The organism is Neobacillus vireti (assembly GCF_001026695.1).
In the GTDB taxonomy this organism is placed as follows: domain Bacteria; phylum Bacillota; class Bacilli; order Bacillales; family Cytobacillaceae; genus Neobacillus; species Neobacillus vireti.
The window spans coordinates 403,701-519,043 of sequence record NZ_LDNB01000017.1 but is presented as its reverse complement, the minus strand read 5'-3'; the positions used below and the strand labels follow the sequence as shown (position 1 = coordinate 519,043).

The 115,343-nt window shown below is 37.4% G+C and carries 124 protein-coding genes, 4 pseudogenes, 1 riboswitch and 1 other annotated feature (2 of these 130 cut by a window edge); of the genes and pseudogenes, 97 read left to right on the top strand and 31 right to left on the bottom strand.

Annotation, left to right across the window (positions count from 1 at the left end; genetic code table 11):
• Nucleotides 1–1,136 carry the 5' portion of an alginate O-acetyltransferase AlgX-related protein gene (locus AA980_RS22680; RefSeq protein ID WP_024030845.1) on the bottom strand. 70 nt of this gene lie to the left of the window's left edge, so 1,136 of the gene's 1,206 nt are visible here — the first part of the coding sequence; the start codon lies at nucleotides 1,134–1,136; the stop codon falls past the left edge of the window.
• A gap of 15 nt (nucleotides 1,137–1,151) precedes the next feature.
• Nucleotides 1,152–2,573, bottom strand: coding sequence for an MBOAT family O-acyltransferase (locus AA980_RS22675; protein WP_024030844.1), 1,422 nt, complete (start codon nucleotides 2,571–2,573; stop codon nucleotides 1,152–1,154).
• A gap of 84 nt (nucleotides 2,574–2,657) precedes the next feature.
• On the opposite strand from AA980_RS22675, the gene AA980_RS22670 reads away from it, so the two are divergent.
• Nucleotides 2,658–2,906, top strand: coding sequence for a hypothetical protein (locus AA980_RS22670; protein ID WP_024030843.1), 249 nt, complete (start codon nucleotides 2,658–2,660; stop codon nucleotides 2,904–2,906).
• Between the two features lie 256 nt (nucleotides 2,907–3,162).
• The gene (locus AA980_RS22665) at nucleotides 3,163–3,429 is read left to right on the top strand and encodes a hypothetical protein (protein WP_024030842.1); all 267 of its coding nucleotides are present in this window, start codon (nucleotides 3,163–3,165) and stop codon (nucleotides 3,427–3,429) included.
• A 221-nt stretch (nucleotides 3,430–3,650) separates the two neighbouring features.
• On the opposite strand, the gene AA980_RS22660 is transcribed toward AA980_RS22665, so the two are convergent.
• Together AA980_RS22660 and AA980_RS22655 are read right to left on the bottom strand one after the other, a co-directional pair.
• Nucleotides 3,651–4,043, bottom strand: a complete 393-nt coding sequence (locus AA980_RS22660) for a hypothetical protein (RefSeq protein ID WP_024030841.1) — start codon at nucleotides 4,041–4,043, stop codon at nucleotides 3,651–3,653.
• Nucleotides 4,044–4,301: 258 nt separating this feature from the next.
• Nucleotides 4,302–4,877, bottom strand: a complete 576-nt coding sequence (locus AA980_RS22655; protein WP_034725124.1) for a dihydrofolate reductase family protein — start codon at nucleotides 4,875–4,877, stop codon at nucleotides 4,302–4,304.
• Between the two features lie 1,184 nt (nucleotides 4,878–6,061).
• Between AA980_RS22655 and AA980_RS27375 the strand changes: the two genes are divergently transcribed.
• Together AA980_RS27375 and csaA are read left to right on the top strand one after the other, a co-directional pair.
• Nucleotides 6,062–6,217: a hypothetical protein gene (locus tag AA980_RS27375; RefSeq protein ID WP_156351214.1), complete on the top strand. Its 156-nt coding sequence runs from the start codon at nucleotides 6,062–6,064 to the stop codon at nucleotides 6,215–6,217.
• A gap of 267 nt (nucleotides 6,218–6,484) precedes the next feature.
• The gene (gene csaA, locus AA980_RS22650) at nucleotides 6,485–6,814 is read left to right on the top strand and encodes a chaperone CsaA (protein WP_024030839.1); all 330 of its coding nucleotides are present in this window, start codon (nucleotides 6,485–6,487) and stop codon (nucleotides 6,812–6,814) included.
• A gap of 695 nt (nucleotides 6,815–7,509) precedes the next feature.
• Here csaA and AA980_RS22645 read toward each other — a convergent pair.
• Both AA980_RS22645 and AA980_RS22640 read right to left on the bottom strand, forming a co-directional pair.
• Nucleotides 7,510–8,736, bottom strand: a complete 1,227-nt coding sequence (locus AA980_RS22645) for an MFS transporter (protein ID WP_082195802.1) — start codon at nucleotides 8,734–8,736, stop codon at nucleotides 7,510–7,512.
• Nucleotides 8,733–9,308 carry an ArsR/SmtB family transcription factor gene (locus AA980_RS22640; RefSeq protein ID WP_024030837.1) on the bottom strand — a complete coding sequence of 192 codons (576 nt, stop codon included), beginning with the start codon at nucleotides 9,306–9,308 and terminating at the stop codon, nucleotides 8,733–8,735. Before AA980_RS22640 ends, AA980_RS22645 begins: the two co-directional genes overlap by 4 nt.
• Nucleotides 9,309–10,064: 756 nt before the next feature.
• On the opposite strand from AA980_RS22640, the gene AA980_RS28105 reads away from it, so the two are divergent.
• The 13 genes and pseudogenes from AA980_RS28105 to AA980_RS22580 all read left to right on the top strand — a co-directional run bounded on the left by AA980_RS28105 (nucleotide 10,065) and on the right by AA980_RS22580 (nucleotide 22,550).
• Nucleotides 10,065–10,313: an IS110 family transposase gene (locus AA980_RS28105; RefSeq protein WP_268926680.1), complete on the top strand. Its 249-nt coding sequence runs from the start codon at nucleotides 10,065–10,067 to the stop codon at nucleotides 10,311–10,313.
• A 555-nt stretch (nucleotides 10,314–10,868) separates the two neighbouring features.
• On the top strand, nucleotides 10,869–12,407 hold the full coding sequence (locus AA980_RS22625) for an NADH dehydrogenase subunit 5 (RefSeq protein WP_407937479.1): 1,539 nt from the start codon (nucleotides 10,869–10,871) through the stop codon (nucleotides 12,405–12,407).
• Entirely contained in the window at nucleotides 12,404–15,010 is a 2,607-nt protein-coding gene (locus tag AA980_RS22620; RefSeq protein WP_024027517.1) for a DUF2309 domain-containing protein, read from the top strand. Before AA980_RS22625 ends, AA980_RS22620 begins: the two co-directional genes overlap by 4 nt.
• 189 nt (nucleotides 15,011–15,199) lie before the next feature.
• Nucleotides 15,200–15,565, top strand: coding sequence for a DUF2294 domain-containing protein (locus tag AA980_RS22615; protein ID WP_024027518.1), 366 nt, complete (start codon nucleotides 15,200–15,202; stop codon nucleotides 15,563–15,565).
• A 100-nt stretch (nucleotides 15,566–15,665) separates the two neighbouring features.
• On the top strand, nucleotides 15,666–16,160 hold the full coding sequence (locus AA980_RS22610) for a carbonic anhydrase (RefSeq protein WP_024027519.1): 495 nt from the start codon (nucleotides 15,666–15,668) through the stop codon (nucleotides 16,158–16,160).
• 229 nt (nucleotides 16,161–16,389) lie between these two features.
• Complete coding sequence (locus AA980_RS27965) at nucleotides 16,390–16,500, top strand: hypothetical protein (RefSeq protein ID WP_235815124.1); 111 nt, start codon at nucleotides 16,390–16,392, stop codon at nucleotides 16,498–16,500.
• Entirely contained in the window at nucleotides 16,497–16,667 is a 171-nt protein-coding gene (locus AA980_RS27635; protein ID WP_193392241.1) for a hypothetical protein, read from the top strand. The genes AA980_RS27965 and AA980_RS27635 overlap by 4 nt, the downstream gene beginning before the upstream one ends.
• A gap of 119 nt (nucleotides 16,668–16,786) precedes the next feature.
• On the top strand, nucleotides 16,787–17,176 hold the full coding sequence (locus tag AA980_RS22605; RefSeq protein ID WP_024027521.1) for a BlaI/MecI/CopY family transcriptional regulator: 390 nt from the start codon (nucleotides 16,787–16,789) through the stop codon (nucleotides 17,174–17,176).
• A complete protein-coding gene (locus AA980_RS22600) occupies nucleotides 17,176–18,972 on the top strand; it encodes a BlaR1 family beta-lactam sensor/signal transducer (RefSeq protein ID WP_024027522.1) in 1,797 nt (598 codons plus the stop codon). Before AA980_RS22605 ends, AA980_RS22600 begins: the two co-directional genes overlap by 1 nt.
• A 118-nt stretch (nucleotides 18,973–19,090) precedes the next feature.
• Complete coding sequence (locus tag AA980_RS22595) at nucleotides 19,091–20,971, top strand: peptidoglycan D,D-transpeptidase FtsI family protein (protein ID WP_024027523.1); 1,881 nt, start codon at nucleotides 19,091–19,093, stop codon at nucleotides 20,969–20,971.
• A pseudogene (locus AA980_RS27960) lies at nucleotides 20,925–21,023 on the top strand (class A beta-lactamase); the annotation flags it as partial. The gene AA980_RS22595 and the pseudogene AA980_RS27960, both read left to right, overlap by 47 nt.
• A 115-nt stretch (nucleotides 21,024–21,138) precedes the next feature.
• The gene (locus tag AA980_RS22590) at nucleotides 21,139–21,456 is read left to right on the top strand and encodes a hypothetical protein (RefSeq protein ID WP_024027525.1); all 318 of its coding nucleotides are present in this window, start codon (nucleotides 21,139–21,141) and stop codon (nucleotides 21,454–21,456) included.
• A gap of 347 nt (nucleotides 21,457–21,803) precedes the next feature.
• Nucleotides 21,804–21,888: riboswitch (cyclic di-GMP riboswitch) on the top strand.
• Nucleotides 21,889–22,322: 434 nt separating this feature from the next.
• Entirely contained in the window at nucleotides 22,323–22,550 is a 228-nt protein-coding gene (locus AA980_RS22580; protein WP_024027527.1) for a hypothetical protein, read from the top strand.
• A 91-nt stretch (nucleotides 22,551–22,641) separates the two neighbouring features.
• On the opposite strand, the gene AA980_RS22575 is transcribed toward AA980_RS22580, so the two are convergent.
• Nucleotides 22,642–22,950 carry a hypothetical protein gene (locus AA980_RS22575; RefSeq protein WP_024027528.1) on the bottom strand — a complete coding sequence of 103 codons (309 nt, stop codon included), beginning with the start codon at nucleotides 22,948–22,950 and terminating at the stop codon, nucleotides 22,642–22,644.
• Between the two features lie 184 nt (nucleotides 22,951–23,134).
• Here AA980_RS22575 and AA980_RS26635 point away from each other — a divergent pair.
• From AA980_RS26635 to AA980_RS22565, 3 genes and pseudogenes are all read left to right on the top strand, one after another.
• A pseudogene (locus tag AA980_RS26635) lies at nucleotides 23,135–23,293 on the top strand (DinB family protein); the annotation flags it as partial.
• Nucleotides 23,292–23,503, top strand: a pseudogene (locus AA980_RS26630) (DNA alkylation repair protein); the annotation flags it as partial. The pseudogenes AA980_RS26635 and AA980_RS26630, both read left to right, overlap by 2 nt.
• Nucleotides 23,504–23,859: 356 nt before the next feature.
• The gene (locus tag AA980_RS22565) at nucleotides 23,860–24,180 is read left to right on the top strand and encodes a hypothetical protein (RefSeq protein ID WP_024027531.1); all 321 of its coding nucleotides are present in this window, start codon (nucleotides 23,860–23,862) and stop codon (nucleotides 24,178–24,180) included.
• A 105-nt stretch (nucleotides 24,181–24,285) separates the two neighbouring features.
• Here the strand turns inward: AA980_RS22565 and AA980_RS25955 are convergent, their stop codons facing one another.
• Nucleotides 24,286–24,693, bottom strand: coding sequence for a hypothetical protein (locus tag AA980_RS25955; RefSeq protein WP_024027532.1), 408 nt, complete (start codon nucleotides 24,691–24,693; stop codon nucleotides 24,286–24,288).
• Nucleotides 24,694–25,084: 391 nt separating this feature from the next.
• Between AA980_RS25955 and AA980_RS22555 the strand changes: the two genes are divergently transcribed.
• The 3 genes and pseudogenes from AA980_RS22555 (at nucleotide 25,085) to AA980_RS22550 (ending at nucleotide 26,210) form a co-directional block, all read left to right on the top strand.
• Nucleotides 25,085–25,333, top strand: a complete 249-nt coding sequence (locus tag AA980_RS22555) for a hypothetical protein (protein ID WP_024027533.1) — start codon at nucleotides 25,085–25,087, stop codon at nucleotides 25,331–25,333.
• A gap of 229 nt (nucleotides 25,334–25,562) precedes the next feature.
• Nucleotides 25,563–25,685, top strand: a pseudogene (locus AA980_RS26625) (DNA alkylation repair protein); the annotation flags it as partial.
• A gap of 78 nt (nucleotides 25,686–25,763) precedes the next feature.
• Complete coding sequence (locus tag AA980_RS22550) at nucleotides 25,764–26,210, top strand: GNAT family N-acetyltransferase (RefSeq protein WP_024027534.1); 447 nt, start codon at nucleotides 25,764–25,766, stop codon at nucleotides 26,208–26,210.
• Between the two features lie 126 nt (nucleotides 26,211–26,336).
• Here AA980_RS22550 and AA980_RS22545 read toward each other — a convergent pair whose 3' ends face one another.
• On the bottom strand, nucleotides 26,337–27,086 hold the full coding sequence (locus tag AA980_RS22545; RefSeq protein WP_024027535.1) for a cell wall hydrolase: 750 nt from the start codon (nucleotides 27,084–27,086) through the stop codon (nucleotides 26,337–26,339).
• 270 nt (nucleotides 27,087–27,356) lie between these two features.
• A complete protein-coding gene (locus tag AA980_RS22540) occupies nucleotides 27,357–27,686 on the bottom strand; it encodes a hypothetical protein (RefSeq protein WP_156351170.1) in 330 nt (109 codons plus the stop codon).
• A gap of 230 nt (nucleotides 27,687–27,916) precedes the next feature.
• Between AA980_RS22540 and AA980_RS22535 the strand changes: the two genes are divergently transcribed.
• Nucleotides 27,917–28,165: a hypothetical protein gene (locus AA980_RS22535; protein WP_024027537.1), complete on the top strand. Its 249-nt coding sequence runs from the start codon at nucleotides 27,917–27,919 to the stop codon at nucleotides 28,163–28,165.
• Between the two features lie 58 nt (nucleotides 28,166–28,223).
• On the opposite strand, the gene nfsA is transcribed toward AA980_RS22535, so the two are convergent.
• Entirely contained in the window at nucleotides 28,224–28,973 is a 750-nt protein-coding gene (gene nfsA, locus AA980_RS22530; protein WP_024027538.1) for an oxygen-insensitive NADPH nitroreductase, read from the bottom strand.
• A gap of 179 nt (nucleotides 28,974–29,152) precedes the next feature.
• On the opposite strand from nfsA, the gene AA980_RS22525 reads away from it, so the two are divergent.
• Both AA980_RS22525 and AA980_RS22520 read left to right on the top strand, forming a co-directional pair.
• The gene (locus AA980_RS22525; RefSeq protein WP_024027539.1) at nucleotides 29,153–29,929 is read left to right on the top strand and encodes a DeoR/GlpR family DNA-binding transcription regulator; all 777 of its coding nucleotides are present in this window, start codon (nucleotides 29,153–29,155) and stop codon (nucleotides 29,927–29,929) included.
• A 1-nt stretch (nucleotide 29,930) separates the two neighbouring features.
• A complete protein-coding gene (locus tag AA980_RS22520) occupies nucleotides 29,931–30,797 on the top strand; it encodes a Cof-type HAD-IIB family hydrolase (protein WP_024027540.1) in 867 nt (288 codons plus the stop codon).
• Nucleotides 30,798–30,970: 173 nt separating this feature from the next.
• Here AA980_RS22520 and AA980_RS22515 read toward each other — a convergent pair whose 3' ends face one another.
• Nucleotides 30,971–34,003, bottom strand: a complete 3,033-nt coding sequence (locus AA980_RS22515; RefSeq protein ID WP_024027541.1) for an efflux RND transporter permease subunit — start codon at nucleotides 34,001–34,003, stop codon at nucleotides 30,971–30,973.
• Nucleotides 34,004–34,262: 259 nt separating this feature from the next.
• Between AA980_RS22515 and AA980_RS22510 the strand changes: the two genes are divergently transcribed.
• The 3 genes from AA980_RS22510 to AA980_RS22500 are packed head-to-tail and all read left to right on the top strand — an operon-like array spanning nucleotide 34,263 to nucleotide 36,210.
• Nucleotides 34,263–34,634 (top strand): GntR family transcriptional regulator, encoded by a 372-nt coding sequence (locus tag AA980_RS22510; RefSeq protein WP_024027542.1) that lies wholly within the window; start codon nucleotides 34,263–34,265, stop codon nucleotides 34,632–34,634.
• Nucleotides 34,631–35,527: an ABC transporter ATP-binding protein gene (locus tag AA980_RS22505; protein WP_024027543.1), complete on the top strand. Its 897-nt coding sequence runs from the start codon at nucleotides 34,631–34,633 to the stop codon at nucleotides 35,525–35,527. The genes AA980_RS22510 and AA980_RS22505 overlap by 4 nt, the downstream gene beginning before the upstream one ends.
• Entirely contained in the window at nucleotides 35,524–36,210 is a 687-nt protein-coding gene (locus AA980_RS22500; protein WP_024027544.1) for a hypothetical protein, read from the top strand. The genes AA980_RS22505 and AA980_RS22500 overlap by 4 nt, the downstream gene beginning before the upstream one ends.
• A gap of 352 nt (nucleotides 36,211–36,562) precedes the next feature.
• On the opposite strand, the gene AA980_RS26620 is transcribed toward AA980_RS22500, so the two are convergent.
• Both AA980_RS26620 and AA980_RS22495 read right to left on the bottom strand, forming a co-directional pair.
• Nucleotides 36,563–36,664, bottom strand: coding sequence for a YjcZ family sporulation protein (locus tag AA980_RS26620; protein WP_082195798.1), 102 nt, complete (start codon nucleotides 36,662–36,664; stop codon nucleotides 36,563–36,565).
• Between the two features lie 490 nt (nucleotides 36,665–37,154).
• The gene (locus AA980_RS22495) at nucleotides 37,155–38,120 is read right to left on the bottom strand and encodes an LCP family protein (RefSeq protein WP_024027545.1); all 966 of its coding nucleotides are present in this window, start codon (nucleotides 38,118–38,120) and stop codon (nucleotides 37,155–37,157) included.
• 358 nt (nucleotides 38,121–38,478) lie between these two features.
• Here AA980_RS22495 and AA980_RS22490 point away from each other — a divergent pair, with 358 nt between their 5' ends.
• The gene (locus AA980_RS22490) at nucleotides 38,479–39,027 is read left to right on the top strand and encodes a GNAT family N-acetyltransferase (RefSeq protein WP_024027546.1); all 549 of its coding nucleotides are present in this window, start codon (nucleotides 38,479–38,481) and stop codon (nucleotides 39,025–39,027) included.
• Between the two features lie 84 nt (nucleotides 39,028–39,111).
• Here the strand turns inward: AA980_RS22490 and AA980_RS22485 are convergent, their stop codons facing one another.
• The gene (locus AA980_RS22485) at nucleotides 39,112–40,368 is read right to left on the bottom strand and encodes an MDR family MFS transporter (protein ID WP_024027547.1); all 1,257 of its coding nucleotides are present in this window, start codon (nucleotides 40,366–40,368) and stop codon (nucleotides 39,112–39,114) included.
• A gap of 99 nt (nucleotides 40,369–40,467) precedes the next feature.
• Between AA980_RS22485 and AA980_RS22480 the strand changes: the two genes are divergently transcribed.
• Nucleotides 40,468–42,114 (top strand): ABC transporter substrate-binding protein, encoded by a 1,647-nt coding sequence (locus tag AA980_RS22480; RefSeq protein ID WP_024027548.1) that lies wholly within the window; start codon nucleotides 40,468–40,470, stop codon nucleotides 42,112–42,114.
• Between the two features lie 38 nt (nucleotides 42,115–42,152).
• Here AA980_RS22480 and AA980_RS22475 read toward each other — a convergent pair whose 3' ends face one another.
• Nucleotides 42,153–43,343 carry an MFS transporter gene (locus AA980_RS22475; protein ID WP_024027549.1) on the bottom strand — a complete coding sequence of 397 codons (1,191 nt, stop codon included), beginning with the start codon at nucleotides 43,341–43,343 and terminating at the stop codon, nucleotides 42,153–42,155.
• A gap of 80 nt (nucleotides 43,344–43,423) precedes the next feature.
• Between AA980_RS22475 and yeiL the strand changes: the two genes are divergently transcribed.
• The gene (gene yeiL, locus AA980_RS22470; RefSeq protein WP_024027550.1) at nucleotides 43,424–44,095 is read left to right on the top strand and encodes a transcriptional regulator YeiL; all 672 of its coding nucleotides are present in this window, start codon (nucleotides 43,424–43,426) and stop codon (nucleotides 44,093–44,095) included.
• 76 nt (nucleotides 44,096–44,171) lie between these two features.
• On the opposite strand, the gene AA980_RS22465 is transcribed toward yeiL, so the two are convergent.
• The gene (locus AA980_RS22465) at nucleotides 44,172–44,738 is read right to left on the bottom strand and encodes an undecaprenyl-diphosphatase (RefSeq protein WP_024027551.1); all 567 of its coding nucleotides are present in this window, start codon (nucleotides 44,736–44,738) and stop codon (nucleotides 44,172–44,174) included.
• 225 nt (nucleotides 44,739–44,963) lie between these two features.
• Between AA980_RS22465 and AA980_RS22460 the strand changes: the two genes are divergently transcribed.
• The 6 genes from AA980_RS22460 to AA980_RS22435 all read left to right on the top strand — a co-directional run bounded on the left by AA980_RS22460 (nucleotide 44,964) and on the right by AA980_RS22435 (nucleotide 50,419).
• Complete coding sequence (locus AA980_RS22460; RefSeq protein WP_024027552.1) at nucleotides 44,964–45,281, top strand: PadR family transcriptional regulator; 318 nt, start codon at nucleotides 44,964–44,966, stop codon at nucleotides 45,279–45,281.
• Nucleotides 45,281–45,835: an HAAS signaling domain-containing protein gene (locus AA980_RS25950; protein ID WP_024027553.1), complete on the top strand. Its 555-nt coding sequence runs from the start codon at nucleotides 45,281–45,283 to the stop codon at nucleotides 45,833–45,835. Before AA980_RS22460 ends, AA980_RS25950 begins: the two co-directional genes overlap by 1 nt.
• Before the next feature lies 1 nt (nucleotide 45,836).
• A complete protein-coding gene (locus tag AA980_RS22450) occupies nucleotides 45,837–46,673 on the top strand; it encodes a DUF4097 family beta strand repeat-containing protein (protein ID WP_024027554.1) in 837 nt (278 codons plus the stop codon).
• A 311-nt stretch (nucleotides 46,674–46,984) separates the two neighbouring features.
• A complete protein-coding gene (locus tag AA980_RS22445; RefSeq protein WP_034723602.1) occupies nucleotides 46,985–47,851 on the top strand; it encodes a mechanosensitive ion channel family protein in 867 nt (288 codons plus the stop codon).
• Between the two features lie 153 nt (nucleotides 47,852–48,004).
• Nucleotides 48,005–48,580 (top strand): MOSC domain-containing protein, encoded by a 576-nt coding sequence (locus AA980_RS22440; protein WP_407937477.1) that lies wholly within the window; start codon nucleotides 48,005–48,007, stop codon nucleotides 48,578–48,580.
• 336 nt (nucleotides 48,581–48,916) lie between these two features.
• The gene (locus tag AA980_RS22435; protein WP_024027557.1) at nucleotides 48,917–50,419 is read left to right on the top strand and encodes a malate:quinone oxidoreductase; all 1,503 of its coding nucleotides are present in this window, start codon (nucleotides 48,917–48,919) and stop codon (nucleotides 50,417–50,419) included.
• 94 nt (nucleotides 50,420–50,513) lie between these two features.
• Here the strand turns inward: AA980_RS22435 and AA980_RS22430 are convergent, their stop codons facing one another.
• Complete coding sequence (locus AA980_RS22430) at nucleotides 50,514–51,992, bottom strand: SulP family inorganic anion transporter (RefSeq protein WP_024027558.1); 1,479 nt, start codon at nucleotides 51,990–51,992, stop codon at nucleotides 50,514–50,516.
• Between the two features lie 339 nt (nucleotides 51,993–52,331).
• Here AA980_RS22430 and AA980_RS26615 point away from each other — a divergent pair, with 339 nt between their 5' ends.
• The 4 genes from AA980_RS26615 to AA980_RS28100 all read left to right on the top strand — a co-directional run bounded on the left by AA980_RS26615 (nucleotide 52,332) and on the right by AA980_RS28100 (nucleotide 54,630).
• Nucleotides 52,332–52,430 (top strand): YjcZ family sporulation protein, encoded by a 99-nt coding sequence (locus AA980_RS26615; protein ID WP_082195796.1) that lies wholly within the window; start codon nucleotides 52,332–52,334, stop codon nucleotides 52,428–52,430.
• Between the two features lie 33 nt (nucleotides 52,431–52,463).
• The gene (locus AA980_RS22425) at nucleotides 52,464–52,610 is read left to right on the top strand and encodes a YjcZ family sporulation protein (protein ID WP_024027559.1); all 147 of its coding nucleotides are present in this window, start codon (nucleotides 52,464–52,466) and stop codon (nucleotides 52,608–52,610) included.
• A gap of 382 nt (nucleotides 52,611–52,992) precedes the next feature.
• Complete coding sequence (gene sstT, locus AA980_RS22420; RefSeq protein ID WP_024027560.1) at nucleotides 52,993–54,231, top strand: serine/threonine transporter SstT; 1,239 nt, start codon at nucleotides 52,993–52,995, stop codon at nucleotides 54,229–54,231.
• 267 nt (nucleotides 54,232–54,498) lie between these two features.
• Nucleotides 54,499–54,630, top strand: a complete 132-nt coding sequence (locus AA980_RS28100; RefSeq protein WP_268926627.1) for a hypothetical protein — start codon at nucleotides 54,499–54,501, stop codon at nucleotides 54,628–54,630.
• 93 nt (nucleotides 54,631–54,723) lie between these two features.
• Here AA980_RS28100 and AA980_RS22415 read toward each other — a convergent pair whose 3' ends face one another.
• Together AA980_RS22415 and AA980_RS22410 are read right to left on the bottom strand one after the other, a co-directional pair.
• Nucleotides 54,724–55,191 (bottom strand): low molecular weight protein-tyrosine-phosphatase, encoded by a 468-nt coding sequence (locus tag AA980_RS22415; protein WP_024027561.1) that lies wholly within the window; start codon nucleotides 55,189–55,191, stop codon nucleotides 54,724–54,726.
• Nucleotides 55,192–55,319: 128 nt separating this feature from the next.
• Nucleotides 55,320–57,272 carry a GTP-binding protein gene (locus AA980_RS22410; protein WP_024027562.1) on the bottom strand — a complete coding sequence of 651 codons (1,953 nt, stop codon included), beginning with the start codon at nucleotides 57,270–57,272 and terminating at the stop codon, nucleotides 55,320–55,322.
• 214 nt (nucleotides 57,273–57,486) lie between these two features.
• On the opposite strand from AA980_RS22410, the gene AA980_RS22405 reads away from it, so the two are divergent.
• On the top strand, nucleotides 57,487–58,809 hold the full coding sequence (locus AA980_RS22405; protein WP_034723606.1) for a glycosyltransferase family 2 protein: 1,323 nt from the start codon (nucleotides 57,487–57,489) through the stop codon (nucleotides 58,807–58,809).
• Nucleotides 58,810–58,928: 119 nt separating this feature from the next.
• Here the strand turns inward: AA980_RS22405 and AA980_RS22400 are convergent, their stop codons facing one another.
• The 4 genes from AA980_RS22400 to AA980_RS22385 form a co-directional block, all read right to left on the bottom strand.
• Entirely contained in the window at nucleotides 58,929–59,156 is a 228-nt protein-coding gene (locus tag AA980_RS22400; protein ID WP_024027564.1) for a hypothetical protein, read from the bottom strand.
• A complete protein-coding gene (locus AA980_RS22395) occupies nucleotides 59,156–59,476 on the bottom strand; it encodes a heavy metal-binding domain-containing protein (protein WP_024027565.1) in 321 nt (106 codons plus the stop codon). The genes AA980_RS22400 and AA980_RS22395 overlap by 1 nt, the downstream gene beginning before the upstream one ends.
• Before the next feature lie 386 nt (nucleotides 59,477–59,862).
• A complete protein-coding gene (locus AA980_RS22390; protein ID WP_024027566.1) occupies nucleotides 59,863–60,855 on the bottom strand; it encodes a LysM peptidoglycan-binding domain-containing protein in 993 nt (330 codons plus the stop codon).
• A 255-nt stretch (nucleotides 60,856–61,110) separates the two neighbouring features.
• A complete protein-coding gene (locus AA980_RS22385; protein WP_024027567.1) occupies nucleotides 61,111–61,554 on the bottom strand; it encodes a GNAT family N-acetyltransferase in 444 nt (147 codons plus the stop codon).
• Nucleotides 61,555–61,721: 167 nt separating this feature from the next.
• On the opposite strand from AA980_RS22385, the gene AA980_RS22380 reads away from it, so the two are divergent.
• The 3 genes from AA980_RS22380 (at nucleotide 61,722) to AA980_RS22370 (ending at nucleotide 65,326) form a co-directional block, all read left to right on the top strand.
• The gene (locus AA980_RS22380; protein WP_024027568.1) at nucleotides 61,722–62,261 is read left to right on the top strand and encodes a histidine phosphatase family protein; all 540 of its coding nucleotides are present in this window, start codon (nucleotides 61,722–61,724) and stop codon (nucleotides 62,259–62,261) included.
• 121 nt (nucleotides 62,262–62,382) lie between these two features.
• A complete protein-coding gene (locus tag AA980_RS22375) occupies nucleotides 62,383–63,015 on the top strand; it encodes a TetR/AcrR family transcriptional regulator (protein ID WP_024027569.1) in 633 nt (210 codons plus the stop codon).
• Between the two features lie 70 nt (nucleotides 63,016–63,085).
• Nucleotides 63,086–65,326, top strand: a complete 2,241-nt coding sequence (locus tag AA980_RS22370; RefSeq protein ID WP_024027570.1) for an MMPL family transporter — start codon at nucleotides 63,086–63,088, stop codon at nucleotides 65,324–65,326.
• 54 nt (nucleotides 65,327–65,380) lie between these two features.
• Here the strand turns inward: AA980_RS22370 and AA980_RS22365 are convergent, their stop codons facing one another.
• Complete coding sequence (locus AA980_RS22365) at nucleotides 65,381–65,746, bottom strand: carboxymuconolactone decarboxylase family protein (protein WP_024027571.1); 366 nt, start codon at nucleotides 65,744–65,746, stop codon at nucleotides 65,381–65,383.
• 162 nt (nucleotides 65,747–65,908) lie between these two features.
• Here AA980_RS22365 and AA980_RS22360 point away from each other — a divergent pair, with 162 nt between their 5' ends.
• From AA980_RS22360 to uvsE (AA980_RS22340), 5 genes are all read left to right on the top strand, one after another.
• Nucleotides 65,909–66,202, top strand: coding sequence for a DUF378 domain-containing protein (locus AA980_RS22360; protein ID WP_024027572.1), 294 nt, complete (start codon nucleotides 65,909–65,911; stop codon nucleotides 66,200–66,202).
• Nucleotides 66,203–66,413: 211 nt separating this feature from the next.
• The gene (locus tag AA980_RS22355; RefSeq protein WP_024027573.1) at nucleotides 66,414–66,926 is read left to right on the top strand and encodes a DUF3231 family protein; all 513 of its coding nucleotides are present in this window, start codon (nucleotides 66,414–66,416) and stop codon (nucleotides 66,924–66,926) included.
• A 189-nt stretch (nucleotides 66,927–67,115) separates the two neighbouring features.
• A complete protein-coding gene (locus tag AA980_RS22350) occupies nucleotides 67,116–68,156 on the top strand; it encodes a DUF3231 family protein (RefSeq protein WP_024027574.1) in 1,041 nt (346 codons plus the stop codon).
• Nucleotides 68,157–68,240: 84 nt separating this feature from the next.
• Nucleotides 68,241–69,185, top strand: coding sequence for a UV DNA damage repair endonuclease UvsE (uvsE, locus tag AA980_RS22345; RefSeq protein WP_024027575.1), 945 nt, complete (start codon nucleotides 68,241–68,243; stop codon nucleotides 69,183–69,185).
• Nucleotides 69,186–69,214: 29 nt separating this feature from the next.
• On the top strand, nucleotides 69,215–70,180 hold the full coding sequence (gene uvsE, locus AA980_RS22340; RefSeq protein ID WP_024027576.1) for a UV DNA damage repair endonuclease UvsE: 966 nt from the start codon (nucleotides 69,215–69,217) through the stop codon (nucleotides 70,178–70,180).
• A 55-nt stretch (nucleotides 70,181–70,235) separates the two neighbouring features.
• On the opposite strand, the gene AA980_RS22335 is transcribed toward uvsE (AA980_RS22340), so the two are convergent.
• The gene (locus tag AA980_RS22335) at nucleotides 70,236–70,664 is read right to left on the bottom strand and encodes a YugN family protein (protein ID WP_024027577.1); all 429 of its coding nucleotides are present in this window, start codon (nucleotides 70,662–70,664) and stop codon (nucleotides 70,236–70,238) included.
• Nucleotides 70,665–70,832: 168 nt separating this feature from the next.
• On the opposite strand from AA980_RS22335, the gene AA980_RS27365 reads away from it, so the two are divergent.
• The 15 genes from AA980_RS27365 (at nucleotide 70,833) to ilvA (ending at nucleotide 86,850) form a co-directional block, all read left to right on the top strand.
• Nucleotides 70,833–71,003, top strand: coding sequence for a hypothetical protein (locus tag AA980_RS27365; RefSeq protein ID WP_156351171.1), 171 nt, complete (start codon nucleotides 70,833–70,835; stop codon nucleotides 71,001–71,003).
• A 57-nt stretch (nucleotides 71,004–71,060) separates the two neighbouring features.
• The gene (locus AA980_RS22330) at nucleotides 71,061–71,306 is read left to right on the top strand and encodes a transcriptional regulator SplA domain-containing protein (RefSeq protein ID WP_024027578.1); all 246 of its coding nucleotides are present in this window, start codon (nucleotides 71,061–71,063) and stop codon (nucleotides 71,304–71,306) included.
• Between the two features lie 15 nt (nucleotides 71,307–71,321).
• Nucleotides 71,322–72,350, top strand: a complete 1,029-nt coding sequence (gene splB / locus AA980_RS22325) for a spore photoproduct lyase (RefSeq protein WP_024027579.1) — start codon at nucleotides 71,322–71,324, stop codon at nucleotides 72,348–72,350.
• 298 nt (nucleotides 72,351–72,648) lie between these two features.
• Nucleotides 72,649–73,380 carry a TerC family protein gene (locus AA980_RS22320; protein WP_024027580.1) on the top strand — a complete coding sequence of 244 codons (732 nt, stop codon included), beginning with the start codon at nucleotides 72,649–72,651 and terminating at the stop codon, nucleotides 73,378–73,380.
• 119 nt (nucleotides 73,381–73,499) lie between these two features.
• The gene (locus tag AA980_RS22315; protein ID WP_024027581.1) at nucleotides 73,500–74,369 is read left to right on the top strand and encodes a proline iminopeptidase-family hydrolase; all 870 of its coding nucleotides are present in this window, start codon (nucleotides 73,500–73,502) and stop codon (nucleotides 74,367–74,369) included.
• An 88-nt stretch (nucleotides 74,370–74,457) separates the two neighbouring features.
• Nucleotides 74,458–74,667: a hypothetical protein gene (locus AA980_RS25945; RefSeq protein ID WP_024027582.1), complete on the top strand. Its 210-nt coding sequence runs from the start codon at nucleotides 74,458–74,460 to the stop codon at nucleotides 74,665–74,667.
• A gap of 320 nt (nucleotides 74,668–74,987) precedes the next feature.
• Nucleotides 74,988–76,232 carry an ATP-binding protein gene (locus AA980_RS22305; RefSeq protein ID WP_024027583.1) on the top strand — a complete coding sequence of 415 codons (1,245 nt, stop codon included), beginning with the start codon at nucleotides 74,988–74,990 and terminating at the stop codon, nucleotides 76,230–76,232.
• 207 nt (nucleotides 76,233–76,439) lie between these two features.
• The gene (locus tag AA980_RS22300) at nucleotides 76,440–77,771 is read left to right on the top strand and encodes an MDR family MFS transporter (protein WP_024027584.1); all 1,332 of its coding nucleotides are present in this window, start codon (nucleotides 76,440–76,442) and stop codon (nucleotides 77,769–77,771) included.
• Between the two features lie 86 nt (nucleotides 77,772–77,857).
• Nucleotides 77,858–78,076 carry a hypothetical protein gene (locus AA980_RS22295; RefSeq protein WP_024027585.1) on the top strand — a complete coding sequence of 73 codons (219 nt, stop codon included), beginning with the start codon at nucleotides 77,858–77,860 and terminating at the stop codon, nucleotides 78,074–78,076.
• A gap of 46 nt (nucleotides 78,077–78,122) precedes the next feature.
• Nucleotides 78,123–80,486, top strand: a complete 2,364-nt coding sequence (locus AA980_RS22290) for a helix-turn-helix domain-containing protein (protein WP_024027586.1) — start codon at nucleotides 78,123–78,125, stop codon at nucleotides 80,484–80,486.
• 328 nt (nucleotides 80,487–80,814) lie between these two features.
• Nucleotides 80,815–82,245 (top strand): MFS transporter, encoded by a 1,431-nt coding sequence (locus tag AA980_RS22285; protein ID WP_328586683.1) that lies wholly within the window; start codon nucleotides 80,815–80,817, stop codon nucleotides 82,243–82,245.
• Between the two features lie 249 nt (nucleotides 82,246–82,494).
• The gene (locus AA980_RS22280) at nucleotides 82,495–83,682 is read left to right on the top strand and encodes an amidohydrolase (protein WP_024028978.1); all 1,188 of its coding nucleotides are present in this window, start codon (nucleotides 82,495–82,497) and stop codon (nucleotides 83,680–83,682) included.
• Nucleotides 83,683–83,818: 136 nt separating this feature from the next.
• Entirely contained in the window at nucleotides 83,819–84,283 is a 465-nt protein-coding gene (locus AA980_RS22275) for a GNAT family N-acetyltransferase (protein WP_024028979.1), read from the top strand.
• Nucleotides 84,284–84,371: 88 nt separating this feature from the next.
• Nucleotides 84,372–85,112, top strand: coding sequence for a type I methionyl aminopeptidase (gene map / locus AA980_RS22270; protein WP_024028980.1), 741 nt, complete (start codon nucleotides 84,372–84,374; stop codon nucleotides 85,110–85,112).
• Nucleotides 85,113–85,277: 165 nt separating this feature from the next.
• Nucleotides 85,278–85,526 (top strand) — a binding site (T-box leader).
• A gap of 58 nt (nucleotides 85,527–85,584) precedes the next feature.
• Nucleotides 85,585–86,850 (top strand): threonine ammonia-lyase IlvA, encoded by a 1,266-nt coding sequence (ilvA, locus tag AA980_RS22265; RefSeq protein WP_024028981.1) that lies wholly within the window; start codon nucleotides 85,585–85,587, stop codon nucleotides 86,848–86,850.
• Nucleotides 86,851–87,095: 245 nt separating this feature from the next.
• On the opposite strand, the gene AA980_RS22260 is transcribed toward ilvA, so the two are convergent.
• Complete coding sequence (locus tag AA980_RS22260) at nucleotides 87,096–87,773, bottom strand: hypothetical protein (RefSeq protein WP_024028982.1); 678 nt, start codon at nucleotides 87,771–87,773, stop codon at nucleotides 87,096–87,098.
• A gap of 30 nt (nucleotides 87,774–87,803) precedes the next feature.
• Nucleotides 87,804–89,165 carry an arsenic transporter gene (locus AA980_RS22255; RefSeq protein WP_024028983.1) on the bottom strand — a complete coding sequence of 454 codons (1,362 nt, stop codon included), beginning with the start codon at nucleotides 89,163–89,165 and terminating at the stop codon, nucleotides 87,804–87,806.
• Between the two features lie 494 nt (nucleotides 89,166–89,659).
• Between AA980_RS22255 and AA980_RS22250 the strand changes: the two genes are divergently transcribed.
• From AA980_RS22250 to AA980_RS22145, 24 genes are all read left to right on the top strand, one after another.
• A complete protein-coding gene (locus AA980_RS22250) occupies nucleotides 89,660–90,379 on the top strand; it encodes a YebC/PmpR family DNA-binding transcriptional regulator (protein WP_024028984.1) in 720 nt (239 codons plus the stop codon).
• 169 nt (nucleotides 90,380–90,548) lie between these two features.
• Nucleotides 90,549–91,460: a tyrosine-type recombinase/integrase gene (locus tag AA980_RS22245; protein WP_024028985.1), complete on the top strand. Its 912-nt coding sequence runs from the start codon at nucleotides 90,549–90,551 to the stop codon at nucleotides 91,458–91,460.
• Between the two features lie 24 nt (nucleotides 91,461–91,484).
• Complete coding sequence (locus AA980_RS27360) at nucleotides 91,485–91,658, top strand: hypothetical protein (protein WP_024028986.1); 174 nt, start codon at nucleotides 91,485–91,487, stop codon at nucleotides 91,656–91,658.
• A 225-nt stretch (nucleotides 91,659–91,883) separates the two neighbouring features.
• Nucleotides 91,884–93,026, top strand: coding sequence for a hypothetical protein (locus AA980_RS22240; RefSeq protein WP_024028987.1), 1,143 nt, complete (start codon nucleotides 91,884–91,886; stop codon nucleotides 93,024–93,026).
• Nucleotides 93,027–93,208: 182 nt separating this feature from the next.
• A complete protein-coding gene (locus AA980_RS22235; protein ID WP_024028988.1) occupies nucleotides 93,209–93,421 on the top strand; it encodes a BhlA/UviB family holin-like peptide in 213 nt (70 codons plus the stop codon).
• Between the two features lie 39 nt (nucleotides 93,422–93,460).
• Nucleotides 93,461–93,811: a hypothetical protein gene (locus AA980_RS22230; protein WP_024028989.1), complete on the top strand. Its 351-nt coding sequence runs from the start codon at nucleotides 93,461–93,463 to the stop codon at nucleotides 93,809–93,811.
• Nucleotides 93,812–93,822: 11 nt separating this feature from the next.
• Nucleotides 93,823–95,070 carry a GLUG motif-containing protein gene (locus AA980_RS22225; RefSeq protein ID WP_024028990.1) on the top strand — a complete coding sequence of 416 codons (1,248 nt, stop codon included), beginning with the start codon at nucleotides 93,823–93,825 and terminating at the stop codon, nucleotides 95,068–95,070.
• Nucleotides 95,071–95,093: 23 nt separating this feature from the next.
• Nucleotides 95,094–95,345 (top strand): hypothetical protein, encoded by a 252-nt coding sequence (locus AA980_RS22220; protein WP_235815159.1) that lies wholly within the window; start codon nucleotides 95,094–95,096, stop codon nucleotides 95,343–95,345.
• 17 nt (nucleotides 95,346–95,362) lie between these two features.
• Entirely contained in the window at nucleotides 95,363–95,788 is a 426-nt protein-coding gene (locus AA980_RS22215) for a hypothetical protein (protein WP_024028992.1), read from the top strand.
• 80 nt (nucleotides 95,789–95,868) lie between these two features.
• Entirely contained in the window at nucleotides 95,869–96,738 is an 870-nt protein-coding gene (locus AA980_RS22210; RefSeq protein WP_024028993.1) for an SU10 major capsid protein, read from the top strand.
• Between the two features lie 437 nt (nucleotides 96,739–97,175).
• A complete protein-coding gene (locus AA980_RS22205) occupies nucleotides 97,176–98,024 on the top strand; it encodes a hypothetical protein (protein ID WP_024028994.1) in 849 nt (282 codons plus the stop codon).
• Between the two features lie 128 nt (nucleotides 98,025–98,152).
• Complete coding sequence (locus AA980_RS27545) at nucleotides 98,153–98,323, top strand: hypothetical protein (RefSeq protein ID WP_162837351.1); 171 nt, start codon at nucleotides 98,153–98,155, stop codon at nucleotides 98,321–98,323.
• A gap of 45 nt (nucleotides 98,324–98,368) precedes the next feature.
• Nucleotides 98,369–99,043, top strand: coding sequence for a hypothetical protein (locus AA980_RS22200; RefSeq protein ID WP_024028995.1), 675 nt, complete (start codon nucleotides 98,369–98,371; stop codon nucleotides 99,041–99,043).
• Nucleotides 99,044–99,360: 317 nt separating this feature from the next.
• On the top strand, nucleotides 99,361–99,735 hold the full coding sequence (locus AA980_RS22195; RefSeq protein ID WP_024028996.1) for a hypothetical protein: 375 nt from the start codon (nucleotides 99,361–99,363) through the stop codon (nucleotides 99,733–99,735).
• On the top strand, nucleotides 99,732–100,127 hold the full coding sequence (locus tag AA980_RS22190; protein WP_024028997.1) for a hypothetical protein: 396 nt from the start codon (nucleotides 99,732–99,734) through the stop codon (nucleotides 100,125–100,127). The genes AA980_RS22195 and AA980_RS22190 overlap by 4 nt, the downstream gene beginning before the upstream one ends.
• A gap of 42 nt (nucleotides 100,128–100,169) precedes the next feature.
• Complete coding sequence (locus AA980_RS22185) at nucleotides 100,170–101,774, top strand: terminase large subunit domain-containing protein (protein ID WP_034724268.1); 1,605 nt, start codon at nucleotides 100,170–100,172, stop codon at nucleotides 101,772–101,774.
• Nucleotides 101,775–101,823: 49 nt separating this feature from the next.
• Nucleotides 101,824–103,128: a phage portal protein gene (locus AA980_RS22180; protein ID WP_235815160.1), complete on the top strand. Its 1,305-nt coding sequence runs from the start codon at nucleotides 101,824–101,826 to the stop codon at nucleotides 103,126–103,128.
• 575 nt (nucleotides 103,129–103,703) lie between these two features.
• Nucleotides 103,704–104,543 (top strand): SHOCT domain-containing protein, encoded by an 840-nt coding sequence (locus tag AA980_RS27955; RefSeq protein ID WP_024029000.1) that lies wholly within the window; start codon nucleotides 103,704–103,706, stop codon nucleotides 104,541–104,543.
• Between the two features lie 10 nt (nucleotides 104,544–104,553).
• A complete protein-coding gene (locus tag AA980_RS22170; protein ID WP_152681194.1) occupies nucleotides 104,554–105,000 on the top strand; it encodes a hypothetical protein in 447 nt (148 codons plus the stop codon).
• 51 nt (nucleotides 105,001–105,051) lie between these two features.
• The gene (locus tag AA980_RS22165) at nucleotides 105,052–105,408 is read left to right on the top strand and encodes a hypothetical protein (RefSeq protein ID WP_024029002.1); all 357 of its coding nucleotides are present in this window, start codon (nucleotides 105,052–105,054) and stop codon (nucleotides 105,406–105,408) included.
• Nucleotides 105,409–105,477: 69 nt separating this feature from the next.
• Nucleotides 105,478–105,822, top strand: a complete 345-nt coding sequence (locus AA980_RS22160) for a hypothetical protein (RefSeq protein WP_034724265.1) — start codon at nucleotides 105,478–105,480, stop codon at nucleotides 105,820–105,822.
• A 5-nt stretch (nucleotides 105,823–105,827) separates the two neighbouring features.
• Nucleotides 105,828–106,172: a hypothetical protein gene (locus AA980_RS22155; RefSeq protein WP_024029004.1), complete on the top strand. Its 345-nt coding sequence runs from the start codon at nucleotides 105,828–105,830 to the stop codon at nucleotides 106,170–106,172.
• A 17-nt stretch (nucleotides 106,173–106,189) separates the two neighbouring features.
• Complete coding sequence (locus AA980_RS22150) at nucleotides 106,190–106,795, top strand: hypothetical protein (protein WP_024029005.1); 606 nt, start codon at nucleotides 106,190–106,192, stop codon at nucleotides 106,793–106,795.
• A gap of 302 nt (nucleotides 106,796–107,097) precedes the next feature.
• Nucleotides 107,098–107,487, top strand: a complete 390-nt coding sequence (locus AA980_RS22145) for a DnaJ family domain-containing protein (protein ID WP_024029006.1) — start codon at nucleotides 107,098–107,100, stop codon at nucleotides 107,485–107,487.
• Nucleotides 107,488–107,653: 166 nt separating this feature from the next.
• Here AA980_RS22145 and AA980_RS22140 read toward each other — a convergent pair whose 3' ends face one another.
• Nucleotides 107,654–108,055, bottom strand: coding sequence for a hypothetical protein (locus tag AA980_RS22140; protein WP_024029007.1), 402 nt, complete (start codon nucleotides 108,053–108,055; stop codon nucleotides 107,654–107,656).
• Nucleotides 108,056–108,225: 170 nt separating this feature from the next.
• Between AA980_RS22140 and AA980_RS22135 the strand changes: the two genes are divergently transcribed.
• The 6 genes from AA980_RS22135 (at nucleotide 108,226) to AA980_RS22115 (ending at nucleotide 112,939) form a co-directional block, all read left to right on the top strand.
• Nucleotides 108,226–108,627, top strand: coding sequence for an SET domain-containing protein (locus AA980_RS22135; protein ID WP_024029008.1), 402 nt, complete (start codon nucleotides 108,226–108,228; stop codon nucleotides 108,625–108,627).
• Between the two features lie 281 nt (nucleotides 108,628–108,908).
• Nucleotides 108,909–110,105, top strand: coding sequence for a GTP-binding protein (locus AA980_RS22130; protein WP_024029009.1), 1,197 nt, complete (start codon nucleotides 108,909–108,911; stop codon nucleotides 110,103–110,105).
• A gap of 19 nt (nucleotides 110,106–110,124) precedes the next feature.
• Nucleotides 110,125–110,274: a 50S ribosomal protein L33 gene (rpmG, locus tag AA980_RS26610; RefSeq protein ID WP_066087106.1), complete on the top strand. Its 150-nt coding sequence runs from the start codon at nucleotides 110,125–110,127 to the stop codon at nucleotides 110,272–110,274.
• 95 nt (nucleotides 110,275–110,369) lie between these two features.
• Entirely contained in the window at nucleotides 110,370–111,329 is a 960-nt protein-coding gene (locus AA980_RS22125; RefSeq protein ID WP_034724269.1) for a metal ABC transporter substrate-binding protein, read from the top strand.
• A gap of 81 nt (nucleotides 111,330–111,410) precedes the next feature.
• Nucleotides 111,411–112,118 carry a metal ABC transporter ATP-binding protein gene (locus AA980_RS22120; protein ID WP_024029012.1) on the top strand — a complete coding sequence of 236 codons (708 nt, stop codon included), beginning with the start codon at nucleotides 111,411–111,413 and terminating at the stop codon, nucleotides 112,116–112,118.
• Nucleotides 112,064–112,939, top strand: coding sequence for a metal ABC transporter permease (locus AA980_RS22115; protein ID WP_024029013.1), 876 nt, complete (start codon nucleotides 112,064–112,066; stop codon nucleotides 112,937–112,939). The genes AA980_RS22120 and AA980_RS22115 overlap by 55 nt, the downstream gene beginning before the upstream one ends.
• 102 nt (nucleotides 112,940–113,041) lie before the next feature.
• On the opposite strand, the gene AA980_RS22110 is transcribed toward AA980_RS22115, so the two are convergent.
• Together AA980_RS22110 and AA980_RS22105 are read right to left on the bottom strand one after the other, a co-directional pair.
• Nucleotides 113,042–113,953: a TIGR03943 family putative permease subunit gene (locus AA980_RS22110; RefSeq protein ID WP_024029014.1), complete on the bottom strand. Its 912-nt coding sequence runs from the start codon at nucleotides 113,951–113,953 to the stop codon at nucleotides 113,042–113,044.
• 12 nt (nucleotides 113,954–113,965) lie between these two features.
• On the bottom strand, nucleotides 113,966–114,967 hold the full coding sequence (locus tag AA980_RS22105; RefSeq protein WP_024029015.1) for a permease: 1,002 nt from the start codon (nucleotides 114,965–114,967) through the stop codon (nucleotides 113,966–113,968).
• 298 nt (nucleotides 114,968–115,265) lie between these two features.
• Here AA980_RS22105 and AA980_RS22100 point away from each other — a divergent pair, with 298 nt between their 5' ends.
• Nucleotides 115,266–115,343: the start of a hypothetical protein gene (locus AA980_RS22100; protein WP_047771938.1), read on the top strand. 297 nt of this gene lie beyond the right edge of the window; 78 of the gene's 375 nt are visible here — the first part of the coding sequence; it begins with the start codon at nucleotides 115,266–115,268; the stop codon falls past the right edge of the window.

Sequence of the window (115,343 nt, the reverse complement as noted above, 5' to 3'; positions counted from 1 at the left end):
ATATCGAACTTGTTATTTTTGATGTAATCACTCGCCGTGATTTCCCTGTTGAACCTCATATCAAATACTGAAGTTTTATAAAAATGGTGAGCAAGAGGGAATACCGCTGCATTCGAATAGGAATCTTTTAAGATTAAAACATTTAACTTGTTTTGGCTTTTCTTATTAATGATATTGAATTCTCCTAAATCCCATGTAAATGCACTTCCATATTTGAAAGTTCCTGTTTTATTCACCAATTCTTCTGCGTAAATGTTTGAATATGGCACTTTGTTCTCAGCAGAAACCGCACCTCTGTATACATCATAGTCTTTAAATGAATAGGTCTTTGGAATATACTGACAAACTGTATCCGCATATAAACTGACTTGATTAAATACCATTCTGTTAAAACTACCTGAGAATGGATAACCATTGTAACATTTGTGTTCATAGTCAGACTTCTTAACATCACTTGATACTGCTTCATAATCTTTGTGTATTCTTTTGGTTATGAGCTTATATGCTAAAAAGCCGCCTTTTTCATTCCAGTGGTGATCCGTTTTGTAATAATAACTTTTGACCGTTTCGTAACCATCTTTCTCGTATTCAGGTCTAAAGTCTTCGTAATTGACTACCGTTCGGTCCAAATGTGAAAGCAAGTATTGTTTATTCTTTTCCCCTACACCTTCAGGTAAATATTTTGGTAAATCTCTTTGAGTCATATTAGTCTTCGATGGTACAGGGAAGTAATATAGCTTTGTTCCTGATTCACTTAGTGTTTTACCTAGTTCATTTAATGCTTCGGCTGATTTTTTCAAATCATCTTCCGGCGTATAAATGGCAGGTTGATTGTATATCCATCCGTTTTTCCCAATGTAATAACCGTTTACAAATGTTTTCGGTGATAAAATTTGTAATTTTGTGTACAATCCGACCCACTTGTCTCGTAATAAAAATTGGTCTGAAAAATATGTTTCGTATTGTTTGAAAAATTCTCCGGAACGAATGAGGCTTAAATCCTTCACAGGTTCTTGAGACAACGTGCGATTTTCGAAAACAGATGATGGACGGTCTGTTTGAAGTTTTGAAACGATTCCAAACCCAAAGATGACAACTAAAAAACTAATAACTAGAGCATAATGACTAATTTTCATATGTTCAAACCCCTTTTAAAAACGGAAATATATAAATGGATTGTATGTTGAATTCACTAAATACATTGTAACTACCAACAGCAATCCAATATAAGTTATATTTCCGATAACTTCTTTACTAATTAACACCATTGGTTTTGTTTGGAAAGACTTTTCTAGTTTTTCTTTGAGATATGGGTAAATAGGAAAGACAAACAAAACAGCAATCAAGAGCATGATTGTATTGTCATGAAGAAGCAAAATGGTTTGATTGTTATAAATCTGACCTCCAAAACCAAACATTGTTTTTATGAACCCATACGAATAGGAGAAGTTATCTGCTCGGAAAAATACCCATCCAACCATAACGATGACAATAACATAAATATGTCTAATAGGTGTCCACAATTTTTGGAGAATGTTTTGCATAAACAACCTTTCCATGCTAATGATAACGCCGTAGTAAAAACCCCAAGCCATAAAAGTCCAACTAGCCCCATGCCAAAATCCTGTGATAGTCCATACGATTAAAATGTTTCGGTATATTTTCCACTCGGAAACGCGATTCCCTCCAAGCGGGATATAAACATAATCTCTAAACCAGCTTGATAAAGAAATGTGCCAACGTCTCCAAAATTCAGATATACTGTTTGCAATATATGGATAGTTGAAGTTGATTGGAAATTCAAATCCGAACATTTTAGCTAAACCAAGTGCCATATCACTGTAACCTGAAAAGTCGAAATAGAGCTGAAGTGTATAAGCCATAATCCCAATCCAAGCCGTTGATTGGCTTAAATCAGCAGGACCTGTAGCAAATACCGTATCCGCTATTTCTCCAAGAGGATTGGCTATCAATACTTTTTTCGATAATCCAATTATCAATTGCTTAATTCCAACTGCAAATAACGTTATATTGTGAATGCGATTTTTTAATTGATCTGCAATTGTGTTATAGCGGATAATAGGACCTGCTACGAGTTGTGGGAAAAACGTTATGTAAAGTGCTAAATCCCATAAATTTTTTTGTGCTTCGTTTCCCTTTCTATACACATCAATGATATAGCTCATTGCGTGAAATGTGAAAAACGAAATACCGATAGGGAGTGGAATAGGGTTGTTGTTTATATGAAGATTAAACAACTGATTGATATTTTCAATTGCGAAATTACCATATTTGTAGAAGCCCAATAATGACAAATTTGCCAGTATTGAAATCCACAGTGCGGTTTTATGCGCAAAACTTTTTCCGCGGGAACGTTGAACCACTAACCCAAAACAGTAGTTCATTACAATTGAAAATATCATAAGGAAGACATATTTTGGTTCCCCCCATGCATAGAACACTAAACTCACAAGCAACAAAACGGTGTTTTTTAACTTATCTTGTGCAAAATAATAAATCAGCAGCACAATAGGTAAAAAAACGTAAAGAAAAACAAGATTGCTAAATACCACTAAGCTTCCCCCTTGTGCATATATACTATATTGAACAACAATAATTATTATACAATTTTTATTTATGCTTAAGAAGTACCGAAATTGAACGACTTGCAAATGAAAAAAATTATAAATACAGTGATGTCGGTCAATGGCTATACATCGCTAACGCCGGAGGCGGTGAAGAATTTATCTTGGCTGTTGAAGAACGCCAAGGAAAGAACGGAATTTAAGCAAACAAATTACCCATTGTGGGAGGAACTTTCTCTCCTGAAAAAACAATCAAAGGGATTAATGCACGAGGAAATTGAACATAGGTTTAATGCCATTTTTGAAAAGTATGAACCTTAATCTTAGAAAATGATCAGTATAAGCAACGAGTGAAAAATCTTATTCAACTAAAGGGTGCTTGAGTTGAAGATGAGTTGCGGCGGCAGCTCTTTTTTTGTTGATCAACTAAAGGAGCAGGTTAGTGGAATAAGGAATCCATTTTTAATATTTTCTGACAAAACCGAAACTTCCGAACATCACCTAAAGTAATACAGTATAATGTAATTAATGGAAATATGGCGAATTAATGGAAATAGCCTGACAGTGGGGGATGGGTATGTTTTTCTTTAATAAAGAAGAAGTTTATATTGGATATTCAATGGAGGAATTTTCTAAGGTAAGAGGAATTTTAAAAAGTAAGGGCATTAAATATACCTACAAAGTTATTGATCATTCAACACAATGGAGAGGAAATGGGACAACTAGGGGGAACTTTGGGAGTATTGGAATGAACAAGAATTACGAAAAACATTATGTTGTTTCTGTTAAGAAAAAAGAAGCAGAGAATGCAAAATATTTTATTCATAGCATTTTACATTCATAAATCTTATTGCACTACCGGGTGCGATACTTCAATAACGAAGGATCGCTTTTCCTTATTGTAGTAACGAAGCAGTTTAATTTAAGTGTAATTATTCACAATCTGTATTATTAAATGTCCTTTTCCTCCACTCAAAAAGACTCCACCAGATGAAAAAGGAGAATGAATTCATTATGAAATCATCCCCTCAAATAGTTTGAATATGCTTATACTTATATTACTCATCAATGACTCGCTAAACGTTTTTCAAAATCCGCCTTAAACAATAGAATAGCATCAATATTTACAGCAAAATCATGGTCACTGATATTAAAATTAGTTATAAACTCGTCAGATTTCTCACGAACCATAATTGTCGGACGGATATTGTCTCCAATAGCGTCCTTAGTTACAGTACTTCCATAGAAATACCAGTTAGTTTGAGTAGGCGCATTTGCTGCATTCTTAGATAAGTCATTTTTTATTAATTCGCATAATTGATCCATAAAATCTTCATTAAGCTTAATGGTTTTTCCATGGTGACCATCAACAGATATATCAGCATATCCATACCAAATATTCCTACTTGAAAGCTTTCCGTCTATTGAAGTGTATGTTTCATCAAACAAAATCTTCATTTCATACCCTCCGTCAGTATAAAATTTCTTCACACGATTATACACCAATTAGAAAATGTAAAATAGCTTGCTGTTAGTCTCACTATACTGGTAAGAGTTAGGCAAGCTAACTTCATAGTAGGGTTCCTCCTAAAGTTGTGAGTTAGAGTGGTGTCTATATCCATATCTTACTGAGGGGCTTTATTTTTTTAAAACCTGATATTTAACGATCTACAGGAATGCGATCGTTTCTGACGTAATCTGCTTTTGGAGACAAGGTCATCTCACTGTCTGGTAAACGAGGGCTATGGCTCCAGAATCAAATGTCTTGTTTTCGATAAGTTTAAGATTGACCTTCTCCTTGTGACCTTGGAATAACGGCAACCCGCTGCCGATCAGGACGGGAGAAACCGTAATTTTATACTCATCTATTAAATCAAACTGCATAAGGTAGTGTGCTAACCTAGGACTGCCGAGGATGACCATATCCTTGCCTGGCTGCTGTTTGAGGTTCTTGATCTCTTCCTCGACATCTTCTTTCACCAGTCTGGAATTGTTCCATTCGACTTTCTCGAGCGTCGTGGAAAAAACGATTTTGGTTGTCTTTTCGATCCACTCGGCATGATTCCGTTCATGCTGCGAAGCTGAGGGGTTCGAAGGCACAGATGTCCAGTAACTGTGCATCATCTGATAAGTCCCACGTCCCCATATGACAGTGTCGGCAGTACTCAGAATTTCTTTCGCGTGTTTCTCCAAGTCAGCATCGTAGGAAACCCAGCCGATGTCCATTTCACCGTTTGGACCTTCTACAAAACCGTCAAGTGATGCGTGCAGAAATAGAACGAGTTTTCTCATTTTTAGTTCTCCTTTGTTCATAAGGGATATTTTTTTCATACTTCTTTACCTCCAATGTAAGTATAACCAATTTTTTATAAATTTGGGTAAAGTTCTATAAGTTACACAAATTAAAATAAAAAACAGGCAATGCCTGTTTTATGCTTTTGTCCAATATTTCAGACTGTTCGATTCATAATAACGCGTTCTTCATTTCAAGGAGTGCAGCCGTATCGTCTTTTTGACATAAAAAAAGAATCACTCTCCTCGGGAAATTGTTTTATTATTTATGCTATTCCCAATTCTTGTGTCAAATACGTTATCAAAAATATTTGATTTATTTTTCAGACGGAAATAAAAAGGGAAGAGCAAATCATATTTAAGCCAAGTTTGTGAAGGATTACACTTAAACATACGGGTGCAAGTGTTGAAGTTCCGGCTGACATAAAGCCAGCTTTTCTTAGGGATATTTAGGTGCTTATATAACTGTTATCATTGGTTTATTTGTAAATAATTGTTTGATAATTTCTTACCCATTATTCTACGAAAGGGTTAAACATTTTTTAAGCGAGTTACCATCCATTATTATTTTTGGGCACTACTACATTCTTCCAGGTTGTTTAATAGGGGAACTCCTATTTCGAAAATATGTACAGTCAAAGACCTTTTTAACAGGTGTCATTCTTTTTGGGTTGTTAGGATTCATATATGGAGCAATAATTACTGGTTTCCAATCGGACAGCGATATATTTTTAATAACCACAATTGTTGGCTCTATAATGTTTTATTTATTTCGGAGAGAATTTTTGCTAAAGGGTTAGCGTCGAATGTCCACCTCCTCTTAATAGGTGAGAGCTATTTGACGCTACATTATAACAACAAACATTGTGAAGAACTGTACTTAAGCTAACTAGGTGCAAGAGTTCAAGACCAGGCTGCTATTTTGGCTGCTGTTCTTATTGTGCTAACGAAGCAGTTTAGTTGAACAATCGTTATTAGCTTTTATTCAGCAATGCTATCAATGACCCCGTGCTTTTGGTTTATTGGAAGTGCTGCAAAAGTAGGGTAATGTAATTTTTTCTATTCGATTAGGGAGGTTTGTTTTCCGAAATATCTGTATCTTCAAAATTATTTGTTCGCATAACTTTCCTCTTATTATATAATTTACCATGTAAACAAATATATTTTTAGGGGAGATTCATATTATGTCCGATGCTGCGATAATCTTTGGTGGGATTGTAGGAATAATAGTAATGTTAACTTTCATAAACTACAGACAAATTAAGTATACCTCAAAAACAGATGACCTTTTAAATGAAATTTTAAAAGAGCTAAAACAAATGAATAATGGGGACCACTAATTATGAAAAAGGTACTAAGAAGGAGTATTTTGATATGTCCCAACACATTAAGGGATTATATTTTGTTAAGGTAAAAAAAGATTGTAAAGAGTTTCACTTAAACTAACGGGTGCTTGACTTCAAGAAGGAGTATAGTCTAAAGCGGCAGCTTAGTAGAAGAGCGATGATTAACTGTGTTCAAAAATCGAGCTGAATTATTTGATGATTTAAATTTTTGATTTAATTAGTTAAGATGGTACTAATTGTAAATGACTGGAGGCTAAATTTGTGGTAACAATTGAGGACTTTTTGAAATTGGACATCCGTATTGGTACTGTTATTAACGCAGAACCCTTTCCAGAAGCACGAAAACCTGCAATAAAATTAGAAATTGATTTTGGAGAAATTGGTATTAAACATTCTTCTGCACAAATTACACAAAGATATACACCAGAACAACTTATTGGACATCAGGTGGTTGCAGTAGTAAATTTCCCTCCAAGACGTATTGCTGGTTTTAAATCGGAGGTATTGGTAATTGGAGGTGTACCAGAGGAAGGTGACGTGGTACTTTTAAAACCAGATGAATCTGTTAAAAATGGAACACCAATAGCATAGGCATGATAAAAGGAACATCCTACTTGTTTTCAGTAAAATAGTAACGGTGCTATCTTGCAAAAATGTCGGCAACGAATTCTAACGGGTGCTTTACTTCCAGAAGGAGTAAAGTTGGTTTTTCAAAAGATGTAAATGGAAGTAATTTAATGAGAAATAAAAAATAACATCTTCAACTAACGGTGTGCTTTAGTAAAGTTCATAGGGTTCTTAGGCAAATCTTTTTTCTTATTAACAAAAGCGGCAGGTTAGTTGAAGATGAGGGATTTTAAGAGTAACAAAATAATATACTTTTTTTCTGTAGAACAATGATTCAAAAAAACCTAGCATTTAGCGAGGTTTTTTTTATTGGAGAGATGCAAGTAATATTAATTAGTCGAATGAGCATTGATGACAGGGGGAAACAAATGAGATTATAATTATCTAGAAAATCTTTAAAAACAGTATCTAAATAGGTTTTGATAATATCCATGAAGCTTTTCCTCCTGATTGTTTAAGCTTTGTTTATTATATTCTTCTTAAATTACTAACATTAAATACGTACTAGTGAGAAGAAACTTCCCTGAAAACAAAATTTTATAGTGTCCCTGTGTCAGAAACTTTCATGTTAATTCAAATAAACATGAAAGTCGTGAATTTCACGCTTGTTTCTGACATAGGTACATATTACAAAACCATAGTCATTTCAAACAATCCCCTTAAACAACCGCTTCTTCACTGCTTTGTCTGTTATAAACTATTAATCCCATTACGCCGCTGAGGAATAGCAAAGTGGAAGCCAAAACAAAAACAAACGCATAGGGAATGGTTTCTGACAGCCAACCTGTCAACAACTGAGAGATGGGAACTGCCCCGAAAGCCGCTAGCGAAACGATACTCATCGTTCTGCCGAGCCTTGCCCTTGGAACATGGGCCTGAATCTTTGAAATGATGATGACACTTGATATACCATTCAAAATCCCTATGGCCGCTAAAGATAGCAACACGACCCATACGGAAGGAATAGCTACCAAAAACAAGAGCAGTCCCTGTATAAGTTCAAGCCAGTAAAACGAACGAATTGTTTTATATTTTGGGTGTAATTTGGTGACAAACATCATGCCTATGACCGAACCAGCTCCAAAGGCAGCCAAGACGAATCCCATCTGTGAAGGTGCCAGATCGAAGCTTTCCTTTGAATATAGCGGTAATGCGATCTGCATTGGACCGACTACTACCAGTCCCCCCACTAAATCTACCAACAGTACGGTACGGAGCCACTTGGTTGTCCACACTTGCTGAAACCCTTCCACGAAATCTTTCACAATACGCGAGTCTTTCACTTTAGGTGAGCTTTCCTTGTTAACGCTGACCATAATCCCGGTGATAGCGCCAATCAAATAAGACATGGCATTTATGAGAAAACCAGCCTCTATTCCGTAGAGCCCCACCAGTAATCCAGCAAGAGGAGGACCAATGAAGATGGCGGTTTGAGAGATTGATTGAACCCATGCATTGGCATTTTCTAAATCCCTTGTTTCTACGATGGAAGGAACAATGGTATTAAATGCCGGATAGAAAAAGCCGCTTGCCACACCAGATAAAGAAAGTAAGAGGTAAAGCAGTGGAAATGACAAGGCATCAAAGAATAAAAATGAAATCAAAACGGTCAAAATCACAAATCGAGCGAAGTCTGAAATCCAAATAACCTGTTTCGCACTTAACCGATCAACTGCAACGCCTCCCACCAGCAATAGAAGAATGCGGGGAAAGACCGAGAAGAATAGGGAAAGAGCCATTTGGCTGCCGCTTCCACCCATCTCAAAAATCAAGTAAATCAGGGCGATCTGCTGGAATCCATCTCCTATTGTCGAGAAGGACTGACCAAAGAAAAAATAAGCGAAATTCTTATTGGAGAAGAGGCTGTTTTTAAATAGTCTTCTCATTGTTCTGTTTCTCTGCTCTTAGATTTTGGAGAAACTGGATGAAAAAAACTGCTGAGCGTGTAGAATTTCCGATTATCTGTAGGTGTTCGTTTCATGGAAGAATTGTTCATAATTTGATCGATAGCAGATAAATGCTTCTTAATAGAAGCTATTTCTTCGTCTGTTAACCACGCGTGTTCCTGAGTGATGAATGAGTTTGGAAGGAAACCTTCATGATAATCGACACTTTCGATGAGATTCCGGTAAGTTTCATGAAAAGTAGATTCGTAGAGCATATGTTCATCGGATTTGGCCAATTCAAGAGAAGGAGAAAGTCGGAATGAACGGGCTGAAGCCGTATAATATTTTTCGATGATGGATCCTTTTACTTCTTCTCTTGTAAGTCGGATAATGCCAGCGTTCAGGAGTTCCTTTACGTGAAAGTGCACTTTAGGTGCAGACTCTTTGAGGGCGTTTGAAATTTCTTTATTTGTCATTTCATCAAACGAAAGAACGGTTAAAATACGCTGTCTTAGTGGATGGGATAGGGCATGAAGCTGTTCCGTTGTTACAATAATCATTTCATAATTCATTTTATCGTCTCCTTTTCAATCTACAATTAAAATATTTTTATCGATAAATTATAATTTATTGAACTAATTATATTTCAGCTTTTTTTAATTTGCAACCTGTAAATCTAAAGTTTCAGATTATTTCTATCTAGCTTTGAAACAGTTCCTTGTGTCAGACAAAACTTCGAAACAACTCTGAATAGTGTCAAGTTGCATGTAACACAGGGAACATACAACTAATTAATCTCCCTTTGTACGGGATTCAAAAAAACCTAGCATTTAGCGAGGTTTTTTTATTGGAGAGATGCAAGTAATATTAATTAGTCGAATGAGCATTGATGACAGGGGGAAACAAATGTTTATTCGAAAAACCACATCTAATTAACATGCCCAACAAATTCGTCACACAATGTCTATAATTTTACATAAAAAATACAAAATATTAATTGTATTTGTAGTATTCTAAAACAAGTGATTAATTATGCCTATTTTTAAACAATGACTAGTAAATAGGTAATGTTATATTTATTGTTTAGTGGGAGAATAGAAGTAAAATATTTAAGCGAGCTAATAAGCATTTCCATTCTATCGCTGACAATCCCTCCCTTTGATCATATTGTCGGAGATTAAAAATTCTTTCCGATCTCATTTAATTTGAGGATAAGAGGTATAAAACTAAAACAAAAGAGAAAAAGGGTAACGAACGTCAACAAGTGCGAGATATCATCATAACTTAGTTATTTCCCAAACAACAAGCATTGTTGATATAGAAAGGAAATGTTAGTGAATATGAATACCAAGAAACTAATTCTAGAAAAAATATTGTATTGTGAAGAGTGGCTTAAAAAGTTAATGAATCAAAACAAAATGGAAAAAGTGATCGTAGGAATGGAGCCGACAGGTCATTATTGGCTTAATTTAGCTCACTTCCTTAAGGAACAAAATATTAAGTTTGTAGTCGTAAATCCTATAGGTTCTCGTTCCTTGAAATTCCAATTAGTAATTTTAGACCAAATTTTATCTTGACACAATGTTTGATCAATAGTAACATTAATCCCATAAATAAATTGTTTAATTGATTTCTTTAGCATAAGGTTAATAACTTTCTATTGACTATATGAAAAAGTAAATTATAACAAAGAGGACAATTGTAATGAAACTTCCTTATTGGAAGAAAGAAAATTACATAATTAGGTAGACTATTAAAAGGCCTGGCTGGGCCTGTTAAGAGTAAACCGACAATTTTCAAAGTTTAATGGATTTGACCATTAGACTTAAAAAATTGTCGGTTTTTTTGTTTTTGGCTGTGTTAAAGGGAATGTTGATTTCCGTTCCAGGCGGCTTCGCTTTCCGCGGGGCGGGCGGTGAGCCTCCTCGGCGAATTGCGCGCCTGTGGGGTCTCACCTGTCCCGCTGCTCCCGCAGGAGTCTCGCGCCTGTAACGAAGATCAACATTGTGTTCAAAATTAACAATGTTCTTTAACACAGCCTTGTTTTTAAAAAATAAAACAGAAAGGAATGCAGCATTATGATGGAAATCGGTCAAAGTCATATTTTTGGAATAGGTTTCTTCCATACATCGATAGAGGCAAGTAAAATGTTAATTTCTCTGCCAGAAATATTTTTTGGATTGCTTGCCATATCGGTGCTTAGCGCGCTATTCCTGTTATACCCAAAGGTTCCGCTGTCTTTTGTTCGTCTTCACGTCGGTATCACATTGCTGCCCCCAATCGCTGCCCTGGTGGCCCTTGTTACGAACAATGAGACCATGATTTATGGCCCTTTGCGGCTTGATTCCTTATCATGGCTGCTGGCGTTGTTTGTCCTTACCATCGGTTTTATCGTGCAGCGCTATTCTGTTCGTTACTTACTCGGTGATCGTTCCTATCGAAAATATTTTGCTCTGCTGACGATTACTACTACAGCTGATTCAGGTGTCTGGCTAAGTAATGACCTTCGCCTGCTGCTGGTTTGCTGGGGGGTTACACTCCTGGGACTGACTTTGCTTATAAGATTAAAAAAAGACTGGAGTGTTGCTAGAAACTCGGCTTCGCAATCCGGCCGTCTGTTTGCCCTAGGCTGGCTTACCCTGTTAGGAGCTGTCATCTGGATCACCCAAACCACGGGGCATTGGCAGCTTTCGCTCGTGCTCACCAAAAGCAGTCTTGTACAGCTTGATTCATGGGAAAAGACCTGTATTAACCTGCTTCTAATCTTAGCTGTCGTGATTCCGGCAGCACAATGGCCTTTTCAACGTTGGCTGTTAGATTCAGTTGTGGCTCCAACGCCTGTCTCCGCGGTCATGCATGCGGGATTAGTGAATGCAGGCGGAATTATCCTGACTCGATTTTCACCTCTTTTAAGTGGAAACCTTGCCCAAATTGTTTTGCTTCTATTGTCCGGTGTTTCAGTCATAATAGGGACTGGAATTATGCTGGTCCACGTTGATTATAAACGGCAGCTGGTCGGGTCTACGATTGCACAGATGGGATTCATGTTAATACAATGTGCATTAGGTGCTTATTTGGCAGCTATTATCCACGCTGTCTTACATGGTCTATTCAAATCAACTCTTTTCTTACAGGCTGGCTCTGCGCTTCATCACCGTGAAGTGCCAACCTCCAGGACAAACCAGCCAAAACCAATAGTATGGACAATAACTGGCGGGATTTTAGGCATCCTGGTGGCAATTGGTCTTTGGATATCTTCTCCTGGAGAGGGTTATCAAATGATAAGCGCTCTTACCATTGGATGGTCAGTTTCAATTGCCTGGACACAGCTCATGGCTTTTGGATCCGGAAGTATCGGGCGTATAGCAGGATTTTCTTTGTTTGCAGGAGCAGCCATTGTATACAATTTGGTACATGATGCTTTTTATGGTGTATTACAAGATACAATCCCGAAAGGAATTCAACCACCGGCACTAGTAGTCATTTTGCTCCTGATGATCTTATTGGCCGGAAGTGCTGCAGCTGTATGGCTCTCTCGTCATCGTTCATCAGCTGCCTATGCTGTCATTTATCTTTGGCTTGTACGATTGGGTGAGCCTCAAAGTGAATTGGTCGAAAGTCACCCTAAGCATTTGACACAATCATTCTTTAGAGGAGGTCATTTACGATGAGTTTAGCAAAAACTTTAAATTGGGAAATGCTGCCTGAACCCCTCGATTTTGATCTTAATGACTTGGTGAAATCCGCCAGCAGCGTCATTGCACCGCTCGGGCCTATTAACACGTTTGCAGCACGCAACCCCTGGGTAGGCTTAGAGGAACAACCGTTTGAAAAAGTGGCACGCTGGCTCAAAGATACTTGTGATGTTGATATCTACCCCAATGATTCCGTATTTCAGTCTGCACGGGATCGAGGAGAGATTCATCAGAATTTTTTAGAAAATAGTATTCAACATTGGCTAAACTCACAGTCTTTGGAATTGCCGCGTGAGGTCGCAGAGTCGTTTTGCAGGGCTGCACTTATACAGAATCAACCATCTTCAAGTACTTTGGAAGTACCTGAGTTAAAAAGCATGGCAAAAAAGCTAAACCGTTTTACATCCCAAATGACAGAAAAACATTCAGTTAAAACCTATAGTCAGCGCTTGGAACAACTGGGAAGGACGAATGCAGCCCAAGAGCTTAATCGCCATATGATCAAGTGGTGTAAATTGTTTTTGGATGAGTCCCAGGCTGTCTGGTCCATGCCTAATCGGGAAGAAGGTTTCTATCAGGCGTGGCGGAAACTGGTCCAGCATGATCCGGCACTTTGCCGTAAGGTACGTAAACAGCTAGGAAAGTTGCCGGTAGAAGCAGATGCTGCCTTAAAGGAAGTTTTGCTTTCACTGGAAATTCCCTTTTCGGAAATCCAAGACTATTTTGAAGCACATTTCCTTGCTTTGCCGGGCTGGGCCGGAATGATGCTTTGGCGTTCACAGCAAGCAGCCGAAGAAACTTCACTGCTGCTTGATTATCTAGCTGTACGAATTACAATGGAATGGGCTTTAATTAAACCCTGTCTTCCCTTGCCTGAAAAAAGAAATGATAAAGTAAATCTAGAACCATTAATTGCAGCTTGGACGGAATGGGGGAACCTGCCAATCAATGCTTGGTCCCAGTTATCCTCCACAGAAATAAAGGCACGTTTGGCCCTTGCATATCGTTTTGACAAGATTCTATGCCATCGACTTTTGCTTGAAGCATGGGAAAAAACATATGAAGACCAATTGAAGACAATGATTACATCCCAACAGCCTGCAGTAGCAACAGAAAATGTAAAGCCCGCACTCGCTCAATTTGTATTTTGTATTGATGTGCGTTCAGAGCCTTTTCGCCGCAAACTTGAAAAAACAGGGGATTTTGAGACCTTTGGAACAGCAGGCTTTTTCGGATTGCCGATTGAAACCTGCGAGCTTGGCAGTAACCACACGCATAACTCTTTGCCGGTAATGTTTAAACCGCAATTTAAAGTAAAAGAGTTTTCACCAGGTTCAGAATCCTATCAACAACGGTATCAGGCATATAGTTCACTAAGGTTTACATTTAAAACGATGAAAAACAATTTGGTTTCTAGCATGGTGTTACCGGAAATTAGCGGTCCTTGGCTAAGCCTGCAAACGCTAGCCCGCAGCTTTGTGCCTCGGAATGCAGGCCGGACATTTAGTAAATTGCGTGAAACTTGGCTGCATAAGCCATCCACGGAACTCTCGCTTGACTATACGCAAAAATCGGAAACAGATTTGCCAATTGGCTTTTCGATGAAAGAAAAAGTACACTACGTACAACAGGCACTAAAAATGATGGGACTCACGAGTCAATTTGCACCACTAGTGGTTATATGCGGACATGGAAGTCACAGTACGAACAATCCATATGGTTCCGCACTCGACTGCGGTGCATGCGGAGGAGCATCAAGCGGATTCAATGCACGGGTGCTGGCAGCCTTGTGTAATCTTCCAAACGTAAGGAAGAGGCTTGAAACAGAGGGAATCATCATTCCGAAAGATACCGTTTTTGCAGCCGCCGAGCATATTACCACACTAGATGAATTACGCTGGCTTTATGTTCCGGAACTATCAGTTGAAGCGAAGGAAGCATTTAAACGTGTCCAAGCCGCGTTGCCAAAGGTGAGTGAGGAAGCCAATGCCGAGCGGATTCCGAAATTGCCGAATATTGGAACTCACCTCAAAAATCCAAAGGCTGAGGCCGAGCGTCTTTCAGAAGATTGGAGTGAGGTCCGTCCTGAATGGGGCTTAGCACGTAACGCTGCGTTTATCATTGGGGAACGCCGGCTGACCCAAGACTGCATTCTGGGAGGAAGAGCTTTCCTCAACAATTATAACTGGAAGAAGGATAAAAACGGTACGATCCTAGCCAACATTATTTCCGGGCCTGCAACGGTAGCTCAATGGATTAACCTGCAATATTATGCATCTACTGTTGCCCCTCATTATTATGGCAGCGGGAATAAAATAACCCAAACTGTGACAGCCGGTCTCGGAGTCATGCAGGGGAACGCCAGTGACTTATTATCCGGGCTTCCCTGGCAGTCGGTTATGAAATCGGATGAAGAGGCATATCATGAGCCATTGCGTTTGCTGGTGGTCATCCAAGCACCGATGGAATATGTAAAACGGATGCTGGACAATGATCATGCCATTCATCAAAAAGTGAAAAACGGTTGGATTCGGCTTGCGTCCATTGATCCGGAAGGACACTGGGAGAGTTGGTCTTAGCCCCTTTTCTGGTTTATATATTATGTCCTTGTGTGAAGGCTGCTTTTCTTTACGGCGCTTTTGTAGAAATGGTACATAGCATTCCGAAGGGAAGTCGTCACATGGGAGGAAAAGATTGTTTTTTAGAACATTATAGGCAATATTTACCCATCTATGAATGTAACTTTGAAAAAAGGAAAAGGAATCGGTATGGAAAAAACAAAAGGAACAATTGAAGCTGAAATAAGCAAAGCTTTAACACATTGGGAGAAAAATTATCTTGGGCGAGGTTCCGTATCTGTTAAATCGGATATCTTACGGGATATGGTGATCGTAATACTCCGCGGTATACTAACTGCTGCTGAATATACAGTATGTCAGGATAAAGAAGGGTTGTTATCAGTAAAAGAACATCGCAACAGTTTAGTGGAATCCGGTTTGGATGATTTAAAAGAAATTATCTTAACGATAACAGGGGAAGAAGTAGTAAGTTTTTACACCGATATTAGTACACGAACTGGAGAACGAGTAATAGTTTTTAAGCTTTCAAGTGACCTGCAAAGCAAATTATGTTAGAAACAAAAGGATATGTTCAAGACTCGCGCATTTTTCAAATAAGAAAGAGTCTAGAAAACTTATTTGAAACCAAATTTAAAACATTTATGGGGTGAATTTGATGTCTAGAGATGAAAAGAAAAAAGTACTATTTGTGATTGGAATGGAGCAGAAATTAGAACGATTCATAAAAGAAGAAACCAATGTCAATCTGGAAAATACGATCATCTTACAAGCATATCAGCCAGTCGTTTCACACCCCTTCGACGATTTAATGAGGGACATCATTATTGCTGTGTATCAGGATAATGTTGAGGAAATCGTTGTGGCCTCCACAAATGATTTTCAAAAGAATACTGGAGATATATTGAACAAAATATATAAAAACAAAGAGTTACAGAACAAGATTCAAACATTAGATTATCTTTTTAAAAATTGCATGCCGGAATTTCCTGAGGGTTCGGTAAGTGTATGGCTAGAGGGATACAAAACTTTAAAGGATGGCGTACAAAAAACTGTCAACTTCATACGCAATCATCCGCTGCTACCGTCACATGTGAAGGTAAAAGAACTATATATTGATCTGGAGAATGAAAAGGTATCTGAAATTGTCTAAGATACTATTGCCTTTGTTTATAATGGGGTCCCACCAACAAAAAGCGGTTATCTTAACTTCGATGTGAGAACTATTGGAATATCAATGGTTCTCAGATCATTTACATGAATTCAATGTAAATATTGTTTTAAATAAAATATAATGTCTTGTTAAATAAATAAACCGATTGCTGGATGATATAAGTGAACGAAAAACCAAATCAGTGATCACCAGTTCAGCGGCCAATGAAATGAAAACCAGTTTAACAGCGGCTGTAAGTGACCCAAATGGGACGGCCCGCCTTCTATACAACCCAAAATTTAAACTGGCTGCCAAGACCGGAACAGCCGAGTTAAAATGAAACAAGGTGAAAAGGGGAATGAAAATAGTTTTTTACTTGCTTTTGATGCAGAACAGAATTCTTTTCTTCTTCTTTCACTCGTCGAACATTATACACCGGGCAGTTCAGCCACCCAGCTGAACCGATCATTTATAGAGCAGCTATATCCATATTTACAAATGAAGTGAATGGTATATTCCTCATCATGCGGAAATACTTACCTTAGACAAAAGTACACTTAATGCTTTAAGTAATGCGACCCTCTTGCTATAATAAATACTACAGATGTAAAAGTAGGAGGGGCATGATGAGAGAGATTCCGCAAATATCAGAAGCAGAATATGAAGTAATGAAAGTTGTATGGAAATATGAGTCCATCTCGACTCCTGAGGTAGTGGAGAAATTATCGAAAAAGAGTGATTGGAAGCCGAATACCATTCACACCATGCTGGCACGTCTAGTCAAGAAAAAGGCTTTGCAAGCAAGAAAAGCTGGCAGAGTATTTATTTATACATCCCTAGTAGAAAAGCACGACTATGTCGAGCAAAAAAGTAAATCCTTTTTGCAGCAGTTTTTCGGCGGCACGTTAAATTCAATGGTATTAAATTTTATCGAAAATGATCAGTTATCCAATGAAGATATTTCGGAATTAAAGAAAATATTATCCATAAGGGATAAGAAAGAAGGGGAGAAATAATGGATACCATTCTACTGCGGATTCTAGTAAGTACAATCGTGGTATCCCTCCTTATTTCCATAATCCTATTGATTAAAAAGCTATTGAACAAACATATGACGGTGAAAACACATTATCATATTTGGTATTTTCTTTTTATTCCAATCCTTGCTTCGTTTTTACCATGGAATTATTTCCACCTTAGAGAAGGAACTCAATATTTGAAAAGCATACTTTTTTTCCATAAAAACACTGCATCTACGAGTGAAAGGATAAATGGATTGGGTGCCTCTCAGGTGTCCAACACCGATTTATTGCACGATTTTACAGTCTCAGTGAACAAATCAACGCCAGATTTCGTATACCATACCGTTTTTACGGTTTGGGTTATTGGAATGATTCTTTTCATTGGGATTGCAGCTTATTCAAACTATCAAATTTATCAAATAAAAAAGTCAGCTGTTGCTGTTAAGAACCAAAAGATAAATGAACTGTTAGAAGCGTGCAAAGAGATGGTTGGCGTGAAGAGAAAAATAAGACTGCGGGAGACCTCACTTATTACCTCGCCAATCACGTTTGGAATTTTGCAGCCCTATATTTTTTTACCAAGCAAAACGCGAGAAGCATTCTCGTTAAATGAATTAAAATACGTGTTATTGCACGAGCTGCACCATCATAAAAGCAAAGATCTGTTCGTGAATTACGTCATGTGGATGTTTCAGATTATTTATTGGTTTAACCCGGTCGTCTGGTATGCTTCAAAAACGATTCGAATGGATCGGGAATTGGCCTGTGATGCATCCGTTTTAAATCTCTTGGATGAGAGCGGATATATCGAATATGGGTATACCATCATTCGTTTTGCAGATAAAAAGCATGATCGTACCCTTAAACAGATTGCTCCAGGTATAGGTGGGACAAAAAAACAAATCAAACAAAGAATCCAGTGCATTGCAAGCTACTCTAGAGATTCTCTATTATTGAAATGGAAAAGCAAGGTCATCTGTGCTGTTTTAGGAATTGTTGTGCTATACCTTGCTCCCATCACCTCCGTTATTGCCAGCCAAAATGATGTGTATCAGTTTAGCGGGAAGAATGCGGTCTATGAAGATCTAAGCGCCTATTTTAAGGGCTATGAGGGCAGCTTTGTTTTATTTGATTCCTCTAAAAACCAATATCAAATTTATAATCGAGAAATGAGTGAACAGAGGATTTCTCCTGATAGTACCTATAAAATATATTCGGCCTTACTTGCATTGGAATCCAATGTGATTTCCCCGAATAACAATAATCAGGTTTGGGATGGGAAAATTTATCCCTTTCCAGAATGGAATCAAAATCAAAATTTAGCGACTGCCTTAAGCCGTTCCGTGAATTGGTATTTCCAGAATACCGATCGAGAGGTTGGGAGAGAGCTGCTGCAAGATTATTTTCACAAGATAAAATACGGGAATGAGGATCTTTCAGGGAATTTAGATAGTTACTGGATGGAATCTTCTCTAAAAATATCACCCATCGAACAAGTCCAATTATTATACCAATTAGAAAAAAATCAATGGGGTTTTAATGCGGAAAATATCAAAGCGGTAAAAAAGGCACTTTTAATAGATGAGCAAAAAAATGGGCGGTTATATGGTAAAACTGGAACCGGCACGATTAATGGAAAGAATGTAAACGGCTGGTTTATTGGCTTTGTCGATAAAGGTGATGATCGTTTTTATTTTGCCATTAATATTCAAAATAAGGATGGGCAGGCCCAAGGAAGCAAGGCAGCGGAAATTGCCAAGCAGATCCTGCATCATAAAAAGATATATTAATCACTAACCCCAGAAAGGATTCCCCTTCCTTTTTGGGACTTTCTGGGGCTAAATACTACAAATGTAGTATTTTGGCGACCTTGTACACAAACCTCCAGTATGAAAGGGCTGATGTGTTTTGAAGCAGAAAAAGCAGAAAGAAAATATTGTAAAAAACCCAATCCGATGGAGATTGAATGGTCTCTTTTTCATGGTCTTTCTTCTTTTTTCTATCCTGATTCTCCGCCTCGGCGTAATCCAAATTATTAAAGGGGAAGCCTATGCGGCTCAGGCAGAGAAGACAGATGTGACGCCCGTCAGTTATTCCGTTCCGCGTGGAAAAATATATGATACGAATCATAAGTCAGTAGTCTACAATATTCCGGAAAAGGCGATTATCTATACACCGCCGAAAAATCCGCAGCCGGGCGAATTACTTGAACTGGCTAAAAAGTTAAATACCTTCCTGGTCATGACTGATAAAGAGATCAATAAAGTAACCGATCGGGATTTGAAAGATATCTGGCTGCTAGAACATAACAATGGCACTGATTTAATCACAAAGAAGGAGGAGAAATTATACAAACAGGAAAAGCTGAATAACAAGGATTTATATAAATTAAAATTGAAACGGATTACAGAATATGAGCTCAAGAAAATGGACAAAAATCTGGCGGCCATCTACCGGAAACTTTCGTCCGCCATCGCTTTAACCCCGACGATGGTCAAAAATGAAAATGTAACAGAGGAAGAATTTGCAAAGGTCAATGAAAATCTGGATAACCTGCCGGGAGTGGATGTCACGACTGATTGGAAGAGGGGCCGAAACTATGGGGAAACGTTTTGGAATATGCTTGGAGAAGTTACGAGTGCAGATGAAGGCCTACCGGCAGAAAAGGTAGATTACTATACTGCTAAAGGATACAAACTGAATGACCGTGTCGGAAAAAGTTATATTGAAGAGCTTTATGATAGTGTGTTGCAGGGGCGAAAGGAAAAAGTGAAAACAGTGACAGATCAAAATGGAAATGTGGTGAGTACTGAGACAGTATCGGAAGGGAAGAGCGGCAAGGATATTGTTCTGACCATTGATATGGAGTTTCAAGCTCAAGTGGAAAAAATTATGCAGGAAGAGTTGGTAAGTGCAATCCAAAAGCCGCATACGGATACCCTTGACACTGCCTTTGTTGTGGCAATGGAGCCGAAAACAGGCAGCATTCTTGCGATGTCAGGAAAAGTATATGACAGGAAGTCGGGGGAGTTCACCGATTTTACACCGGGAACCTTCACTTATGCGTTTGAACAGGGGTCAGTTGTAAAAGGGGCCACCGTATTAACCGGATACCAAACCGGTGTCCGGGATTTCGGGGAAACCGAGCTGGATGAAGTCATGCGATTTAAGGGGTCGGGAACCTTCTCTTCTTACCAAGTCATGAACAGAATTACCGATTTAGAGGCATTAGAGCGTTCATCAAACGTTTATATGTGGAAAACCGCGATTGAAATTATGGGGGGCAAGTATGTTCCCAATGGCACATTGAATATCGATCCGAAAAAAATTGAAACCATCCGCTATTATTTCAACCAATTTGGTTTGGGCATCCCGACTGGTATTGGGTTTGATAATGAAACGGCGGGAATTAAAGGAACCAATACAAGCACCTACTTTCAAATAGCCATCGGACAACTAGATACCTATACACCGATGCAAATTGCCCAGTATATTACCACGATTGCCAATGGAGGATACCGGATGAAGCCCCAATTGGTGAAGGAGATTCGTGAACCCAATGAGGATGGTAATGAACTAGGCAATGTAATCGATGAAATCGAACCAGTGGTGCTGAATCAGGTGGATATGAGTGCGGAGATGCTTAAGCGGGTTCAACAAGGTTTTTGGCTGGTCACCCATGGCTCCAAAGGAACAGCGAGAGGATATTTTAAAGACGAACCGTACAATGCCGCGGGTAAAAGTCATCGCAGTTCTATCCAGCCGCGATACACAGAATGCTACCTATGACAATGCGCTTATCGCAGAAGCTGCCAAGGTAGCACTTAACGCTCTTAAATGAATAGATAAGTTAATTTACTCATCACAATTCTCGAATAATAAAGCTGCTGAGTTTACCATTTATGACTCATCATCGCCAAACGGCATCCTTTTTTGTGTTGAGAAGGGAGCCGTAAATGAAGAGTTATATTGATTGGAAACAAGTTGAGGAGACAAATGAAAACCCAAAGATGGTGGAACTCTATATGGACCAAGCTTTGCAATCCGCTTTTTGCTACACCATGGCGGTTGAACCACCGGAGCATGAATGGCAGGGTTCAAAGCTTTTGTTAACGATTATTGCCGGGAATGATTCAACTCTACAAGCAATTAAGGCAGCAGTTGATATTGGTAGTGGAGGACTCTCATTTGGGCATGGAGAAAAACAATTAACGGACTATAAAGTTGTTCAGCAATTCAGGATGTATTCAGACAAAGGCAAATACGAAAATTAAGATTTATTAAGAATAGAGATATAGATGTCCAAACCCTTGGTATATATGGGTTTGGGCATTTTTAATATATACCATTTTTTACGTTAAGAAGGATTAACGCTTCTTTTGTTGAACTTTATTAAAGAAACGGGCAGGTTTCTACAATAAGGATATTACTTTTTTGTATGTAGTAAGAGTACCTTATTTACCAGTCACAACACCTTTTAATTGCTTTCTGAACTTAAATGCAGGTACTTTTATGAGAGTATTCACTTAAATTTCGTGTGACTTAGGTCCTGATTTATTTGTGGGAATTTGGCGAAAAACATTGAAATTTTCCTGGTTAGATTTTACTATTAAGATATAAAAAATGAAAAAGGCAAACTTTTTGAAAGAAAAGGACGCAAAGCCACGAGTCTAAGGTCTTATGACTATGATAGTCGGGTTGCCAAAAAGAACGGATACCAATGTTTGAATTTAACGTCTTAATGATTGGTTTGTTAGTCCACCTCTTTTTGGAGGCTTTTTTATTTAATAAAATAAAAACTAAGAGAAGAGTGGGTGTAAGGATTGAAAGTGGTATTTGGTTCAATTGAATATTTTGAAAGAGAAATAATGAGTTTTGCAAAAAGGAAAAGTTTAATAACTCTGTCATCTAATCAAGTTATGGAAATTCACTCCGAAATCAAAGATGAATTAATGAATGATTTCATTTGCGATGTAGAAATAAAAAAAGAATGTGTAAATAATCTTAACCTTGCAAGTGATAGACTTCTTAACAAATATAAGATTCTGTTATGATGAACTATCAATGGATGCTCCGACCATTTAAAGAATAAGTTTTTAATTTGCAGAACAGGGTATTGAAAATACCGAGGTGAGAGGATATGGAAAAGAATAAAAAAAACCCGGATTTTCATCATTCCCAAGGGAAGATGGACAACCCTGAACAATATCCAACTGAGAATGAGAGCTTATTTGATAAATTTAAGAGTGAGCAAACAGTTGACCCAATACCAGTAGAGGATTTAAAAGAAGAACAACTTGAAGAAAAAGCAAAGCGCGATTCAAAAAATACATCCTCAAGTGAAAAAAAGTATAGAACGGGAATGTAAGGGGATCCATGGGGACGGTTCTTTTGGCCGCTACTAACATTACTAAAAACCAAGAGAACTGTCCCTGTAGCATTATTTGAAAAATGGAAAATTAATCAAAGCGTACTCGATCTTCTCCTTCAATGATTAACTCCAATTCTGTTAAAAAGTTGAGTTCAAGCGGTGCTGGTAAGCGGTCAATCATTTCTCTAATTTCGCTAAGATTTTCTGCTTCTTCGATTGTTGATGGCGGTTGATTTAAATGCTGATACCAGAGCTTCAATTCGTCAATAAACTTGTAAAAATTCATTTCAAAGCGTTCAGCGCATTCTTCACTTTCACTTTCTGCAGCATCATTCATCATTTCCCAATCTTCAAGAGCAGTTTCCAATTTCTCTTTCACACGATTTATCACATCCATCACTCCTTGGTTTTTGGTTTCATATAGTATTCATTTGTATATTACTATTTGAAAAATGCGATACCTTTAGAGTGTATCATACTACCTGTATCTTTCCCCGTAAAATGTTGTACAAGATTAATAGGTTAAAAGCAGGATGTTTTATAAAAATGTAGAACCTCATGAACGTGCCGAAAAAGCTTAACGCAATTTAAGACAAGTATTAAATACAATTTCTGATGAAATGCTTGACCAACATTCACTTGAGAGGAAATTATTCGACATCATGCTTCATGATGCTTATCATACGGGGCAAATTATTCAATTAAGAAAAATGCAAGGATCTTGGCCATCAATTCCTTGACCGAATGTACTTTGCAGGCATTATTGCAGACCCAAAAGCTATGACTGAGTCGGATTTTGATTGTTGGATGGATGAGGTGGTTTTTTTATGCTGTTCGATTATGTCCTGGCAGTAACTTTATCAGAGTCAGGTATTGCACAAGACGCTGCTGATAAATGGATTTCAAGCGGTGATGAGTTGAGAATGTCAGCGGGCTGGAGTTGCTACTGTTGAAGGGGTTTTTGTTACTAATTACCTATCAATAAAAAGGAATTAACCATTTTTTTGTCGAATAGTAGCAGAGGAACCGATCATTTTTAGCAAATTGTCAAAATGAGATTGGGAAAAATCTACTTAAAGAAGAAGTAGTTTAGTAAAAGAAGGATTTATTATTGGTCTTAGTGAATTAGTTAGAATGAGGAAAAATATGTGGGTATCATATATAAAAACGACCTACTTGGATATATAAAGGTTGCAAGTTTTGTTATTAATGCGGTTAGTTTATCTATTATTGCTTGGAATTCCTCGAAGGAAGTTTCATATCTCCAAGGAATTTAGGTAAAAATTTATAGAAAAGAGGCGTTTCTTTGAAAAAAGCAGTAAAAGTTCTATTAATGCTTACAACTATAACCGTAATTACAGTTGCAGCAGTTAACATTTTCTTTAAAAATAATACTACTTCACATATAAAAGTGCTCGAAAAGGGTAAAAGTAACAGCAATTATTGGATTGTTGTCATTGACCCCAATAGTTTTGATAAAAAGAAGTTTAAAATAAACGTTGATTGCAAAAGTACATGGAATCTATTAGAAGAAGACAAAACGTATACTGCTTCATACGAATATTTATCAATTAACTGGAAAGTTGATTTAGTTGAGATTCATAAGGTGGACCCCGCACACTCGTGACTTCAGTCATTGTTGGAGTGAAAGATTTTGAAGAAATATACTTAAGCTATAACGGAGGCAAGTGTTAAAGATTCAAGCTGTCTTTTTGGCAGCTTTTCTAATTCATTAAAGTTGACGACCTTCGTTTGTTTTTCTTCCTGTTTCAGCGTCAAAAACAGCGGTCCACAATTTCCCTTCTGGAGAAACGGTGACAAATACATATACTTGCCTTTTCGGATGAACACCAACTCCGCCGACCCTGGATTTCCCATATTGATCAGCACGAGAAAGAACGCTATTAATGTCCTTAAAAAAGGTTTTTTCTCGAATATTCAGCTTCGCATTTTCAAATTCAGCATATTGCTTCTTATCAAGCGACTTATAAAACGAATCAGGTTCTTTGAAACTCGCAGCAGAGTTATCTGGGTACTTGCTCCAATACTCCTGATTTTGTGCTGCATTTACGAATTGAAAATTTAAAGTGAAAACAGTGGTTAGTATTCCTAAGAAAGCAAGTGAAATTATCCTCTTCAATTCAAAAACCTCCTTTTTTAGTTAGTTTTACAAATAGAGGAATAAATTATTACTCCTGGTGCGGTAGCTGCCGAGGATTTCTTTATTTTGGTTTTTGAAGTGTTGATGATTAAATAGAATTGGATTAGTTGGAACGCCGTATGCGGTGAAAGCCGCTCGTACTGGTGTGGACGGGGGGAAAAGGGAGAGATAATTTCAAACCCTTACCTATCTGTATTAAGAAGGGTTGTCATTGGCAGCTCTTTTTCTTTATACACTAAGGTGCAAATTTGGTTTTACAAAAAGGCTGTTTTCGCAAACTTTGTTGCTTTCAGAACAATAAATTTGTCTACCAATTATTTCAAAATCAGGTTATAATTCGTTTATAAAATATACAAATGGAGGGAATAAAATGAATAAGTATGGGCGGCTTTCAATAATAATGGTTGGTATCTGCATTGCAATATCATTTTTTGTTAATGAAAACAATAAACATCCAGGTATTTTCCTGTTTGTGTTCAGTATCCTATCAATAACAGGAATTATCTTTGCCATTTTATCGAAAAAATGGTCAAATATTATTATTGGTGCAGTCCTAAATAGTGCCACTTTGGTTTTTTTCTTCTTTTTGTTATTGTCAATGGGAATCGGAGAAGCATAAGTGATTTTAGGTTAACGACTCTCCTAGGGTCGTTTTTTTATGCCGTTCTTAACAATTTCACAGTTGTTTAAGTTGGATTTTGACAAGCGGAAATAAGCATTTGTTCAACTCGATTCTCAAACATCATTTTCATAAGCAACAATCTATTCGAAAACAGCCTACAAAAAAAATAATTTATAGGTAAAATAAATTGTGCGAAAGTTTGTCCACTATTACAGTCCCGAAGGCAATAGGAACAGTAGAAGTGAAACGGGACATGAAAAAAAGTAGTTTCCTAAATGCGAACGAAAGTATTCAAAAAGAAGTCGAAAAAGGAAGGCTTGGTTTTAAACGCAAGTATGTAAGATGTTAAAATGAACCACGCCATCACGAAACGATCTAATTTTCCTCGATAAAGTGTATAATTTGATCTAATAGGGAGGGAATTCAAATGGAAGTATATCAAGCGATGATTGAAGATTTAGAAGGAGTATCAAATTTATTTAATTTGTACCGTGTGTTTTACCAACAAACATCGGATTTAGCGGGTGCTAAGGCTTATATAAAGGAGCGTTTAGAAAACAAGGATTCTGTAATCTTCGTTGTTAAAATCAACCAAGAGTATCTAGGTTTTACTCAACTTTATCCTACATTTTCGTCAATATCGATGAAACGAGCATGGATTTTGAACGACTTGTATGTAGATGCACAAGTCAGAAAACAAGGAATAGGAGAAATGCTTTTACAAAAGGCAAAAGATTACGCTATTGAAACAGGTGCTAAAGGTATTAGTCTAAGTACAGCACCAGATAATTATTCTGCTCAAAGGCTATATGAAAAAAATGGATACATACGAGATTCACAATTTTATCAATATGAAATAAGTTTAACTAAATAACGTAGCAAGTGAAAGAGAACGCAGCGATTTGTAAGAGATAGCACAAAGGCACAACCAGCTCAATATCCGCTAGTTGTGCCTTATTTTGCGCAAAACTTCCCTATTAAATCCGTCTTTTTGGCACTTCTATTTCGCAAACACATGATTCCCAATTGTCTCAACTGTTTGACGAGAACGAATCCAATTATCGGTTGCAATTTTTGGATTATAGAAAAAAATGGAATCATGTAAAGTATCTTCTCTTTTTAGAGCTTCTTCTACTGCTTGAGTTGATTCTTCTGATGCGGGTTTAGTAATTTCACCATTTTGAACAGGTGAAAAGGCATAAGCATCACCGACTACTTCATTAATCACTCCTGTCACTGTATCAGGAAACTGAGGGGATTCCACTCGATTTAGCACAACTGTTGCTACGGCTAATTTTCCTTCATAGGGTTCGCCTTTTGCCTCCGCTTCAACTAATCTGGCAAATAAGTCTTTTTCTTTATCTGAAATAGAAATTGCAGGTGTTGCAATCTCCTCCACTGGAACTTCCACTTTTGGTTCAACTGGTTGAACCGCTTCTTCTTCTGCTGCTGTCACATTATTAGTATTCTCAGCTTCAGGTTTTGACGGGTCTACTATTATTTCAACTGCTTTTGCAGCCACATGTATCACAGGTTTTGCTAAGTGGATGGAAAAGCTCCGCGGTTGTAAGATTTCTCCAATAGAACTTACGTTATCCCTAATTGCAAAACTATTTTGTATGTCATGTAGCGGAAGGCTGTGTTTATTTTGAAGGAAAGGTTCGGTGATTGCCTTCGCAGAATTAACGTGCACTCCTAAGGTAATTGCAGCCACACAGGCTACAATAAATGAGTTCATAGAATTCTTCATGCTGTGTGCTACCTCCTGTTAAATTCTCATGATATTACCCTAACATGGCAAGTAACTGATATACAGAACGATAGCATTACAATTCTTTATGTTTTGATGAACAATATTTCAAAAAAGGTTGATTTATGACGATTATCCTACGAAAATGTCATAAACTAGGAAATAAAACGAAGTGGAGGGATAAATTACCCAATAGGGGAACAAAGGAGACGGTTCAACTTTTCTGGGAAAGTAGACAAAATGGGCAGAGAAAAGAAAGAGGTAAGCACCTTAAAAGTGCCTACCTTTTAAAAGCTCATCCATAGAAATGATCCTATGTATTAACTCTTCATTCGAATCTAATACTCCAATAACAATTTGATTAGCTTCTGTTATGGTCGCATATCTGAAATGTTCATCTCCATTAACGAGGAAACCTGGTTCTAGTTTTGCCTCCATCTTAGCAAAGACGCTTTCTGTGTACTCGAGGGGTAGAAAATCATCTAATCCTTCTGCTGGTTGTCCAACCCATCTAAACAAGAAATCTTTGATTGAAAATTGCTCAACCATTGATAATTTTTTCTTGAATTTTAGCTTATCCACTGATACTGTTTCCATCATGATCACTCCTTAAGTAAGTAAAGTTTATACTTTCAGGTTCTCAACATCAACTGCAGCACAGTAACAGATTGCTAACATTTTTATTACGAGCCAGTTGCCGTAATTAATTTTCTTCCTGCTAAAAGTTAAGAGTTGATTCAAGCTGTTGGAACTACCAGTTGGGATTTTTCAAGAACAATGGACTAGGTTTCGTACATAAGCTATTGTATCAATTACCGAGGGTGATCAATATGAGAAACATGAGGGAAATACAAATTCAACCAACAATCGGTCAAGCATGGACCGGTAAACATGTTGTCTTGCTTCACTGTACAAACAATAATCAGTTAATTACTCTTTATAAAAGTTTCCACGCACCGATTGAGCCGCCAAGGCCCAATTGCGCAGAAACTTTATCGCAATTACTCAGTATCGGTTACCGCATTATTGCTATTACACCGATCTCAACAAATCATATTCAATACTTTTTAGTCCTTTGATTTTGCAATCAGTCGACAAAACAAACAAGCAGTACCAATAAGTATCTTGCAATTAATTTTATCGTAAATCTAGTTTATTTTTTTGAATAAAGTCCTTCATATACATGCGATTCTGCTTTTCAAGCATGGCAGCCATCTGTTCTGTCCAGCGATCTTTTCTAACTCCATCTGTTCTTTCTAGATAATAGTTTTCGATTACTTCATTATAATCATCGAGCTGTTGTAAATATTCTTCTTTGTCTTGCTCATATCCATCTTCATGATAAACATGTTCAAAAGGCAGTCTTGGTTTTTGACCGGTTATTTTGGATGGATATCCAATGGCTAGCCCAAACAATGGGATGACTCGGTCTGGAATATGTAATATTTTTTTAACTTCCTCTAGATTGTTGCGAATACCACCAATAAAACAAATTCCTAACCCGAGTGATTCAGCTGCAATGGCTGCATTTTGGGCTGCAAGAGCGGTATCAATTAACGACACCATAAATTTTTCGGTGCTTTCAAGTGAAGATTCTACGTTTTTCTCTTCCTTCTCCCCGATCACGGAATGGCGATAAAGGTCAGCACAAAAAACCAAAAAGTGGCCGTTCTTTTCCATATACTCCTGATTGCCGGCAAGGTCGGCTAATTTCTTCTTTTTAACAGGATCTTTAACTCCAATAATGGAGTATGCCTGGATAAAGCTTGATGTAGCAGCCGCCTGTGCACAGGAAACAATCGTCTTTATTTGCTCCTCTGTCAAAGGCTTGTCCTCAAAATGGCGGATCGAACGGTGGTTAAGGATTGTTTCGATTACATCATTCATGTCGTTTTCCTCGCTTTACATCATACTTGTGACATGAGTGATTCTATCAATATGAGCAGCCTTATTCAAGAAATGTACATATTCGAAAAAATAATTACTTACAAATACTTATAAATGCTTGTAAACTTACTTAAATTACGTATAATTACTTATAAATGCTTATAAAGAAGGTGAATTCCTTGTATCAAGAAGAAAGATTAGGATTAATTATGGATTTCCTAAAAAACCATAATAGGATTTCTGTTGAACAAATCTGCACCCTTTTTGATGTATCCAGAGATACTGCGAGAAGAGATCTTGTCCGGCTGGAAGAAGAAAAATCTATTGTCCGAACACGAGGAGGAGCTATCCTTCCATCCGTTCATGATGAAGTAAAAAACTATACCAATCGCTTAAATACCGTAACGGAAGAAAAAAAGATTATTGGGAATAAGGCTGCATCATTAATTTTTCCAGGTGATAGAGTGATCTTGGATGCCTCGACAACCGTTCAAGCATGTGCAGAACAAATGGAAAATATCGATTGTACAATTATTACCAATTCGATTAATCAGGCTGAAGTATTATCCTCCAAGCCGGAAATCAACATCCAGCTCTTAGGAGGCACACTTCAAAAAGAGCACCGTTTTCTTTACGGCTCCACTGTGTTAGAAAAACTATCGAAATACCATGTAGATAAAGTGTTTATTGGCGTGGTAGGAATATCGGAAAATGGCTTAACGATCGCTCATGAGGAGGATGGCCTCGTCAAACGAAAAATGATTCAGCAAGCAAAGCAAGTGATCGTATTAGCTGATCATACAAAATTAGGACGCACAGGTTTTTTCTGTTTTGCTGATTTACAGGATATTGATCTTCTGATTACAGACAACACTCCTCCAAAAGAGTTTAGAGAGCTGTTGCGTAAAAATAATGTCGAACTTTTAACGGCTAACTTTGAAGAGGGAGATGAATAAGATGGTAAAATTAATTGCTGTCGATTTGGATGGTACGTTATTAAATGAAGAAAACCAAATTAGTAAGAAAAATTTGGAGGCGATTAAATTCGCCCAAGCTAATGGGATTGAAGTCGTTATTGCTACTGGGCGGGCCCATTTTGATGTCCAAAACATTTTTAAAGAAACTAAATTAAAAACCTGGATTATTGGGGCTAATGGAGCGACCATTCATCAGCCAAACGGCGAACTTTTCCATTCTGTTTCGATTAATCGACAGGATGCATTCCAAATCTTGAACTGGCTAGAGCAAGAAGAATACTATTATGAAATTTTCAGTAATGATTCTATATTGTCTCGACAAAACGGTCGGGAACTTTTAACCATCGAAATGGACAGAGTCAAAAGCGCAAACCCAGAAGTAAGTATAGAACAGCTCATAGAAGCTGCTGAGAAGCAATATAGCCAAACCGGATTTTCCTATATAGTTTCTTATAAAGATCTGATTGTCACTGACGTTGATGTTTATAATATCCTTGCCTTTTCATTTGATGAAGAAAAACTTCAAAAAGGGAAGGCACAATTTAAGGATATGAAAGATGTTACAATGGTCACGTCTGCTAAGCATAACTTTGAATTCGAACACAAAAAGGCATCAAAAGGAATTGCCTTAGAGATGCTGGCTAAAAAGCTTGGGATGAACTTAGCCGATACGGCTGCGGTTGGTGACAGCTATAATGATTTATCCATGCTCCGAATGGCCGGAAGAAGTGCTGCCATGGGAAATGCAGCAGAGGAAATCAAGAATTCCTGTCAGGAAGTAACACTGACGAATATCGATGACGGAGTGGCTCATTTTATTTACTCTTTACTACAGGGTCCTTTGTAATTCCTTTCTAAAAAACATAAAGAACAGGAGCTATCCGACGAAAAGGAAAGCTCCTGTTTTTTATTCAATTATTATCAAAAATAATTTTTAAATCGAGGTTCAAAAATCAAGAACACTGTTCGTGGGAATCGCTATCAACTGATTACACAAACTGACTCTTTCGTATTTGTCAATTATTGCCCTAATGTTCCTGTTACTTGGCTAGCTTGTTGTCTTTGTTTTTTTGCTTTTCGGAAATGGAATAATTCATAAAATGTTGGGATTACAATCAGCGTCAAAAGGGTGGATATGATGAGTCCGAAAATGACAACCACAGCGAGTCCCTTTGAAACCAGATTTAAACTCATCGCCGATTCATGTGAAACTAGAAGCGGTACCATGGCAAAGACAGTGGCGAGTGCTGTCATAAGAATCGGACGCAGTCGTACGAATCCTGCCTCCATAATCGCTTCCCGAATGGTCATTGTTTCTTCATTGTGACGGATTCGGTCAACCAGCACAATGGCATTGGTTACCACAATCCCAACGAGCATCAGCATTCCGATACCAGAAGAAATATTGATGCTTGAGTTGGTAATCACGAGTCCTAATAGTGAACCGATCGCTGCAAGTGGCAATGTAATCAAGATCGCGATGCTTGCCCGGAACGACTTTAATGTCACGAGCAAAATCATAAACACGATTCCAATTGATAACATAGACAGTTTAGCGAGTTCCGCTAATTGATCAGAAGACTCCATGGAAGAACCTGTAAGCTCTGCACTTGTTCCTTTGGAAAATGTTTCATCTTTGTTCCAAGTTAGGAGCTCCTGCTGAATTTTTCCGGTAACGTCTACCATTTTGTCCGGATTCACTTGCGCCGTTACCTGTAGATAATGATGGCCGTCTTTTGTAAAGATGGTCCCCAGCTCATTGCTTTCTTCAATCTTCGCAATACTTGATAAAACAACTGGCCCATCTGGCGTCATCAGCTGCAGATTTTTTACATCGTTCACCGTTTGAATCTCTTTTAATGCTCCCAATTGGACTGCGGTGGTCCGTCCATCAATCTTAATGTTTCCTATCACAGCAGGCTTTATCATCGCATAAATAGATTGGGCGACTTCCTGTGCATTTGATAATTTGGAATCCACCTGAATGCTAATGGTTGGTTTAGTATTTTGATCGTTGCTTTCTACTTTTTCAACACCATCTATGCTGCTTATATCTTTCTTAACCATATCAGCTGCTTTTTTGATGTCATCGTCGTTCTTTCCGATGACATCAATGGAAACAGTCGTCGTATTGGATCCGAGCAAACCTGCTGTCTCAGCCGTCAGCTCCGCATTTGGAAACTGATCTTTTGTTTTTCGGATGTCTTTTACAAATTTGGCAGAATCGGTTCCTTCTTTAGTAAAAATCATAAATCGAACGACGTTGGCTTCTTGTAGATTGCCATATTGTGCAGCATCCTCATTGACACCAGCCACTGTAATATGGGTTTTTACCCCTTCTTTTTCTGAAAGAATGTCCTCCATTTTCGCAACCCCATCTTTTATTTCGCTAAATGGAGTTCCGTTATCATAGCGAAGACCGATTGCGATGTAGGCCGAATCTTGCTGATCGACAGAACCTTTTGGCATGGTCAAAAATAAGCCGACGGAACCGACTACAACGAGAATCGCTACCGTAATTGGAAGCCATTTATGATTAAGCGACCATTTCAACAAAGATGGGTAGAAGGATTTCGCCTTGTGTTCCTTCATCTTTACCTTTTTCATCATACGGGCGCTGAGTGCTGGGACAACTGTCAGTGAAACAAGCAGAGAAGATAGCAATGAACAAGTGATCGTAATCGCAAACGGAGCAACGATATCTCTTAATCCTCCCGAAACAATCAGCATTGGCAGGAATACGGCTACTGTTGTCAGAGTGGATGAGGTGATCGCTGATCCGACTTCTTTAACTGATTCGATAAGAAAGGCAGGGGTTAATTCATTATTTTGCTTTCTTCGGTAAATATTCTCCACTACGACAATACTGTCATCCACTAGCCGTCCGACAGATACTGCAATTCCTCCAAGCGTGAGGATATTTAAGGTAACGCCAAAGAAGGAGAGTAGAATCATCGTCATGCATAAGGACAATGGTATGCTGATAATCGTAATCAGGGTCATTCGGAAACTGCGAAGGAACAACCAGATTATAAGGGTGGCAAATAATGCACCGGTCAATACTTCTCTTGTCATCGAATTGATGGAATCAAGAACGGTATCTCCTAAATTCATCACGACCGTCGCTTGAAGGGTTCCCTTGTAATCCTTATTGATTTTATTTACTGCATCTTCCACCTGTTTTCCAAGCGTTACGGCATTGGAGGTGGAATCCTTCTGAATGACAACGTCGATAAAGCTCTTTCCATTCAAATGGATGATGCTTTCGGTATCTTCTTGCATGGTAATACCAGCAACATCCTGTAGTTTTGTCTTATTGTTTAACTGGATGTTTTTAAGTTCATCAAGGGTTTCTAATTTTCCGGTTACGATAATGCTTGTTGCTTCGTTGTTCATCGTTTGTTCGCCTACGGCAACGGAAGCCGTTTTTCCTTGAAGGAGCGTATATAGCTTTTCAAGCGGGAAACTTGCTGCCGCTAATTTAGCAGGATCAACTTTAATCATCACTTGTTGATTTCTTCCACCATTGGTGATAACATTGCCGACACCTTTTAGGTCCTTGAACATCGGCATAATCTCGTTCTCTACGATATTTAGTTCATTATTGCCAATTTCCTTATCGAAGGTCAGACCTAATTCCACAATCGGAATTTCAGATGTGTTGAGGTTGATAACATACGGCTTCATGACCCCATTGGGGAGATGGACCATTGAAATTCTTTCTTGAATTTGCTGTTTTGCTTCTTTTACATCAATTTTTGTTTCAAATGTGACGGTCAACTGGCTAAAGTTATTTCCTGTTTGTGCAACGACACTTTGTTTTCCTCTGACGCCATTTAACGCCTTTTCAATTGGCTGTGTTACTTGTTCATCCATACTTACGGCATCCATACCGTTTCCAACTGTTGAAATGGTTATGTATGGCTGGTCGGCAGATGGCATCAGTTCCATTGGAATCGTCGTGTAACTAAAAATACCAAAAATCATCGAGGCAATTACAGCGAAAACCAATGCCGCTTTGTTCCGCAATGCCCATTTGGTAAACCAAGTCATAAAAGAACCCCCTAGTCCTAAAGTCATAAAAACAGGTAAATCATACCATCATTAGGTTTAATTTTCCAGATAAATTTCTAAATTTTACAAAAAAATAATTTACACTAAACAAATACAAGAAAATTATAGATTGAAAAGATACAGATGATGACTCAAATTTTTATCGGAACGATTTTTTGGGCGAATAGCCGTTGACGTAACGGTTCTTTTGTTATATGGTTAATTACATAAGTAACTAACCGATGTGGTGGTGTGTATTATGGTTTTCAAGATGGATGACAGCCGTCCGATTTTTTTGCAAATTGCCGAGCATATCGAAGACGATATTATCGAAGGCCGGTTGCAGGAGGAATCGCAAGTGCCGTCAACGACTCAATTTGCATCGTTTTTTCAAATCAATCCGGCAACGGCAGCTAAAGGTGTTAATTTGCTGGTGGACGAGAACATTTTGTATAAAAAGCGGGGGATCGGCATGTTTGTATCGACAGGCGCTAAAGCAAGGCTGATGGAGAAGCGAAAGGAGAGTTTCTACGAACAGTATGTCGTGGCGATGATTCGCGAAGCGGAAAAGCTTGGCATTTCGAAAGACCAATTGACGGATATGATCCGGAGGGGAGAAGGAACGAAATGAAAAACATTGTTGAAGTCAAAGGGCTGACCAAAACCTATGGCGGCGTCAATGCGGTGGACGATGTCAGCTTTACGATGGAATCGGGCAAAATTTACGGATTGCTGGGCCGAAACGGCGCAGGCAAAACAACGATCATGCACATGCTGACGGCGCAGATGTTCCCGACAAGCGGGAAAGTGCATGTGTTTGGAGAGACTCCATATGAGAACAATCGCGTATTGAGCCAGGTTTGTTTTATTAAAGAAAGCCAGAAGTATCCCGACCATTTTCGTGTGAGTGACGTGCTGGAGCTGTGTCATGTTATTTTTCCTAATTGGGACCAGCAATTTGCTGATCAATTGGTGAATGATTTCCGTCTGCCACTGAAACGGGGGATAAAGAAGCTGTCGCGAGGTATGCTCTCGTCCCTCGGCGTCATCATTGGTTTGGCGAGTCGCGCACCGTTGACGATGTTCGACGAGCCTTATCTGGGGCTGGACGCTGTAGCACGGGAGTTGTTCTATGATCGGCTCATTGAGGATTACGCGGAGCACCCTCGGACAATCGTTTTGTCCACGCATTTAATCGACGAAGTGAGCCGGATTTTGGAGCATATAATCGTCATCGATAGCGGCAAGCTTATTCTAAATAAAGATGCGGATACCATTCGCGGGCAAGCCTATAGCGCCATTGGCCAGGCGGAGAAAGTAGAATCCTTCATTTCCGGGCAGGAGACGATCGACCGTAAACCATTCGGTGGCCTATTGTCGGCGACGGTGCTTGGCAGTCTGGATCCCGAAAGGCGAAAGCAGGCCGAATTACTAGGGCTGGAGCTTACACCGGTATCACTTCAACAGTTGATTGTTCATTTGACCAAACAAAAATCTGATCTCAGGGCGGTGGACTTCCGATGAATCGAATTGCAACCGTAATGAAAATTCATGCCAAGGATAAACTTATGTGGTTGATCCTTCCATGGTGTTTGGGATTACTCCCAGCTTTTTTAGTAAACTTTTTGATTGGAGGGATAGTCCAGCCGGAAGAAGGATTATATACAGGCGGTTTGGCTTCCATCTTCGTTTGGATGATGGTTGTCGGCATAGTTACGCTGACGAAAAGCTTCCCGTTTGCACTAGGGCTGAGCATCCGGAGAACAGACTTTTTTCTCGGGACTCTCATGATGATTATCGTCGTTTGTTTGGGTAGTTCCGTCGTACTTTTGGCGCTTTCGTTCTTGGAAGGTGATTGGGCCTGGGGAGTCGGATTGCATTTTTTCAAGCTGCCTTATTTGAGTGATGGTTCCTTGGCAGAACAGTGGTGGACCTTGTTTGCGACAGCGTTTCATATGAGCTTCCTTGGATTCGGCATTGTCGCCGTTTACAGGCGTTTCGGGAGGATGGGGCTGTTCATCATGTTTCCAGTTATTTTTGTTGGGGGGTCCGTGCTTGCACTCTTGTGCACGTATTTCGGCTGGTGGGCGGACATTTTCAATTGGCTAAGCGGTCATTCCGCCGCCCTATTAGCCTCCTGGTTGTTTGTTGGCGCTGTCATCTATGCCCTGTTGTCATTTTTCATGATTCGCAAAGCAACTGTTTAGTTGGTAACATTCCGTAAGGCCGTCCAATTATTTGTGGGCGGCCTTAGCTGAATTGAGTCATAACACGTCAAACATTTTTCATTTGAAACGCTTTTACTGAATTTTTACAGATCATCCGTTGTGGGGATGAAAAGAATTCATTATTATGAAACGTTGTATGTCCTTATTTCATCTTAAATTAGTGATAGGGGGTATATTTAAAAGACAATAATTATATTAATTAATTGATCGAAAGGAGTAAAAAATGAAAAGAGTTGTAACAGCTTGTTTTATTCCATGTCTATTCGCGCTTCTAGTTGGCTGTACTAGTAATTAAGATATTTTGAATTTTAGTGTCGTCTATTTTCAATTCTTAAAATACAAGAGTAGTACCAACAATGATAAGCAGAACGAACAATACAACGATTAATACAAAAGTGCCGCCGCCGCCATAGCCACCACCATAACCATACATATCTTTTCACCACCTATTGGAAGTTAGAGAAAAAACACTCTTCTCTCTCTATATATTTCAAAAGTCAAAGATTGACTAGACAAGCATTATTATGAAAGGAAAGTTTCCGTGAATTGATAAAAAAACTTTCTAAAAATAATAAGAAGCAGCTGCATGAAATGCAGATGCTTCTTTAAAGGTAATTAAATGTGATCTGGATTGGAGGAAATAATAGCATATGTACTTAAGCTAAAAAGGATTGGACAAGTATTGATTTTAAAAAAAGAAGTTTCCCTTGTTTTAATAAAGATCATATGTCTTTACAAAGAAAATGATGAGTAAGTAAAGAAGCGTATCTTATAAAAGATACACTTCTCCGGAGGTGTGGAAAATTGTGCCGTGGTAAGGAGGTGGCGTTGGAGAGAAATTCCTCATCTCTCATTCATAAAATTAAGAAATACCATGGCTTTTTATAAAACAACAAACTCTAGCGTTATTTTTATTAACTTAATTATTCTGTTTGTTCTTCATTTTGAGCCATACCTTTTTCTCCTATAAAATTATTTAGCGCGTCTATATTTTGATCGAAGTCCACTTCTAATATGTCACCATGCACTTCATCCCGTTTATTTTGAAAACTGTCATTTTCAGGGATGCGGAGGGTTTCTATCTCTCTACTTTTCTTCGTTAACATGTCTTTTCCTATCGTCAAAAGAGTGGAACTATCTATATTTGTATCGATGTATTTATTTATAAGACCTAATAGCTTAGGGAGTTTTACAATACTATGTAGACTTATTGCTTCATCTGTTAATTTTGAAATTACTTCTTGCTGTCTTTGAATTCGTCCAAAGTCACTTAACCGATCATGGCGAAAACGGACATAACCTAACAACTCTTTACCATGCAGCTGTTGTTTTCCTTTTTCTAACGTCATGTCTATACCATAAGACATCTCATAAGGTATATTTACTTCAATGCCTTTTGGCACGAGCAGATCGACTGCTTTTTCAAATCCTTTAAAATCTACCATCGCATAATTGTGAATTTCGAGTCCGAAATTTTCTTTTATCGTTTCCCTTAGTAATTCAGGACCTCCAAACGCGTAGGCTGCATTTAATTTTTGCTGTCCATGTTCTGGTACAGAGACCAACATATCACGCATAAGAGAGATCAGTTTTATTTTATGGGTTTCTGGATCATAATGTGCAACCATGATTGTATCAGTTCGAGCTTGTTTTTCTCCCCGTGAGTCACTTCCTAACAAGAGAATATTGATTGCATCTAGTTTATTTTTCTCTCCATGGAATATCTGTTTTCCTTCCACTTTTTTTAGAGGTTGGTTGGCAGTTTTTATCGTACCTTCTATGTATTGAAAAATATGAAATAAACCGACAATTATAATACCTATTAGAAGAAAGGCCCCAAACAATCGCCCCCATCTTACTCTTCTTCTATTTCTTTTCAAACGTGTCAAATTTAGCACCACCTAGGCTGAATATTCATTAACTTTGATATAATATTTAAAGATAATCTATTAGATTATTCATTTCTGATAAAGTAAAAAGGGGTTCAATCATTTAACAATCCCTTGAAGTAGTGATTATCCCACAATTAGGTTTCATCTTCTTTAACATCTGGTTACATATTTCTGAATTTCTGATTACAATGTCATTTTTTGCTGTCATATGTCTATTTTCCTCTCAATATAAGAGAACTTGTCTCGGTATCAACGTCACTTTTATATACAATATATATTTTTAAAGAAAATGAAAAGACTTTTGTCTAAGATTAGTACAAAATGGTAGAAATTATTGGTTAGGAGTGTGGAAATTATGAATATAAGTTTATTTCATTCATTAGAAAGTGAAAATATCTGCTTTAAACCACTAAGTACAAATGATGCTCAAGAGATTCATAATTATGCAGCAGATGAGGAAGTCTCACGTTTTATTGGCTGGAGTTTAATGAACACATTGAATGAAACGAGTGAATACATTGAAACGATGGTAAAACGGGAGTTAGCAGGTACTCATTTATACGCTTCCATAGTTCTAAAATCAACGCAAGAAATTATTGGGACAGCGATGATTTTCAATTTTGACAAAGAAGCAAACCAAGCAGAAATTGGATATGTTTTTCATCGAGACCATTGGGGAAAAGGTTATGGAACAGAATGTGTAGCTTTAATGAGTGATTACGCATTTGAAACACTTCAACTACACAAACTCCATGCTAGTGTAGTTGATGCAAATAAGGGATCTGCCCGGATCTTAGAAAAGAATGGGTATGTGTTAGAGGGACAATTAAGAGTCCACTATTTTATAGATGAAAAATATTATATCGCTTTACTTTACGGAAAAATTCAACCCAAGAAAGATTAATTCATAAAGCGAAAATATGGATTTCATTAAAATTAAAAGCTATTGAAAAGCGCATTCCTGCTACGAATGCGCTTTCTCGCTCCATTAACCCTGGGTTAATTGGTTTATTTCCTCTTTTCGTTTTGCTGTTTGAAAGATAAATAGTCCACTATAAAGCATAAATGTGCCGATCATTAATATGATGCCAATATAGACACTCATCATGGTTGGTACCAAATATGCCCCAAGTAAAATGGTAGATTTCGCAAGTAAATCTGCACCGCTAAAGCTAAGACCTGAAAAGGCAGAATAGGAACCTCGTTTATCCTCTGGCATCATGTTGGCTTTTTCGGCATTAGCAATCGGGGAGTATATCAGTTCTCCAATGGTAGCAATCAGATTGAATACAATTAACACATACCAGATATTCGCGGATGTAATCGTTATATATCCAACTCCATATAGGAGAAGCCCGGTTAACAACACCTTCTTTTTGTCAAAACGATCGGTAAACTTCGTAATCATAAAGGCGAGTAATACAACGAGAAGCATATTTTGAATGTTTAAGATACTCAACATCCTCACACCTGCGATTTCAAAGTGGCCAATGAAAACGGAGTGAAACTCTTTAGCCAATCGGACACCGATATAACTATTGAGTGAAAATTCCGCGGCATAAATACACATCCCGCCAATGACAGCCATGACAAATGGTTTGTCCTGAAAGGCGAGTTTATAATTAGCAACTATATCAATCAAGACGTTTTGATGTTTTTTCTTCAAAGTTTTAACATACGAATCCTGCAGCCAAATTCCATAAACAATCGGTAAACCCACTGATACCATTGTTAGAACTAAGAATAAAGTAAGTTGATGATGCAAGTAAAACAGTCCGCCAAGCGCAGTCCCGATTGCCATCGATAAATTATTGAGCCAATAGTCCAGCGAATAAATCGCTTTCCGATTTTCGGACGTGGTGGAATCGATAATAATTGCCTGCATCGCTGGTCGTCCTAAACTGCTGGATATCATAAATACCATATAGGCAAACGCGAATAGCTTGATCCATTTTTGATCAGGGAATAAACTGAATGTCATGAAACCGAACATCAACGAACTGGTTGCTGAGGTGATCACCAATATTGTCTTCCGGCGGAAGAGGTCAGACAGGTAGCCTCCAATTAGTGTACAAATAAAGCTGATAAAAACGTTAATCCCTAAGAATAGCCCTGCCCAAACAGCACCTTTGTGTTCGGCAAAAAAGAGGGCCATAAACGGCATAACCGCACTGGAAATTGCTTTATTGAAAAATGATGTAAAAAGGCGAACCCTTAAGTTTTGTGGATAGTCTCTCCATTTCATATTGCCAGCTCCTTCCTATATTTGTATAGTAAAGGAGACGGGGAATAATAAAAATGACCTTTTTTTCTAAAAATGTCCACTTTTAGGGGAGCAAGCTGAATGGATCGATATTTATTAACACTAAGAAACCAGGTAGAATCGGGGAATATTAAAGTAGGAGATATTGCTGAGTGCTTATACCTCAGTACGAAACAAACACGAAGGAAGCTTCACCAATGGCAGGAGGATGGATGGCTCATTTTTCATTCCGGGCGTGGAAGGGGCCATACATCGTCACTGGAATGGCTGCGGGATGTAGAACACGAATATGAACGGCAATTTTTACAATTGCTTGAAAAGGGAGCGATTGAGGAGGTAAGCAGGTTACTATTGCTAGATTGGTCTGTGGAAACCAAACAGCGATTAATGACCGCCTTCCAAACAAATTTCGGTTTTCATCAGGAAGAGCAGGACAGACTGATCATTCCACGCTTTGATCCTTTTTTAACCTTTCATCCACTAAAAGCTGCGGATACACACAGTGCGAATATCATTGCCAATCTATATAACCGTGTGGTCACGTTAAACGCTGACAATACGGTTACATCAGAGCTTGCACATTCATGGGAATATAGTGCTAATTCTTTGCTTCTATACCTACGGAAAGACGTTGCGTTTCACGACGGTTCGATCATGAAAGCGGAAGATGTCGTCGAATCTTTCTGGCGCATGAAGCGGGATGAACCCTATTGTATGTTATGGGAACCGATTACCTCGATTACAACTCCTGCACCACTTGTAGTCGAACTGAAGTTTCCAGGAGGATGCACCTATGTTCTTCAGCTCTTAAGCCTGTTATCTGCAAGTATATTTAAAAAAGTGAATGGTAATTTGGTAGGAACAGGTGGATTTTATCTGGCAGAAGAGACAGAAGGAAAAACAGTCCTTGCCGCTTTTAAACAATATTTTGGGCATCGCCCGCTGCTCGATCGTGTCGAGTTTATTCAGGTCCCGAGGGAATTTGAAGTGGTTTATTATGGGGCTCATGAATCCGAACAGGTGGAAACATTTAAGGTGGAAAGTGATTCTGGTTTTGGAATTGTCGTTATGAATCCCTATCGTGGATCTGATCTGGAACGCAAGGAAGTCCGTGATTATATACATATGGTCATCGCCAACCATCGTCATGAGCTTTCAGATGTCAATTCTAGAATTATGGGGAACGATGAAGGGTGTTTAATCGGTATGTCCCAATCGTATAAAATGCCGGCTATTCCAAAACCAGTGATGACCAAACCGATAAGGATACAATTTGTAAACTATACAAGTGATACGTCTCATTGGTTAAAAGCCAAGCTCGAACAAGCTGGAATTGAGGTTGAAATGGTGAAAATCTCCTTCCGGGAGGCAGTTTATGATACCAGTATCCGTCTAGATGCCGACTTGTTTATTCATGGCGAAATTTTCGAACTAAACCAAACCTTTTATTATTATTTCTTTTTGATCAATAGTTTCTCTCCTCTACAACTATTAATAAAGCAAGATAAACAACTGAACCGATTCATTAAGGCATATGATTCGATATCCTTTGAATACTGGAATGATCACCATTTGATAATTGAACAGTACTTACAGAACGAGTCGCTTTGTGTCCCATTGTATTATGTAAAACGGCGAATCCCTTTTTCGATTAATCTAATGAACATTGAAATCAAACATTTTGGGTATGTCGACCTAACAAAGCTTTGGACTAAGCCAAATATCTAAATAGAGAGCCACGGAAGGCTCTCTTAGTTTTAAAAAGGTTAGTTTAGTGCACAGGAAACGACCCCGTGGTCTTCAGGCGCCTTTGCAGCCAATTTCCGATAGAAAATCGCAAGCAGCATTGATGGGATGCTGCAAATGATCATCCCGATAAAGGCGTATCTTGGCTCAATTTCATATAAATATCCGCCGAAGAATGTGAACACCGCTGTGCTCCAACTTAGTGCCAGTGCTGAATACATCCCTTGGGCATTCGGAATTTGTTCTTGTGGAATATGCTTGGTTAAATACTTCATAAAGGCAAAATGTCCCATCGCAAATGAGCAGGCATGCAAGGTTTGTGCGATACAAAAAACTATAATATTTGGAAACAAAAATATGAGGATCCATCTTACTGTTGAGCCAAATGCCGCAAGTGTTAGTAAGGAACCCACTGAAAATTTACGTAATTTCTGATCTGCGATTAAAAAGAAAATGATTTCTGCAACCACAGCAATATTGAGAATCACTCCAATTAAATATTTGGGTGCATGGATTTCTTGTAAAAAAATATAGCCATAGCTGTAATAGGATGCGTGTGCCGCTTGCAGTAAAATCACAATAACGAGAACAAGGCCAAAGTGTTTGAGCCGAAATAATTGCAGCATGCCGCCTTTTTTCATTTTTGTGGCTTGTGGTTTTTCCATTAAAATAACAGGGGCAGGCAAGACACAAAGAGCCATAAATACCAATATGCCAAGTAACAACGCCCATAAGATAACTTTATCCCCAAACGCTCCAGTAAAGACCGTCAACATCATCCCGGATACGACAAAGCCAATGGATCCCCACGAACGGCTCTTCCCGTAATCTTTTAATTGCTGTTTTTGCACAAGGACGCCTGCTGCGCTATCCAATGCCGGCATCAAGCTCGGGTAAAAGAAATGCAACAGTAAGGTGACAACTACTAAGCTTATATAAGAATTCGCTGGAATACTGCAAAGAAGGGAAATGAACGTACCCAGTGCCATCCCATTTAGTAAGGTTCTACTGCTAAATTTCCCAGATAAATAAGGAAATACAAATAAAGTAGAAAGACCGCGGACAACTAGTCCTAAACTCATAATCAAACTAGCTTGTGAAACCGTCATGCCTTTTGTATGGATCATCCACCCAGTCCAATAGGGTAGAAAAACACCCCAGGTAATAAAAAAACTAAAAAATTGTCTGTTCATCCATCGCTGTGATTTCATTCTATACCCCTCCAATGTTTGCATCATATCATGGAGAAACGTACAATAATATGAGATATCTCATATTTTGGAGGAGATTAATGGAAATTTATAAAAATGAGAAAAGGCAGCGCTATTTGGAGGAATATTCGATTGGGTATTTGTTTACTTTTCCGATTGAAGAGTTTCTAGAAGTGCATGAATATAAACGTGATGAATGGATTATTCAAGAGGGCACGCGTTCGGATTTCTTATTTTATGTCATTGAAGGAAAGGCGAAAATTTATGTGACACATCAAAATGGAAAGGTTTCCTTAATTAATTTTATCAACAAGGACGACTTTTTCGGAGAAATGGAATTATTAAATCCGATTTATTATACGAAAGGGGTTCAAGCATCTACCAAAACCGTTTGTTTTGCGATTCCTTTTCATCGCTGCCGCGCCAAAATGCTTGAAGATGCAACCTTTCTCCGTGAACTTGCGAAGTTCTTAAGTGTGAAATCCACACAAATGGCGGCAAAATATACGCAAAGTCTCTCCTTCCCGCTAGAAAATCGGCTTGCCGATTTTATTTTGCAAACGGCAGATGGAGAAGTCTATAAGGAGAAACACGTCACCGTTTGTGATTCTTTAGGCGTCTCCTACCGCCATTTATTATATGTGTTTGCGCAATTTTGCGATAAAGGATATTTGCAAAAGGAAGGACGTCACTATCGCATCCTACAGCCAAACGAACTAAATGGACTTGCCAGGGTATTGATGAATGAATGACCCGGTTATTCAGGGGGTTATTACTGAAATTATGAAGGGATGATCAAAGTAAAGCTAGATCATCCCTACATTCATATTATAATTCTCGATAAGAAGAACGAAATTGGGTAAACGAACGGAAGATGCGAGTAACAAAAGGCTTCCAATACTGCTCAGTAAGTTTTACGACAAAGGCTGTTCCATTTCCAAGGATGGCGCTCCCGATGATATCAGATGGATAGTGCTGTCCCATCCAGATCCGCGAAAAGCCTACTAGGATTGATAGCAGCCACAAGCTCCAGCCGGCTATTCGGTGAAATACCATCACAGATGCGGCCAAGGTAAAGGCAAGGGCAGTATGTTTACTTGGAAACGATGAATCTTTTTTTGATGGGACCGGCGGCAATAAATGAACGCTATGCTTCAAGAACGGCCTCGGTTTATAAAAGAATAGCTTAATCATCGTACAGAGCAAATACGTCACACTGACAGAAACTCCAGTATATAGTGTCATTTTTTTATAAGAATCGTGGCGAAACCAGAGAACGATTACCACGAGGATATAGATAAATCGAGATCTTTTTGAAATGGTGACCATAAGGAAATCTACAATCCGATTATGCCCCGCCAATTGATTAATCACCTTAAACATACGATAGTTCATAAAAGTCTCCCCTTATTTTAAGTTAAAAGATCAATGGTATTATTTCCGTCCGATATACAAATATGTATGGCATTATAACAATAAAAAAACTACAACTAAATAAATTATAGTACCTTGCATTAGTTAGTAGTAGATGATATAGTATTCCTGTGATGGTATATTTTTCATATTTTACTACTATATATTATTCAGTAGTAATCATTACTTTGTAGGCAGGTGATTCACATGAATGTTCAATTTAAGAAGGGTGCACTGGAATTATGTGTCTTAGTCTTTACATTGAAAAAGGACCGGTATGGATATGAGTTGGTTCACAGCATCTCTGATAAAATCCAAATCGCTGAAGGAACCGTCTATCCTTTATTACGAAGATTAACTAAAGAAGGCTATTTCGCTACTTATTTAGCGGAATCCAATGAGGGTCCGCCAAGAAAATACTATCAATTGACGAAAGCCGGACGAGAATATCTTGAACAGTTGGTACAAGAATGGCAGCAATTTTCTGCCAGTGTGAATGAGATTATTGAGGAGGGGATGGACTGATGACCAAGCAGCAATTTTTAAACGAACTTAACCGTCTATTGGTACAGGTTCCTGAAGGGGAACGAAAGGATATTCTTAGTGATTATGAAGCACATATTGATTCGGCTATCGAAAATGGGAAAACCGAGGAGGAGGCTGTTGCGGATTTAGGCTCCCCAAAAACGATCGCAGATGAATTAGATGTCTTTGTAGCTACTGACAAACTTAGTGGTTCAAAAAAGGAAACCACTACAAATGTTGGACCTAACATTTTTGCATTTTTGGGGATGCTCTTGTTTAATCTAATTTTCATCATAGGGCCCGTTGTAGGGGTCACAGGTGCTTTTATTGGTCTGTATGCTGCTGCATTCGCTTGTCTTATTACTCCCGTTGCATTTATCATTAATTTATTTACGCACGATACACCAATACTACTTGCGTTCTTCTTAATCCTTGCCACTTTTTCATTTGGGTATCTATTTTTACTAGTGACAAATTTTCTTGCAAAGTGGTTTTTAAAGTTAATCCACTGGTACTGGAAACTCAATGTAAAAATCGTGAAAGGGAGTTATTAATTTGAAGAAATATTCTATTGTTGCAGCTATTTTAGGCTTGTTTATTGGGATAATCGGGGTTGTAGTTTATGGATATACTCATGACAATTTTTCAACTGTCACTATAGATGAAACAAAAACGATCAACGCAAAAGACATTAATAAAATCGAATTGGAATCTCGGCTATCCAGTGTGCATTTTTATCCAACAAAATCCGATGTCATTACCGTTCATCTCTACGGCGGAACATCGGAAAAGAATATCGTGCTTTCAGTAAGTACGAGCGGAGAAACAGCTAAAATTGATATAGGACCAAAAAATGATTCTCTATTTCATTTTTCTCCTTTTGAATTCATGGGCAAACAACTTCAAGCCGATGTTGAGGTACCGCAAAAAATGTACAGTGAACTGAAAGCTCATTCACAAGCAGGCAGTATTACCATCGAACAAATATCAGCCAACCACTTTGATTTGGACTCTTCCGCTGGTAGCATTAAGGCAAATGACTTAAAAGGTGATGTAACTGCTCATTCTTCTGCAGGTAGTATGAAGTTAGCCAATATTGAAGGAAAGTTGGATTTAACTGATAGTGCAGGTTCAATTGATGTCCAGTTAAAGGCGATTACTCATGACATTTTCGCAAGCAGCAGTGCCGGTTCCGTTCGGATTGTAACCGAACAGCAACCAGAATCTCTGCAAATGAACCTCCAGACATCGGCTGGTCATGTTGATGTAAATCTGGCAAACGTTTCGTACAATACAAAGGACCGTGACCGTGTCATCGCCTCTATTGGTTCAGGTGGTCCACAGCTGAAGCTACAATCAAGTGCCGGTTCCGTATCAATCAATAAAGAATAGAAATTAATCCTATTCACTAACCTTTCCAAATAAACAATAAAAAGTATAGAAAAAGCAATGCCATCGGCCCAAATTGCGGCAGGTGGCATTGTTTTTTAGATTAGTGAAACCAATTTCAGAATGGTGCCTGACACTTTTTTAAAACAATTTCTATTTTAGTTGAGTCCATAGGAATGGTGCTTATGGCATAGATGACACTGATTCCACTGTAATTGTACATTTTTACATATTTATTCCGCATAATATAAAATAAAAGAATTGGAAATAAAATTTTTCTTGCTTACTGCAAGGAAAAAACCGAGGTGAAAGGGTTGAATGTATTAACGTATACAGAAAATCTCGTTGAATCAATTAAGGGCTATTTATTTTTACGGCTTGTGTTAATGGTGTTGTTGTTAATGACTATTTCATTTCTAGTAAATAGAACATCTTCTTGGTTTTTTAAAAATTCACACCTATTCCCCGAAGCAGATTCTAAAACAATACAAGGTGTAATTCGCTCTACTTTAAAATATTTAATTGCAATCATTCTAATCATATATATTATTGGACAATTCATTGATATTAAAGGTCTCCTCGCGGGGGCAGGAATTATAGGTGTCATACTAGGCTTTGCAGCACAACAAATATTAAAAGATGTTCTATTAGGTTTTACCAGAATATCTGATAAAGAATTTCGAGTAGGCGACTATGTTACATTTAATGGTGTTATTTCAGGTACAGTAGAGGAAATAGGAATCCGATTTATGCAAATTCGTGAATGGTCAGGGAAACTTCTAACAATCTCACATGGGGAGATTAGAACAATCGAGAATTTTAATAAGGGGAAAATGAGGATAATAGAACGAGTAACGGTTAGTTATCAAGAAGAGCCGGAAAGAATTAAGTGGCTGCTAGAAGAGATTTGCAAAATTTGCAATGAAAAGTATGGTGAAACTCTGCTAAGAGGGGAAGATGGCATTCCTGAACAAGACTTTAGGTATTATGGCATAACTGACTTAAATCCAAATCTACGATATATTGGTTATGAATTTTGTATGGTTGCTCTTGTAAAACCGGAGAATTTCTTTGAAACCTCAAGGAATGTTAGGTTTGAGTTGATGTCGGTTTTTCATAAGAACTTAGTTTCAATGGCAGTGTCAAATGTATTATTTCAATCAGAACAAGGTACTTCTTAATGTTATAAATAAATATGATAAAATTTAAGAATAATTAATGAAAAAAATTATAGAAAGAGGGTACATATTATAGTGGCAAGTAGTAAAGTTATAGAACTAAAAAACCTTTCAATTGGATTACCCCAAAAAACGAAGTACGGGAATAATGGGGAAATGGAGACAGGAATTTGCAAACAAACAATTGAAGAAGCTCAATTAACAAAAGATGGATTTTTGGGAGATGGTGTTGCGGACTTACAGAATCACGGTGGTTCAGACCGAGCGGTATGTGTGTACCCTTATGAACACTATTTGCTTTGGGAAAAAGAATTTGCGAATCCTTTACCAGCTTCAACTTTCGGTGAGAATTTAACTGTTACCAATATGTTGGAAAAAGATGTTTATATTGGGGATATTTTTCGTCTTGGAGAAGCTGTTATACAAATAACTCAAGGTAGAATCCCGTGCAGCACAATTTCAAAGAGAACTAATAATCCTTTTCTTCTAAAAAGGATGGTTCAAATGGGCTTTACAGGTTATTTGTGTCGTGTATTAGAAGAAGGTATTGTCCGAAACGATTCTCAAATTACATTATTGGAGTCACATCCAAAAAAGGTATCCATTCTTTATGGAAATGAGATTTATTTTCATAAGCAAAAGGATGTCGAAGGGATAAAAAGAATATTGGCTGTTGAAGAATTGGCTAACGAATGGAAAGAACTGCTGGTAAATCGGCTAAATAATCTTTAATAGAATAAGTGAAAGAGTTTAGGTATACCAATTCTTTAGGTACAATCATTGGGGCACTGACCATTTTGTCAGCATTCAGATTTGGATTGTTGGTATTCATAGGATTTGGTTTCTGTGTGTTTTTTGGCCACTTGGTGGTACTTATTACTATTTCCACCTTTTAAATAATTTAAAATTATCTTATAATAGTAGATATATGAAGCTGTAAATAATTGTTTTACACTATCAATGAGTTATAATTAAGATAGATAGAAAAGGTGTGTGACCAGGTATTCCATTATCTTGGTGTGACACCTCTATCTTTTCTGCAAATATTAGGGGAAAAGGTTGATAAATATGAGCAACAGCGGAACTACGACAGATGTTATTTTAATTGGCGCCGGAATCATGAGTGCTACCTTAGGGACACTCTTAAAAGAATTAGTGCCGGAATGGGAAATTACAGTGTTTGAGAAGCTCGCTAACGCAGGAGAGGAAAGCTCTAACGAGTGGAATAATGCAGGAACAGGGCATGCGGCACTGTGCGAGCTTAACTATACGGTCGAAAAACCAGACGGATCGATAGATATTAGCAAAGCAATCAAAATTAATGAACAGTTTCAGCTTTCCATGCAGTTTTGGTCATATCTTTTAAACAACAAGCTAATACGTAAACCGCAGGATTTTATCATGCCAATACCGCATATGAGTTTAGTACAAGGGGAACAAAACGTAACATTTTTGAAGAAACGATTTAAAGCGCTATCAAACAATCCCCTGTTTCAAGGGATGGAATTTTCCGATGACCATGAAAAGCTGATAGAATGGATTCCGCTGATCATGGAAGGCCGTAAATTGGATGAACCTATAGCGGCAACAAGAATCGATTCTGGAACTGATGTCAACTTTGGTGCTTTAACGCGCAAATTGTTCGACCACTTGAAAAATCAACACGTTGATATCAAATACAATCATCAAGTTGATGATATTAAACGCACTGAGGACGGCTTATGGGAATTAAAAGTGTGGAATATTGCAACCGGTGCCATCGAACGCCATCGGGCCAAATTCGTCTTTATTGGCGGTGGCGGCGGGTCATTGCCGTTACTACAAAAAACGGGTATTCCTGAAAGTAAACATATTGGCGGATTCCCGGTAAGCGGGCTTTTCCTAGTATGTAACAATCCAGAGGTTGTCGCGCAGCACCATGCAAAAGTGTACGGTAAAGCGGCAGTTGGTGCACCGCCGATGTCAGTTCCGCATCTTGATACACGGTATATTGACAACAAAAAATCATTGTTATTTGGACCGTTTGCCGGGTTCTCACCCAAATTCTTAAAAACGGGTTCAAATATGGATTTAATCGGTTCTGTAAAACCAAATAATCTCGTTACGATGTTAGCGGCAGGTGCCAAAAACGTTCCATTGACAAAATACCTAATACAACAGCTTATGTTATCGAAAGAACAGCGGATTGAAGAGCTACGAGAGTTTATCCCGAACGCCAAAAGCGAAGAGTGGGATATCGTGGTAGCGGGCCAACGAGTACAAGTGATCAAAGATACTGAATCCGAAGGCAAAGGTACACTTCAATTTGGTACGGAAGTGATTAATGCAGCTGATGGCTCAATCGCAGCCTTACTAGGTGCATCACCAGGTGCTTCTACTGCTGTCCCCGTAATGCTTGAAGTAATGAATAAATGCTTCCCGCAGCATATAATAGAGTGGGAACCGAAAATTATGGAAATGATTCCATCTTACGGCTTGTCACTAATGAAAAACCCAGAGCTTCTGCATGATATTCATACTTCAACAGCGCAAGCGCTTGGCCTAAGCGAAAAAGAGTTGGTCTTTAGATAAATCATTAGAACATACGTTAATGAAGCTGCCGCGGCAGCTTTATTTTTTTGAAAAAATAAAAAACACGCTGACACTTTAGCGTGTTTTCCATGTTTTATTGATTTGATACCTTTTCAAGAGCAACTGGGGTGGTCTGAACCGTAAGTTTGTCTAAGAGTTTGGCGCTGTCTCCATTTAAACCCTTCAGATTAACCATTACTCCATTTTGCTGATATTTCAGGACAATTTTATCGATCGCACCGATCGCTGAGTCATCCCAAAGGTGAGCATGGGAGAAATCAATATCTATTTCCGGTATTTCTTCTTTAAAATTAAATTTATTGACAAAATCTGTCACAGAGACAAAGAAAAGCTGCCCTGATACTTGATAAACCTTTTTACGTGAGCCTTTTGTCGAAATCGTTTTAACGTCTACTTTTGAAATCTTAGAGGCAAAGAATATCGCACTCAAGATGACGCCTATTAACACCCCAATGGATAAATTATCTGTTGCTACAACAGTTATTACTGTCACAACCATAACCACAGTTTCAGATTTAGGCATAATTGGCAGCTTCTTTAATGAAGACCAATCAAATGTCCCAATGCAGACCATGAACATTACTGCGACTAAGACAGCCATTGGAATTTTTACCAGGACATCATTAAGGGCTACGATAAGGATTAATAAAAATACAGCTGCCCAAAAGGTGGAAAGTCTTCCTCGTCCGCCTGATTTAACATTGATTCCTGATTGACCAATCATGGCACAGCCAGCCATTCCGCCAAATAATCCTGAGACAATATTGGCAATCCCTTGACCGCGCGCCTCTTTATTTTTGTCACTGCCCGTATCTGTCAAATCATCGACAATTTGAGCAGTTAGGAGAGACTCGATTAATCCAACAACAGCGATTCCAAGTGAATAAGGAAAAATTATTCTTAGTGTTTCTAGATTAAAAGGAACATTTGGAATAAAAAATGTAGGCAAGGCCTGACTTAGTTGTCCTAAGTCTCCTACAGTCTTTACGTGAGCACCAGTTGCCACCGAGATAATGGTGATAATAATAATGGCGACAAGTGGGGAAGGGACAGCCTTGGTTATCCGAGGGAAAAGGTAAATGATCGCTAATCCTCCCGCAACCATTGCGTACATCACCCATGTTTGGCCTTTAAAATGGGTAAGCTGTGCCATAAAGATTAATATCGCTAATGAATTAACAAAACCCACCATAACCGAACGAGGAATAAATTTCATTAATCGAGCTACATTCAAAGAACCAAAAATAATTTGGATCATACCTGTTAGGATGGTGGCTGCTAATAAATACTGTAATCCGTGATCTTTCACTAAGCCGCCCATTAACAAGGCTGTTGCTCCCGTAGCAGCTGAAATCATTGCTGGTCTGCCGCCAACAAAAGCAATCACAAGGGCAATACAGAAGGAGGCATATAACCCAACCATTGGATTCACGCCCGCAATAATGGAAAAGGCAATTGCTTCTGGAATAAGTGCTAACGCGACAACAGTACCAGAAAGAATATCTCCCTTTATATTTCCGAACCATTCATATTTAATTTTACTACCATTCAATTCATTACACCTCTTTATTTATGATTATTTTGACTTTCAACTCTCATGAAAGTCGGGTCCGTTTTTACCACACGAAATTATAACTGAATATGACGATTTTGTGAAATACAATGAAAGCGTTATTACCGGTAAATTACTCTTCAATACTTCTTTTTTCAACGATTCATAAAGTTTTTTATAAATCCGTTTCAATTAAATATTAAGTCGATTTTTTTACAATTTTCACCACGCCGCACCCCTTTTTCATCGACAACCCCAAAAGGTCCATTTCGAAGTGCCCATACACATTTTCAAATTAAACATATTTTGTAGTAAGTCGGTGCAAAGGAGGAATGTGAAATGGACGGCGTAGGAGCTGGTGGCGGTTTTGCCCTAGTGGTTGTATTGTTTATCCTTCTCATTATAATTGGTGCGTCCTTTATGGGTGGATACTATTAACAAATTAGAATCTTATTGAAAGGGGGGAGATGTATGTACGGATACGGCGGAGGATTCGGCGGCTGCGGTTGTGGTGGTTACGGTTACGGTGGCGGCGGCTTCGGTTTTGGCGGCGGTTTTGCCTTAATCGTTGTATTGTTCATTTTGTTAATCATTATTGGTGCAACTTGTTTTTATTAATTAAAAGCAATTAATTTTCAGTAAAGTAATAAAAAAAAAGCCCTTTTTTTAGGGGCTTTTTCTTTTTCTTTCTTTGCTTTATTGCACCGAACGCAATAAAAGCAATTAAGGAGGTATTGTATGGTGTTGGCCTGGCTACTTTCTAGTTTATGCTGAGATTTATGTAATGAAGCGGCTAATTAAGCCCTAATTTTAGAATGTTTTAGTATCAGTATGATTAAAGAAAGAAAGCAGGGGGGCGTTGATCCATAATTACACTTTATAAATACTATTGTAAAATATCAAAATATTCTTTATAATACTTTTAGTTAGAATAAAGAAGTTCAAAAATGCAGTAAATCTCATTGGACTCTAACTTTTTTTGACAATAGGGGGGGAATCTGTGAAAAAACTATGGAAAAAGTGGAATCAATTGAGCCTGGTAAAACAAATCATTATTGGATTAATTATTGGGATTATCCTAGCTGTGTTAATCCCAGAAGTAGCAAAGCCTGTAGTCATTTTTGGTTCACTATTTGTAGGAGCTTTGAAAGCTATTGCTCCCGTCTTGGTTTTATTCTTGGTTATGTCGGCCATTGCCCAACATAAGAGTGGTCACCAAACTAATATGAAATCGATTATCGGACTTTATTTAATAGGTACTTTTCTAGCTGGATTAATTGCCGTTATTGTAAGCTTTGTTTTCCCAGTAAGTTTAACACTTGCAAAGGGCGCGGAGGATTTAGCGGCTCCCGGCGGTGTGACAGAGGTTCTTAAATCATTACTGTTGAATGTAGTGGATAATCCAGTAAAAGCCATTTATAACGCCAATTATATCGGAATTTTAGCTTGGGCATTAGTCCTTGGTATGGCTTTAAGAAATGCACCAGAGACGACAAAAACGATGATTTCTAATTTTTCAGATGCTGTATCGAAAATGGTTACATGGGTGATTAAGTTTGCACCCCTAGGAATCATGGGTCTGGTTATCGACTCGATTACAACAAATGGAATCGAATCATTATTAGGCTATGGAAAATTACTTGCCGTTTTGGTTGGTTGTATGCTCTTTGTGGCCTTTGTCGTCAATCCAATCATTGTGTTCACAGCCATTCGTCAGAATCCATATCCACTTGTATTTAAGTGCATTAAGGAAAGCGGAATTACAGCATTCTTTACACGCAGCTCGGCTGCTAACATTCCTATAAATATGAAATTATGTGAAAAATTAGAATTGGATAGGGATACCTATTCCGTGTCCATTCCATTAGGCGCCACAATCAATATGGCTGGTGCAGCAGTTACGATTTCTGTTTTGACACTTGCAGCGGTTCATACATTAAACATTCATGTCGATATCCCAACGGCTATCATCCTAAGCGTATTGTCAGCTGTATGTGCATGCGGTGCTTCAGGGGTTGCGGGTGGTTCGTTATTACTGATTCCACTAGCATGCAGCTTATTCGGAATCCCAAATGATGTTGCTATGCAGGTAGTTGGCGTAGGCTTTATCATTGGTGTTTTACAAGACTCTTTTGAAACATCCCTTAACTCATCAACAGACGTCCTTTTCACAGCAGCAGCTGAATTTAAGCAGTGGCGTAAAGAAGGGAAAAAAATCGATCTTAAAAAAGCAGCTTAAAGAAGCAATTTCCATAAAGTCGAAAAATAGGTAAATGAACCCCGGATTTTATTAATCCGGGGTTCAATTTTTTTCGAAATTGACATGGAGGTTCTAGCATAACGAGTTGTTTGTAGAAGATGAAAATCAAATAGCATAGCATTCAAATTAGAAAGCAAACTATAATCATGGGCGCCCAAAAAAAAGAAAATACTTTAAAATTGTGTGTTTATAAAATTTGACATCCAAGAAGCAATAATCTCATCAATCAACAAGGGTGGTGAAAAAATGGCTAAAAATGAGAATAACCGAAATAAATATAATAAAAATGCCGTTCCAACAAAAGCAGATGTAGAAATAGCGGGAGAAAATGGACTTGAAAAAATAGCATTAAAAGCCCAAAGAAATAATAATAAGTAAATGAAATGGGACAGTAACCCTATCCCTCGTATGTTTCGGTTTTAGTGCCAATGCTTAACAATCCCGCCAATCAAAATATCAGCGGGATTTTTTTTATTTTAAGTTATTTTCAATGAGGATTTTCTCAAGTAAGCCGCGACATCCATCTGAAATAAGCTGATAGGTTTCTTCGAAATCTCCGGTGTAATAAGGGTCGGGAACATCCTTTTTGTGGTCGGTTAAGTCTAGCAGACGAACGATTTTTGGATGATTCGGTTTTCCGGTTATTTCGAAAATGTTCTTTGTGTTGCTTTCGTCCATTCCGATGATGTAGTCGAACTTTTCAAAGTCTTCCTTTGTTAATTGTCGCCCGACAAGGTCATCTGATGAAATGTTATATTTTTTTAAAATGGTTAGGGTTTCTTTATGCGGTGGAGATCCAATATGCCATGAGCTAGTGGCAGCGGAATCGACGGTTACATTGCTGCTCAAATTTTCCTTCTTCAGTAAGTCGCGAAATAGAGCTTCAGCCATCGGTGACCGGCAAATGTTTCCTAAACAGACAAATAAAACGTTAATCATTTCATTAACTCCTTTTAACGTAATAATTAATAGTTTACCACAAGGTTGATGAAGAACACTTCGGGTGAAAATCGCTAGGGAAATGTCCTTCATAAGTATAATTTAATAAGAACTAACCAGCACGCAAGCTAAAGACAATGCATCTCCGCTTCCGCTTCATCCCAAGAAACGGAATAGCCCTGTCCTTTTGAACAGAAAATCGAAGACGACGTATACTCTGGGTCCGCTTCTTTATTGTAATGGATTCTTTCGATTACTTCGGCCTGATTTTGACAAGGATAATAGCCGCCAACTACTAGATTCAGCAGGCCTTTCCCCTGTGTAAGTGATGCGAATTCTGGACCGTAGTTCATGAAGGTGGCTACTGGCACTTTCCCAGTTATAATAGTTTTGTTTCCTTCCGTCATTGGCGGGTCGAAGCTGCCATGTGCCTTCTGAATATCGGTCAGCACTTTACCGATATGATCCAAATCTATCTTTATCTTAAAATCATAAAACGGTTCGAGCAGGATGTTATCAGCTTTCTCCAGTCCTTGCCGTAAGGCACGGTAAGCTGCCTCTCTAAAGTCGCCGCCGGAGGTGTGTTTAATATGTGCTCGTCCAGTAAGTAATGTGATTATCACATCGGTAATCGGAGAGCCTGTAAGAATCCCATGATGCTCCCGCTCAAACAGGTGATGACGGATTACGTTCTGGGTTCCGACTGGCAAGTGATCAGTATGACAGTCACTTTCAAACGAAATGCCGCTGTTTCTTGGTGCGGGTTCTATTTTTAGATGGACTTCAGCATAATGCCCTAACGGTTCGAAATGACCGTATCCGATTACCGGAGAACCAATTGTTTCTTTGTATAAGATTTCCGGTTCGGCAAATTCCACATCGAGATGAAAGCGGTCCTTAATAACTAGCTTTAACACCTCCAGTTGAATCGTTCCCATGACATGAATATGGATTTCCTGCAAGCGTTCTACCCAGGTCACGTTCAAGGCAGGATCTTCGGCATCCAATATCTTGAAATACCGCAATACTTCTTTTACATTTACCGCTGAATCAAAAATCACTTTGGATTTTAACGCAGAAACCATTTCATAATCAGCCTTTTCCTTTAACGTTCCTAAGCCGTCTCCAGCGGCAGTTGAAGTCAAACCTGTTACAGCGAAGATATCCCCGGCTGAAACTTGATCAACAGTCTTAATTTTCGTGCCATTATACAATCGGATTTGGGTGATTTTTTCAATAATCTGCTCATCCTCATCCCCGTAACTGATTTCATCACGGACCTTTAAGGTGCCGCTAAGAGCTTTGATAAACGTGATTCTTGTCCCTTTATCGTCATAACGAATCTTATAGACGCGGCCAGAAAAAGACTCCTCGCTGACATAATCCGTTGCCGTTATTAAATCTAATTTTTCAAGAAAGCTTTTGATGCCGATATCCTGCAAGGCAGAACCGCTTGCACATGGAAAAATTTGATTTTCCTGGAGCAGCGCTTTCAGTGTTTTTAGCCAAAGTTCATGTTGATACCCGGAATCCATGTATGTATTCAAAAGGGATTCATTTCGCTCTGCAATAAATTCAATCAGTGACTCGTTCATTTCGCCATTGTTCAATGTCTCGGTCATGTCCACGACATCGCTAGTGAGGTTGGTGCGAATTTCAACCAGGACCTTTTGAGGATCAGCTCCAACTCGGTCGATTTTATTAATAAAGAAAAAAGTTGGCACACGATGTTTTCGCAAAAGCCGCCATACAGTTTCTGTATGACCTTCAATTCCTTCAACCGCACTGATAATCACGATCGCATAATCCATCACCTGAATTGCACGTTCCATCTCCGGAGAAAAGTCGACATGCCCTGGGGTATCAATTAAATAATAATCAGAATCATTCAAGGAAAACATCGCTTGGTCAGCAAATACTGTTATGCCTCGTTGTTTTTCAATTTCATGCGTATCGAGAAAGGTATCTTGATGGTCGACACGGCCACGATGCCTAATCGCCTTTGTATGGAAAAGTAGCTGTTCTGCCAATGTCGTTTTTCCTGCATCCACATGGGCAAATATCCCAATTGTTTTCTTCATGCTGGCACACCTCAAATGTACATAATGATTAATAATAGTATATCAAAAGAAAATTCAGTTGAATGGTAATACAATCCTACTATTGTAGTATTGTTGGAAATTCCACAAAAGCAACCGAAATTACTAATAAATAATATAAAATATGATAGACAGTTATGCCAATTAAAAGGAGGCTTTTCTTCCTTTGAAAATAGAAACTAGATACAAATCAAGAATGCCATCATTTCCTTTTCAGAGTAGATTTTATCTCCCTGTAGGCGAAAAGTTCTGGCTTAGTCACGGACTTGCACTAACATGGATGGTTTTTTCAATCATTCTGTCAGTCCCTTGGATAAAGGATCTGGGGGAAGTTGTAACGATTCCTGTTGCCATTGTTCTGATTGCGGGCATTGCTTATCTTCCGGGCTACTTAAATGCCTTCATGGTTGTAAGTCTCTTGTTTGACCGACAACCGGCTTTTAAAACGCTTGATCCAAAAGAACCATTAAGTATCTTAATTGCTTGTTGGAACGAAGAAAAGACGATTGCCGAGACATTAATGCAATTAGCGAAACAAGATTATGCAGGGCAGATGCGCATTTATGTAATCGATAATAATTCAACAGACCAAACAGCGGAAGTGTCAAAAAGGGCAGGGAAGGAATTGGGACTCGATCTTCACGTTCTAACCGAAAAAACGCCCGGAAAACATCATGCCTTAAATAAAGCTCTTTCATATGTCGATACAAAATATGTCATTACAATAGATGCCGATACATTACTGCATCCTCAGGCCGTTCGCCGTCTAGTATCTCGCATGGAATCTGCACCAAAAGAAGTATGTGCGGTAGCAGGTGCTGTTCTTGTTCGGAATAGCCGAGACAACTGGTTAGCCAGACTCCAAGAATGGGATTACTTTTTAGGTATCGCTTCGATTAAACGATTGCAAGGCTTATATCAAGGGACACTTGTTGCACAAGGGGCGTACAGTTTATATCTTACCGATGTTATTAATAAGGTTGGCGGTTGGCCAGATGCAATTGGAGAAGATATTGTTCTTACTTGGGCTTTTTTAGAGCAAAACTATAAGGTCTTTTTTGAACCAACGGCAATTGCCTTTACGGAAGTGCCTACGAATTTCCGTCATTTTGCTCGGCAACGCAGCCGTTGGGCCAGAGGAATGATTGAAGCACTTAAACGGGTAAAACCGTGGGAGCAACCTAGAATTTTTACACGTTATTTAACAGGATCGAACCTCGTGATGCCATTTCTGGATGTTGTTTACACAGTTGCTTGGATCCCAGGACTCGTCTTGAGCTTTTTCGGCATCTACTGGATTGTCGGCGCTCATACACTTCTTGTATTACCATTGGCACTGCTCTCGAATTATTTGCTGTACCGCTACCAAAAAGCAGTTTTTCAAGAATTAGGATTGCGAATTCGAAAAAATCGGATCGGCTTTATCTTTTTTGTTTTGTGCTATCAAATGATCATGTCTCCTGTTTCAGTTTGGGGATATATTCAAGAATTCTTGCAGCGTCAAAGAGTATGGAAATAGCTTTGTGGAGTGGGAATAGGATCAAAAGTAAAGAAAAAAACATATAAAACATCGATTTTCTATCCGCTGTTTTATATGTTTTAAATCGTTTTCTAACGCTGGTCTTGGAAAGTTGCTGCCTATTTCTCTTTTTTATAAAAACGTTCACCAGTTTCGGGATTAAAATACACTCTCATTTTTTCACCCGACACAGGATCAATATTTACTTCCTCTGTCGAAATAAAACCTTTCGGAACTTTAGCTCCGTGATTGCGTTTAACCCGTTTATCATAAATAAAGAATCCAAGTAAAATGCAGATGATTGCACCGATAATTTCTAGAATGTAAAAACCGATGATGTAATTCATTATTCCTTCTCCACAACAGCAGCTGTTCCATATGCCACAATTTCACTCATGTTTTTACCAATTTCACCCGAATCAAATCGCATCATCACAATCGCATTTGCACCCATTTGGGTTGCGTTTACAATCATACGGTCTAATGCTTCTTTCCGAGAATCCTCAAGCATAGCCGTATATTGCTTGATTTCTCCACCTACAAGGGATTTTAAGCCTGCCATAATATCGCCGCCAAGCCCTCTGCTTCTTACAATTAGTCCGAATACCGGCCCTTTAATTTCGACAATTTTGTAGCCTTCAATTTTTTCTTTTGTCACAACGATCACCTTAATCACCTCCATCTTATTTTCTATTATTGCGGCTAACTCTGGTAATATCAAGTAATGAGAAAGGGAGTGGAAACCTTTTTTTCTATTTTTTACTCCATTCAAAATAGTTTCTATTTTATTTGTGAAAAAGTGTACTTTATTTGCGATTTTCTACCTGTTATTTACGAATCGGAATTGGTTGGCTTGAAAAGTAGGTTTGCAATATTTATACAAACCTGTATTTCTTTTTTATCAGCGAATTTTGGGAATATATCAGCGAATTCCACTGTTTTATCAGCGAATCTACACCATATATCAGCGAAAAAATAGATTTATCAGCGAATCGAAAAATTCACCGGATATGCAGATGAGTCGGGTGTATAGGAAGAATAGACCTTATAGGTTTACTGCCTAGATCCTGAAATTTCCTGCATTTTACCCGACACTAGGGGATAAAAATGATTTTTTGCACTAGATGTGGAATTACCACCGAAAAATCCAGTTCCGGGGCATGTTTTAACATTATAATCAGGAGCGTTATCTAACACTCTTTCTCCCGTTTTCAAATCCCACCAATGATGATACGTGATACTGTCAATGGAGGGGGTTAACCCGAATTTTAAACAAAGCAATGCAGTGATGTACACAATTGTTTCTTTTTGTTCCACGGTCATGACGTCATGACCGATATCAAAGTTGCCAACATTTTCGATGGCGATTCCTTTAGTGTTAGCCTTTGAGCCAATTGAACCTTCAGGAGCGCTGTTAAATGGCCTAGACACTGCTACTTTACCATCCGGAAAGGTAGTGATATTTTGTGCGATATTCTTCCATTTCCTTTCTCTAATATGAAAATTCTCCATACTCTTCAACAATTTAAAATGATTGGAACCGTAAAACTGCTTATAGGACGGTAACCACGTGTGATGATGTTGGATTAACGTTATTTTTCGATTAAATTGATTATGAAATAACCAATTTCTAAATTCCTCTTTTGTCATAAGAATATACTGTCCTTGGATGGTCATTCTTTTTGGAGGAATCATTAATTGCTGCCCTAAATATAGTTGATCTGATGAAAGTCCATTTGTTGTTTTTATTATCTGAGCTGTTGATGTATAGGATTCTGAAATTGTTTCTAGTGTATCTCCGGCAGCAACTTCATAAATAATCGGAACAAATAATTTTTGATTAACTAGTAATGTATTGGCTAGCAATCCATTGGCCCCTTTTAAATTTTCAACAGATGTACCGTATTTATTTGCAATTGCCGGTAGAGTATCTCCAGATTTGACTGTATAAATGTTGCTGGGATTATTTCGGACAGCATGAACAGGAGAGACCAGGATAAGCATATTTAAAATCACACTAAATACAAGTGCAATAGTTTTTATCATTTGATTAACTCCTCTCAGGGACAGACTCCTTGTCTCACCTCATTTTTTACTAAATTCAACATTTAATACTTCCAAAATTTATCATGAAGGAAACAGGTGGAAATCCAGAAGAAGTGAATAGTCTAAAATAATTAGAAAGGGTGCCAGTCAAGCTTATATAAAACATAAGGTTGACTGGCACCCTTCTTGCCGTTTAAGAAATAATAATAACAGCTGGATTGTTAATCACATTTTGAAACAAGGAGCGCATCACACCTAGCGAACAACGTATTCTAACAATAGCTCTCCGTGTTCTCTACGGCCGGTATCTTTAAAGCCGAATGACTGATAAAGACGTAAAGCAGCTGTATTTGATTCCTTTACCCCCAGAATGATGGTTGGGCTGCAATCAGGCAGTGCCGCTAAATAGTTAATCGTGTGTGCTAGCGCCAGCTTGCCATAGCCTTTTCCTTGCTGCATTTGATCTAACATAAATCGGATAATCCAATAGGTTCCATCCTCAGGATCTTTTCCATACATAAGAAATCCAATCATTCTATCATCTAAGTAAATGCCCATTGGCACAAAAGATGTCTCAAATTTTGATTCTGCCAATGAATATACATTTGAGGCAATATAGGATTTCTGATCGGGGGCAACCTCTAACTGAATACAATCCTCCCAGTTCTCCTGCGTTATTCCTTTTAATAAAATCGACAAATTGATCACACTCCCTTTTATGTACTTTTTTACAAAATTGGTTTTTAAGTGTAGATATTATTATTTTATCAAAAAATCTTTCAATTTAACTAGCATTTCTGAAATGGTCTAAAATTATGATAGTATTAAAAATTATGAGGATAAAAAGATTTGATGGAGGGATATGTTTGAAGAAAATTTATATGATAAGGCATTGTGAGGCCGAGGGACAGCCATTCGAAGCACGGCTAACTGAACGAGGTTTTAGACAAGCGGTTGAATTAACAGAGTTTTTTTCCACTATCAAAATTGATCGGATTATTTCTAGCCCTTTTAAGCGCGCAATTCAATCGATTCAGCCGCTTGCTATGCGATTACAAATTGCGATAGTGGAGGAGCCTCGATTAACAGAACGTGTACTTTCCAATACTAATCTTCCTGATTGGCTTGAAAAACTTAGAGCAACGTTTGATGACCTTGAACTGAAATTTGAAGGGGGAGAGTCCAGCCAGGAAGCAATGCAAAGAATAGTTGGAGTGGTAGAGGAAGTTTTTGACGGTGAAACTGAAAATACGATTATTGTTACACACGGAAATTTACTGTCTCTGCTGTTAAAGTATTTTAATAAAGATTTTGGATTTGATGAATGGCAGAATCTTAGTAACCCTGATGTATTTCTTTTAAAAAATGAAAATAACAGTGTGACCTTTGAGAGAGTCTGGATTTAATTACGCTTTCGTTGTCAAGTTGTTTTATTTTCATAAAAATTTTTAAATGAATTCATTTTTTTGGTACTTTATTATAAAATATAACTAATCAGTTGATAAGTAATGAAGGGATTAGCTAAAAATGGCTGCGAGACGAAGTAATCAAAATGACTATACTACGCAAGAAACAAAACAATTAATCATTCATACCTCACAAAAACTATTTATGACTTTCGGCTATCGGTCGGTAACCACTAGACAAATTGCTGAAGCGTGCGATGTCACGCAACCGGCATTGTATTATCATTTTCAAAATAAACAAATGATTTATATTGAAGTGGTACGATCGATCATGGATAGAACGAGGACAGCTCTACAAGATATTAATGAGCATTATTCTTCTTTTCGAGACCGTTTATTTCAAATATCGCTGTATATGTTCACAAATCATCCAGAGGATCTTTCCCAAATGTTTCATGATATTCAGCATGAGTTGAAAGAGGAAAATCAACAGATTATTCGAAAATGGTGGCTGGATAGTTATTTACATCCTGTTGTGGCGATGATTGAGGATGCAGTTAAATACATGGAAATCCGTGAACTGGATACCCTCGATAGCAGTGTAATGGAAATGGCTTTTTTTATACTTGATTTGATGAAATCATTCCTGCAGACCTCAATCTACAAGATCTCGAGCGAGGCAGAGAGGAAAAAAGAAGCTGAAAGAAAATCGAATTTAATTGTTACCATCATTATTGAAGGATTAAGTGGCTAATATAAGCAGCCACCTCTTTTTTGCTTATTACTTATCAACTGATAAGGAAGAAAGAGGGAGATGAAAAACCATGATCCGAAGCTGTGCCAAACGGTATGGAGCATTTGTAAGTGGAAGGAAAGGACGTTGGATCACTTTATTTATTTGGATTGTGCTGATTCTGGTGTTGAACGGATTATTGCCACAGGCGAATTCACAAAAAAATGAACGTGCTGACATTTTTGTCCAAGAAACAGATTCTTCCAAGGCTAATGAAATCATCAATCGGGAATTTAGTACAAATAAAGGGACACCGGCCTTACTAACGTGGTACAAGGCAAGTCGTTTATCAGATGATGATCTAGCTTCTATCCAAGTATTAACAAAAAAGCTTACAGATCAACCGATTAAAGGTACGATTGTTCCACCTTTTCATGACATTCCACTTCCAGTTTTAAAAAATCAAGTGTCAAAGGATGGAACAACCCTTGTTTTACCGATTGTTTTTGATAAAAACCTTGAAACTCAAGAAATATCAACTCGTCTGGGAGAGCTGAAGAAGACGGCAAAATCAATATTTCCAAAAGACCCTTTTACAGCTAGTCTGAAGGATGAGAAGAATGTAGTCGTTAGGGTAACGGGTCCAGCTGGGGTATCAGTGGATGCCACCGAATTATTTAGTCGAGGAGATCTTTCATTATTAATCGGGACCGTGACGATTGTCCTTCTCTTTTTACTGATTATTTATCGCTCGCCGATTTTGGCGCTTATTCCACTTGTCGGCGTTGGAATGGCATATATGCTGATTAGTCCTATTCTTGGATGGTTAGGCAGAGAGGGAATCATTGAATTTGATGCGCAAGCGATTTCGATTATGACTGTTCTGTTATTTGGTGCCGGGACGGATTATTGCTTATTTATTATTGCGCAATTTCGTAAAAATTTACGGGAGGAGGAAGATAAATTTACTGCTATTCGACGCGCGTTCTCACTCTCCTCAGGTGCTATCTTTATGAGCGGGCTAACCGTTGTTGTCTCCTTGCTGGTATTATTAGTTGCAAATTATGGGTCTGTTCATCGATTTGCGATTCCCTTTAGTTTAGCCATCTTAATCATGATGGCTGCAAGTTTGTCACTAATACCAGCACTCTTAAGCATTCTAGGCAGATCGTCCTTTTATCCATTTGTTCCTCGGACCGACGAGATGGCTGTAAAATTGGCTGTAAAAAAAGGGAAAGAAGTAAAAACGCGAAAAAACAAAGCAAATTTAGGTGTATATGTTGGAAAACTTGTCAGCTTTAAACCATGGAGAGTTATGCTTACAACCCTTGTAATATTAGGCATATTTGCTCTGTTTTCGACAAAGATTGAAACAACGTATGACACACTCTCATCCTTCCCACAAGATATGCCGTCACGTGAAGGATTCGATATTTTGTCAAAGAAATTTAATCCAGGTGAATTGGCCCCCGTAAGTGTCATTGTAAAGAGGAATGGTTCGGAAGGGAATTTGAAAGAGAAATTAGAGAACTTACCTTTTGTTGCTGAGGTTACCGACGCGGTGAAAGGGGAGAAGGATTCTACCTTCATCAAATATGAAATTGGTTTGAAAATGAATCCGTATTCGAATGAGGCAATGGCCCATATACCGGAGCTTAAAAAAGAAGTACAATCCTACATCAAGCAATCCGGTGGTGATGAACGCAATGTATGGATTGGAGGAATGACGGCCGAACAATATGATACAAGTCAAACAACGAAAGTGGATTCAAGCCTAGTGATCCCTCTTGTTATTGGCCTGATAGCCATTTTACTTTTACTCTATTTGCGTTCAATCACAGCTACTGTTTATTTAATTGGGACCGTTCTTTTGTCTTATTTTAGTGCCCTAGGCTTAGGATGGATCATTTTGCACTATGGTTTTGGCGTCGAAGCCATTCAAGGATTTATTCCCCTCTATGCGTTTGTTTTTATTGTTGCTCTCGGTGAAGATTATAATATTTTCATGATTTCGAGCATATGGAGAAAAAGTAAGGAAATGCCGCTGAAAAGAGCAATTAAAGAAGGGGTTTCGGAAACTGGCGGTGTTATTACCTCTGCTGGGATTATCTTGGCTGCAACGTTTACTGTTTTAACCACGTTACCGATACAAATTCTTGTCCATTTTGGAACAATAACGGCAATTGGCATCCTATTGGATACATTTATCGTTAGACCGTTTTTAGTTCCTGCTCTGACCTCTATATTCGGGCAAGGTGCGTTTTGGCCATCCAAGAAAAGAATGGAAGCGGTACGGGTTTTTAACGACAAAGAAGTAACTCGGAATGGATAAAAGATGTGCAAGGGCAGTTGTCATTCAGACCAACTGCCCTCTTTTTCGCCTTTTTTATTGCTTCAACTGATTTAATTCTTCGATACATTCCTGGACAAGAGTTACCGCCTGACTCATTGTTGCTCCTCCGCCAAATGCTGCTGTTACCCCAACTGCTTCGTAAATTTCTTGTTCGGAGCAACCCTGATCAAGACAGCCTTTTACATGATAAATGATACAGTACTCATCCTGTGAGTGAAGGGCGATTCCAAGTGCAATCAGTTGTTTTTCTTTTTGAGATAGAACACCCTCTTTAAAACATTCCTCTGTAAAAGCATTATATTGTCTTGCGAGGTTCGGCATCTTTTGCGTGAATAATCCCAGACCCGCTTTATAGTGATGGAGCGCAGTCTCTGAAGAATTTCTCGATACAGTATCCATATTCATTCCAACTCCATTCTAGTTTGATTACATCAAACATTAGTATTTGCCAAAAAGTGCAATCGGTACTCGTATTCAAATTGAACATCCTTTAAATAAATTTCATTTTGGTGCATTAAATCATATTTAAAGCAGAAGATAAAAAAAGGAGGTGTTGAATCCATGAGAACAATCCACAGAATTACCTTAGTTCTAGTTATTATAGGTGCAATCAATTGGGGGTTAATTGGTTTATTTAGATTCGATTTAGTTGCAGCTATATTTGGGGGTCAAGGGGCCTTCTTATCAAGGGTAATCTATACTCTTGTTGGACTAAGTGGATTAATTTGTATTAGCATGCTTTTTGCTCCAATGCGGAAGGAAGAGCATGAAGTAAATCGCCAAGGCACCGGAAATTTAAATTATGCTACTGAATTTGGTGAGGAAACCGATTTATCCAAATTAAAAAAGGATTAAAAAAAACACTTAGGATGACATAGTCATCCTAAGTGTTTTTTTTTTGATGTTTTGGCTTTCCAACTTCTTTTTACAACTAATACCCAACGATTAAAATTAGTAAAAAAAAGTATGTAATGATTAACGGTTGTGTAGGTAAAACTACAATTGTGCTCAAAGAAAGGTGGCACTGTTAATGAATAAATTTACCTATACACTAAGGAGGGCAACAATGGGAATATTAAGCGGAAATCCTAAGGAAGAGCCTTTACACTACGGTGAAGTCTTTGATCTTTGGGCCTCATTATTAGCAGGCAATGGCATGATTGCAGGTTATCAAACAATGATCAACCATGCAGGAGACGATGACTTAAAAAAGTTATTAGCAGAAGCCTTAGAATTATGCCAGCAGGAAAAGAAACAAGTGGAAGAACTATTAAAGGAGAATGGAGTCGGTTTACCGCCAGCCGCGCCAGAGCCGCCGCAAGCATGTTTGGAGGATATCCCAGTGGGGGCTAGAATTCCTGACCCCGCTATTGCTGCAACACTTTCGGCAGACATCGCTGCTACATTGGTGGCATTTAGCCAAGTGATGGGTAAATCGATCAGGGAAGATGTTGGGATGATGTATGGCCAATTTCATTTGCAAAAAGCGGCACTTGGATTAAAGGTCCTTCGATTAATTAAGGAAAAGGGCTGGCTGATTCCTCCTCCATTGCATCTTAACAAACATGGTGATTGCTAGAAAATTATTGAGATTAAAATCACCAAAAATACACGGATTCATGTTATGTTAACGATTCCGTCTCTATCGCAAACTTAATACATGTAAAGATGACTATCAAAATGTGACTAAATTGATAGTCATCTTTACGTATATAGGAAAATTTTAATGGTAAACCTAAGGGAAAATGCGAAGATAAGGGGAAAATTGATGGATATTATAAACCCAATGGATATATTAAAACCAATTAATTTAAGTATGAAGGAATTTGATGAAAATCAACCTTTAACAACTGTTGAAATGGGGAAACTTTGGGTTACATATGTTGGAAACAGTATGTCTGGACATATTATCAGTTATTTTCTTCAACATTGCGAGGATGAATCTATTCGGACACTTTTGGAAAATGGTTTAGCTGCATCTAAGGACTTTATGCAGAGGATAGAAGGATTTTTTAAGAAAGGTAATTTTCCTATTCCTGTAGGATTTTCTGAAGATGATATAAATCTTGGTGCCCCGCGTTTATATGAAGATGCATTTTATGTGCATTATTTAAAATATGCTGCTAAGGCAGGGCTAAGCATTTACGCAGTAGCGGTTCCATTAGCAATGAGAGAGGAAATAAGGGAGTTTTTTGTTTATTGCAATCAATGCACGAGCATCCTTTTAGGGCAGATAAACAATGTTCTATTTGAAAAAAAATTAATTGCAAAGCCTCCTATTATTCCAATACCTGATGGAGTTGATTTTATTAAAGATCAAAGTTACTTAAATGGTTTTGTTGGCGATGTCAGGCCTTTACATGCATTAGAAATTACCCATCTATATGATAACATTGAGAATAACGCAACAAGTAAGGCATTATTACTGGGATTTTACCAGACAGTTAAAGATGAAAAAATAAAGGCTTTGTTTAAACGCGGTTTGAATATGACAGATAAATCAGTGAAGCAATACATGGAAAAACTTCAAATTGAACACTTGCAAACCCCATCGTTTATAGACCATTTAGTTACAACATCTACCTATTCTCCTTTTTCGGATAAAATTATGTTATTTCATAAAGTGGACATGTTCTCCATGAAGATTAGGTCATTTGGGAACTCCCTTGCTGTAAATGGAAGAAGAGATTTAGGAATGTTATATGTAAAAACTCTGATAAACATTGGCTTATTTGTCGATGACGGAGCGAATATCTTGATTGAAAAAGGGTGGATGCAATCACCGCCTAAAGCATTTGACAGAGTTTAATTATCATCCAATCGTCTATACTAATGTGTTTAACTTTCTCCTATTTACACTTATAAAATTGAATAATATATAAGGGGAACAATGATGAAGATTCGTTTTGGATACGTGGCGACTGCATTAGGTTTATGGGATGCAAGCCCTTCAAAAACTTTAACTTTTACCCGGTATGCAGCTCTTCCTAAAAATGAACGTATGGAAAAACTCAAATTGGTAACGGCACAAAATTTACATCATACAAAAAGAATATTGCATTATAATATTGCCCACGAAATCAAGTTATACCGTTTTTCAAGCTCATTAGTCCCCTTAGCAACCCATCCGGAAGTGATGTGGGACTTCATTTCTCCTTTCAAAGCGGATTGGGAAGAGCTTGGACAATTGATCCAACAATTTCAGCTTCGTCCGAGTTTTCATCCTAATCAATTTACCCTTTTTACGAGTCCGCGCACAGAAGTGACCATAAATGCTGTGAAGGATATGGATTTCCATTATAAGATGCTCGAGGCAATGAAGGCACTGAAAAGAGGGATTATCAATATTCATATTGGCGGAGCTTATGGTGATAAAGAGACGTCACTAAACCGATTCCATCAAAATTTAAGGAAATTACCAAACGAAATAAAAAAACAGATGACACTTGAAAATGATGATAAGACTTATGATGTTGAAGAAACCTTGGTTACTTGTGAAAAAGAAAAGATACCGATGATACTTGATTATCACCACTTTATGGCGAATAAGGGGGGAGTTGACCTTTCGCTTTTTTTACACCGGATCTTTAATACATGGAATACGATTCCAAAGGTTCATATTTCCTCGCCAAAATCAGATCAAGCCTATCGTTCACATGCAGATTTTGTCTCATTAGATTTTATACTCCCTTTTTTGAAAATGGCAAAAGCACTTAATCAAGACTTTGATATCATGATCGAAGCGAAGCAGAAGAACCTTGCGATGTTGCAGCTTATCGAAGAAATCACCTCGATTCGCGGAGTCAGACGTCTATCTGGCGGTGAGGTGGAATGGTAAATCAAAAGCCAGGGGAATGAGGTTAAACAATGACCATCGTACGTTTAGGATATGTAGCCATGAGCATGGAATTAAAAAACGCTTCACCCTCGCAAACGATGACTTATGCGCAATTCCAGAAAATCGATGACCGTGAAGCAGCGATACGGAAATTAGAACGGATCTCACTATCGAATTTACAACATACACTTCGAATTTTAAAGCATAATGCTGCGTCGGAAATTCATTTTTATCGGTTAACTTCTCGTCTTATCCCACTAGCGAACCATGGAGAACTGCGTGATTGGAATTATTTAAAGCCCTTGCAAAAGCAGTTGAGAGAAGTTGGCGATTTTGCCAAAGAACACAACATAAGAATAGATTTCCATCCAGATCACTTTGTTCTCATCAATTCGATGAAGAAAGATATTTTAAAAAACTCGATTCAAACGTTAAAGATGCACTATTTATTATTAAAGGGGATGGGGATTGATCCAACTCACCGGTGTGTGATGCATGTGGGAGGCAATTATAAAGAAACAGAAGCATCACTTGAACGGTTTATCGATAATTGGATGGTTGTGCCGAGGTCGATTCAAAAAATGATCATGCTTGAAAATGACGATACTTCCTTCACTTTAGAGGATACGCTTTACTTATGTGAGAAACTGGATATTCCGCTTGTATTCGATTATCATCATCACCTTGCCCATCATCGGAATGCTGAATGGGAAGTTCTTTGGGACCGTATCATTCAGACATGGAGGCATTCCTCACTACCAGTAAAAATGCATATTTCCAGTCCAAAAAATCAAAAAGCCTTCCGTCATCATGCGGATTTTGTGGACACGGATCTATTTTTTCAGTTTCTAAAAGAAATTAAGGGCAGTATTCCGCAGATTGACTGTATGATTGAGGCAAAAAGAAAAGATGAAGCCCTGTTTCAGTTAATGGAAGAGATTAAAACGCGGGATGACGTAGAAATCATTGATGGCTCTTCGTTTCATTTAAAATGAGATGAAGAGCCATCGATAGTTTATTCTTGAACGTGAATTCCTCCGAAGAATGTCATTAAGAAACTAATAATCCGTTGATCGAACTATAAACTTGTTGGATTGCCTCTTTACCGGCTTTCTCCCATCTGCTTTTATCATAAATATATCCGTCTTTATCCAATGGCGATTGAAATTGTTCAAGTCCTGTGGTGGCAGTTACGAAGGAGTTTTCATCATGATCTAATCCAATATTTACGACATGCTTGATGACAAAAGGTGTTCCAAACTCAATTAACGCATTGGTATGATCTAAAGCACCATCTAAAACATAGATAGGAACTCTTAGATAAATAGACTCTCCGCCATCACGATATAACAATGCATCAAATTTCCCTTGGTCATAATCAAAATTACTGCAAAAACTACATCCCATTGAATGAAAGATATCGCGAACTGCCCCAAAATATGCCCTTTTGCCCTCAATTTCCGTTTGCAACTTAATCATTTTCAATTCACTCCTGTATTCAAAAGATCTGTTACTATTCTTTACTAGTTTTTTTAAAAAATACCTATCTCCAAAAAGGTTTTGGAAAATGTTATTTTCTCTCTTTTTATAAGGCTTTGAATAAGTTAAGGGATGTAACAAATCCTAATGAACAAAGGAGGTGTTATCTTGTCAAATCAGCAAAGTGCTAACCGTAATACTCAAAAAGGGCAATTCGGCAATCAACCCGGTTCTGGTTCAAAGTATCATGAAGAACATGCAGGCAAGGTTACTGGCTATGGTCAACCGGATCAGAGCGCAGAGGGGTTGACGAATCGATCGGACAATTCTACTTCATAATCGAATATTATATGCCCGATAGTGATGATTTTTTAGAAAAAATAGGAAGGTGAAGGTATGGAAATAAGTCAAGAGTATGCCTCCTATAATCCAGGAGACGTTGTATACGTCTTTTACCGAAATCCTCATATACAAAATGTTGCAAATATACAGGAAGCGGCCGTTGTGAAAAATCCGGAGAATCCTAATGAATTGGCCATCTTTCTGTATGAAACTTATTATCCCTTAACAAACGAAATGGCTGTCTACCAAAGTGAAGCTGATGCTATGCAGGCGTTTGAACAGTATTTTGGATATGAATAGAATGGGGATCGACGTATGAATAAACCATTTACTCCGCAGCTTGTTTTCTTTGAACCAAAGGCATTGGAATATCCTCTCGGTCAGGAGCTGAAAGAAAAGTTCGAGAAAATGGATGTGGAAATTCGCTACACCACTTCACATAATCAAGTCAGAAATCTTCCTGGTGATACTGATTTTCAACGGTACCGAATTGCAAAGTCAACACTCGTAGTTGGCATCAGAAAAACACTTAAATTTGATACATCGAAACCTTCTGCGGAATATGCGATTCCTTTTGCGACCGGTTGTATGGGACATTGCCATTATTGTTATTTGCAAACAACAATGGGATCGAAGCCTTATATTCGTACCTACGTCAATGTGGATGAGATTTTGGAAGCGGCCGATCAGTATATGGAGGAACGTGCCCCTGAAATTACACGGTTTGAAGCATCATGTACTTCTGACATTGTTGGCCTCGATCATCTAACGCATACGTTAAAGCGGGCGATCGAACACTTTGGTAAAACGGATCTTGGCAGGCTGCGTTTTGTGACAAAATTTCATTATGTTGATCATTTACTGGATGCGAAACATAATGGAAAAACAAGATTTCGCTTTAGTGTCAATGCCGATTATGTGATTAAAAATTTTGAGCCAGGCACCTCTCCTCTAGCGAAACGAATTGAAGCAGCTGGTAAAGTAGCTAGAGCCGGCTATCCATTAGGGTTTATCGTGGCACCCATATACCTGCATGAAGGCTGGGAGGATGGCTACTATCATATGTTTGAACGTCTCGATGCCGAGTTGCCGCTGGAAGCAAGGAAGGATATTACCTTTGAGTTCATTCAACACAGGTTCACCAAACCTGCAAAGAGAGTGATTGAAAAAAATTACCCGATGACGAAATTAGAATTGGATGAGTCTTCCAGGAGATATAAATGGGGGAAATATGGTATCGGCAAATATATTTATCAAAAAGAGGAAGAAGAGGAGATAAAAAGTAAGCTATATTCCTATATGGAAAAGTTCTTCCCGCATGCAAAACTAGAATACTTTACTTGAAAATTAAACCGGTCAACTTGTTGAAACACACGCTATTTCATTCGAAAATCGTGTGTTTTTCATTTCTTATAATTGTCCTTATAAAGCGATAATCAAGTCCAAAATTGGTTTTTGGTTCATATATTTAAACATCTTACATACATATAAAGTAGAGTGTCCTAACAATGTGCCCTCTCTGTGTATTATCGGTACAAGCTGTAGATTCACATTGGAAAATAAAAAGCAGTTCATTAACCTTTTAATCTCGATTCCTTGGTTTAAAAGGGAAGGTCAATAAACGGAAAGGGGAAACATGCCGGTGGAACTCCTACATGAGATAATAAATAGTTATAGTACATTTTTTTCATTGGAAACCTTTGAGAAGGTAGTGTCGGATCCCGCTAGCTGGGGAATAATTGGTACCCTTATTATTCTTGAGGGCTTATTATCTGCTGATAATGCCCTCGTCCTAGCGGTGATGGTCAAGCATCTGCCAACTGAACAACGGAAGAAGGCCCTGTTTTATGGAATTTTTGGCGCCTATTTCTTCCGGGTTGTCGCGATTGGATTAGGGGTTTCCTTAATCAACATTCCGTGGATTAAAATTGTTTGCGGGCATTATCTATTATGGATTGTCTTCCAAAACTTTTTTCAAAAAAAGGAAGTCGAAGATGGAGTTCAAAATAAAAAGATGGGCTTCTGGAGAACCGTTTTAACTGTGGAGCTGATGGATGTTGCTTTTAGTTTTGACAGTGTGATAGCAGCTTTTGGTGTTTCAAATCAAGTTTGGGTGTTGTTTTTAGGAGGGGTGCTGGGGATCTTAATGATGCGCGGGGTAGCTCAGTTATTCCTGGTATTAATTGAAAAAGTTCCTGAATTTGAAACCACCGCGTTTATTCTTATTGCGATAATAGGAGTAAAAATGATCATTGCAGCATTTGGATTCTATATGAATGAAGTCATATTCTTTAGTATTTTAATCGCGGTATTCTTGGGTACATTCGTCGTTCATTTATTTAAGAATCATTCAGGAAATGAACCAACTATATAAAATCTTTTTTGAGGGGAAGGACAAATCGGACTTTCCTTTTTTAATGTTAAAAAATATAACAGTGTTGCTGCACAGTATGGTAAAATTGGGTATTATGGATTTAAAAGGGGGAAACATTTGTGCTGCAAGAGGGCTTAATTGAAGTAACCGGAGGCAAGGTCGCGTATCAACTTTTTAATGAACAAGCAGCTGGAACACCTGTGATTATTTTACACGGCGGGCCAGGTTCGTCTTGCTATTCGCTGCAAGGGTTAAAAGCGCTAGCGGAAGATCGCCCGGTTATTTTCTATGATCAATTGGGATGTGGAAAATCGGACAGGCCTACTGACACGTCGCTATGGCGGCTTGATCGATTTGTGGAAGAATTAGCACAGGTTAGAAATGCATTGAATCTTGATGAAGTACATATTATAGGGCATTCGTGGGGAACAACACTTGCAGCTGCGTACTGTTTAACGAAACCATGCGGTGTGAAAAGTGTTATTTTCTCTAGTCCATGCCTAAGCGCTCCATTATGGGAACAAGACCAAAAACGCAATCTAAAGAAGCTGCCAATCGAAATTCAAGAAACAATCAAACATTGTGAAGAAAATGGTACAACCGATTCCGAGGAATTTAAAGCGGCAATCGAGGTTTTTAACAATCATTTCGTTTGCAGGATCCCAAGGCCGGAACATTTATCACAAGGGTCACACTATCGTAACCCTGAAATTTATAATATTATGTGGGGACCGTCTGAATTCACAGTGCTGGGCAATCTGAAAGAATTCGATTGTACTTCGCGGTTAAAGGAAATCAACTGCCCAACGCTATTCACATGCGGGCGTTTTGATGAGGCAACTCCGGAAACTACCCAGTATTACAGCAGTTTAACACCTGATTCGAAATTCCATGTGTTTGAAAATAGCGCCCATTTACAGTATATCGAGGAACCGGAAGCGTTTTTACAGGTGATAGGCAGCTTTTTAAAACCAATCGATACCTTGTAATTTCTGAACAAAAAGATAATCCACCTTTGAGGTGGATTATTTCAGAAATTTTGACGTCCATCCGCTAATTAGCAGCAAGGGTGATACATTGGAAAACAGCATGGGTTGTAAGCTGGCGGGCAGCACGGGTTATACATCGGCGGTGGACAACACGGATTCATCGGCGGCGGACAACATGGATTCATCGGCGGCAGACAGCACGGATCATACATTGGATAACAACAAGGTTCTTGAACCGGATAACAACTTGGCTGCTGATAAACTTGTGGTGCGATATAAGGGATATTTGGGACATTAGCTGGGAAAACAGGTTGGTTTGGCATTATATTTGGACTCACAAACGGCATGTTGGGCATGTTATTTGCAATCGGTTGGTTTGATACAGTATTAGGACTTACATAGTGCTTTTTTTCCATTATTGATCTCTCCTCATCCATTTTTCATACAAGATAGTCTATGTGTCTATATGCAGGAGTGTATAGACATATCCCCAAACAAACATCTCCATTACCTCTGTTCTTTTTTTCATAAAATTTCATTTTTAAAAAAATGTGAAGGAAAGGAGTAGGATTTTGTCGAATAAATATAAGTAAATATGCCTATTAAGAGGACAAAGAAATGAATAAATTCGGACAAGCTTTTCTCGTGTTAATTTCCATTTTATTTACCAGCTATCAGCACTTTATCCATAATAATCCATTTTTTACGCTAGATTTTGTTATTTTTACCGTAATTGCTTGGTTTGTTGGCTGGCAATATGATAAGGCACGATTCTATGAAAAAAATGCACGTGCCAGTGAGGACAGCTATAAGCAATTGATCGATTCATTGCCTGAACCCGTTTATGTAACATGCGAGCATCGGCTGCTTTTTGCTAATCATGCGGCAGTTTCCATGATTGGTGCGACAAATAAAGAGGAGGTAATCGGTAAATTTATTACTGATTTCATTGTTCCTGAGTATGAGAACCGTTTGATGGAACGATTTAAGCAGATTAAGAAAGCGAAACAGCCGGTAAACACCATTGAATACAAAGCAAAGCGTTTGGATGGGACGGTGTTTTTCTTCGAGGTTTCTTCGTTGTCCATTGTTTTTGGCGGAAAAGCGGCAATCCTATCGATTGGAAAAGATGTTACTGAAAGGAAAGAACAAACGAGCCAACTGTTGCAAAAGTCTGAAAAGCTTGCCTTGCTCGGTCAAATGGCAGCCGGCATTGCTCATGAAATAAGGAATCCACTTACTTCGATAAAAGGATTTATTCAGTTGTTCAAATCCGACCATCTTCAAGATGAATACTATGATATTGTGTTATCTGAGCTTGATCGAATCAACGAAATTGTAGGTGAATTCCTGGTTCTCGCCAAACCGTCGGCAGCTGTTTTAGTAGAAAAAGATGTAAAGGTATTAATCAAAGATGTGGTAACATTATTTAATAGTCAATCTATTTTGAGGAATGTTCAGATTTTTGTCGAATATGAAAGTGATTTGCCAATGATAAGCTGCGAAGAAAATCAGTTAAAGCAGGTTTTTCTCAATCTGCTTAAGAATGCTGTGGAAGCCATGCCGGTCGGTGGAAATATTGAGGTCAAAGTATTGGCAAAAGGTGATGGTCATGTTGCTATACAGATTGTTGATCAAGGTGTTGGGATACCGGAGGATCGGATTCCAACACTTGGAGAGCCTTTTTATACCACTAAGGAAAAAGGAACCGGTCTTGGCCTGATGACTTGCTTTAAAATTATCGAAAGTCATCACGGTAAGCTTACCATTCAAAGTAAGGAAAAAGTGGGAACCACCGTAGAAATCATTTTACCTACGATTACCCAACAGTTATTGATAAAGGAAATGAGTTATCAGCATTAAACTTTATCGAAAAATTTTTAGACTCAGAGTAATTAATATAAAATGCTGGCGAAATAAGGCTTGAGGGCAAATCCTCAAGCTTTTTAAATTAGAAACTTGTCTCTAAAAAATAGGTAGGTTAATAAGTTGCCTTTTGTTATAATAGTAGAAGTGAAATAAATAAATGTAAAAAAGAGGAAATATTTTTCGAAGTATTTGGAGGCATTTATGGGAAAAAATAGATTTGTATTTTGGGCTTTAGTAATTACAACCCTTATTTCGGCTTTGGATGCAAATATTATGCAAACGGCAAGTCCGACGATTGTCAAACAGCTTGGCGGCATGGAGCTGTTTGCCTGGATATTTGTTGTTTATATGTTAGCAAGTACGGTTACGGTCCCGCTTTACGGGAAATTATCGGATATGTACGGGAGAAAAAGACTACTAATTATCGCCGTGGGAATCTTTACAATCGGATCGGTTCTTTGTGGAATGGCGAATTCGATGGTTATGCTCGTAGTTTATCGTGGTGTACAAGGTCTAGGGGCTGGCGGTATGATTCCGCTTTCGATGATCATCGTCGGGGACTTGTTTACGATTGAAAAGCGGGGTAGGATTCAAGCGGTCTTCAGTACCATTTGGGCACTCTCTTCGATTGTCGGTCCTGTTTTAGGCTCGTTTTTCGTCGAAGCTTTGACTTGGAGATGGATTTTCTTTATCAACATTCCAATCGGCATTGCCACTGTGCTATGCTTACTTCCTTATAAGGAACAAATTGAAGTTAAAAAGACCCATATCGACTTTAAAGGTTTCTTCCTATTCGGCGCATCGATTACGCTGTTATTGTTAGCGACAAATATGAGTAAACCGCTCTGGTACGCAATTATTGGAGTTATTGGTTTGATTATATTTGTCTTAGTGGAACGAAAAGAAGCGCATCCCTTTCTACCAGTTGCTCTATTTAAAAACAAAGGGTTATTTTCGACCAACTTGTTCATGCTCGTGTACTGCCTATCCTTTTTCGGGACATCGAACTTTATTCCATTGTTTCTGCAGGAAGGCGCACATATGAGTATTTATAAGAGCGGCCTGATCCTGTTAAGTATTGCGGTAGGCTGGATGTTTGGCAGCACTCCTGCTGGGAATTGGATTGTCCGTTTTGGCTATAAACCTTTATTTATTGTCGGAAGTTTTATTACTGCCATATCGGGATTCGCACTATTTTTATTCATTAAAGATTTATCTTATACGAATTTGTTTATTATCCTGATGGTGCAGGGAGTTTCGTTTGGTTTATTGTTTGCGGTAGGAACGATTGCTTCTCAAGAATTTGCCGATTCTTCAATCAAAGGAGTGTCGACGTCACTGCAAATGTTCTTAAGAAATATCGGGACATCCATCGGCGTTACGGTGATGGGGCTGTTCATTAACCATGCAGCAAACATAATCGTTGGAATGCAGAACGTGTTTCTCTATGCCTTTTGCTTAAGTTTAATTACTGTCGTTTTGAGCTTCCTCATCCCATCAAAAACGGGGGCATTGAGTGAGAATCAATCGTAATCCACGAAATATTAGAAAAGAGACCGGATATTAATGTCTGGTCTCTTTTCTTTGGTGTTCAAAAAAACCGCAAAAGATTAGAGCTATTGGAGAATACTATTGATAAATCAAATGTTTTCCAAGAAAACGGGTTGCGTAGTGGCCTCGCCCAAATAGTATTCGTATTTGAATCAATGGCAAGCGCAGTTGAACATAAACAATCTGTAGTGAGAAAGAAGATTCCAGAAATAACGGGATTCGCAAAAATTCAAAAAGAAATCGCAGACTTGCAAAACGCTTTGGGGGAAAAACAATTCAATAAATAGTAAAATAAGTACTGTTTCCATGACCTTAAGGGTGTTGGAATGAGGAATGAGGACTGAGGTGAATGGGTTGGAGGACCAAGGATTAGATTTTTTTCTTGAGCTTAAAAGGATTGAATATGGAGCGCCAAAGGTAAATAGAGGTGTTCAAATTGTATTTGTTATAAATGGCGTACTAACAGTAGAAACGAATAGCCGCTTTTATTCATTAGCTGAAAATGATTTACTGCTTCTTAATCGAAATCAGCTATATCAAGTGCATGGCACGAATGATAATTGTGTGTTGCTGTTGACGATTACGGATGCCTTTATCGATCGCTATTATCCTGACTATCACAGGCGTCGGTTTCAATGCTTTTCACGAGAGGTCGAAATGGGCCGGGAGTTAAAGATTGACAAAATCAGGCGATTGCTTGCGGAAATGATGATTACCTATTTAAGGAGGGATGAAAGCTATAAGCTTGAAATTCAAGGAACCATCTGTCAAATTCTTTTAATTCTTATTCGAAATTTTAGTGGGGAAGGCACCGCTTTCGAAAAAATCGATGCAGATGATCAGCGGTTAACGCAAATCATTGACTATATGGAAAGAAACTATGAACAACAAATTACCTTGGAAGAAATGGCACAAAAGGCCTTCCTTTCAACAGGCTATTTATCGCGCTATTTTAAACAAAAGATGGGAATGGGTTTCAGCCGATTTTTAATGAATATTAGGCTGAAACATGGTGTAAAAGACTTACTGTATACAACGGATTCGATTTCGCAAATTGCGATGAAAAACGGATTTCCAAACACAAAATCGTTTTCAAATTTGTTTAAAGAGAGCTATGGTGTGACACCGCATGAATACCGAGAAACTCATTCCCCTGAACAACAAGTGGATTCCATTCACAGCTATCATTTGCACGATTCAGAAACACTGATGAAGTCTCCGGAAGTTTTGACTAAGTTAGGGATGATCTTAACGGCCAGTGACAAAATGTATGTCAATACAGAAACTCGCTATGAAGAATTGGCAATTGAACTTTTACATGAAAAAAGGGGGGCAGTCAACCTTCCTGAAAACATCCTTATTATTGGGGAATTAAAGGAATTATTAAAGGAAGATGTGCGCTCGCAAGTGTTGATGGTGAAAGAAGAATTGGGATTACGCTTTATTGGAATCCGCCATTTGGTTAGCGGGGCGACCATCCTTCCTACTGTGGAAACTGATGAACGGTTTGCCACGACCTCACCTTACTTTAACACGGATGGTGCGTTAAATTTTATGAAAAAAAATGATCTCTCCTTGTTCGTACGGGTAGATTATAAAGAAATTTCCATTGACGAAGAACAGTACTTTAGTAAACTAACAAAGTTTTTAAAACACTGTTTGCAGGTTTATGGAGAAAATTACTTAAATACATGGCATTTTATGTTTAATGAGCCCTATTATACAGCTGTGAAGGCAACGGACTTACACCGGGTCTATCTAAAACTATATCGTCTCCTTAAACAGCATGTACCTGGAATTCAGGTCGGTGTATTTCTGCCATTTTCTTTTCATGACGAAAAAATTCCGAAAGAGCATGAATGGCAGTTAGAAGAAAAAGGCCGGATTGATTTTATTGGCTATCATGCGAACCAAAATGAAGTGATTGATTTTAACGAAATGGGCGATTATCGCTTTTCATTAGCCAAGGATTACATAATGGAAAAAACAAACAAGATAAAAGGTTTCTTAAAGCAGCATCAGATCAATAAACCGTTTTTTCTTGTATCGTGGAATACTCTTTCCGGAAATACCCGGTACACAAACGGCACGTTTTTTAGGGGTGCCTTAGTGTTAAAAAATGCTTTAGATTTAACCAATGAAATCGATTCACTGGCCTTTTGGATTAATACTGAATTACATGAAGAGGATAAAATGAACCTAAGGATCCGTCTTGAAGGATTGGAATTATTCCATTATTTCAATGGAAAGCGGCCTGCCTTTTATTCGATGTTATTTGCAAACAAGCTTCAAGGAGAAGTCGTTGCAAAGGGGCAGGATTATTTCATGACACAAACGGAATTAGGCTACCAGCTCGTCCTCATGAATTGCAATTACGTCAATCCCTATTTTTCAATTGAGGAAGCGTTTCTGCAAAAACTAAATAAAGATATTCGTGTGAAAATTTCCGGCATGCAGCAAGGTGAGTATCAGATTCGTAAGTACATTTTTGACAAGGACAATGGGGCTTTGTATACGAATTGGTGGAAATTGGGCAGTAAACATGGAATGGATGCTGAGATTATTGATTATATTACCCGTTCAAGTCAGCCATCATTAGAAATATTCGATGAGTCTATTGAGGAAAATTGGGTGTTTTATTCCTATATGACCACAAACGCCATCCATTTTTTCGATATTCGTAAAGTAATTGAATAATACAGTTTAGCCATTGATGAGAATCAATGGCTTTTTTGATTAAATTAAACCGAATGTCAAAAATCGACGGCTATTTTTCGTTGTAATTGAAGGGTGTTTAAAAAATTGACCAAGAATACATCAAAACAAAACAATAAAAGACTCAGTTTCATTAGCTGTTTTTTCTATAATAGGGACATAAACAAGATATGAGTTAACCGTTATGAACTACAAGAAGATTCTTCATTCCTTGTGAATCAAGCCAATTTTTTTATCAAATACTATTCTGTAGGAATGATATTTTTTTTGTAACAGTTAACGGTTAGCAAAAAACTAAATAGGGGGTTCAATTATGGAAACAAGTTACAAAGGTACAAATAAAATGATCATAGGAATTGTGTTTGGTGTTCTTACATTCTGGCTATTTGCACAAGCATTGCTAAATGTGGTTCCTTCTGTTCAAAAAGATTTAGGCGTTTCACTCGGAACAGTGAACATTGCCATTAGTTTAACGTCCTTGTTCTCAGGATTGTTTATCGTTGCTTTTGGTGGACTTGCAGATATAGTTGGTCGTAAAAAGATGGCTAATATTGGTTTTGTTTTAAGTATCATTGGTTCACTTTGTCTAGTTTTTGCTAACGGAGCCGTATTGCTCATTATTGGACGTATCCTTACAGGATTTTCGGGTGCAGCTATTATGCCATCAACCATCGCCTTAATGAAAGCTTATTTTGAGGGAGCAGATCGCCAACGTGCTCTAAGTTTCTGGTCTATCGGTTCTTGGGGAGGAACAGGGATTGCCTCATTTTTAGGCGGTGCCATTGCCTCATCTTTGGGATGGAGATGGATTTTCATCATTTCTATCATCGTTGCCATTCTTGGTATGCTGCTATTGAAAGCTACACCAGAAAGTAAACAAGAATCTGAAGGTGGTTTTAAATTCGATTACACTGGTTTAGTCATTTTTATCATCACCATGTGTGCTCTGAATGTATTTATTAATTTCGGACCGACTCTTGGATGGACAAGCCTGACTTCCATTGTTCTTATCATTATCACAATCATAGGTTTGATTGTTTTCATAAAAGTTGAAAATAGTAAAAAAATCGTACTGATTGACTTTGCTGTATTTAAAAATAAGGCATATACTGGTGCGACTATTTCCAATTTCTTGTTAAATGCAACTGCTGGTGCGATAGTTGTAGCTAATACGTATGTACAAGTAGGTCGTGGAATGAGTTCATTCCAAGCAGGTTTGTTATCACTAGGTTATCTAGTAGCAGTGCTTGTGATGATTCGTGTCGGAGAGAAAATTTTACAAAAAGTAGGCGCGAAATTACCAATGATCTGGGGTACCATCATTACGACTATCGGTGTGGCATTGATGGGCTTAACTTTCTTACCAGGTGTTGGTTATATAATTTCTGAATTCATTGGATTTACACTATTTGGTCTCGGACTTGGATTTTATGCTACTCCATCAACGGATACATCTGTATCGAATGCTCCTTCTGACAAAGTAGGACAAGCAGCTGGAGTTTATAAAATGGCAAGCTCACTTGGTGGTGCATTCGGCGTTGCAATTTCCGCAGCTACTTATGGTGCAATCGCAGCAAGTGGAAATCTTGCATCAGCCGGTGCAATTGGTATGGTCGTAAATGTTATATTTGGCATAATTGCAATACTATCTGTTATCTTCTTGGTACCAGGTGATGCTGGTAAAACAGCTACTGCTCCTAAAAAATCAAAGGCAAACAGCCACCGTCCTATTACAGAATAATTAGCAATTGGAAAATGTAAAACGCGCCACATATAGTGGCGCTTTCTTAAATGGCTATTGGTGATTTTGAGCACAATGTTGATGGGAGTGGAAGGCGCGAGACTCCTGCGGGAGCAGCGGGACAGGTGACGCAGGCGCTTTAGCGCCGAGGAGGCTCACCGCCCGCCCCGCGGAAAGCGAAGCGCCTGGAACGGAAATTAACATTCACTTTTAACACAGCTTCGAAAATAATAAAAAGGTGGTTAGATCATGAAAAGTAAACTAATGGAAATGTTAGAAGCGCGTAAAGAAGAAATGATTGAAATTCGCCGACATCTACACGAAAATCCTGAGCTTTCTTTTAAAGAAGAAAAAACAGCTCAATATATTATTGATTTTTATAAAGGTAAGGACGTAGAAGTTCAAACGAATGTAGGAAATGGACACGGAGTTATCGTAACCATTAAAGGCGGAAAGCCTGGGAAAAATATTGGTTTGCGCGCTGATTTTGATGCACTCCCAATTGTCGAAGAAACAGATTTACCATTTAAATCAAAAAATGAAGGCGTTTTTCATGGGTGTGGGCATGATGGACATACAGCCTATTTGTTAATCTTAGCGGATTGCCTCATTCAATTAAAGGATGAAATTCCTGGTACCATCAAAATTATTCACCAACATGCAGAAGAAGTTCCGCCAGGCGGGGCAAAAAGTATTGTCGAATCTGGCATTCTTGACGACTTAGACAATATATTTGGCATCCATCTGCTGCCAATGGACAAAGCTGGAGTTGTTGGTTACCATGCTGGTTTTTCCTTTAACGGCAGGGCTTATATGAAATTAAAAATTCAAGGTAGGGGCGGCCATGGTTCTTCACCACATTTAGCGAATGATGCCATTGTGGCAGGTGCTCATTTCGTTACAGCCGTTCAAACCATTATTAGCCGTCGCTTAAGTCCTTTTGATATTGGCGTAATTACTATTGGTTCTTTTGATGGGAAGGGAACATTTAATGTCATTAAAGACAGCGTAGAGCTTGAAGGCGATATTCGTTATATGACGGTCGAAACAAAAGCCACCATTGAAAAAGAAATGAAACGTATTGTAAAAGGAATCGAAGAAGAATTTGGTGTAACATGTGAGCTAACTTACGAAAATGATTATCCACCACTTTATAACAACCCAGAATTAACAGAGAAAGTTGCTCAATTCTTAAAGAGTGCTAATGATAAAGATATTACAAAAGTAGAAGAGTGGCCAGCTATGCCGCCATCCGAAGACTTTGCTTATTATGCTGAAAAATTCCCTTCATGCTTCTTCTATATCGGTTGTACACCTAAGGGCGTGGAAAAACCATATTTTAATCATAATCCTAAATTTGATATCGATGAAGATTCACTTCTCGTAGCAGCAAAAGCAGTAGGAATTGTCGTTTGTGGTTATTATGAGTTAGATTAGGATATTGAATAGGAAATAATAATATTATGTAAACTTTATAAAAGGCCATAGTTTTTAATGGTCTTTTTGCTGTGATTTCATTTCATGAACAGTGATCATTTCATATACTGATTGAAATGTAATCAGAGGTGAGAAAATGGCTTTAAAAATCGAAAAAACAAAATTGTCAGAGGCAGCAGCGCTGTTGTCGATTCAGAAAGAGGCATTCCAAGCCGACTTGAAAAAGTATCGAGATTTTGAATCAAGTCCAGCCGCGGAAACATTGGAGTTTTTTAAATATAAAATCAACAACTCTTTCCATTACACGATTTTCCTTGACGGCAAGATAGCAGGCGGCATCTGCGTTGTGAAGGTGTCCGATACCCATTACCGCTTGTTTCGAATATTCCTTCATCCAAGCTGCCAAGATAGAGGGTTAGGCGGTAAGCTTGTTTCAAGTATCGAAAAAAATTTCCCTAAAGTGAAAACGTGGAGCCTTGACACACCAAAGGATAATCGTCGAAATCGGTACTTTTACGAAAAACTGGGCTATCAAAAACAGGGAGAATATAAAGTAAATGATCGATTAACGCTAATTGAATATCAAAAAATAGTAAAATGATCAACGAAAGCTTAAGTTCTGGCTATTTTTAAAAATAAAAGTACAATATAATAATGGATGTCAAAAAATATATGAGTGGAGAAAAATAATGATTGCAAAAACAGAAGCAGATTTTAATGGTTTAAAGGAAATTGGTAAAATTGTTGCCTCCATAAGAGATGAATTGGTACAGAGAGCAGTACCTGGGGTCACGACGAAGGAACTTGATGACTTGGCAGGAGAGTTATTTGAACAGGCTGGGGCTATTTCCGCCCCAAAAGGGGAATATGATTTTCCCGGGTACACGTGTATAAGTGTAAATGAGGAGGTAGCCCATGGTATTCCAGGTCCTCGGGTTATCGCGGAAGGGGACCTAGTTAATATCGATGTATCCGGTTCAAAAAACGGTTATTTCGCTGATACCGGCATTTCTATTGTTGTCGGAAAAGGGGATGAAATATTAACTAAAATTTGTGAGGTAGCGAAGCTTGCCTTTGAAGCGGGGCTTAAGAAATGCAAGCCAGGTGCGAAGAAAAGCGGCATTGGCAAGGTTGTCCACAAGACAGCACAGCAGCATGGATTAACTGTCATCAAAAATCTCACAGGACATGGGATTGGCCGCTCCATCCACGAATCACCTGACTATGTCTATAATTATTATGAGCCGTGGGACGATGAATTGCTCAAAGAGGGGATGGTTATCGCATTTGAACCGTTTATTTCTACCCTGGAAGAGGAAGTAGTTCAACTAGATGACGAATGGACCTACGCTACAGAAAAAAGCTTTGTCGCTCAGTATGAGCATACAATGATCTTGACTAAAAATGGACCGATTATTGTGACACTTTAAAATAAGTAAAGTTTTCAGGTTAGGATTGGCTGTTTTCATATGAAAACAGCTTTTTTCATTTACAGCTATTTAATGAAAGCGCTTTATAATTGACAAAATAGTTAAAATAGTCAAAAAACATTGACGGACTTCTTTTCCCGTGTTACCCTTATTTTTATAATTTAACATGAATCGAAGACGAGAAGAGTAGGATAGGACCTTGTACTACAGAGAGTCGACATTTGGTGGGAGTCGATGGCAGGACTATTTGAAGATCATCTCCGAGATGCGTAGCTGAAGAGACTAAGTAAGCTAGGCCGGCCAAGTCCGCCGTTACAACGGAACACGTACAAGTCAAACGTACGTCAATCGAGAGCCGCAGTCATTTAGGTGCTGCGGAAGTAGGGTGGTATCGCGAGTAAACTCGTCCCTATACACTGGGGCGGGTTTTTTGTTGTTTAAAAATGCTATTCGTAATAGGAGGAAAAAGAAAATGAATCAAAAAGTTGAGAAAAAAGTGTTTAATGTGGAGGATATTATCATTGCCAGTCATACCATCAAGGATGAGATTTCACCCACTCCCTTGCAATATAATCACTTACTATCCGAACGCTATGATTGCAATGTGTATTTGAAGCGCGAGGATCTGCAAAGCGTCCGTTCGTTCAAAATTCGCGGTGCCTATAATCGAATTAAAAAACTAAGCCCTGAAGAGTTAGAAAACGGAATTATCTGTGCAAGCGCCGGTAATCATGCTCAAGGTGTCGCGTATTCCTGCCACCTGTTACAAATTCATGGAAAAATCTTTATGCCAACCACCACTCCAAAGCAAAAGGTGAGCCAAGTTAAATTTTGGGGTAAGGGCAGTGTTGAGATTGTCTTAGCAGGCGATACCTTTGATGATGCTTCTGAACAAGCAATGGCTTGCAGTCAAGAGGAAAAGCGGACATTTATCCACCCATTTGATGACTATGATGTGATTGCCGGCCAAGGAACAGTTGCCGTAGAGATACTTAATGATTGTCCTGTAAAAATGGATTATTTATTTGGAGCAATCGGCGGCGGCGGTCTTATGGCTGGAGTGGGAACGTATTTAAAGCACTTTTCACCGCAAACGCGATTAATTGGGGTCGAGCCAGAAGGTGCGCCGGGGATGAAAGAGTCGTTTTTAAAAGGGGAAGTAACCACACTTAAAACCATTGACCCATTTGTTGACGGCGCTGCAGTAAAAACGGTCGGAACCAAGACCTTCAGCATTTGTAAGGAAATCGTTGATGATATTATCGTCATACCAGAGGGCAAAGTTTGTACCACGCTTTTATCTCTTTACAATGAAAATGCCATTGTTGTCGAACCGACCGGAGCCTTATCCATTGCTGCTTTGGATACATACGCAGAGGAAATTAAGGGTAAAACGGTGGTCTGTATTGTTAGCGGCGGTAACAATGATATCGGCCGGATGCAGGAGATCAAGGAGCGTTCGAAGCTTTATGAGGGCCTGCAGCATTATTTTATCGTCCAGTTTCCGCAGCGTCCTGGAGCCTTACGTGAATTCTTGTTTGATGTTCTTGGACCGAATGATGATATCAGTCATTTTGAATACACGAAAAAGAACAATCGCGAAACGGGACCAGCATTGGTTGGAATCGAACTAAAGGATAAGCACGACTATTTCCCTCTTATTGAACGGATTAAAACGAAGGGATTTTTATATCGCGAAGTGAACAAAGACAGCACCTTGTTTCAGATGCTAGTGTAGTTATTTCACACGATATTTGAAAAAGCTTAATGAACTTGTTTTTTAATGTCTTGAACATTTCGAGACTTTGTTTCATATTTTATCATAGTGAAGGAAATATAAAAAAAGACCGTGGGGCATTGCCACGGTCAATGAACATTACGAAGTGAAAGAATTATCCATCTTTGTCCGCCGATACAGGATGGATTATTTTTTTTTTCGATTTTTAAAATCATTATCACTACCCTCCAATTTTCCTATTTGTGTTACGGTAAATGGATGGTTTTGACGTGGTCTAGATTTCGAAATACTTTTTCCCTTTCGGCTGTAATGAGAGTCAATTTCTTATTACGTACCTTTTCAAGAAAGCCTATTTTTTCGCTGCTGTCGCCTCCATCGATCACCACCAGCTGATTCTCTAATTTTTTGCATTGTTCTTCAAAGGTCCTGGCTAATGGAATGTTCGTGGGATTAACCGGGAGTGACTCATTACTTAAGGAGTAGGGTGTGGCGTTTTCTGGATACGGTATCAGCCATTTCACATGGTTCATTGAAATAAACAAAGTTTTATAGATTGGAGAGTAAAAGACAAAGTGATCGTTCATAATACTAGTTAAATAGCCATGAACCGATTTATTCCCCGTTACATATACTTCGACAAACCTGCCTCTGGCGTTGTTTAAAATTCCGCGAAATGAGACGACTTGTGAATTTGTTTCAAGTGGCTTTTCTGAGGGCGGCTCGTAATAGATCGTATCCTCCTCTTTTTTAGCCTCTTTCATTTGTTGAATATGAACAACCGGAATGTAGAGGAAGGATCCCGTTTTACCCACGAATAAAACAATGATGTCTAACCCGCTATCAACCAGTATTCCAGAGTAAAAATTCTTTCCGGAAATCTCAATTTCGATATTTTTTCCTAATAATTCTTTAAAGTCATTCATGTTTATTCTCCTTTATCTGGATGCTTCTTATTACTGAAGTGCTCCGCCAAAGATCCATGTAACCCAGTGAGATAGAACGATCAATGTAAACAAAACTGCTGGAGGGATGACGACTGCGGTTATTTTTACATACTCAAACCAGGTAATTCTGACTTTCCCTTTCCTGACAATGTGCATCCACATCAATGTTGCCAGCGTTCCCATTGGTAGTAGCAACGACCCCATATCACTGCCAATAACGTTGGCAAGATAAGAAACTTTCAAGGTGAGCGTGTCTAGGCCCATATGTGTTAATGTGAGAGTACCAACCATGAGCGCAGGGTGGTTATTAAAGATATTGGAAAGAACGGATAGGAGAATTCCCATCATGATACTCGCATGATGCAGACTTCCGGAAACCATCGGACGCATGAAAGCAATCAGCCAATCGGTCAAGCCAATATTATTCAAACCATAAATAATGACATACATGCTAAAAGCAAAGATTAAAATATACCAAGGTGTCTTTTTCAGCATATCGTATGGAGGTATTTTTAAATATGCCCATCTCCAGCCTAAAAGGATAAGTGATCCGATGACGGCCATAACCGAAACAGGAATGGCTAAATACGATGCAACAAAGAGACTGACACGGACAGCAAAGACAAACAGCAGAACATTGCGCATAAACTTAGATCGGGCTTTATCTGATGCGTAAATAGGTTCTTTCTTCAGTGGGTGATAGGTTGGCAGTGTAAGACCGGTTACTTTTGTAGGGACGGTTTTTGGCAGGATTTTGTAAAACCGTAGAAACAAGAGACCAACTAATAACAGAAGACCAAGTGTTGCTGGTACAAACATCATCGCCGTGTGCATATACAAGCTCATATCGACGATTTTTAGGGCAATCAGATTTACTATATTACTGACGCCTATTGGAGCACTTGAAGCGGTAGCTATTAAGCCGCCTGATAATAGGTAAGGAATTTTTTGATGGTTTTTTAAGCCCATATTGTTTAACAGCATGACAAGAATAGGTGTTGTGATTAAGATACTGCCATCATTATTGAAAAACAGGGTCATCAGAAAACATAACAGATTGACGTACCAGAATAAGCGAATTCCTGACCCGTTAGCTTTGGCAGCGAGCTTCTCTGCCACCCAGTGGAAAAATCCAAAACTTTCGAGGACGATTGCCATTACAATCGTTGCGATTATGGTTATCGCTGCACCGCTAATTGTTTCAGTGATGATTCCGAGGTCAGACAAGGAAACACTTCCGCTTATTAATACAAAAATCGCACCGATTGTGGCCGGTATCGCTTCGTTAATTCCCCGCGGCCTCCAAAGAATTAAGATAAGTGTAACGACAAATGATAATATGGTAATCCAGATCATTGGTTGAAGATACATGGTTTTCCCCTTTCATATTTGCAAGTGATTCATGATGTTTCATGAGAAGCAACTGCCTCCTCTAGTCCTCAGTAAAGTAGTCCGCTCCTGTCCCCCCCTTGCATCTACCCCTGTTGTCAGGTTGTACTACATTTATATGTGTCACGAATATGACAAGCTCTAGGTTTGTACCCGATTTTCACGAATTCCACGAAAATCTATGTAAAGGGGTTCTGCAAATATCAACTGTTGAACAAAGGGGACTCGTTATGGAAAATAGATTGCTTTTATCCAGCTGAAGCAGAAAAATACGGGGGATAACGATAGAGGAAGTCAATGGATATTTAACAAATGCGTTAATTAAGGTATAATATTATTGTAAAAACGAAAGTACGGTGTGAATAATAGTATTGAAGTAAAGAATGGTTGATTGTTATTTTGAAAAAGTATTGAAATGATGACTTTTTCTATTATAATTATTTTGTGTAGTTTAAAGTGGAAAGAGAGTGTTCATAATGGGACGTAAATGGAATAATATTAAAGAAAAGAAAGCGTCAAAGGATGCCAATACGAGTCGTATTTATGCCAAGTTTGGCGTTGAAATTTATGTAGCCGCAAGACAGGGTGATCCCAATCCAGAATCAAATCAAGCATTAAAATTTGTCCTAGAACGTGCAAAAACCTACAATGTACCAAGACATATTATTGACCGTGCGATTGAAAAAGCAAAAGGCGGTTCAGAAGAAAGCTATACTGAACTTCGTTATGAAGGCTTCGGACCCAACGGATCTATGGTAATCGTCGATGCCTTAACGAACAACGTTAACCGTACCGCTTCAGACGTACGTGCAGCCTTTGGTAAAAACGGCGGAAACATGGGTGTGAGCGGATCGGTAGCATATATGTTTGATGCAACTGCCGTCATCGGTGTCGAAGGGAAAACTGCCGATGAGGTACTTGAACTATTAATGGAAGCTGATGTTGATGTCCGCGACATTTTAGAGGAAGACGATTCGGTTATCGTTTATGCCGAGCCAGACCAGTTCCATGCCGTACAAGAGGCATTCAAGACTGCTGGCATTTCGGAATTTACCGTTGCCGAACTAACCATGCTAGCACAAAACGAAATCGCACTCCCAGAAGACGGACTAGCCAAGTTTGAAAAAATGATTGATGTATTAGAAGACTTAGAAGACGTTCAGCAAGTGTACCACAACGTCGATTTAGGGGAATAAACCTAATAAAAGGCAGACCTTTGTAGGGGCATTTCATCTAAAATTCACCTAACTATTCTTTCTAAAATTTAACGAGTAACGATATACGTTCATAAAAATCATAATAATTATGATGACAAACATAAAACTCACTTTTTGTATGAGAAATTCATATGAGGGTGGGTTTTTTATGTATTTAGAAGATGTATACAAGGAATTTTTATTTGATTTGGAAATTAAAAGTTATTCTCCAAGGACGATTAAGGGGTATAAAAACAATAACCGAGCATTTCATAATTACTTAAAAAATGAATTTGATGTTGAAGAAGTTGAAGATGTTACAACAAAACATATTAAGTCTTATTTTATGAATTTGAAGCAGAAGGGTTTAACAGAAGTGTATATTAACTCTGTTCACAAGTGCATGAGGTCTTTCTTTAAATTTATAGTTGAAGAAGGTTATATTGCTGAAAAAAGGAATCCTATACTTTCCGTCAAGTTTATGAAAGAACCAAAGATCATTATTAAGACGTTTACGGATGATGAAATTAAACGAATGATTAATATTTATAACGGAAGAAATTATTTGGAATTAAGAAATAAACTTATCATCATGTTTTTCGTTGATTTAGGAATCAGGAATCTTGAATTATGCTCGCTTACACATCTAAACATTATGGATACTGTCATTAGGATTCATGGAAAAGGAAACAAAGAGAGACATTTATACATTAGCCCAATGTTGAAAAAGTACATGATTAAATACGAACGAATGAAGCCCGAATATTTTAAAGATAAATCCATTACAGATTCAAATTACTTTCTATCGAGAAATGGAAAAGTGTTAACCGTAACTATGATTGAAAAGATTATTAAAGATGCAGGAAAGAAAGCAAAGGTTAGAGATTCTGTACGTTGTTCACCTCATACCATAAGACATTATTATGCCCAAAAACAACTGAGGTTAGGTCTTGATGTGTACAGTTTAAGTCGGTTGCTTGGACATGAAAGCACAATTATCACAACTAGATACTTACAATCCTTAAATGACGAAAGAATTGTTGAAATGGCAAAATCAACAAGCCCACTTTCTAATTTATAAAAAATCAAAAGGGGATAGAAAATAATGATGAAAAACATTAACTCATTCGCCACTCTCATTGAAGCCATTGCCTATTACACTAAGTTTGTTGCGGAATGTTCAAAGAGTCGTGACTACTCCCATCATGAAGATATAATGAATTTTAAACGTCAATTACATGTACGGATTGAAAGAGAAAGGGTAACTTTCAACGATTAAGAATAAAATAAAAAGCAGGTAGGAATCTAATCTACCTGCTTAAAATATTTCTAAAAATAGATAAAAAGACCTATTGTAACATATGTAAAAACATAGGATAATCAAAGAGACACCTATTTTTATGGGCATAAATATACCATAATATCATACTATAAAAATTACATCTTGAGTACATTATAAGTCCATTAATTGCAGGTGTCAATAATAAAAATAGGGGGTAGTTAGATGAAAGTTTTAAAAGATTATATTGTGGAGTACAAAAACGCTTCGGATGACGAACAAAGGGATTTGGTGTTAAGAGGATTATTCACAACAGAGATAGTTCTTGAAAAAAATAATAATGGTGAAATGGATAAAATTTATTATCTTAAATTTACGGATAGAGCATTACAAAGTACATATAAAAATATTATTAAGAAGTTTTACTGGATTGATCGTAAAGATTTAGACACTTATGTGATTAAGTCGATACAAGAACTATTTAATAGTACCAAAGTGGATTTATCACGAACTCCTAATGAAATAATTGCTTGGTTTAATAAAGGGCTTAATGGTCGTGTCCAAAATCAAGTAACAGCCGAAAAAGATAAAACCGAAAAGAATCTTCCTGAACACCAAGTTTTACACGATAATGACGGTAATGTAGAATATTCATCTTTATATGATGAAGTGGCAAATGACAGATATATAAAACCGAATGACATAAATTTGTTTGACAAGTTTATTAAATCCATCGGTGGATTGAAGAATATTTTATCTGAAACTCAATTTGAAATTTATTGTCAAATGCAAACTGGAAAGACTCAAGAGCGAATAGCCCAAGAATTAAACTGTACTCAAGAAAACATACATAAACATATCAAAGCATTAACCAAACGAATTAAAAAGGAATATTTGAATTTCCGTACATATCGGGCATTGAAAAACCCTCTTAATACATACGATACAATTAAATCTTTCATAAATACATATAATAATATCATTCAGTTTGACATTAATGACCAATTCGATTATTTCGGATACATAATCAAGTTTCTGCAAGATAATTACCAAGTTGGAGAACAGGAAATACATAATGAAAAGAAAATGAATCTTGCACAAAATCCGCTAACGGTGTTAGATGTTCTTTTAGACAGTTTGAAACGGAATGAACATGATTTATTTAGAAGGGTTTTAAATGAATTAATCTACAATGAAAATGGTTTGATATTGTCAGAAATTGAAAAAGACAAGGTAAGAAATACTGTACTCAGGGCGTTTAATACATACTTAGAAGAAGTAAGTAAAAATATTAGACAAATAAATTCAAATATTGTTGATAAATTCGGAGAAGAAAAATATGATGAATTTATTGACTTGGTAGTTTGATATATGATATTATTAAAAATTTGGGTTATAAATAAAATGATATATAGGTAGAAGGAAATTTCTTCTACCTCCTTAATAGGGTCGCTTTTTGATCTCCGCTTTCTTGGGATACTCGTTAATGAGTGTCCTTTTTTCTTTTTAAATAATACTCATATTTATTAATTTTATGGGAGGTGATTATCGTGGATATATCTTCTATTCCGATTGAGATGTGGTTATCGCAAGGAGTATTTTGTGTACTGTTTGTTTGGTTACTTATTGATACTAGGAAAGAATCTAAACAACGAGAAGAAAGATTGGCAGCACAAATTGAAAAACAAAATTTTGCACAAGAAAAAATTGTTCAGAGTTTAGAAAGATTAGAAATGCAAATAGCAAATATAAAAACCCAATAAAACGAGAGTTTTATCATAATTATGAATGGAGGATAAATAATGGCTGAAATTAAACAAGAAGGTTATCAAGCAATAAGAAATTACATGCAAGCCAATTGGAAGTATATCGAATTGCAAGATGACACTGGCAACAAAATTGTTCGCTTATCTCCTAGTGATTTAAGAGTAACATGGACACATGCAACAGGAGAAAAAACATTAAAACTTCAAATTGTTGTAAAAGGTTCTGACACTGATATTGTCAAACCGAAAACATTTAGTAAATCGGCTATTTATGATGTGGCTACTGGTGGAACTCCATATAGTGTAGAATCATTTACATCTTTCACTATGGAATCAGATCAAGACGAATTGACGGTTATTCACTCACTTGAAGTTCCAAAAGTATAGGGGCTGATTAAATGGCTATTTTAATTAGCACACCACAAGATTTATATAATGTTAGGAATAATCTTACTGGCAATTATGAATTAGCAAATGACATTGACATGAGTAGTTGGGGGAACTTTATTCCAATTAGCAAAAGTTATTCACCTTCCTTTAAAGGTACATTTGATGGCAAGGGCTATAAGATTAAGAATCTTACAATCAATGAATCCACAGTTTATGTTGGACTATTTGGTGTAATAAATAATGCTTCAACAATAATTAAAAATGTAGGACTTGAAAATTGCAATATTTCGGGTGGTGGAAATGCTAACTGGATAGGTGGAATTGTAGGACAATTAGATAGTGGTTCAATTCAAAACTGTTACACAAAAGGACAAATTACTGGAAGGTATATGGTCGGTGGAATCGTTGGACAATTTGTTAATGGCTCGGTTAAAAATTGCTATTCTCATGCAAATATTACTGGATTGGCTCGTGTAGGTGGATTAGTTGGTTATATTGCTACGTCCACCGCAATTGTAGAGAATTGTTATTCAATCGGAAAATCCACTCACACAGAGGTAGGAACATCATTTCCAGCAGGTGGATTAATTGGTGATAATGAAGCCGCTACAAATGTGAAAAATTCTTTTTGGGATACTCAAACAAGCGGATTAAGTTATTCAGTTGGTGGTTCAGGAAAGACCACAGCAGAAATGAAAACTCAATCCACTTATACAAATTGGGATTTTTCTACCGTATGGGCAATGAATAGTGACTATCCCTATTTGCAAGTGTTTGGATTACCGATAGCACCACCAAAAGTGGAAAAGATTTTAGTTAATTCATTGACAAACAATATTTACTCAAAAATTAGAAAAAGTCAAAAGTCAAAGAAACAATTAAACACCTTCATAGATTCCATTTTGACTAATTCTAAGCGTTATACAGCGACTTCAAGACGAGTAAAGGTTTATCTATCACAAATAAATTCAACCGCTGAAAAATACTCTAGGACAGTCAGAAGTGCTACTGAATCAGTTAATAGTTTCATTTTACCAATTGGTTCAAGTGTTCACCGAGAATCTAAAACAATCCAGAATCTAATAGCCCATATAAAGCCATTATCAAGTAATACAGTGGTCTTATATCCATTGAATACAATTACACCTAATGCCTATGTAAGTACACTAAAAAACACTTCTAGGGCTTTCAAAATGGATAATATGACCGCTGTTTCTTATGTTGTAAATCCTTCGTTTGTGGAGGTGATGAAGTAATGTATCAAGGGGATACAATAAGATTGAAAGTACATTTTAATAATATTAATGGTCAGTCAGTTGACCCAACAGATATAAAATTAACCATCTATAAAAATGATAAAACTAAAATTGAAGAAATAGCCATTAAAGACAGCGACAAAAAATCAGTCGGTGTCTATTTTTATGATTATGTGCCTGCCAGTGAATTGAACGAATTTATTTTCGAGTTTGCCGGCAGCGTTAATAATAAGCCAATCCTCGCAAGGGCAAAGGTAGAAGTCAAATTTATTTAATCAAAGGAGGATATAGAATGTCAGAAGTTACATTTACGCAAGAACAGTTGCTAGAAGAAATCACTAAGGCAAAAAATGAATGGTTGGAAAAAGAATATAATCCAATTGTTCAAGAAAGGGATGGATTGCTTCAATACAAGCCAAAAGAGTTATCAGATGAAGAAAAGGCAATTCAAACTAAGCAAGAGGAATTATGGAAAAAAGAAGTATCTCTTTCATTAAAAGAAAATGGACTTGAACAATTTGCTTCTATTATTAATATATCTAATGAAGATGAATTGAAAGTAGTTGTAAATTCACTTACACAAATTGTAAATGATATTAAAGTTGCAACAGGATATGTTCCAAGTAACCATAAGAACCAAAATGAATATGATGTATTTGCTTCAAAAGGTGACACAAAAGGTATGATTGCAACAAAATTAAGTAAATTATTTGGTTAATTAGCACTTTAACAATTGTTGGAGTGCTTTTTATATTAAAAAATATTGGGTAGTGACCGACACTAAAGGAGAATATATTAATGTTTAAATCTACTAACTTTACTGAATTAGAACAAATTTCACTAGCGAAAGAAATCGCAGTAATTGGAGTACAAGCAACACCATTTACATCTATGTTAATGGCTAAAGGTAATATTGAGAAAGCATTATCTACTGTTTATACATGGAGAGAAAAGACACTTGACCACACTGACGATTTATCAGCGGTTGAAGGTTCAGATGATGTTGTATTCTATGAAACTGCAAGAGCCGAACTAAATAACATTCTTGAAATTTTCAAGAAAGGTGCTTCAATTAGTGGAACTGCCGTTGCCATGAAATCAACTCAATTTGCAGAAGAAGTTAATGATCGTTTACTTGAATTGAAAATTAATATGGAAAAGAAATTTATCAATGGATTAAAGAATGATGGTTCTGTTGCCCCATTCAAACGTCAATTAAGTGGACTTATTGAAATGGCAGACCCTTCTAATGCAGTTGCGGTTACTGGTGCAGTTACGGAAGATGATGTTAAAAAAGTTATGCGTAACCTATGGAAACAGGATTTAGCCGATGGAACTGTTTATGCGTTTGTAAATGCTGATATTAAAGAACAAATTGACGCTATTTACAAAGATAAATACGGTTATACTCATGTAACTACTTCTTTCGGTTTACTTGTTGATTCTATTAATACAAACTATGGAACAGTAAACTTTGTTCTTTCTAAACATGTTCCTGTTGACAAGATGATTGTATTCAATGACGGATATGTAGACCTTGCTTATTTACGTTCACCACACTTTGAACCACTTGCGAAAACAGGTGATAATGTAAAAGGTCAAGTTATCGCTGAAGCAACTCTTAAAGTGGGTTCTAAGAAAGGCGTTGCAGTATTAACTGTAAAATAATTCTATACATAACTTGAAAGGGGTAAGTCCAAGTTTGGGCTTATCTCTTTTAATTTTATCAAAAGGAGTCTCAAGGAGGAATATTTTCTTAAAAGGCGACAAAAACGAATCACGATGATTGAACTTGCCAATTACATTCCTTGCTCACAAAGTTTAATTTCACGTTACGAACTAGGGCAATCAGGAATGTCAAAAGCCAAATTAACAAGATACAGAGAATACATAGATAACAAATAATCAAAAATTTATTCAAGAAAGTGGAGGTGAAAAAGTGAAAAGGGGCGTAAATAATTCGCCATGACCACAACCTTCTTTTAATCATAATCTCACTGTCCAAAGTTGGCGGTTGAGAAATTTATTTATGAGGATTAAAAGGAGGAATCAATTAGCATTATTTTCGTGCTAGTTGGTGGTTAGGGCTTTAACTTAGAAGGATAGTGGGAGAATTTTCTCTTTCACTTGTAACAATGAACGAATATTATAAAAAACAATGTCCAGATTGGGCGAATGACACGCAATTAGAACATGATCTTATTCTCGGTGATGATAGCGACAGTTTATTATCATGTAATTTATTAACAGATATGACACTTGGATTATGGGATATTAATTACTTTTACGACTTTGAAAACTTTTACATAAATAAGAAAACAGAATCACCAACAATTGGTGTGGATATGGCTTTCACGAGAAGTACACGTTGTTTTGATAACCATGTTAGTAGACAATTTTCACATAGTAAATTCAATCCCTATTGCATGAACATGAATCTCTACAAGGGTATTAGTTGTGAAAACTACTACAAGAAATATCCATTTTCCACATTAATGCTGATAATGAGTTATTACGATATACCGCTGCCTAAAAGTGACATTGGAAAAGAATTATTACTTGCGTGTGATTCAGCGTTTAAAGGACATTATGCAAGTAAAGACTTTTTCAAAAAAATACATACTGATTGGTTAGAAGTGTTAGGGTTCGGAAGTTTAGTAGATGTACTAGACAAAAGAACACCTAACTTTTTTTATGAGTTACAAAAGGACTATGGATTAAATGAAAAGATACGACTGGATGAAAATGGTTATTTGGAATCCAATATTAACCTTGAAGCCATTCAGTCACATTTAGATTGGAAATTAGAATTACCTGACCAACAATTCAAACTATACGCAAAGCGTGTTCGTGATGGTCATAAATTGGGAGCAAAAAGTATTCCTGACATGTCAGAATTAATATCTCTCGCTTTCACTGGCAAGGACTATGTTTCTTATACATACAAAGGATAAGGGGATGAAATATATCGTCATCCCTTATTTACGAACAATAAGTTATATATTATAATAAATTTATAGCAAAACACGAACATTAATAAAAATTATCATATAATAATTCGTATATAGGGGGGTGGATTCAAATGAAATACTTTTTCTGTTACAACAAGGCAGTATCAGATTTTCTTAAATCAAAGGACATTCAATTAATTACGGTGGCACAAGACGTTAAGACAAAAAAATTATTTTCCCTATATCACATTGATGAGGAAGGAAAATTACAGAAAGCACTGGATGAATACAAAACAAGATAATCTAACTCTATAAAAATTCTATTTAAAATTCGGAGGTAATGAAAAATGACAACATTTAAAATTCAAGTTCCAACAGAAATTGTTAAAAACAAAGAATATAGTGATAAAGAGTTTGTTTTACTTGCAAAGTTGATTCAAATTTATTACAGGATTCCTGAAACTCAAAAGTCATTAACATTTGGAATTTTACATAAAGATGTTATGTTCTATAGTGGAATTAAAGATAACGATACATTCAAGGAGACACTAAAAGGGCTTTATGATAAAGGGGCAATTAAAAATAAAGTGGAAACTTTGCCGAGAAAAGGTGGAATTGAAATTATTCTTAATGAAGAAGTTATTCCCCAAATGAATAAAGAAGGTTTTTTTACACAGTTATCAAGTGAAGTATTGAATAAAAATATAATTGATGCAGTTGGTCATAGTGGAATTAGATTACTCTATTTTTATAAAAGTTATATTAATTCTAAAACTAATAAGAATCATTGTTATGTTGCAGAAGAAACAACAGCAGAAATATTAGGGATGACTAAAAAGACAGTTATCAAATATAATAAATTATTGCAAAAACATAAGTTACTTAAAATTGAAAAACATGAATCAGAACATGCTTATTACACAACGAAAAAAGGAACGGAATCATATCTGTTCACAAAGTATAATAATCACTACTTTATAAGATATGAGAATATCGAAAATTTTAGTGAGAAATCGGCTTAATTTATGACTGAAAAACCTAGGTGTAAACTTTCGGAGATAACGAGAAAAAATTCCGAGATAATAAGAAAAAAATCGGAGATATTAGGAAAAGTTTCCAAGATAAATTACACCCTAATAAGACTATAATATAATATACAGATAATATACAAATTAAGATACATATATAATATTCAGTATTACAATTCGCAAAACGAGTTTGCTCATTATGAAAATTAATTGTTTATATTTTACATTTACATAATATTTATATTTTTAGGGAGGATGAAATATCATCTTCCTTTTTTCTATTTCTATCACAAATTCTAGGAGGAATATTTATGATGAAAAAATTATTCAGCAATCGTAAAAATGAAAGAATCGAAAAGGATATGGAGAAAATTGGAGATAATCTTGATAAATTAACAAGTCATCTAAATTGGGATTTAATTAAAAGTCTTTTCACTAAGAAAGCACAAACACAAATTGAAACTAAGCAATTGTTCCAAAATTTCCATGATACTATTAATGAATCTCAAGGTATCATTTACGATATGCAGAAGGATATCCAAGTTTTAATTAAATTGTCAGAAGAAATGACTGATTCTTGCGATAAAACGATTGAATTTCTTGATAAACAAATTGCTAAATATAATGTTGAAATTCTTGAATGTGCTAATCAATTAATAGATAAGCAAGAAGGTGAATCTCTATGAACATATATGAAGCATTGAAGAATGTAGAATATAAAAAGAAACTATATTTTGAATGGAAGCATAATATCCGCTTTGTCCAAACTCTTCCTGTAAAAACAGAAGAAGAATTTTTACGAATGATCGGTGCTAAGACACTTAATGGTTTCATCAAGTGGGAACGCAGTCAAGAATATAAAAATTTATTGTTGTTGCTATTGGAAAGTAGAGTGGCAAATGACTTTGACATTATATATAAAGTTGTATCGGAAAAAGCAAAAGACGGGGATGAGAAATCTATCCGTCTTTTCTTGTCTATGCAGAAGGATATTCAAGTAAATGCAAAATTGGCTGCTAAGACATTTAATGTTGTTGAAGATGATTCAGAAGATGATGACGGATTAGTTTTAGATTAAGGGGTGTCTATTATGGCACCCTTTTGTATTGGAGGTGAGATAGTGGCGGTTAAAAATAAAAATAATAATGCATTACAAAAGGTAATGAGTGATTTTCGATTATTTGCAAAGAATTTTATTAAGATTATTGATAATAACGGTGAAAGTATTCCCTTTGTATTAAATCCTGAACAGGAAAATTTCACAGAGGAAATGACAAAATATAATATCATACTCAAAGGACGCCAGATTGGATTTACTACATGGTCTTTAAGTTTCATGTTATATAGTGCAATCACCAAGCCCGATACTTCCTATTTAATGATGACTCATCATAATAAAGTAACGCAGTCATTATTAAGACGTATCAATAAAATGTATCAATTCCTTCCACATGAAAAGTATCCTTCCTTGTTCCCTAAGAAATTAATCAGTAACAGGGATGAAATATACTTTGAAAATGGTAGTCGTATTCAGATGGCTACTGCTGGAGGTGAAGATAGTATAAGTGGAAACACATTTGAGTTAATCCACCTATCGGAAATGGCAAAATACCCAAATGAAGCCCAGGAGGAAATCATTGCAACTAGTATTCCTGCATTGGCAAAGAATCCAAACAGTAAGATCATAATTGAATCCACTGCTATGGGCTATAATGTCTATCAAGAAATGTTTATGAAGGCATTTAGGGGAAAGGAAAGTGTTTGGAAAGCACACTTTTATAGTTGGCTTGCTAAGGCTTACAGTAACCAATTTAGACATAGTTTTGATGAAGCCGAGGAATGGTTCAAGTTACATAACAAAGGGGCTAGAATGTCCTCTAAGGACTTAGAGCATGATGAAAAGGAATTACATAAAAAATATGGTGCTAGTTTCAGACAATTGATGTTTAGGCGGTATTATGTTGAAACCAACTCATTAGAAAAGTTTCAAAGGGAATTTCCGACAACTCCTGACGAAGCATTTCAGACAAGTAATGTGGCGGTATTTGATACTAAGAAGATTAATGAACGGTTACAGAATGTCATTCCTCCTCTTACAACAAATGTTGTATATGATGAATTACCGGACATTTTAAAGCCATACATTAATAAGAGTCTATTTATTTTCCATTTGCCAAAACGTGGTATAAAACATTATGGCGGTGTTGATGTTGCCAGTGGTACTGGTGGAGATAATGACAATTCTACAATAAGTATATTCAACGCAGATGGTCAAGAAATGGCTAGTTTCTATGCTAATGATATTCCTGTCTATGAGTTTGCAAAGATTGTAAATTCCCTAGGAAGGTTTTTTAATTATGCCTTCCTATGCGTTGAAAGGAATAGTTATGGACTGCCATTATTGGAGAAGTTGCGGAAAGAATATAATTACATGAATCTATTGAAGCAAAAAGTATTTGACCAAAAAGGGAAAAAGAAACTGCAATTAGGATTCATGACAACTAACGTAACTAAGCCAATAATTATTAATGATTTAAAGGAAAACTTTGAATTAGGCATGATTAACATTGAATGTGTCGAGACATTGGAAGAAATGAAAATTTTTCAAGAAAATAAAGGTAAGATGGGCAATAAAAAGGGTGCAAACTTGCATGATGACTTGGTTATTTCTGTTGCTATGATGTGCCAAGCCATGAAACAAAGTAAATATTATGTAGACATTTAGAGGTTAGGTTCATTTAGAATCTGACTTCTTTTTATTTTCATTAGAAAGGGTGATTGTATTGAATAGATTAGAAAATTACATTCGTGAAAAGTATGATGGTCAATCTGATTGGTTCGTTCAATTTGTTTCAGAAGTACATAATCAGCAAAGAGTTATGAATGTATTGGATAAAAAGGAATATTTGAATGGAAATCATAAAATACTTCAAAGACAATCGTACAAATACAACGGTAAAGAGTTTAATCCGAGAAAGATTGTATTGCAATATGCTAAAACGCTATTAAACTTTCAGAAGGCTTATTTGTTACAGAATCCTTTGACTTTTACAGGTAATGAGAAGGTTGTAACGGAATTGCAAAGGGTTAATCGTAAAGGAAAATATGACCGCATAAATATTAAAGTATTGGATAAGGTGCTTAAATATGGCGGTGTGGCTGAATATGTCTATATGGACAAAGGGGTTATTAAATCCAAGTTAATTGATTCAAGTGAAGGTTATCCTGTATATGACCATGAGAATGAATTAATATCGTTTATAGAAGCGTATATGTCCGATGGGATAGAATATTATGTTGTCTATGAGGAAGATACTGTAAGCAAATATAACAATGCTGGCGGTGAATTAAGATTAACAGAACGCTATGCCAATTTAAGTGGGCTGCCGATTGTTTATCACAATGAGAATGAATTAAGTGATACAGAAGGAAAAAGTGAATTAGATGATTGGATAGCGATATTGGACAGTATGGAGGACTTGATCTCTAAATATACAGATTCCTTCTATAAGTTCATGAATCCTATTCCAGTAGCCATTGGACAACAATTAAAAGGTGAGGGATTACCTACTCATGTAATCGGTGGTGGCGTAACTCTTGATGATGGTAGTGACTTCAAGTTAGTGAGTAATGGGTTGGACTACAAATCATTTGAAGTCATTTATAAGACATTGTTACAGTCACTACTAGACGTATCACAGACACCTGCTGTATCACTTAACAAGACAGACATTAGCAACTTGTCAGAGGTCAGTATCAAGTTATTGTTTCAGTTGGCTAACATTAAAGCAAGCATTAATGAACAGTATATGCGTGAAGGTATAGAGCAACGGTTTGAAAAGATAAGGAAATTATTGGAGTATAGGGGTGTTAAGTTTAGTGATGATGAATTTGAATCATTAGATATGGTATTCCAGTATGCTACTCCAAGTAATGATAAGGAGATTATTGAGAACTTGAAGGCATTAAGGGAAATGGGTGCTATCAGTTTAGAAGGGATACTAGAGGATAGTCCGTATACAACTGATGTTCAGTTTGAAATGAATCGAATTATGAGTGAAGGAAATAATGGGAAATAATATTAATGGAAATGTAGGAATAGCATAGGGTGAGAGGGTAGAGTAATATGTTACTTTGCCCGCTCATGTTATATATGTGGGCGGTCAGTATAATAAAACAATTATATAAATTGGTGAAAATTTTAATTTAAGGAATTTCGATATTGAGAATAAAACAGGAACAACAGTTCGTTTCGTAAAATATTTATTTTACGCAATTAAGTTGGCTAATTTAACCTAAATTATGGTAAATGAATGAGTATTCATAGAATAGCGGTATAACAGATATTATATAGGCAACCTTTATACATGATTCTTGTATAAAATCTGTATAATTCCAGTTGAAAATTCGATTTTAGAGGATAAATTGAAGGAAATTGATTATTTTCGATACCCCTAATTGGGAAAATTTTCCCTACAGCATACCATTTTACACACCCAAGAAAAAATTTAATTAAGCACCTTCAAATTGAACTGGAGGTGTTTTTTATATTATTACCTTAATAATAAAATTAATTAAAATATTCGGAAATATAAATACTTTCCTCCTATAATTGTGGTAATATTTAACTGTAAATAATGTTGGGAGGGATACTATGGGTTGTCTTGTTGGGATATTAGCATTATTTTTTTTATATTTAATATTTTGGGGTTTCTCTGTTTCACCCGTTTTAGGAATATTTTTCTTAATAATATTTTTTGGCGGTGGCATTTATTTTGGTAATTTAGATGGTAAAAAGCAAAGAGGGATTCTAAAAGCAAAAATTAATAAACTTCATGAAATGCAAACTCATTTAACAGATTTTACTGTATCTCAAAAATACCAGTCGTATGATATTCAAAGTAGTATCCTGTTAGATGAAGAAAGAAAAAAAGTGTGTTTTATTTTTGCTAAAACCAATTCAAGTGAAATGTACGAATATAAAGATATTATTGAATCTGAAATACTGGAAGATGGAAAAACAATTACAACTTCATCTCGATCTTCTCAAATAGGTGGAGCAATTATTGGGGGAGTTTTAGCAGGTGGTGTAGGTGCAGTTGTAGGGGGGCTTAGCGGTAAGAAATCATCTGAACAAGAAATAAATAAGATTGATTTAAAAGTTGTTGTAAATAACACTAAAAGTCCAATCAAAATAATTAATTTTCTTACAGCAGATGTTATTGATTTGAACGGTAAACCATTTCCAATTAAAAAAGATAATCCAAAATATAAAAGTGCAATAAACTCTGCTAATCACTGGCATAGTTTGCTAAGTTTATTAATTAAACAGGATGAACCTATATCACTTGAGAAGAAACAGGAAATAAAAGTTGAACCTACAAGAAATTTATCCGTCGCTGATGAAATAAAAAAACTTTCAGATTTACTTAACCAAGGATTACTAACACAAGATGAATTTAACCGACAAAAACAAAAATTATTATCGAGTTGAGGTGATACAATTGTTTGGTCAATTGCCCTATAAAAAGATGAGAAAGATAGGTACATTTGGTTTTGTTGCTCAATGTGATTGTGGACATACGCATAAATTTAAAGGTACTGATTTTGATTTATCTAAATCGAATGCTTCTTCGGCTGAATTTAATGAATTGTACACATGTCCTAATTGTAAAACTGTTTACAACGGAATATTTGAAAACATTGAAGATAGAAATGTATGGTATCGAAGAACAAGTCCACTAGGGTTATTGGTATCTGCCATTATGATATTAGGTTTACTATTCGGAGGAATTAAACTTTTAAGTACAATAACAATTTTTGATACAGAACCAGTAAATTCAGACATAAACAAAGCAACAAATAAAGAATTAGAACAATTCTATAAATGGGATCAGAAACAGAAACAAAAAGAGTGGGAAAATCAACCTGCATTTAATAACGGAAATTAGAGGAAATAAATACCTTTGTGTCGAAATAAGTAGACGGAAGGGGGTGTACTTGTGAATTCTGACGTTCAGAAATACAAAGATATGGAAAAAAGATTGACTTTAATGCACGATAAAGCATGGTTACAAACAATTGATGAAATTAAGAAATTTGTTTACGATGATAATTTCAGGTATTCAGTGACATATAAACAAGATAGACAAAGAAATAATCGGAATTTTACTTTTCAAGATGTTTCATTTGTTGAGGAAACTAACACATTTATCTTTACTAGTTTCTCTTATCACTGGGAAACAGGTGAGTTAGAAAAAGACAAGGTTAGTGATAGGTTGACATTAAAAGATATTGAAATTATCAAAGTAAATAAGAACGAAGTAGAAGATTATAGTGATTTAAATGGTTTTATATAATATTTAAAAAATTTAAGCACTCTGCAAATATGCAGGGGCTTTTTTATTTCAATGAAAGGAGTGAAAACAATGTCTATAAATGAACAAGACATTCAAAAGTACCATTATGATGCAAAATTCAATGTAGAAGTCGGAAAATTCCTAGGTAAATTACATGAAGTATTTAGCCATCTATCAGAAGATTGTATCTCACAAATTAAGTATGAAAGAGTAAATTATTCAACTTACAAAGGTTACAATGTCAAATTTAATAATAATGTTGGCAGACGTTACTTAATGGATAAAAAGGGTGCATGGCATGAAACCCCTAATTTGATGAATTGGTGGCTATGTCTAGGGTATCCAGTCACAGATGATACATTAGAATCATTTAAAGTGGATATACAAACTGAATTTTATTGGAAAGGGAAGTGAAAAGTGTGAATAACCTTCAACGATTGGAACTTGAAACTAAAGGTATTCAATTAGAACAAGATGAATTAATAGTTTATCTTCAAGAAAATGAATTAAAGCCATTTGATGACTATAAACCACAATCAGCAACAAGTAAGAAAAATATTTATCGTGCTGCCTTGTCTATCCTTGAATCAATTGCTAACAATCCAAGCGGAATGAAAGCATACAAAATTGACGATATGTCCGTGACACACTTTCAAGAGAATTTAATGAATCGGATAGACCAATTGGAACGCAAAATTAGAACATTGAAAACGGATGACCAATTGCAAAATGAATCTAACTATTTCATGTTGTTTACTGATTAAGGAAGGGGGAGAATGACTTGTTTAGTGTAAATGAAAATGATGTTCAGTTTCTTATTGATTCAGCAGGGCAAAATGTATTAATTAATGATAAAGAAATGAAAGCCATTATTACTAATCCATTAAGTGTTGTATTGAATGAGTATGAACAAAGGTATATACATAGTGTTCAGCCAATCATACAGGGCTATTTAGTGACGGTTAATAATGAGAAATACTTAGTTGTGACAGAATCATTAACTAAGCGTACAACAAAATATAAAAGCCTAATGAGACATTGTAACTATACTCTTGAAATGAAGGGTGAAACTAAAAAAGTTATTAAGAGGGATGAAAACGGGAATCCTGTCTTAGACAAATTCGGTGATCCTGTCTACATTACGATACAAGAGGAATCTGTTTTTGTTCCTGCAATTGTGGATAATAAAAGTTTTTCTGTTAATTTAAACGCACAAATGATAATTCCGCAAAATCAGATTACCGTTGTTGTTCAAGATAATACAGTGAATAGAGATAGGTTCAAAATGAACAATGTATTTAGTTTTGTAGAAAAGAATCACAAAGTATTCAATCGGGATTTTACCAAAAGGGGATTAATGATATTAACTTGTGAGAGTACAACTTAGTAAATTTAGTTGAAATGTTATGATAATCGGAAGTTTTATTATTGTAAAAGTCCACCAATTGAATTATAATAAATGTAATCAATTTCATACATAAAGTGAGTAATATAAACGTTGTCATATCAATGTTTTTCGTTAAATCTTAGAAGACGTTCAGCAAGTGTACCACAACGTCGATTTAGGCGAATAAACCTAACAAAAAGCAGACCGTCATGGTCTGCTTTTTTGCTGATTAACAGAGGAATATCCACGGAAAATAGCGAATAAAGAACATAAAGTGTGAAACAGAGAGGGGAAGAAAATCTATGGCTTCTAAAAAAGATGATGGTCATGTTAATTGGATGGATCAAGTTTCGAAAGATTATAATTTGGATGAGGAAATGAAGAAACACCCGGGATTCGGAAAACCACTACCATCTCGGTTATTATCAGGTGATATTTATTCCAATTTCGTCAATACCGCGAAAGAGGCAGGGTACCTGCCGCCATTTGTCGCCTTGCAAAAGGAAATAAGGCAAGAGATCGCTAAGGCGCTAAAATTAAAGGAAGGAAATGCAAAGGAGTCTGAACTAAGCAACTTAATCACTGAAATAAATAAGAAAATAAAAAAGTATAACTCCAGCTGTCCGCCAAGCATGCAGCGAGGAAGGATTGGTTTAGACAATATTGAAAATCAATATAAAATTTGGGAATAAGCTGTCCGCTAATATAAAGATAGAGCGATTAGCTGGCATGAATATCAGTTAGCTAGCAGATTGCTTGTTTATTGATAGAGTTTGATAGCAAGGACCGGAAACCGCTAGAAAAGACCCGTTTGCTTAAGCTCTTTTAAGCAAACGGGTCATCAACATTGGAAATGGATTATCTGGGAGTGATTGGTTTTATCATAATTGCCGGTGAGTAGGTGGTTATGATACAGCCCTCCATATGAGTAGGATTTAATAACCCTAAATTTAGAGCTGATTTAATTTTTATATGATCCGGCTTTTTAACAACTTGAATTAGCTCATTCATCTGTAATTCTTCTAATCTTTTAATCGTTTCGTCTTCATCATACTTTTCCGTTTTTCGAATCTGCCTTTGGAGCTTGTAACCGCTGATGGTGACTTCACCTTTATGCTCGGGGCCAACCAAGTTATTAAAATAAGTTTGAAAAGCATCCTTTAATCCATTCATTTCCAGCTCAATTTCCTTTTTCTGTTTATTCAGTTCGTAATACTTGACCAACATCTCTCCTGTAATGAAAGAATCATTGTTTTTCATCAAAATTCCTCTCCTCCCTACGAACGTATATTCTATCTTATGTTTCTATGAGGAAAATAGTACATAAAATGTTGTGAGGCACCATTAAAAAACATTTGCTTTCTGTCCTATTTACTGGCAAGCTTAAGAGGTAAAAAATCTTTTTATGAAAGAATTTATAGGTGATTAATATGATTGAGATTAAAACTTCAACGCTTAGTGATGGTGATTTAAATAGAGGGGTATTTGCAACGCGTGATATAGCAAAAGGGGAGCTGATTCATCAAGCACCGGTTATTCCATATCCTAATGAGGAGCATGTTCACATCGAAAAAACCTTACTTGCCGATTACGCATTTGAATATGGTGTGAACCACACCGCATTCGTTTTAGGATATGGCATGTTATTTAACCACTCGTATGAGCCAAATGCCACTTATGAAATTAATTTTCCGAATCATTCGTTTGACTTCTATGCTTACAAAGATATTAAAGCAGGGGAAGAGATCCTCATCAATTATAACGGCGACGAGGATGACAATGAACCGCTTTGGTTTAATAAGGATCAAGATAGCACGAACGAAAATGATTAACTCGAAAAGGATAGATAGAAGCAGTTATTTCTGCTTAATCTATCCTTTTTTCATGGAAATTGGAGTTATATAACTCATAAAAAATGGAGGGAATATGAGAAAAAATAAAAAAACACTTGCAAATAGTAATCGTTACGATTTATTATATATAGGTGGATGACAGAAGGCATCGTCTACTGCTTATTTTTTTTAGATTTTAAATCGTAATGATTGTGATTTATCTGCAATATAATATGTGGAATTCATAATTGCTGAAAACAAAACGAAGGAGAGATGTAGAGTTGAGAAGAAACAAAGTCCCCGTTACAGTGTTAAGCGGCTATCTTGGATCTGGTAAAACGACGCTGCTTAATCATATCTTGGAAAACCGTGAGGATAAAAAGGTTGCGGTAATTGTAAATGACATGAGTGAAGTAAATATTGATGCCATGCTTGTAAAACAAGGTGGTTTTTCACGAACCGATGAAAAACTTGTAGAACTGCAGAATGGCTGCATTTGCTGCACGCTAAGGGAAGATCTAATTATCGAAGTGGAAAAACTAGCTTCAACAGGTGATATTGATTACATCGTAATTGAATCAACTGGGATCAGTGAACCAGTTCCAGTTGCGCAAACTTTTACATACGTGGATGAAAATTTAGGGATTGATTTGTCAAAATTCTGTCGTTTGGATACGATGGTCACCGTTGTCGATGCCAATCGGTTTTGGCATGATTTTTCATCAGGGGAAAGCTTAATTGATCGAAAACAGGCTACCGACCTCAATGATACAAGAGAAGTGGTGGATTTACTGATTGATCAAATCGAGTTTGCCAATGTCATCCTGCTAAATAAAATCGACCTCGTGGATAATGAGGAAATAAGGGAATTAAAGGCAGTCATTCAAAAGTTAAATCCTGATGCTCTAATCTTAGAAACCAACCATTCCGTCATTCCATTGGAGGAGGTTTTGGATACGAACTTGTTTGACTTTGAACAAGCGAGTCAAGGGGCAGGATGGTTAAAGGAATTGAATGAGGAACACATCCCGGAAACAGAGGAATATGGTATTTCTTCGTTTGTTTACAAAAGAAAAAAGCCATTTCACCCAGAACGGATAATGAATTGGTTAGAAAATTGGCCAGTTGAAGTGGTCCGGGCAAAGGGATTTATTTGGCTGGCATCACGAAACAATATCGCTTGCCTCCTTTCACAAGCGGGTCCATCGATCACCTTCCAGGGAGCCGGAGAATGGATTGCATCCTATTCAAAGGAAGAGCAAAAGGAAATATTAAAAGAAGAACCGGAATTGTTAGCGCGTTGGGATAATACTTACGGAGACCGAATAACTGAACTTGTGTTAATCGGAATTGAGATGAACCAAACGGAAATGGAGCGTTCGCTTGATCAATGTTTACTAACCGATGATGAATTGTCACAGGATTGGTCTAAGTTCAACGATCCACTGCCCGTGTTTACAGAGGCAGCTATAAATTAATTACTGGAGGATGAAAAAAATGAGAGTAACGATCACTTTAGCTTGTACAGAAACAGGAGATCGAAATTATATTACAACAAAAAATAAACGAACAAACCCTGAGCGCCTCGAATTGAAAAAGTATTGCCCACGGTTAAAACGACATACGTTGCATAGAGAAACAAAGTAACGAAATTAGTGAAGAGTGCGGTTTATTTTGGAATGTAAATCGTAATTATTACGATTAAAAAAGGGAGAGAGAGTAATTTGAAAAAAAATAAACTAATGAAAATGATAAAGACTGGCATTGTAACGCTGGCATGTTTGACATTCATTTCCGGATGCAGTTCAAAAGAAACAACTAATGAAAAAGGTAGCGTTGATGGGGATAAAAAGCTTCATATCGTTACTACTTTTTATCCAATGTATGAGTTTACGAAAAGCATTGCAGGCGATCAAGCAATAGTGGATCTATTAATTCCTGCAAGTTCAGAGCCCCATGCGTGGGAACCATCACCAAAGGATATGGCTAACATTCAGAAAGCTGATCTTCTGGTTTATAATAGTCCTTTTTTTGAGACTTGGGTTCCGAAGGTGGAGGAGTCACTCGATAAAAATAAAAGACCATCATTTATTGAAGCCAGTGAGGGGGTTACTTTAATGGAAGGGACTGCTGAGGAAGAGGATGGGGAAGAGCATGACCATGATCATGGTCATGCCATGGATCCACATGTATGGCTCAGCCCGGCGCTTGCACAAAAAGAAGTAGAGACGATTACAGCGGCACTTGTGAAAAAAGATCCAAAAAATAAAGAAGTTTATGAGAAAAATAGTCAAGATTACATCCGACAACTTACAAGTCTTGATCAAAGCTTTAGGGATAGCTTAAAAGAGTATGCTGGAAAAGAAATTATTACCCAACACGCCGCCTTTGGTTATTTGACAAAGGAATACGGTCTTAAGCAGGTCCCGATTGCTGGGCTATCTCCGGAAGAGGAGCCAAGTGCCGCAAGATTAGCGGAGCTTAAAACATTTGCGCAAGAACATAATCTTCATACGATTTATTTTGAAGAGTTGGCTTCCCCAAAAGTAGCACAAACACTGGCAAGCGAAATTGGAGCAAAAACGAAGGTCCTCAATACGCTTGAAGGATTAAGCAAAGCGGAACAGGAAAAGGGATTAAATTACATTGAAATCATGAAAAATAACCTAAAGTCCCTTGTGGAAACACTCTCAGAAAAATAAGGAATTCATGTTAACGAAAAAGTGTATACACTTTTTCGTTTCCTCATTAATTTGGATAAATAGTAAAGAGAGGTGTTAATAATGAATCTTGCTTCCGTGGAAAATATTGTGTTTGGCTATAACCATTTACCAAGTCTAAATGGTGTTTCATTTGAAATTGAAAGTGGAGAGTTTGTAGGGATAACCGGACAAAACGGCGCGTCCAAAACCACGATGATTAAGTTGCTGCTTGGATTACTTAAACCATGGGAAGGCAACATATCTGTTAGCAAGACTAACGTGAGAGGTGAAACACTTACGATTGGGTATGTGCCCCAGCAAATTGCTTCATTTAATGCGGGTTTTCCTAGTACCGTGTTGGAGCTTGTCCGTTCTGGCCGTTTTAAAAAAGGAAAGTGGTTCAAGCGCTTAAACAGTCTCGATGTAAAAATTGTAGAAAATGCGTTAAAGATGGTAGGTATGTGGGAGTTTCGTCATCATAAAATAGGTTCACTATCAGGAGGGCAAAAACAAAAAATCTGTATTGCCCGGACCTTAGCATCCGAACCTGACTTACTCGTGTTAGATGAACCTACGACAGGAATGGATGCTAGCAGTAGAAAAGCGTTTTACGAATTTTTATCTCATCAAGTAAAAGAACATGGAAGAACAGTCATTATGGTGACTCATAACCAGGACGAGGTAGATCCTTTTCTTACAAAAACACTACAGTTGGAAAGGGGGGAACATGGGGGATGGAAATGCTTAGTCTTGAATTCATGCAGCGGGCTTTATGGGCTGGAGGTGTAATTGCCATTATTGCGCCCTTATTAGGCGTGTTCCTGATTTTAAGGCGTCAGGCATTAATGGCAGATACGCTTTCCCATATCTCACTCTCAGGAGTTGCAATTGGTTTTTTTATTCATATCAATATTACATTTTCTAGTATTTTAATCGTCGTCATCGGTGCAATTGGAATTGAATATATGCGCCGTGCCTACAGGACTTATTCTGAAGTATCGATTGCCATCCTGATGGCTGCAGGACTGTCGTTTGCCTTATTTTTGATGAGTATCAGTAGTGGCGGGACCTCAACTTCAATCGATCAATACTTATTTGGCTCGATTGTGACGATTAGTCCGTTACAAGTAAAGGTACTAACAGTGGTTGCAGCTTCCATCATCCTTTATTTTATTGTCCTCAAAAGACCATTGTATTTGATGACCTTTGACGAAGACACTGCCTATACAAGTGGTGTTAATACCAATTTGCTTTCCCTCTCATTCAGTATTATCACGGGACTGGCAATTTCGGTGATTATTCCAACCATTGGTGTATTACTGGTTTCCGCGCTGCTTGTCCTGCCGGCGGCTTTTGCTATTCGCTTGGCAAAGGGATTTACCATGGTAATTCTTGTTGCTGAACTTACATCGATTGTAAGTATATTTGCCGGTCTCGTTTCTTCATATGAATTAGGAACACCTCCCGGGGCTACGATTACACTCATCTTAATCCTGATTTTATTGGTAGGTTTTATTGTGCAGAAGGTGGTTCTTCATTTCTCCAGGGTTTTGAAAACGAGAAGCAGAAAAATCATTCAAGTTCCGCAAACAAGATCATTTGACAATTAGGTAAAAGAGCTTAGAAAATCTAAGCTCTTTTTTTCAATAGGTGACGGCTTCTGCCAGTATAGGAGACATATCCGCCAGTAAACCCCTATAGCCACTATATATCTATTCTATCCTCACCCCGACATCATAAACGTACGGTTGTTTAGGGACAGAAATCATTTTATAATCTTGAATATTGATAATCGGAATAGGTGCCCCGTCGAATATGGTTTGATCGATTGTACCTGTAACTTGTATCCATTTGTCTTTTGGCAAGCCGGATACATCCCCTTTAGCCATCATTCCGTAAACGGAGGCATCTGCTACACAGCAAGTGATTCCATAGCGGGCAATGACGATTTGATCTTGGAAGAAATTTTTTTCCCGATAGATAAATCCCTTAATAGTAATCGTTTTGCCTATTATTTTCTCCAAGTTTTCTTGAATAATATTGACCATCGGAACGTATGCGTTGTCCGTAACATTAATGCTAGGAGCTTGTAAAAGGTTGCTAGCTAATGACGAATATTCATTTTGTGTTAATGGTTCCGGCATATCCGCAGATGAAGAATCAGGAGTGGAATCAGGTTGACTTGGATTAGACGATGAGCTCTTCTTTTTTACTGGTTGAATGTTTGCCATATCCTGCGTATCTGCGCCAAGTTTGAGGGTTCGATTCTGGGCAACAGAGCTGCCGAGGACATGATCGGCAAAAAGGAGCCCGGTAGTAATGGGAATAATAAAGATGGAATAAAGGAACAAGCTCATTAATTTCGATTTTGGATAGGAATGGTCTCCCTCACATTCACAATCATAGTGTGTTTTTTCTTCAGATGTCCCACGAAATATTAATAGAACCCCTATTAGGAGAAAGACAAATAATGTAAAGTAAATAAAACCGTTCATCTTTGGTGCAATAAAAAAGGTGATATTATTGGTAAGGAGTAGTTTCAATAACAGAAGCATAAAACCGATCATAATAATACCCCTGATTAGATGGTGATAGGTTTTCTTTTCGCTATTCATTCTTTTCATTATGCAAACCTCCTACCAAACTGTAAATTGAAAAATATAAATCGTTACATAAACGACAATGGGGACCACAACCATCAGAAATAAGACGAATCGCGCTTTAAAATAAGCAAATAACATGAACGTATTTTTGATATCCAGCATCGGGCCAAATACGAGGAAAGCAAGCAATGAACCTTTTGTAAAAGTGGAACTAAAGGACGAAGCAATAAAGGCATCGGCCGCAGAACAGACTGACAAAACATAGGACAAGCCCATCATTACTCCTGGTGCGCCGGCTGTGCTTGTCCCAAGTGATAACAACATATTCCGATCGAAAAAAACCTGAAACAAACTTGCCAAGAAAGCACCAATAAACAAATATTTGCCCATATCAAATAGTTCATCACTGGCATGATAAAAAGTTGTCAATAGTTTATTTTTCTGCGGATGATGATGTTTATGGTGATGAACATGGTTCTTCGTCCTTAAGACGTCAGCTTTCCTGAAATACCGATAAACAATCAATCCAATGATAATCGTACAGATAAAACTAACAAACATTCTTGCATTTGCCATATAAGGCGTACTTTTAAATGCAAAATAGGTGGACGCAAAGACCACAGGGTTTATTATGGGGGCGCTAAGCATAATGACAACACCTACATGTGCAGGCATTCCTTTCTTAATCAATCGGCGAACAACTGGAATAATCGTACATTCACAAATAGGAAAAATGATGCCAATTAAGGCAGCAGGTATAACGGCCAAATAAGGATTCCGAGGCATTAATTTCTCGATCGTATTTTCTGATACAAAGGATTGAATGATTGCTGATACAAAGACACCCAACAAGATAAACGGAATCGCTTCCAAGATAATGCTAAGGAAAATCGTATTGACATTGAAAAAAGCTCCAGGGAAATTATCGAAAATAGCCAATTTATTTACTAGCTCCGCAAAAAGAAATAGAAAAATGAAGAGACAAAATAATAGAATGCTTAAACTACCTTTTATGAATTTAGTTAAGTAGAACAAAATAATAGATTCCTCCTTAGCTCTATTAGTTCCTAACATAATAGTATGTTCTTCTAGTAAGATAATGACTTCATAAAAATATTTATAAGAGAATAATCCTCTATGAAACTATCTTATTAATATTAAATCGTAATTATTACTATTTATTTTTTGGAGGATATTATTGAATCACTAAACCTTGATTTCGATACGACATCCATTTACCAATTTGTTTCCTGAAAAATAGGACATTTGCCTATGCCTTTTCAGGATTTCGACATAGTCTAGACTGTAACCTAAATAAAGGAGAGATGCTCGAATGATTGATACAAGACAATTTATGGGCGGTTTTGGAGGTATGGGAGGATTTCCAGGTGTTGGTGGCTATAGCGGCATG

Bases quoted from the DNA above. Each gene is read 5' to 3' on its own strand.
- AA980_RS22665 (WP_024030842.1), top strand. From the start codon at position 3,163: ATGTTTTTCTTTAATAAAGAAGAAGTTTATATTGGATATTCAATGGAG.
- AA980_RS22660 (WP_024030841.1), bottom strand. From the start codon at position 4,043: ATGAAGATTTTGTTTGATGAAACATACACTTCAATAGACGGAAAGCTT.
- AA980_RS22655 (WP_034725124.1), bottom strand. From the start codon at position 4,877: ATGAGAAAACTCGTTCTATTTCTGCACGCATCACTTGACGGTTTTGTA.
- AA980_RS27375 (WP_156351214.1), top strand. From the start codon at position 6,062: ATGTCCGATGCTGCGATAATCTTTGGTGGGATTGTAGGAATAATAGTA.
- AA980_RS22645 (WP_082195802.1), bottom strand. From the start codon at position 8,736: ATGAGAAGACTATTTAAAAACAGCCTCTTCTCCAATAAGAATTTCGCT.
- AA980_RS22640 (WP_024030837.1), bottom strand. From the start codon at position 9,308: ATGAATTATGAAATGATTATTGTAACAACGGAACAGCTTCATGCCCTA.
- AA980_RS28105 (WP_268926680.1), top strand. From the start codon at position 10,065: ATGTTAGTGAATATGAATACCAAGAAACTAATTCTAGAAAAAATATTG.
- AA980_RS22620 (WP_024027517.1), top strand. From the start codon at position 12,404: ATGAGTTTAGCAAAAACTTTAAATTGGGAAATGCTGCCTGAACCCCTC.
- AA980_RS22615 (WP_024027518.1), top strand. From the start codon at position 15,200: ATGGAAAAAACAAAAGGAACAATTGAAGCTGAAATAAGCAAAGCTTTA.
- AA980_RS22610 (WP_024027519.1), top strand. From the start codon at position 15,666: ATGTCTAGAGATGAAAAGAAAAAAGTACTATTTGTGATTGGAATGGAG.
- AA980_RS27965 (WP_235815124.1), top strand. From the start codon at position 16,390: ATGAAAACCAGTTTAACAGCGGCTGTAAGTGACCCAAATGGGACGGCC.
- AA980_RS27635 (WP_193392241.1), top strand. From the start codon at position 16,497: ATGAAACAAGGTGAAAAGGGGAATGAAAATAGTTTTTTACTTGCTTTT.
- AA980_RS22605 (WP_024027521.1), top strand. From the start codon at position 16,787: ATGAGAGAGATTCCGCAAATATCAGAAGCAGAATATGAAGTAATGAAA.
- AA980_RS22600 (WP_024027522.1), top strand. From the start codon at position 17,176: ATGGATACCATTCTACTGCGGATTCTAGTAAGTACAATCGTGGTATCC.
- AA980_RS22590 (WP_024027525.1), top strand. From the start codon at position 21,139: ATGAAGAGTTATATTGATTGGAAACAAGTTGAGGAGACAAATGAAAAC.
- AA980_RS22580 (WP_024027527.1), top strand. From the start codon at position 22,323: ATGGAAAAGAATAAAAAAAACCCGGATTTTCATCATTCCCAAGGGAAG.
- AA980_RS22575 (WP_024027528.1), bottom strand. From the start codon at position 22,950: ATGGATGTGATAAATCGTGTGAAAGAGAAATTGGAAACTGCTCTTGAA.
- AA980_RS22555 (WP_024027533.1), top strand. From the start codon at position 25,085: ATGAATAAGTATGGGCGGCTTTCAATAATAATGGTTGGTATCTGCATT.
- AA980_RS22550 (WP_024027534.1), top strand. From the start codon at position 25,764: ATGGAAGTATATCAAGCGATGATTGAAGATTTAGAAGGAGTATCAAAT.
- AA980_RS22545 (WP_024027535.1), bottom strand. From the start codon at position 27,086: ATGAAGAATTCTATGAACTCATTTATTGTAGCCTGTGTGGCTGCAATT.
- AA980_RS22540 (WP_156351170.1), bottom strand. From the start codon at position 27,686: ATGATGGAAACAGTATCAGTGGATAAGCTAAAATTCAAGAAAAAATTA.
- AA980_RS22535 (WP_024027537.1), top strand. From the start codon at position 27,917: ATGAGAAACATGAGGGAAATACAAATTCAACCAACAATCGGTCAAGCA.
- nfsA (WP_024027538.1), bottom strand. From the start codon at position 28,973: ATGAATGATGTAATCGAAACAATCCTTAACCACCGTTCGATCCGCCAT.
- AA980_RS22520 (WP_024027540.1), top strand. From the start codon at position 29,931: ATGGTAAAATTAATTGCTGTCGATTTGGATGGTACGTTATTAAATGAA.
- AA980_RS22515 (WP_024027541.1), bottom strand. From the start codon at position 34,003: ATGACTTGGTTTACCAAATGGGCATTGCGGAACAAAGCGGCATTGGTT.
- AA980_RS22510 (WP_024027542.1), top strand. From the start codon at position 34,263: ATGGTTTTCAAGATGGATGACAGCCGTCCGATTTTTTTGCAAATTGCC.
- AA980_RS22505 (WP_024027543.1), top strand. From the start codon at position 34,631: ATGAAAAACATTGTTGAAGTCAAAGGGCTGACCAAAACCTATGGCGGC.
- AA980_RS22500 (WP_024027544.1), top strand. From the start codon at position 35,524: ATGAATCGAATTGCAACCGTAATGAAAATTCATGCCAAGGATAAACTT.
- AA980_RS26620 (WP_082195798.1), bottom strand. From the start codon at position 36,664: ATGTATGGTTATGGTGGTGGCTATGGCGGCGGCGGCACTTTTGTATTA.
- AA980_RS22490 (WP_024027546.1), top strand. From the start codon at position 38,479: ATGAATATAAGTTTATTTCATTCATTAGAAAGTGAAAATATCTGCTTT.
- AA980_RS22485 (WP_024027547.1), bottom strand. From the start codon at position 40,368: ATGAAATGGAGAGACTATCCACAAAACTTAAGGGTTCGCCTTTTTACA.
- AA980_RS22480 (WP_024027548.1), top strand. From the start codon at position 40,468: ATGGATCGATATTTATTAACACTAAGAAACCAGGTAGAATCGGGGAAT.
- AA980_RS22475 (WP_024027549.1), bottom strand. From the start codon at position 43,343: ATGAAATCACAGCGATGGATGAACAGACAATTTTTTAGTTTTTTTATT.
- yeiL (WP_024027550.1), top strand. From the start codon at position 43,424: ATGGAAATTTATAAAAATGAGAAAAGGCAGCGCTATTTGGAGGAATAT.
- AA980_RS22465 (WP_024027551.1), bottom strand. From the start codon at position 44,738: ATGAACTATCGTATGTTTAAGGTGATTAATCAATTGGCGGGGCATAAT.
- AA980_RS22460 (WP_024027552.1), top strand. From the start codon at position 44,964: ATGAATGTTCAATTTAAGAAGGGTGCACTGGAATTATGTGTCTTAGTC.
- AA980_RS25950 (WP_024027553.1), top strand. From the start codon at position 45,281: ATGACCAAGCAGCAATTTTTAAACGAACTTAACCGTCTATTGGTACAG.
- AA980_RS22440 (WP_407937477.1), top strand. From the start codon at position 48,005: ATGGAGACAGGAATTTGCAAACAAACAATTGAAGAAGCTCAATTAACA.
- AA980_RS22435 (WP_024027557.1), top strand. From the start codon at position 48,917: ATGAGCAACAGCGGAACTACGACAGATGTTATTTTAATTGGCGCCGGA.
- AA980_RS26615 (WP_082195796.1), top strand. From the start codon at position 52,332: ATGGACGGCGTAGGAGCTGGTGGCGGTTTTGCCCTAGTGGTTGTATTG.
- AA980_RS22425 (WP_024027559.1), top strand. From the start codon at position 52,464: ATGTACGGATACGGCGGAGGATTCGGCGGCTGCGGTTGTGGTGGTTAC.
- AA980_RS28100 (WP_268926627.1), top strand. From the start codon at position 54,499: ATGGCTAAAAATGAGAATAACCGAAATAAATATAATAAAAATGCCGTT.
- AA980_RS22415 (WP_024027561.1), bottom strand. From the start codon at position 55,191: ATGATTAACGTTTTATTTGTCTGTTTAGGAAACATTTGCCGGTCACCG.
- AA980_RS22410 (WP_024027562.1), bottom strand. From the start codon at position 57,272: ATGAAGAAAACAATTGGGATATTTGCCCATGTGGATGCAGGAAAAACG.
- AA980_RS22405 (WP_034723606.1), top strand. From the start codon at position 57,487: ATGCCATCATTTCCTTTTCAGAGTAGATTTTATCTCCCTGTAGGCGAA.
- AA980_RS22400 (WP_024027564.1), bottom strand. From the start codon at position 59,156: ATGAATTACATCATCGGTTTTTACATTCTAGAAATTATCGGTGCAATC.
- AA980_RS22390 (WP_024027566.1), bottom strand. From the start codon at position 60,855: ATGATAAAAACTATTGCACTTGTATTTAGTGTGATTTTAAATATGCTT.
- AA980_RS22375 (WP_024027569.1), top strand. From the start codon at position 62,383: ATGGCTGCGAGACGAAGTAATCAAAATGACTATACTACGCAAGAAACA.
- AA980_RS22370 (WP_024027570.1), top strand. From the start codon at position 63,086: ATGATCCGAAGCTGTGCCAAACGGTATGGAGCATTTGTAAGTGGAAGG.
- AA980_RS22365 (WP_024027571.1), bottom strand. From the start codon at position 65,746: ATGGATACTGTATCGAGAAATTCTTCAGAGACTGCGCTCCATCACTAT.
- AA980_RS22360 (WP_024027572.1), top strand. From the start codon at position 65,909: ATGAGAACAATCCACAGAATTACCTTAGTTCTAGTTATTATAGGTGCA.
- AA980_RS22355 (WP_024027573.1), top strand. From the start codon at position 66,414: ATGGGAATATTAAGCGGAAATCCTAAGGAAGAGCCTTTACACTACGGT.
- AA980_RS22350 (WP_024027574.1), top strand. From the start codon at position 67,116: ATGGATATTATAAACCCAATGGATATATTAAAACCAATTAATTTAAGT.
- uvsE (WP_024027575.1), top strand. From the start codon at position 68,241: ATGAAGATTCGTTTTGGATACGTGGCGACTGCATTAGGTTTATGGGAT.
- uvsE (WP_024027576.1), top strand. From the start codon at position 69,215: ATGACCATCGTACGTTTAGGATATGTAGCCATGAGCATGGAATTAAAA.
- AA980_RS22335 (WP_024027577.1), bottom strand. From the start codon at position 70,664: ATGATTAAGTTGCAAACGGAAATTGAGGGCAAAAGGGCATATTTTGGG.
- AA980_RS22330 (WP_024027578.1), top strand. From the start codon at position 71,061: ATGGAAATAAGTCAAGAGTATGCCTCCTATAATCCAGGAGACGTTGTA.
- splB (WP_024027579.1), top strand. From the start codon at position 71,322: ATGAATAAACCATTTACTCCGCAGCTTGTTTTCTTTGAACCAAAGGCA.
- AA980_RS22305 (WP_024027583.1), top strand. From the start codon at position 74,988: ATGAATAAATTCGGACAAGCTTTTCTCGTGTTAATTTCCATTTTATTT.
- AA980_RS22300 (WP_024027584.1), top strand. From the start codon at position 76,440: ATGGGAAAAAATAGATTTGTATTTTGGGCTTTAGTAATTACAACCCTT.
- AA980_RS22290 (WP_024027586.1), top strand. From the start codon at position 78,123: ATGAGGACTGAGGTGAATGGGTTGGAGGACCAAGGATTAGATTTTTTT.
- AA980_RS22280 (WP_024028978.1), top strand. From the start codon at position 82,495: ATGAAAAGTAAACTAATGGAAATGTTAGAAGCGCGTAAAGAAGAAATG.
- AA980_RS22275 (WP_024028979.1), top strand. From the start codon at position 83,819: ATGGCTTTAAAAATCGAAAAAACAAAATTGTCAGAGGCAGCAGCGCTG.
- map (WP_024028980.1), top strand. From the start codon at position 84,372: ATGATTGCAAAAACAGAAGCAGATTTTAATGGTTTAAAGGAAATTGGT.
- ilvA (WP_024028981.1), top strand. From the start codon at position 85,585: ATGAATCAAAAAGTTGAGAAAAAAGTGTTTAATGTGGAGGATATTATC.
- AA980_RS22260 (WP_024028982.1), bottom strand. From the start codon at position 87,773: ATGAATGACTTTAAAGAATTATTAGGAAAAAATATCGAAATTGAGATT.
- AA980_RS22255 (WP_024028983.1), bottom strand. From the start codon at position 89,165: ATGTATCTTCAACCAATGATCTGGATTACCATATTATCATTTGTCGTT.
- AA980_RS22250 (WP_024028984.1), top strand. From the start codon at position 89,660: ATGGGACGTAAATGGAATAATATTAAAGAAAAGAAAGCGTCAAAGGAT.
- AA980_RS22245 (WP_024028985.1), top strand. From the start codon at position 90,549: ATGTATTTAGAAGATGTATACAAGGAATTTTTATTTGATTTGGAAATT.
- AA980_RS27360 (WP_024028986.1), top strand. From the start codon at position 91,485: ATGATGAAAAACATTAACTCATTCGCCACTCTCATTGAAGCCATTGCC.
- AA980_RS22240 (WP_024028987.1), top strand. From the start codon at position 91,884: ATGAAAGTTTTAAAAGATTATATTGTGGAGTACAAAAACGCTTCGGAT.
- AA980_RS22230 (WP_024028989.1), top strand. From the start codon at position 93,461: ATGGCTGAAATTAAACAAGAAGGTTATCAAGCAATAAGAAATTACATG.
- AA980_RS22225 (WP_024028990.1), top strand. From the start codon at position 93,823: ATGGCTATTTTAATTAGCACACCACAAGATTTATATAATGTTAGGAAT.
- AA980_RS22215 (WP_024028992.1), top strand. From the start codon at position 95,363: ATGTCAGAAGTTACATTTACGCAAGAACAGTTGCTAGAAGAAATCACT.
- AA980_RS22210 (WP_024028993.1), top strand. From the start codon at position 95,869: ATGTTTAAATCTACTAACTTTACTGAATTAGAACAAATTTCACTAGCG.
- AA980_RS27545 (WP_162837351.1), top strand. From the start codon at position 98,153: ATGAAATACTTTTTCTGTTACAACAAGGCAGTATCAGATTTTCTTAAA.
- AA980_RS22200 (WP_024028995.1), top strand. From the start codon at position 98,369: ATGACAACATTTAAAATTCAAGTTCCAACAGAAATTGTTAAAAACAAA.
- AA980_RS22195 (WP_024028996.1), top strand. From the start codon at position 99,361: ATGATGAAAAAATTATTCAGCAATCGTAAAAATGAAAGAATCGAAAAG.
- AA980_RS22190 (WP_024028997.1), top strand. From the start codon at position 99,732: ATGAACATATATGAAGCATTGAAGAATGTAGAATATAAAAAGAAACTA.
- AA980_RS27955 (WP_024029000.1), top strand. From the start codon at position 103,704: ATGGGTTGTCTTGTTGGGATATTAGCATTATTTTTTTTATATTTAATA.
- AA980_RS22160 (WP_034724265.1), top strand. From the start codon at position 105,478: ATGTCTATAAATGAACAAGACATTCAAAAGTACCATTATGATGCAAAA.
- AA980_RS22145 (WP_024029006.1), top strand. From the start codon at position 107,098: ATGGCTTCTAAAAAAGATGATGGTCATGTTAATTGGATGGATCAAGTT.
- AA980_RS22140 (WP_024029007.1), bottom strand. From the start codon at position 108,055: ATGAAAAACAATGATTCTTTCATTACAGGAGAGATGTTGGTCAAGTAT.
- AA980_RS22135 (WP_024029008.1), top strand. From the start codon at position 108,226: ATGATTGAGATTAAAACTTCAACGCTTAGTGATGGTGATTTAAATAGA.
- rpmG (WP_066087106.1), top strand. From the start codon at position 110,125: ATGAGAGTAACGATCACTTTAGCTTGTACAGAAACAGGAGATCGAAAT.
- AA980_RS22125 (WP_034724269.1), top strand. From the start codon at position 110,370: ATGAAAATGATAAAGACTGGCATTGTAACGCTGGCATGTTTGACATTC.
- AA980_RS22120 (WP_024029012.1), top strand. From the start codon at position 111,411: ATGAATCTTGCTTCCGTGGAAAATATTGTGTTTGGCTATAACCATTTA.
- AA980_RS22115 (WP_024029013.1), top strand. From the start codon at position 112,064: ATGGAAATGCTTAGTCTTGAATTCATGCAGCGGGCTTTATGGGCTGGA.
- AA980_RS22110 (WP_024029014.1), bottom strand. From the start codon at position 113,953: ATGAAAAGAATGAATAGCGAAAAGAAAACCTATCACCATCTAATCAGG.